Annotated in this window: 72 protein-coding genes and 2 tRNA genes (1 of these 74 only partly in view); 44 read left to right on the top strand and 30 right to left on the bottom strand. The window is 35.3% G+C overall.

Features of this window, described 5'->3' with window-relative positions; genetic code table 11:
- Positions 1-84: 84 nt before the first annotated feature.
- Both HX049_RS06390 and HX049_RS06385 read right to left on the bottom strand, forming a co-directional pair.
- A complete protein-coding gene (locus HX049_RS06390; protein ID WP_286414903.1) occupies positions 85-924 on the bottom strand; it encodes a universal stress protein in 840 nt (279 codons plus the stop codon).
- A 142-nt stretch (positions 925-1,066) separates the two neighbouring features.
- A complete protein-coding gene (locus HX049_RS06385; protein ID WP_286414902.1) occupies positions 1,067-1,858 on the bottom strand; it encodes an NAD(P)H-binding protein in 792 nt (263 codons plus the stop codon).
- A gap of 98 nt (positions 1,859-1,956) precedes the next feature.
- Here HX049_RS06385 and HX049_RS06380 point away from each other — a divergent pair, with 98 nt between their 5' ends.
- On the top strand, positions 1,957-3,225 hold the full coding sequence (locus HX049_RS06380; RefSeq protein ID WP_286414900.1) for an ectonucleotide pyrophosphatase/phosphodiesterase: 1,269 nt from the start codon (positions 1,957-1,959) through the stop codon (positions 3,223-3,225).
- Between the two features lie 84 nt (positions 3,226-3,309).
- On the opposite strand, the gene HX049_RS06375 is transcribed toward HX049_RS06380, so the two are convergent.
- From HX049_RS06375 to HX049_RS06355, 5 genes are all read right to left on the bottom strand, one after another.
- Complete coding sequence (locus HX049_RS06375; protein ID WP_286414898.1) at positions 3,310-4,104, bottom strand: porin family protein; 795 nt, start codon at positions 4,102-4,104, stop codon at positions 3,310-3,312.
- Positions 4,105-4,132: 28 nt separating this feature from the next.
- Positions 4,133-5,272 (bottom strand): PCMD domain-containing protein, encoded by a 1,140-nt coding sequence (locus HX049_RS06370; RefSeq protein WP_286414896.1) that lies wholly within the window; start codon positions 5,270-5,272, stop codon positions 4,133-4,135.
- A 317-nt stretch (positions 5,273-5,589) separates the two neighbouring features.
- Complete coding sequence (locus tag HX049_RS06365) at positions 5,590-6,378, bottom strand: porin family protein (RefSeq protein ID WP_286414905.1); 789 nt, start codon at positions 6,376-6,378, stop codon at positions 5,590-5,592.
- Between the two features lies 1 nt (position 6,379).
- Positions 6,380-7,474 carry a PCMD domain-containing protein gene (locus HX049_RS06360; RefSeq protein WP_286414895.1) on the bottom strand — a complete coding sequence of 365 codons (1,095 nt, stop codon included), beginning with the start codon at positions 7,472-7,474 and terminating at the stop codon, positions 6,380-6,382.
- Between the two features lie 253 nt (positions 7,475-7,727).
- A complete protein-coding gene (locus tag HX049_RS06355) occupies positions 7,728-9,254 on the bottom strand; it encodes a bifunctional GNAT family N-acetyltransferase/carbon-nitrogen hydrolase family protein (RefSeq protein WP_006257814.1) in 1,527 nt (508 codons plus the stop codon).
- Between the two features lie 162 nt (positions 9,255-9,416).
- On the opposite strand from HX049_RS06355, the gene HX049_RS06350 reads away from it, so the two are divergent.
- The 9 genes from HX049_RS06350 to HX049_RS06310 all read left to right on the top strand — a co-directional run bounded on the left by HX049_RS06350 (position 9,417) and on the right by HX049_RS06310 (position 21,095).
- Positions 9,417-9,752 (top strand): single-stranded DNA-binding protein, encoded by a 336-nt coding sequence (locus HX049_RS06350; RefSeq protein ID WP_006262518.1) that lies wholly within the window; start codon positions 9,417-9,419, stop codon positions 9,750-9,752.
- Positions 9,753-9,922: 170 nt separating this feature from the next.
- On the top strand, positions 9,923-10,642 hold the full coding sequence (locus HX049_RS06345) for a response regulator transcription factor (protein ID WP_131540437.1): 720 nt from the start codon (positions 9,923-9,925) through the stop codon (positions 10,640-10,642).
- On the top strand, positions 10,632-11,990 hold the full coding sequence (locus tag HX049_RS06340) for a HAMP domain-containing sensor histidine kinase (RefSeq protein ID WP_286414893.1): 1,359 nt from the start codon (positions 10,632-10,634) through the stop codon (positions 11,988-11,990). Before HX049_RS06345 ends, HX049_RS06340 begins: the two co-directional genes overlap by 11 nt.
- 503 nt (positions 11,991-12,493) lie before the next feature.
- The gene (locus HX049_RS06335; protein WP_286414891.1) at positions 12,494-13,189 is read left to right on the top strand and encodes an MgtC/SapB family protein; all 696 of its coding nucleotides are present in this window, start codon (positions 12,494-12,496) and stop codon (positions 13,187-13,189) included.
- 21 nt (positions 13,190-13,210) lie between these two features.
- Positions 13,211-14,608, top strand: a complete 1,398-nt coding sequence (mgtE, locus tag HX049_RS06330; protein WP_006262522.1) for a magnesium transporter — start codon at positions 13,211-13,213, stop codon at positions 14,606-14,608.
- Between the two features lie 214 nt (positions 14,609-14,822).
- Positions 14,823-15,941, top strand: coding sequence for an efflux RND transporter periplasmic adaptor subunit (locus HX049_RS06325; RefSeq protein ID WP_286414890.1), 1,119 nt, complete (start codon positions 14,823-14,825; stop codon positions 15,939-15,941).
- A gap of 17 nt (positions 15,942-15,958) precedes the next feature.
- Positions 15,959-19,069 carry an efflux RND transporter permease subunit gene (locus HX049_RS06320; RefSeq protein WP_286414887.1) on the top strand — a complete coding sequence of 1,037 codons (3,111 nt, stop codon included), beginning with the start codon at positions 15,959-15,961 and terminating at the stop codon, positions 19,067-19,069.
- Positions 19,070-19,077: 8 nt separating this feature from the next.
- Positions 19,078-20,373: a TolC family protein gene (locus HX049_RS06315; protein WP_286414885.1), complete on the top strand. Its 1,296-nt coding sequence runs from the start codon at positions 19,078-19,080 to the stop codon at positions 20,371-20,373.
- A gap of 11 nt (positions 20,374-20,384) precedes the next feature.
- Entirely contained in the window at positions 20,385-21,095 is a 711-nt protein-coding gene (locus HX049_RS06310) for an outer membrane beta-barrel protein (protein ID WP_006262525.1), read from the top strand.
- Positions 21,096-21,161: 66 nt separating this feature from the next.
- On the opposite strand, the gene HX049_RS06305 is transcribed toward HX049_RS06310, so the two are convergent.
- A complete protein-coding gene (locus tag HX049_RS06305; RefSeq protein WP_131540441.1) occupies positions 21,162-21,854 on the bottom strand; it encodes an HAD family hydrolase in 693 nt (230 codons plus the stop codon).
- 276 nt (positions 21,855-22,130) lie between these two features.
- On the opposite strand from HX049_RS06305, the gene pafA reads away from it, so the two are divergent.
- Both pafA and HX049_RS06295 read left to right on the top strand, forming a co-directional pair.
- Positions 22,131-23,780 carry an alkaline phosphatase PafA gene (pafA, locus tag HX049_RS06300; RefSeq protein WP_286414881.1) on the top strand — a complete coding sequence of 550 codons (1,650 nt, stop codon included), beginning with the start codon at positions 22,131-22,133 and terminating at the stop codon, positions 23,778-23,780.
- A gap of 142 nt (positions 23,781-23,922) precedes the next feature.
- Complete coding sequence (locus HX049_RS06295) at positions 23,923-26,847, top strand: M16 family metallopeptidase (protein ID WP_286414880.1); 2,925 nt, start codon at positions 23,923-23,925, stop codon at positions 26,845-26,847.
- A gap of 205 nt (positions 26,848-27,052) precedes the next feature.
- Here the strand turns inward: HX049_RS06295 and mfd are convergent, their stop codons facing one another.
- Together mfd and HX049_RS06285 are read right to left on the bottom strand one after the other, a co-directional pair.
- Positions 27,053-30,415 (bottom strand): transcription-repair coupling factor, encoded by a 3,363-nt coding sequence (mfd, locus tag HX049_RS06290; RefSeq protein ID WP_286414878.1) that lies wholly within the window; start codon positions 30,413-30,415, stop codon positions 27,053-27,055.
- A gap of 3 nt (positions 30,416-30,418) precedes the next feature.
- On the bottom strand, positions 30,419-31,018 hold the full coding sequence (locus tag HX049_RS06285; RefSeq protein WP_131540447.1) for a hypothetical protein: 600 nt from the start codon (positions 31,016-31,018) through the stop codon (positions 30,419-30,421).
- Between the two features lie 165 nt (positions 31,019-31,183).
- Here HX049_RS06285 and HX049_RS06280 point away from each other — a divergent pair, with 165 nt between their 5' ends.
- Both HX049_RS06280 and HX049_RS06275 read left to right on the top strand, forming a co-directional pair.
- Positions 31,184-32,137: an NAD-dependent epimerase/dehydratase family protein gene (locus HX049_RS06280; RefSeq protein ID WP_073143943.1), complete on the top strand. Its 954-nt coding sequence runs from the start codon at positions 31,184-31,186 to the stop codon at positions 32,135-32,137.
- A gap of 111 nt (positions 32,138-32,248) precedes the next feature.
- Positions 32,249-32,446: a PLD nuclease N-terminal domain-containing protein gene (locus tag HX049_RS06275; RefSeq protein ID WP_286414875.1), complete on the top strand. Its 198-nt coding sequence runs from the start codon at positions 32,249-32,251 to the stop codon at positions 32,444-32,446.
- 10 nt (positions 32,447-32,456) lie between these two features.
- Here the strand turns inward: HX049_RS06275 and HX049_RS06270 are convergent, their stop codons facing one another.
- Together HX049_RS06270 and HX049_RS06265 are read right to left on the bottom strand one after the other, a co-directional pair.
- Entirely contained in the window at positions 32,457-32,630 is a 174-nt protein-coding gene (locus tag HX049_RS06270; RefSeq protein ID WP_006257795.1) for a hypothetical protein, read from the bottom strand.
- A 27-nt stretch (positions 32,631-32,657) separates the two neighbouring features.
- Complete coding sequence (locus HX049_RS06265; protein ID WP_165868443.1) at positions 32,658-32,828, bottom strand: hypothetical protein; 171 nt, start codon at positions 32,826-32,828, stop codon at positions 32,658-32,660.
- A 124-nt stretch (positions 32,829-32,952) separates the two neighbouring features.
- Between HX049_RS06265 and HX049_RS06260 the strand changes: the two genes are divergently transcribed.
- The 4 genes from HX049_RS06260 (at position 32,953) to HX049_RS06245 (ending at position 35,521) form a co-directional block, all read left to right on the top strand.
- Complete coding sequence (locus tag HX049_RS06260; RefSeq protein WP_286414873.1) at positions 32,953-34,245, top strand: aldehyde dehydrogenase family protein; 1,293 nt, start codon at positions 32,953-32,955, stop codon at positions 34,243-34,245.
- Between the two features lie 29 nt (positions 34,246-34,274).
- Positions 34,275-34,916, top strand: a complete 642-nt coding sequence (locus tag HX049_RS06255) for a trimeric intracellular cation channel family protein (protein WP_286414871.1) — start codon at positions 34,275-34,277, stop codon at positions 34,914-34,916.
- An 85-nt stretch (positions 34,917-35,001) separates the two neighbouring features.
- Positions 35,002-35,075: transfer RNA gene (locus tag HX049_RS06250), tRNA-Asn, on the top strand.
- Between the two features lie 372 nt (positions 35,076-35,447).
- Positions 35,448-35,521: transfer RNA gene (locus HX049_RS06245), tRNA-Asn, on the top strand.
- A gap of 615 nt (positions 35,522-36,136) precedes the next feature.
- Here HX049_RS06245 and HX049_RS06240 read toward each other — a convergent pair.
- Positions 36,137-36,571, bottom strand: a complete 435-nt coding sequence (locus HX049_RS06240) for a VOC family protein (protein WP_286414868.1) — start codon at positions 36,569-36,571, stop codon at positions 36,137-36,139.
- Positions 36,572-36,860: 289 nt separating this feature from the next.
- Between HX049_RS06240 and HX049_RS06235 the strand changes: the two genes are divergently transcribed.
- Positions 36,861-37,277: a CBS domain-containing protein gene (locus HX049_RS06235; protein ID WP_006257790.1), complete on the top strand. Its 417-nt coding sequence runs from the start codon at positions 36,861-36,863 to the stop codon at positions 37,275-37,277.
- A gap of 164 nt (positions 37,278-37,441) precedes the next feature.
- Here the strand turns inward: HX049_RS06235 and HX049_RS06230 are convergent, their stop codons facing one another.
- Genes HX049_RS06230 through panC form a run of 3 tightly spaced genes read right to left on the bottom strand, consistent with a single transcriptional unit; the run spans position 37,442 to position 39,629 of the window.
- Positions 37,442-38,410 (bottom strand): lysylphosphatidylglycerol synthase transmembrane domain-containing protein, encoded by a 969-nt coding sequence (locus HX049_RS06230; protein ID WP_286414866.1) that lies wholly within the window; start codon positions 38,408-38,410, stop codon positions 37,442-37,444.
- Positions 38,411-38,417: 7 nt separating this feature from the next.
- Positions 38,418-38,768, bottom strand: a complete 351-nt coding sequence (panD, locus tag HX049_RS06225) for an aspartate 1-decarboxylase (protein ID WP_006257788.1) — start codon at positions 38,766-38,768, stop codon at positions 38,418-38,420.
- 12 nt (positions 38,769-38,780) lie between these two features.
- Positions 38,781-39,629, bottom strand: a complete 849-nt coding sequence (panC, locus tag HX049_RS06220) for a pantoate--beta-alanine ligase (RefSeq protein WP_131540452.1) — start codon at positions 39,627-39,629, stop codon at positions 38,781-38,783.
- A gap of 110 nt (positions 39,630-39,739) precedes the next feature.
- Between panC and HX049_RS06215 the strand changes: the two genes are divergently transcribed.
- The 5 genes from HX049_RS06215 to HX049_RS06195 all read left to right on the top strand — a co-directional run bounded on the left by HX049_RS06215 (position 39,740) and on the right by HX049_RS06195 (position 46,062).
- Positions 39,740-40,543, top strand: a complete 804-nt coding sequence (locus HX049_RS06215; RefSeq protein ID WP_131540453.1) for a glycogen/starch synthase — start codon at positions 39,740-39,742, stop codon at positions 40,541-40,543.
- A 51-nt stretch (positions 40,544-40,594) separates the two neighbouring features.
- The gene (locus HX049_RS06210; RefSeq protein ID WP_286414863.1) at positions 40,595-42,238 is read left to right on the top strand and encodes a DUF4270 domain-containing protein; all 1,644 of its coding nucleotides are present in this window, start codon (positions 40,595-40,597) and stop codon (positions 42,236-42,238) included.
- A gap of 6 nt (positions 42,239-42,244) precedes the next feature.
- Positions 42,245-44,089: a glutamine--fructose-6-phosphate transaminase (isomerizing) gene (gene glmS, locus HX049_RS06205; RefSeq protein ID WP_041888359.1), complete on the top strand. Its 1,845-nt coding sequence runs from the start codon at positions 42,245-42,247 to the stop codon at positions 44,087-44,089.
- Between the two features lie 153 nt (positions 44,090-44,242).
- Entirely contained in the window at positions 44,243-45,754 is a 1,512-nt protein-coding gene (atpD, locus tag HX049_RS06200; RefSeq protein WP_006257781.1) for a F0F1 ATP synthase subunit beta, read from the top strand.
- Positions 45,755-45,780: 26 nt separating this feature from the next.
- Positions 45,781-46,062: a F0F1 ATP synthase subunit epsilon gene (locus HX049_RS06195; RefSeq protein ID WP_006266097.1), complete on the top strand. Its 282-nt coding sequence runs from the start codon at positions 45,781-45,783 to the stop codon at positions 46,060-46,062.
- Between the two features lie 62 nt (positions 46,063-46,124).
- On the opposite strand, the gene HX049_RS06190 is transcribed toward HX049_RS06195, so the two are convergent.
- Positions 46,125-46,685, bottom strand: coding sequence for a hypothetical protein (locus HX049_RS06190; RefSeq protein WP_286414857.1), 561 nt, complete (start codon positions 46,683-46,685; stop codon positions 46,125-46,127).
- A 188-nt stretch (positions 46,686-46,873) separates the two neighbouring features.
- Between HX049_RS06190 and radA the strand changes: the two genes are divergently transcribed.
- Both radA and HX049_RS06180 read left to right on the top strand, forming a co-directional pair.
- Positions 46,874-48,244 carry a DNA repair protein RadA gene (radA, locus tag HX049_RS06185; RefSeq protein ID WP_286414854.1) on the top strand — a complete coding sequence of 457 codons (1,371 nt, stop codon included), beginning with the start codon at positions 46,874-46,876 and terminating at the stop codon, positions 48,242-48,244.
- Between the two features lie 16 nt (positions 48,245-48,260).
- On the top strand, positions 48,261-49,901 hold the full coding sequence (locus HX049_RS06180) for a DUF4139 domain-containing protein (protein WP_286414851.1): 1,641 nt from the start codon (positions 48,261-48,263) through the stop codon (positions 49,899-49,901).
- A 69-nt stretch (positions 49,902-49,970) separates the two neighbouring features.
- Here HX049_RS06180 and HX049_RS06175 read toward each other — a convergent pair whose 3' ends face one another.
- Positions 49,971-50,426 carry a hypothetical protein gene (locus tag HX049_RS06175; RefSeq protein WP_286414848.1) on the bottom strand — a complete coding sequence of 152 codons (456 nt, stop codon included), beginning with the start codon at positions 50,424-50,426 and terminating at the stop codon, positions 49,971-49,973.
- Positions 50,419-50,850: a hypothetical protein gene (locus HX049_RS06170; protein WP_286414845.1), complete on the bottom strand. Its 432-nt coding sequence runs from the start codon at positions 50,848-50,850 to the stop codon at positions 50,419-50,421. Before HX049_RS06170 ends, HX049_RS06175 begins: the two co-directional genes overlap by 8 nt.
- Positions 50,851-51,200: 350 nt before the next feature.
- On the opposite strand from HX049_RS06170, the gene HX049_RS06165 reads away from it, so the two are divergent.
- Positions 51,201-52,949, top strand: a complete 1,749-nt coding sequence (locus HX049_RS06165) for an alkaline phosphatase D family protein (RefSeq protein WP_286414842.1) — start codon at positions 51,201-51,203, stop codon at positions 52,947-52,949.
- 243 nt (positions 52,950-53,192) lie between these two features.
- Positions 53,193-53,990, top strand: a complete 798-nt coding sequence (locus HX049_RS06160) for a M48 family metallopeptidase (protein WP_286414839.1) — start codon at positions 53,193-53,195, stop codon at positions 53,988-53,990.
- A 1,002-nt stretch (positions 53,991-54,992) separates the two neighbouring features.
- Here HX049_RS06160 and HX049_RS06155 read toward each other — a convergent pair.
- The 3 genes from HX049_RS06155 to HX049_RS06145 form a co-directional block, all read right to left on the bottom strand.
- On the bottom strand, positions 54,993-55,676 hold the full coding sequence (locus HX049_RS06155) for a hypothetical protein (RefSeq protein ID WP_286414836.1): 684 nt from the start codon (positions 55,674-55,676) through the stop codon (positions 54,993-54,995).
- Between the two features lie 84 nt (positions 55,677-55,760).
- Positions 55,761-57,218: an oligosaccharide flippase family protein gene (locus HX049_RS06150; protein ID WP_286414834.1), complete on the bottom strand. Its 1,458-nt coding sequence runs from the start codon at positions 57,216-57,218 to the stop codon at positions 55,761-55,763.
- Positions 57,219-57,247: 29 nt separating this feature from the next.
- Complete coding sequence (locus HX049_RS06145) at positions 57,248-58,027, bottom strand: PdaC/SigV domain-containing protein (RefSeq protein WP_131540465.1); 780 nt, start codon at positions 58,025-58,027, stop codon at positions 57,248-57,250.
- A 238-nt stretch (positions 58,028-58,265) separates the two neighbouring features.
- On the opposite strand from HX049_RS06145, the gene recO reads away from it, so the two are divergent.
- The 4 genes from recO (at position 58,266) to HX049_RS06125 (ending at position 63,557) form a co-directional block, all read left to right on the top strand.
- Complete coding sequence (gene recO / locus HX049_RS06140; RefSeq protein ID WP_286414829.1) at positions 58,266-58,982, top strand: DNA repair protein RecO; 717 nt, start codon at positions 58,266-58,268, stop codon at positions 58,980-58,982.
- A 95-nt stretch (positions 58,983-59,077) separates the two neighbouring features.
- Entirely contained in the window at positions 59,078-62,479 is a 3,402-nt protein-coding gene (gene ileS / locus HX049_RS06135) for an isoleucine--tRNA ligase (protein ID WP_131540467.1), read from the top strand.
- An 8-nt stretch (positions 62,480-62,487) separates the two neighbouring features.
- Positions 62,488-62,874: a TraR/DksA family transcriptional regulator gene (locus HX049_RS06130; RefSeq protein ID WP_006257765.1), complete on the top strand. Its 387-nt coding sequence runs from the start codon at positions 62,488-62,490 to the stop codon at positions 62,872-62,874.
- A gap of 86 nt (positions 62,875-62,960) precedes the next feature.
- Positions 62,961-63,557: a lipoprotein signal peptidase gene (locus tag HX049_RS06125; RefSeq protein ID WP_006257764.1), complete on the top strand. Its 597-nt coding sequence runs from the start codon at positions 62,961-62,963 to the stop codon at positions 63,555-63,557.
- Positions 63,558-63,721: 164 nt separating this feature from the next.
- Here the strand turns inward: HX049_RS06125 and HX049_RS06120 are convergent, their stop codons facing one another.
- The 3 genes from HX049_RS06120 to HX049_RS06110 form a co-directional block, all read right to left on the bottom strand.
- Positions 63,722-66,865 carry a S41 family peptidase gene (locus HX049_RS06120; protein ID WP_286414826.1) on the bottom strand — a complete coding sequence of 1,048 codons (3,144 nt, stop codon included), beginning with the start codon at positions 66,863-66,865 and terminating at the stop codon, positions 63,722-63,724.
- 158 nt (positions 66,866-67,023) lie between these two features.
- On the bottom strand, positions 67,024-67,587 hold the full coding sequence (locus HX049_RS06115) for a 5-formyltetrahydrofolate cyclo-ligase (protein WP_286414824.1): 564 nt from the start codon (positions 67,585-67,587) through the stop codon (positions 67,024-67,026).
- On the bottom strand, positions 67,584-68,534 hold the full coding sequence (locus tag HX049_RS06110) for a succinylglutamate desuccinylase/aspartoacylase family protein (RefSeq protein ID WP_286414821.1): 951 nt from the start codon (positions 68,532-68,534) through the stop codon (positions 67,584-67,586). The genes HX049_RS06115 and HX049_RS06110 overlap by 4 nt, the downstream gene beginning before the upstream one ends.
- 556 nt (positions 68,535-69,090) lie before the next feature.
- On the opposite strand from HX049_RS06110, the gene HX049_RS06105 reads away from it, so the two are divergent.
- The 11 genes from HX049_RS06105 to HX049_RS06055 all read left to right on the top strand — a co-directional run bounded on the left by HX049_RS06105 (position 69,091) and on the right by HX049_RS06055 (position 85,625).
- A complete protein-coding gene (locus HX049_RS06105; protein ID WP_286414819.1) occupies positions 69,091-69,642 on the top strand; it encodes an REP-associated tyrosine transposase in 552 nt (183 codons plus the stop codon).
- A gap of 241 nt (positions 69,643-69,883) precedes the next feature.
- Positions 69,884-71,680 (top strand): excinuclease ABC subunit UvrC, encoded by a 1,797-nt coding sequence (gene uvrC, locus HX049_RS06100; protein WP_286414817.1) that lies wholly within the window; start codon positions 69,884-69,886, stop codon positions 71,678-71,680.
- A gap of 20 nt (positions 71,681-71,700) precedes the next feature.
- On the top strand, positions 71,701-73,938 hold the full coding sequence (locus tag HX049_RS06095) for a patatin-like phospholipase family protein (protein WP_131540472.1): 2,238 nt from the start codon (positions 71,701-71,703) through the stop codon (positions 73,936-73,938).
- 504 nt (positions 73,939-74,442) lie between these two features.
- Entirely contained in the window at positions 74,443-75,609 is a 1,167-nt protein-coding gene (locus tag HX049_RS06090) for a homogentisate 1,2-dioxygenase (RefSeq protein WP_286414816.1), read from the top strand.
- Positions 75,610-75,640: 31 nt separating this feature from the next.
- Positions 75,641-76,801: a 4-hydroxyphenylpyruvate dioxygenase gene (hppD, locus tag HX049_RS06085; RefSeq protein ID WP_286414815.1), complete on the top strand. Its 1,161-nt coding sequence runs from the start codon at positions 75,641-75,643 to the stop codon at positions 76,799-76,801.
- Between the two features lie 258 nt (positions 76,802-77,059).
- Entirely contained in the window at positions 77,060-77,839 is a 780-nt protein-coding gene (locus HX049_RS06080) for a DUF3108 domain-containing protein (protein WP_286414814.1), read from the top strand.
- 15 nt (positions 77,840-77,854) lie between these two features.
- A complete protein-coding gene (locus HX049_RS06075; RefSeq protein ID WP_286414811.1) occupies positions 77,855-78,775 on the top strand; it encodes a tryptophan 2,3-dioxygenase family protein in 921 nt (306 codons plus the stop codon).
- 39 nt (positions 78,776-78,814) lie between these two features.
- A complete protein-coding gene (locus HX049_RS06070) occupies positions 78,815-80,056 on the top strand; it encodes a M23 family metallopeptidase (RefSeq protein WP_286414808.1) in 1,242 nt (413 codons plus the stop codon).
- A gap of 19 nt (positions 80,057-80,075) precedes the next feature.
- Entirely contained in the window at positions 80,076-81,701 is a 1,626-nt protein-coding gene (gene pgi, locus HX049_RS06065) for a glucose-6-phosphate isomerase (RefSeq protein WP_286414806.1), read from the top strand.
- Positions 81,702-81,805: 104 nt separating this feature from the next.
- Positions 81,806-84,580 (top strand): TonB-dependent receptor, encoded by a 2,775-nt coding sequence (locus tag HX049_RS06060; RefSeq protein WP_286414803.1) that lies wholly within the window; start codon positions 81,806-81,808, stop codon positions 84,578-84,580.
- A 94-nt stretch (positions 84,581-84,674) separates the two neighbouring features.
- Complete coding sequence (locus tag HX049_RS06055) at positions 84,675-85,625, top strand: aldo/keto reductase (protein ID WP_286414800.1); 951 nt, start codon at positions 84,675-84,677, stop codon at positions 85,623-85,625.
- A 68-nt stretch (positions 85,626-85,693) separates the two neighbouring features.
- On the opposite strand, the gene metG is transcribed toward HX049_RS06055, so the two are convergent.
- From metG to HX049_RS06030, 5 genes are all read right to left on the bottom strand, one after another.
- Complete coding sequence (metG, locus tag HX049_RS06050) at positions 85,694-87,754, bottom strand: methionine--tRNA ligase (RefSeq protein WP_286414799.1); 2,061 nt, start codon at positions 87,752-87,754, stop codon at positions 85,694-85,696.
- Between the two features lie 194 nt (positions 87,755-87,948).
- Entirely contained in the window at positions 87,949-88,197 is a 249-nt protein-coding gene (locus tag HX049_RS06045; RefSeq protein WP_286414795.1) for a hypothetical protein, read from the bottom strand.
- Between the two features lie 31 nt (positions 88,198-88,228).
- Complete coding sequence (locus HX049_RS06040) at positions 88,229-88,699, bottom strand: cytochrome d ubiquinol oxidase subunit II (protein WP_286414793.1); 471 nt, start codon at positions 88,697-88,699, stop codon at positions 88,229-88,231.
- Between the two features lie 5 nt (positions 88,700-88,704).
- On the bottom strand, positions 88,705-89,268 hold the full coding sequence (locus HX049_RS06035) for a hypothetical protein (RefSeq protein ID WP_286414791.1): 564 nt from the start codon (positions 89,266-89,268) through the stop codon (positions 88,705-88,707).
- A 146-nt stretch (positions 89,269-89,414) separates the two neighbouring features.
- Entirely contained in the window at positions 89,415-90,845 is a 1,431-nt protein-coding gene (locus HX049_RS06030; RefSeq protein ID WP_286414788.1) for a DUF5074 domain-containing protein, read from the bottom strand.
- Positions 90,846-90,985: 140 nt separating this feature from the next.
- On the opposite strand from HX049_RS06030, the gene HX049_RS06025 reads away from it, so the two are divergent.
- Positions 90,986-91,433: the 5' portion of a DUF2891 domain-containing protein gene (locus HX049_RS06025; protein WP_286414786.1), read on the top strand. The gene runs 656 nt beyond the window's last position; the window shows 448 of its 1,104 coding nt (coding positions 1-448); it begins with the start codon at positions 90,986-90,988; the stop codon falls past the right edge of the window.

Genomic DNA, 91,433 nt, shown 5'->3' with positions numbered 1-91,433 from the left:
CCGCCTTGGTACGGATCCGTATGCCAGGTGGTGTGAGAGGTCGGCTGAAGAAATAATCTTCAGCCTCCTACTCGATTAAGCTATCTATTTCTTAGACTTATAAACAAAGAAAGGAACTTTTAAGCGTTTAGCTAAGTGCTGTGTAACGCTCTTAGATAAGATATTCTCTATAAAAGTTTTATTTCTTTTGATTGTTGCTACCATATCTACAGGTTCGTGTTCTATAAAGTCAAGTAGTGTCTTTTCTATATTTTCTGCATTGAAGATATGGAAACTTACAGGAGCATCTTTATACTTCTCTTTCCATTTATTATAAACTTCTTCACATGAGATACATCCTTTTGATTTAACATGTACTATTTTTAAATGCGCTTTATTAGTTTTGACACCTTGAATAATATCATCCAATGTAGCTTCTTCTTCCTCTTCAAAGCGTGAAGTAAAGATGATATTGTTTAGATCTCTAAAACGAGCTTCTTTAGGTACGCTTAGTACAGGGATATCTACTTTAGTAATCGTATTTATCGTATTAGAGCCTAATAACTTCTTGTGAAAACTAGCATTAGCACCATCAGTACCCATTACTAGAAAATCAATATGATTCTCTTCAATAGCATTCAGTATTTCAGGAATAAGCAATCCTTCTTTTACTTTAAAGAATACAGGCACGTTTTCTAATTTTAGTTCAGCTCTCATGTCTATAAGAGCAGGACTATTAGCATGTAATTGCTCTAGTTTCTCGAAGTCATTTTTCTTAATGACGTTTTCTACTAGATGTGGACTAATCCCTCCTGATATGATAGGCGGATCATAAACATGTAATACATAGAGCTCGGCTTCTCTATAGTTAGCTAACTGCAATGCGTACTTAAAAGCATTGTTTGCAGTCTCTGAATAATCTGTCGGGAATAATATCTTTTTCATAATAGAAGACTTTCTTGTAGCATACAAGGTACTAAAAAAAACGATGATAAATTATTTTTACATCAATAGAGTTTATGATACAATTCTATTGATTAACTTGAAATATCTAGGATATATCTTTGAATAATTATTCTTTTTTTACCTAAAATTTATATGATAAATCAGTGGTTATAGCTATCTTACTTCCACTAATTTTTTTGTAAAAATCGCTATTATTCTCTCCTAGTGGAGGTAAAGTCAGACTGTGTTTAGTCGCCTCTTGTGTGTAATAATCTAGTCTGTTTTTATATTTAGGAGATACGATATTGTAGATGTGCTTACCTGTGAATCCCTTTTCTATAATAGCAGTAGATAACGTGATGATATCATTAAGGTGAATCATATTGATAGGTAACTCAGGGTTCTCTAATATATTTCTCCTAATGATATAGTCTATAGGTTTTCTTTCTTCACTGAATAAGCCTCCTAGGCGTAGGATACAAGTGTTTATACCTTCTTCATTTAATAGAACATCTTCAGCTTCTCTAATTTGTACTGCTGTAGGTTCATTTGAGAATAGCTGATTGTCTTCTGTAATCTCTTCCCTTTGTGGTGCATATACAGACACAGAACTCATCATGATGACATGCTTGATATTGTGTTTACGAATATAAGGAAGTAGTTTTTTAAAGTTCTCAGCATACGTTGGTTGAGGCTCATCTCTAATAGGAGGGATAGTAATGATAAGAAGTTCAGCATTGCCAATGAATGAATCTAAAAATTGAACATTATCTTCATATAGATTGATATGATAAGGCTTGATCTGATGTTCCTCTAAGATATTCATTTTAGCTAGAGTTGTCGTCGAGCCCTTGACGTGATAGCCTTTTTCTATTAAATTTTCGGCTAATGGTGTACCTAACCATCCACTGCCGAGTATGCTTATATGTTTCATATTAAGTGGTGTAATTTTTAAAATAGTTATAAAAATAGGAATTTACTTTGTAAGGATAAATTTATCTACGGATATTTGGTCGAGAAAAACAAAACAACATGAAGAAAATACTATTCCCCCTATTAACTTTCGGGTTGTGTTTGACAATGTCTAGCACTGTTTCTGCTCAAGAAGTACAAAAACAAATCGTAGTAGAAAATCGAGTAAACGATAGTAAACAAGTTGATAAGCCTTATGTTATCTTAATCTCTATCGATGGTTTCCGTTACGATTATATCGAGAAGTTTGGAACTAAGTTTTTAGAGAAGTTTGGAAAAGAAGGTGTGAGAGCAGAGTCTATGCAACCATCTTATCCATCAGTTACTTTCCCTAATCATTATACAATAGCAACAGGACTTTATCCTTCACACCATGGTTTAGTTGGGAACAATATGTATGACCCAAAGATAGAAGAGAGATACTCACTTAGAAATGCTAAAGCAGTACACGATCCAGCTTGGTATGGAGGTACACCATTATGGGTATTAGCAGAACAACAAGGAATGTTGAGTGCTTGTTACTATTGGCCAGGTTCAGAAGCTCCTATTAAAGGGACTTTACCATCATATTACTATGCTTACTCTGAGAAGTTTGACATGGATGGACGTATTAATGAAGTAGTGAATTGGTTGACATTACCAGAAGAGAAAAGACCTCACTTCATTACCTTCTATTTACCAGAAGTAGATCATGCAGGTCATGGATTCGGACCAGATGCAGAAGAGACAAAAGAAGCAGCACATTATGCTGACCAATCTATAGAGAAACTTGTAACAGCAGTAGATAAGCTAAACTTACCTGTGAACTATGTGATTGTCTCTGATCACGGAATGCTAGCACTTGACCAAGAAACGTTATTGAGCTTTCCTTTAAAGTTAAAAGGAGATGAGATGAAACTAGTGAGTAATGGTACTTATATAAGCGCTTTTATCAATGATAAAACTCAGATAGACAAGTACTATAAGAAGATTAAAAAAGCGAGTAACCCTAAACACATGAAAGTGTATAAGGCTGAAGATCTACCTAAAGAGTTTCATTTTAGCAAAGAGCATGATCGTTTTGGTAGAATAGGAGATATCGTGGTGACAGCAGAAGCTCCATACTATTTTACTAACAGAAAATTAGCAGGTAGTCACGGTTTTGATCCTATTGTTGTGAAAGAAATGCACGCTATATTCTTAGCTAAAGGACCACAGTTCCAATCAAAGACGATAGGAACATTTGAGAACATTGATGTATATCCTGTTATCGCTAAAATACTTGGATTAGAGATTACAGAAGAAATAGATGGTACAGATAAAGTAGCTAAAGAAGTATTAGTAAAATAATCAGAATAATCTATTCTATTGAAATAAGAAAAGGCTTGTAGAAAACTCTACAAGCCTTTTTATTTGCGTTTTAAGACACTTCAATTAGAATTGGTATCCAAATCCTAAGTTTAAGTATATATTGTGCATAGAGAATGATATAGCGTCAAAATCACTATTTAATACTCCATTAAATCCATAAGATAGTTCTCCTAGTAAAAAGAAGTGTTTATTCATCTTCCACTCAGCACCTACTTGAGTACCCCATTGGAATTTACGTACTTCATCAGAGAAGTCATACGGAGCACTACTGTCATCTTCAAATGTAAGTTTAGGTCCATTAGGGGTATTTTGTCGCAAATAACCATTAGTTACATACCCATCAAATGTTTTGTCAATTAAAGCTGAGAAGTATAAACCTCCATAGATATTCCAGTTGTCATTGATAGAGTACACCACATTTACAGGAACTGTTAGATAAGTATTTCTTACCTTCGTTTTTACATCTCCTGTGAAGTAACCTCTTACTTTAGAGTTGTCTTGTATAATCTCAGTTAGATATTCTTTTACATTGGCTTTGGTTGTCATCCCTTTTCCTTCAAAGCGTAGACCTAAACGAACTCCCCATTGTTTGTCATCAGTTAACCATTTCGTAGCATTAGCTTCTAATCCTAACTGTAGACCTGGGTTATAACTATTGATTTTTCTTATTTCTTTTGGAAGACCTAGAGGAGAAGAACCACCTATACTAAAGTGTGCTCTTACTTGGTAATCCATATTTTCTGTAAAGAATTTTTCAAAAGAATTTTTGTCTGATACTTTTGATTCTTCTTGATTTTGAGCAGAACCAGCAGTCAGTACTCCTAATGATAATACTAACGTATATAATATTTTTTTCATTGTCTCTTAATTATGTATTGTGCTAATATTATTTGTCATAGTTAAGTTTAACTTCATCAATGTAAAGTGTACTTCCTACGGCTCCATTAAATCTATCTCCTTCAACGCTTGATGAAAATACGATTGTTATCATATAGTTGTTTTCTGGATCAAAAGTTTTACCTGGTAATACTGTAAATGGTATTTCAAAGCTAGTCCAATCGTTTGCTTCTAATCTTTGCTTATCACTTAATCTTGCCATAGCTACCATTCTTGGATCTTGGAAACTATGATTTCCTCCTAAATATTCTTTGCTAGAATCAGAACCTTTTTCAAAGATAATAGCATAAGCATCCCATCCGTCTTTTGTATAGTTTGATCCATCAGTACTATTAACTTTAAAATTCTCACCTGCTTTGTACTTATAATATCCTGTTAGAGATACTGGCATGTTAAGTTTCTGTCCATAAGGGATACCAAACTTAGTAGAGTTTATAGGAGGGAAAGTAAAATCAAATACCCCTAAATATAGGTTTCCTGCAGCAAGAGGAGTCTTCATCATATTACCAAGAGGTCCAGTACTTCTAGTTACCATTTTTACTCCTTTACCTTTGTATCCATCATTAATAGAGAAAGTTGGGTATACTTCTGGAGATAATTCTTGGTCATCTTCTAGTAGTGTTTCTGCTAACATATTGTAACCTAGGTTACCACTAGCCCAGTCGTATTTTTCTTCTCCTGTAGGTAATTTTTCATAGAACTCATGATAGATTCCTTCTGGCCCATCTGTGATTTCAGTCTTTACATTTTCAAAGCTATATTCACTGATAAAAGTATTGTTAATAAAACTAACATTATAAACTTTCTTAAAAAGGCCATCACTGGATGTAATAGTGTATTTTACAGCACCACTAGAGAAGTCTTGAGTAGTTCCATTTGCAGGTTCTATTGTTGCTCCTTCAGTTAGTTTAAAAGTTGGTGCAAATGTTTTTTTCTTAATATCTGAATGTAGAAGGAAGAACACTTTGTTGTTTGTGATAGTTGGATTCATAGATAGATATTCCTCTGCATCTTCTATAGTTGCTTTTAGAATATCTGTCTCTCTACCAATCGCCTCATCTTTTATACAAGACGAGAATGTGATCCCTATGGTTGTCAATAGGGCGAATAATAAGTAGTTTATTCTCATAAGTATTGTATTATTTTGTTATATAATTTTGCTGTTCGTTATTTAATGATTACTTAATATTTAAGTAACTATCAAGTAATAAACGAACGTACAAAGATAAGGATTATCATTCCAATAGCCGTTTCCTTTAAATACGTTAAAGATATGAGGACAACTTCTTGTTTTGATATTATTGTAAGTGATTCGCTTTTTTGTACTCTTAAAGTTTGCCTATTCATTGATAAAATGAAAAACACTATGAGAATGTTTCAAATGGTTTTTAAATAATAAAGGCCAATCTATACGATTGACCTTCATAGTTTAATGTTTTTTTAACGTTAGAACGTATACCCAAAACCGAGATTTAAGTAAATATTATACATTTTAAAGGATATAGCATCAAAGTCTTTTTTAAATACACCATTCAACCCCCAGTTTAGATCTGAGAATATGCGGAAATGGGTATTTAGTTTGTATTCACCTCCTACTTGTACTCCATATTGAAATCTGTTGAGGTTCTCCGAGAAGTCATAGTCTCCTTTAGCATCTCCTTCAAATTCTACAGGTGTACCGATAGGCGTACCTTCTCTTAATACTCCATCATACACATATCCTGTAAAGTCCTTGTCTATTAAGCCTGATAGATACAGTCCTCCATAGGCATTCCAGTTCTCAGATGCATTATAGGCTACTAATACGGGGAAGGTTATATAAGAGTTTTTCATAGTCGTCTTTACATTTCCAGTGAAGTACCCTTTGGTTTGTTTTCCATCACCACCATCTATCTGAGTATAGTAGTTCTTTACACGTGCATCTGTTTTCATACCTCTACCTTCCATGCGCAGTCCTGTACGGATTCCCCATTTATGGTCGTTACTCAGCCATTTAGTTACATTTAGTTCTAGTCCTAATTGCAATGTAGGGTTATAACTATTGATCTCTCGTATCTCAGCAGGCATACCGAGTGGAGTACTTCCTCCTATGCTGAATTGTCCTCTTAGTTGATATTCTATATTTTCTTTAAAGAAAGTTTTAAATCCTGTTGTGTCTTTTGTTTGAGCGAAAGACACTGTGTTTATTCCTATCAATAGGATTAAACAAATACTATATCTCTGTAGTAATCCCATCTTATTCCTTATTATCTTTTTCATAAACTAACTCTATCTCGTCTACTAGCAGTGTACTGCCTACTGCGCCCTTAAAGTCCGCTCCATCTATACTAGATGTCATCACTATAGCAAGTATATAATCTTTTTGTGGATCATAGGTTTTACCAGGTACTAGCACAAACGGAACATTAAACTCTGTCCACAAGTTCGTCTCTATTCTATCTTTAGCTTCTATTCTAGCGATAGCTACATTTCTAGGGTCTTTAAAAGCGTGGTCACCTGCTAGGAAGTTGTTTTTCTTTTGTGTCTCAAATAAGATTGCATAGATATCAAAAGTGTCTTTAGCACCTGGTATCTCATTATAGTTACTGTCTGTCACAATCTTACCAGCAGTGTATTTAAACGAACCTCTTAGACTAGTAGGTAGCTCACCTGTGTAGGGCAGCCCAAACTTGGTAGACTTAATAGGAAATAGAGGATTGAGCTTAAAGGTTCCAAGGAATAAGTTACCTGCAGCTATAGGGTTACCTGCTATTTGACCCGTTTTAGAAGTATAGACCGTTTGCATCTTTACAGACAGACCACCTCTTCTACCAGGTGCTATCGTAGTAGGGTATCCTTCTGGAGGAGTGTTTCCAGCCACAGTAGAGTATCCCTCATTACCACTATCCCAGTCGTGTATTTTATCTCCATTAGAGCCTATTTCGTAGAATCTATAATACCTGTTTTTATTTGTAAGCTCTGCATTGTTAAAGGTGTATAATGTACTTAGCTCGTCACTCGTGAAACTAACGATATACTTCTTTTTCCAACTTTGATCTTGTGCAGTTATGATGACTTCCTGACTATTTCTGAAATCCCTTGTTGTGCCATTAGGTGGATCCATAGTAGCATTAGGCGAGATGATAAAGAATGGCGTTTGTTTTTCTAAATCAACATTTGCTTTTACTCTAAACTCTACAGACGTATTCGTGATAATAGGATCTGTCTTTAGATACTCAGAAGGAATATATGCCTCTAGAATGTCTGCATTCGTATCTAGTTCCTCATCCTTGATACATGATGAGAAGATTAGTGGGGTTAGCAGTAAGAAGGCTTTAATGTACTGATTCATATAAGTCTTTTTTTATTGGGATTACAATATTCTTGCCACAGTTAGTTTTAGTATGATGTCTTCTTCATTTAGACACCCTATATTCTCTGTCATAATCGAGATAAAAATAAATATATTGTTCTGATTATTTATCTAAAAGATGATTTTTTAGTTAGTATTTATACTTTTTTAGTGGTTTGATTATTAGTTTTTTGTACAATAAAAAAGGGATGACCATTCAGATCATCCCTTAGTTAGTATATATTGGATTGTATTATTTCAGAGCTCTGGTTTGATATAGATCCGTACGTCTATCTTTTTTGATACGTACACTACCGTGTTCGTGTAGTTCTTTTAGTAAGTCTACATCCACATCTACGATAAGTGTCATTTCTGTATTAGGTGTTGCTTCTGCTTTTACTCCATTTGTAGGGAAGGCAAAGTCAGATGGAGTAAGTACAGCTGCCTGAGCGAACTGAATATCCATATTATTCACCTTCGGTAGGTTACCCACACATCCAGCTATCGCTACATAACACTCATTCTCGATCGCTCTAGCAGCAGCACAGTTTCTCACACGAGTATATCCATTCTGCGTATCTGTAAGGAATGGAACGAATAAGATATCCATCCCTTGATCTGCTAGTAATCTAGACAATTCTGGGAACTCCACATCATAACATATCATGATACCGATCTTACCACAGTCTGTATCGAAGGTCTGTATCTTAGATCCTCCTCTCATACCCCAGTAGTGTACTTCGTTAGGAGTGATATGAATCTTAGAATACATCTCATATGTACCATCTCGCTTACATAAGAATCCAACGTTATATAAGATACCATCTACTAGGTACGGCATACTTCCTGTGATGATATTGATATTATACGAGATAGCAAACTCCTGAAACTTTTTGCGTATAGAGTCAGTATATCTCGCTAATTCACGTATTGCATCTGCCTCAGATAAGTGGTTATAGTCAGCCATAAGTGGTGCTGTGAACAACTCTGGGAACATAGCGAAGTCACTCTCATAGTCAGATACTGCATTGATAAAGAATTCTGCCTGATCGAAGAACTCTTGTAGATCGTTTAGCGGTCTCATTTGCCACTGTATCAGACCTAGTCTGATCACACTTTTTTTAGCATTGATCAGCTGTACATCTTTCTCATAGTAGATATTATTCCACTCTAGAAGCACTGCATATTCCTTAGAGCTCGTGTCTCCCTCTAGGTAATTGCGCATTAGGCGTACCATGTGGAAGTCGTTAGCCATTTGGAATGACATCACTGGATCGTGTATTTCTTTTGTTTTTACTTTTTCTAGATATTGCTTAGGCGTTAGCTCATCTGCATATTTAGAGTATTTAGGGATACGCCCTGCGAATACGATAGATTTTAGGTTTAATTGTTCACACATTTCTTTACGTGCATCATATAACCTTCTTCCTAATCTAAGTCCTCTATACTTAGGATGGATGAATACGTCTATACCGTATAGTACATTTCCTTCCGGATTATGTGTGCTAAAAGTAGAATATCCTGTAATCTGCTCATAGGTATGTGCAGACATTGCCTGTTTTTCATCTATAATAAGTGACAAAGCTGACCCTACTACAACACCATCTACTAAAACGACAAGCTGTCCTTCTGGAAAGACTTCTAATAATTGTTCGATTTCATCTTTGTTCCAGTACGAATCTTCTAGCCCTTGGTATGATTCGAGCATTGATTTTTTAAGCTCTAAATAATCGTCAATTAATAAATTTCTTAATTCTACTTTATTGATAGTAGTTTCCATAATGAATTTTTTTGTTTGCAATTTACGAATAAAAGAAAACAAAGTAAATGAGAAGTTTGGTTAAATATTCAAATAAGTGTTAAAAAATGGGGCTATTTTTGATATTGTTTTTATTGAATAAAGCTATATGTAATAAAATATTAACTATTAAAAAAAACAGTTATGAGTTCAATAAAAAACAAAGTGCAATTAATTGGCAGGGTTGGACAAGATCCAGAAGTGAAAATGTATGAATCAAATAAAAAGCGTGCTACCTTCTCACTTGCGATAAATGATGTGTATTATAACGATGCAGGAGAACGAGTAGAATCTTGTAATTGGCATAATATTACTGTCTGGGGGAAGCTAGCTGACATTGTTGAAAAGTTTGTTAATAAAGGAAAAGAAATTGCTGTCGAAGGTAAGTTAGTTAATCGTAGCTTTGAAGATAAAGATGGTAATCAGCGCTATGTTACCGAAATTGCTGTTTCAGAATTAGTTTTTCTAGGCAGTAAGTAAAGTTTTATTATTTCTGTTGTCGCTCAATATTCACAAGAATTTTGAGCGACTTTTTTTGGTATTAATCCTTTGTAGATAGCTCTTAGAAAGGAATTGAATAACTATTTAGTACAGTGTTATTTAACTTTATAATTAAAGTCTTACATCTCATTTTTTAAAAAAGCCTTACCTTGCTACAGGATAATTTAAGTAGTAATACAGTGGATAAAATATTAGTTATCGAAGATGATATTCGCGTAGCAGAATTACTTCAGCGCAGTCTAGAGGAACAAAACTTTGAAGTAGATGTAGCTTATGACGGATACTTAGGGAAAAAACTTGCCTTTCAGAAACCGTATGCTCTAATCATAACAGACGTAATCTTACCTAAAATAAATGGTATAGATCTGTGTAAGGACATTAAGGCTACCTTACCTCATATCCCTATCATTATGCTGACAGCACTAGGTACTACAGATGATAAGGTAGAGGGATTCGATGCAGGGGCAGATGACTATTTAGTCAAACCATTTGAGCTAAGAGAACTTTATGTACGTATACGTGCATTGCTTAAGCGCTTCGAACATATACAGTCTACTGACGCTCATCTTTTAAAATATGCAGATTTAGAATTAGACCTAAACGAAAAGGTATTTAAGAGAAACGGACAAGAGATACATCTGACTCCTAAAGAGTTTAACCTACTGCAATATATGATGGAGAATCCTGAACGTGTACTATCTAGAACAGAGATTTCTGAGAAAGTATGGGATACACACTTCGATACAGGTACTAATTTTATCGATGTATACATCAACTATCTGCGCAAAAAGATAGAAATAGACCCTTCTAAGAAAGTGATTCATACCAAATCTGGTATGGGATTTATACTAAAGAGTAATGAGAATTAAGACTAGACTTACCTTATTGTTTACCTTACTAGTGGCATCTATATTATTAGTATTTGCTGTAGTAGTGTATTGGTCTTCGTCTAAGAATAGGGAAGTGGAGTTCTTTGAAGAGTTAGAGAAGGAAGCTATCACTAAGGCTAAGCTATATCTAGAGACAGAGGTAAAGTCATCTACACTACATAAGATATACAGATATAATAATGAAGTCATCAATGAGGTGCAGGTAGCTGTATATGATTTTGACTTTAATCTATTATATCACGATGCAGAAGAGATCGATAGTGTCAAGGAGACTAAAGAGATGATCGATCAGATCGCTTCACAAGGGCGTGTACACCTATTCCAAGATGACTGGCAGGTGATCGGTATAGTGTATAACAGTGGAGGTAAGGACTATGTAATCACTGCCATCGCTCTAGATCAGTACGGATATACGAAGTTGCACAATCTTTTTCTGACGATACTAGTGTTGAGTATTGTGTCCTTGATTGTTATTTTCTTTGTGGGAAGTTTCTTTGCAGAGCGTGTCCTACGTCCATTGAAGCTAATGAACGAAGAGATTAATAATATCACTGCTACTAATCTAGATTTGCGTGTGAGTACTAAGGCTAATCAGGACGAGCTGAGTCGATTAGGGAATACATTTAATACGATGCTAGACCGACTAGAACAGTCTTTTGATTCGCAGAAGCAGTTCGTGTCGAATATCTCACATGAGCTACGCACTCCACTAGCAGCAGTGATAGCAGAGTTAGAATTATCACTGTCTAAAGAACAAGACACCGCTAGCTATATCAGAACGATAGAGAACGCCTTATCAGATGCTAAGAAATTGGTGCGATTATCAAATAGTTTACTAGACTTTGCGAAGGCGAGTTATGATCCTACCGAGATTGTATTCAAGCCTACTAGAATAGATGAAGTAATACTAGATGCCTGCCAGAAGATACAGAGGGGAAATGCTGGATATACCTTCAGCTTTATGATAGATGAAGAGATAGACAGCGAAGAGTTAGTGACGGTACGAGCAAACCCTTACTTACTCGAAGTAGCTATTATTAACTTACTAGAGAATGCGTGTAAGTACTCTGATAATCATCACGGTAAGGTGGGTATTTCTAATCTGAATAATGCAGTAGTGATCAAGATAGCAGATGAAGGGTTAGGGATGAGTGCAGAGGATCTAGATGGGATCTTTAAGCCATTCTTTAGAGGTGAGAACGGAAAGCACTTAGACGGAAATGGTATCGGACTCTCCTTGACCAAGAAAGTTATTGACTTACATAAAGGTACTATTACAGTCACTTCAGAGATAAATAAGGGTACAGAGTTTACTATAACCTTATAGTATAACCAAATAATAGTAGAAAGCACTCCTTGTAGGGGTGCTTTTTTTTGTGGTGTTGTTTTCCATTTTTATTAGTAATTAGAAGGTATTCTATTCTTGATAAATATTTTTTCTGCTCTTTTTGGGTAGGGGCGATCGGCATGTGGTTGGCTAGTGATACCATAGTGATTGCATTAAAATAGGCTAAAATTATGCGACCACTATCCCATCACTATGCGACCACTATGCGATCAGTCAATTTAGGACTGGTCAAAGCGAGAGTATCAAAGGGAGTGATGATTTTATTGTTTTTGGGACACTATATGTGGGTATTCTAATAGGATTCTAATTTTTTTCTAAAAGCTTTCTAATAGCCTCTAGGAAGGGTAATACCTACTTTTGCCAAGTCAAAAAAAATAAGAGATGGAAACAGAATCCACATTAGTCAAACGGGAATGTTAAACCTTCTTTCTGAATATGCATGATAACAATGTAGCTCAGAAAGAGCAAAAAAAATAGTTATCATGTTAATTACAGTATTTATAGGAAGATTAGCTCTTGCTTTTATTTTAGGAGCTCTTATCGGGGCAGAGAGACAAGTGAGACAAAAAAGTGCAGGTCTAAGAACCAATACGTTAGTGAGTATCGGTGCAGCAGGCTTTGTGTTGATGGCATATACCATCGGTGATATGGCTGTGGGTAGAGTAGCCTCTTATGTAGTGAGTGGTATCGGATTCTTAGGAGCTGGAGTGATTATGAAAGACGGATTCAGTATCCGTGGACTAAATACTGCTGCAACGATCTGGTGTTCGGCTTCAGTAGGGTCTATGTGTGCAGTAGGCTTATGGATAGAAGCGATAGCGATGACAGTATTGATTTTATTAGCACATATTTCGCTTAGACCTATTGGTAATATGATTAATAAACTCTCTTTTGAGAGTGAGACAGACTCAGCTGAGGTTCATTACGAGATTATCGTAGGATGTAAAGAACAAGTAGAGAATCACATCAGAGTAATGGTCTTAGAGAATCTGCGCGCTCAGAAAGACCTTCAGTTGCGTTCGTTAAAAAGTACAGATAATGGCAATCCTGCTTTTTCGTATCTGAAGTTTGAGATACTATGCATCGGTAAGAAAGATGATATTCTAGAACAGATTACTAGTAAAGTTTCTTTAGAATATGGAGTATCAGAAGTGACATGGGAATTGACAGCGTATTAATCTATTAAAAACTGAGGTATTATGAGAATGCATAACAGAGATTTAAAAAATCTACAGAAGATAGCAACTGATATGAACAGTATGGAGAAGATAACGATGATGCTGCCTGTGATCAAGAAGATGCCTATTATCGACATCAGCGAGCTACTGAGCAGAGTGGCTAATGATGATTTGGTTCTTGTGTTTAATGAGTTTACAATAGCAGAGCAAGGGGAGATTTTTGCAGAATTTCCATTGGTGAAGCAGTTAGGATTCTTTCAGAGAGTGAGTAAGAAGCTATTCGCTAGGATATTCGAAGAGATGCCATCAGATGCTAGAGCAGATCTGTTTCAGCTGATGACACAGCAGGAGCAGGTAGACTTACTGCCTTATCTGACGAAGAATATACGTGAGAATGTGTTAGCACTTAGTTCGTATCCTGCGCATACAGCAGGTGGTATTATGATTACAGATTTCGCTACAGTGTCTAAAGATATGACGTGCTTCGAAGCGATACAACAAGTGCGCAAAGACTCTCCTTCTAAAAAGACGATATACTATGTATATGTAGTGAATGAGGATAAGACTTTAGTAGGTTTTATTACTTTAAAAGATTTAATCATAGCTGAGCCTGATGTATTAGTTAAGGACGAATTACATACAGAGTTTGTATTTGGTTTTTTAAGTGATAGTAGTGAGTCGGTAGCAAAGAAAATAGATAAGTATCAGCTAGTAGCCTTGCCGATACTAAACGATAAGAAACAGCTAGTAGGAATAGTGACACATGATGAGGCGCTAGATGTGATACAAGCAGAACATACAGAAGATATGGAACGCTTCATGGGAATCATCGGTACGAATGAGGAGTCTGATTATAATCAGACGAGTATATTCAACCATTTTAAGAAGAGAGTGTTTTGGCTTGTGACACTAGCAGTGATTGGGATAGGTGCTGGGATGATCATCTACAGTTATGAAGCGACATTAATGCAACTGATGATTCTAGCCTTATACATGCCGATGATTGCCTCTACAGGAGGTAATGCAGGAAGTCAATCTGCGACAGTAGTGATCAGATCACTGGCATTAGGGCAGATTACAGTAAAGTCATGGCTAAAGGTATTGTGGAAAGAGCTAAGGATAGCGTTGATGTTATCTTGTTTTCTTGGTTTAGTCGCTTTTGGTATCGTAGTGTTTCTAAACTGGGGGACAGAGATTCCGACAGGTTATACACTAGCGTCCATAGGAGGAGTGATCGCGTTAGCCCTGTCGCTACAGGTGATTACCTCTACGATAATAGGAGCTTTGTTACCGATGTTGGTTCGCAGGTTTAATGGAGACCCTGCAGTAGCAGCTAGCCCAGCTATCACTACGATTGTAGACATCTCAGGGCTATTGATTTACTTTAGTATAGCAGCTCATTTTTTTAACTTAAAGTAGCACGGTTATTGTAGATTATACTTAACATAAATTATATAAAAAATAATGCAAAAATTACGCTCTCGATGCGATCTGTCAGCAGAAGGATAATAAAAATTCATAAAATGCTTCGTTATTTAATATGGAATCTCCGTATTATGAAGTAACTTTAAAGTGTTTTTAAGATAAAAACTTAGTGAAATAATAAATAAGGTATTAATTAAAAATAAACATAATGGCTAAAACATTAAAACTAGCAGGTATTTTAGGAGTTAGCATATTATTGAGCTATTGTTCTGAAAAGAAAGAGCAGGCAGCAGATAGTGCTCAGTTTACAGTAGAAAATAAGATCATCACTCTAACTGAAACTTCAAATCTAAAAGACAGAATAAAAACAAGTAAGGTATCAGAAGAGGACTTTACTTTCGATCTAGTTACTGCTGGGGTAGTGAAAGCTATTCCCAACCATTATGCAGAAATAGCTTCTCCTTTCTCAGGGAGAATAGTTAAATCATTTATCAAACTTGGGCAAAAAGTGAGTGAGAATACTCCTTTATTTGAAGTGTCTTCACCTGACTACTTTGAGGCTCAAAAGGATTACTTCGATTCAAAACAAGAGTTTAAACAAGCAGCTCTAAACCTTAAAAGACAAGAAGATTTACTGAACAACGGTGTTGGGGTAAGACAGGAGTTCGAAGAGGCAGAGACAGAATACTCTATCGCTAAGGCGGCTTATGATAACGCTCGTGCAGCATTAAAGATATATAGTGTAGATGCTAGCTCACTAGTACTAGGACAGGCATTGATAGTGCGTTCTCCTATAGCAGGAGAGGTCTTAGAGAACAACCTAGTGATAGGACAGTTCATTAACGATGAGGCTGACCCAGTAGTGAAGATCGCTTCACTAGGTAAAATATGGATAGTAGGTAAAGTGAAAGAAAAAGATATCAATCACTTAGCTAAACTAAACAAAGTACAAGTGGAACTTGCAGCATATCCTGATGCTCCACTATCGGGTACTATCTATCATATCAACGAGATCGTGGATGAGGAGACTAGAAGTATAGATGTACTGATAGAAGTGGATAATGAGAAGAGAATTCTAAAACCTGGTATGTATGTGAGTGTTCGTTTTATCGATCAACCAGAACCAGTAATCTTAGTGCCTTCTAGAGCAGTATTACAAGGAGAGGATAACTCATTCGTATTCGTGAAGGTAGGAGAGAATAAGTATGCTAAGAAGAGCATCGTGATCGGAGGAGTGTCTGGAGATAAGACTGTTATTCTATCAGGATTAGATAAACAAGATGAGGTAGTAAGTGAAGGAGGAATCTACTTGCCACAAGCTATTTAATAATAAACAATAATACAATGAAGAAAGGTATAATAGATACAGCTATTCACAAAAGATGGCTTGTAGCAGCGTTGTTTGCTTTGCTGTGTATATTTGGATATTATTCTTGGAAACAATTATCAATAGAAGCTTATCCAGATATAGCAGATACTACTTCTCAGGTAGTAACACAAGTGCCAGGGCTGGCAGCAGAAGAGATAGAATTACAGATTACCATTCCGATAGAGCGTGCTCTTAATGGTATGCCTGGAATGCACGTGATGCGTAGTAACAGTACATTCGGACTGTCTATGATCACGATAGTATTCGCTGATGGAGTAGATGACTACTTCGCTCGTCAACGAATCCAAGAGCGATTAAACGATGTAGAGTTGCCTTATGATGCGACTCCTGAGTTAGATCCGCTAACATCGCCTATCGGTGAGGTATATAGATATATCATAGAGGGAGATGGGTATAGTCTTAGAGAATTAACGGATTTACAAAACTTCGTGATTATCCCTAAGCTTAATCAAGTGCCTGGTGTAGCTGAGGTAACTAACTTCGGTGGAATCACTACTCAGTTTCAAATCGAACTAGATCCACATAAATTAGAACAATATGGTCTATCGCTAAGCGATGTGACAGAGACGATAGAAGAGAATAACGTTAATGCAGGAGGAAGTGTTCTAACAAGAGGAGACCTTGGGTATGTAGTGAGAGGTATCGGGTTGATTAAAGATTTAGAGGATTTAGGTAAAATTGTTGTTAAGGCAGAAGATGGTATACCTGTATTCTTAAACGATTTAGGTCGCTTAAAATATGGAAATGTAGAACGCAAAGGTATTCTTGGTTTTACAGATAGAGAAAGGGATTATTCTGATAGTATTGAGGGTATTGTACTGTTGTTAAAGCACGAAAACCCATCTGTAGTATTAGATAAGATACACCAATATGTAGATGAACTGAACAATGGTTTATTGCCAGAAGGTGTTAGAATACACACTTTCTTAGATCGTACAGATTTAGTAGATACGACATTACATACTGTGTCTACTACGCTAATCGAAGGAATTAGCTTAGTAGTGATTGTGTTGATTGTATTCTTAGGAAGTTGGAGAGGAGCGCTATTAGTAGCGATTACGATCCCTGTATCTCTGTTGTTTGCATTTATCATGATGCACTTCACAGATATACCTGCTAACTTACTTTCGTTAGGAGCAATAGACTTCGGTATTATAGTGGATGGTGCCATCGTGATGATGGAGTCCATACTGAAGAAGAGGGAGGATAATCCTGATGAGGAACTAAAAGAGAAGTCTATAGCACAGCGTACCAAAGAGGTGGCTAAGCCTATCTTCTTCGCAACAATCATTATTATCACAGCATACTTACCACTATTCGCTTTTGAACGTGTAGAGAAGAAGTTGTTTACACCGATGGCGTTTACAGTAGGATATGCCTTGATAGGTGCGTTATTAGTAGCCTTGATTTTGATACCAGGTCTTGCGTATGCGGTGTATAGAAAACCAAGAAAGATCTACCACAATAAGTGGTTAGAGAAATTAACGAATGTATATCACAATAGAATTATCAAGATTGTCAATAAGCCAAAGCAAGTATTCGTACCGCTATTAGTGGTATTAGCAATCACGGTAGGGCTTACGATGAAGGTAGGTAAGGACTTCTTACCCCCACTAGATGAAGGTTCTATCTGGCTTCAAGTAACCTTACCTCCAGGTATTTCATTAGAGAAATCAAAAGAGATGAGTGATACACTACGTGCTAGAACTATGAAGTATGATGAGGTAACGTATATCATGGTACAGTCAGGTCGTAATGATGATGGAACAGATCCATTTACTCCTTCTCATTTCGAGTGTTCTATAGGTATCAAGCCTTATAAAGAATGGCCTCGTGGTAAGACTAAAGATGACTTAATCGAAGAATTAGCAGCAGAGTATGAGTCTTTACCTGGATTTACAGTTGGGTTCGCTCAGCCGATGATCGATGGGGTAATGGATAAGATATCTGGAGCACATAGTGAATTAGTAGTGAAGGTATATGGAGAAGATTTTCACGAGACTAGACGTATAGCGAATGAGGTATTAGGTACGCTGCGTACGGTAGATGGAGCGGTAGATTTAGCGATAGATCAAGAGCCACCATTACCACAGCTACAGATTCACGCGAATAGAGATAAGATAGCTCAATATGGATTAAACGTATCTGATGTTGCAGAACTTATCGAGGTAGCTATAGGTGGTAAGGCTATATCACAGATATTCATCGGAAATAAAGTATATGACATCAGTGCTAGATATACTGAAGAGAGTAGAAATACACCAGAGAAGATCGCTAACTTAATGTTGACGTCTAGTACAGGTGCTAAGATTCCGCTTTCTCAGGTAGCAGATGTTAAGACGAGTACAGGAGAGAGTACGATCACTCGTGAGATGAATAGACGTCACTTAACTGTAAAACTAAACGTGCGTAATAGAGACTTAGCGTCACTATTAAAAGAAGCGCAACAAAAGATAGAAAGCAATATCACGTATGATCATGAGAAGTTCCACATCGAATGGGGTGGACAGTTCGAGAATCAGAATAGAGCGTATAGCCGTCTGGCAGTAATTGTTCCTTTGACCTTGTGTTTAATGTTTGTATTGCTATACGGAGCTTTTGGACAGTTTAGACAAGCTGGATTATTAATGATCGTTGTGCCGTTAGCTTTATTTGGAGGGATGTTAGCCTTAAATATTAGAGGGATGTCATTGAATGTATCTTCAGCAGTAGGATTTATTGCGTTGTTTGGGGTTGCGATACAGAATGGGGTGATTATGATCTCCCATATCAATGATCTCCGCAGAAGAGGTATAGCATTAAAAGAAGCAGTACTAACAGGTGCAGAAGAGCGTTTCAGACCTGTATTAATGACGGCTACAGTGGCGGTATTGGGGTTATTCCCTGCTTCGTTAGCTACAGGTATCGGTTCGGATGTACAGAGACCTCTAGCAACTGTGATCGTTTATGGTCTATTATTCGCTACTGTTCTTACACTGTTTGTATTACCTGCCTTGTATTATATGGTGGAGAGCAAATGGGGTAGTGATAGCGACTTCGTAAAAAGTGAAACAGACGAAAATTAGGATTAGGTATGAATGTTATTAGAAAATATATACTAGTAGGATTATTAGCATTGTTCTGTAATGAAGTTGTGATAGCACAACTTCATACAGAGAATGTAAGTGATAAGACAGCATTGACATATAAGGAGTATCTTCATAAGATGTCAATGAACAACTTAGGATATGCTGCAGCAAAGTATAATATCGATATTGCAGAAGCTGAGGTACAAGCAGCTAAGATGTTCCCAGATCCTGAACTGAGCTTTGGTTGGTTTGATAATCAACAGAAGCGTATGCAGATGGGATATGGTTTTGAGGCTGAGTTGTCATGGGATTTAGAATTAGGTGGTAAGCGCAAGGCAAGAAAGAATTTAGCTGCAGATCAGAAGACATTAGCAGAATTAGAGTTGCAAGAGTTCTTCCAGACTTTACGTGCAGAGTCTACTATCTTATATTTAGAAGCATTGCAGAATAAGATGTTGTTCGATATACAACGCGATTCTTATGAGTCTATGAAGCAAGTGGCTAAATCTGATAGTATTCGTTATACATTAGGACAGATCAGTAAAGTAGATGCTATCCAAAGTAATTTAGAAGCTAAAGGGATGTATAATGAGTTACAAGATGCAGATGATGCTTGGGAGAATAGCTTGATAGAGATTAGAAACGTAATCAGTAAACAAAGAAACGATACAATCTATTTACCTCAGGGAGACTTCAATAAGTTTGATAGACTGTTCTCTTTAGATGACTTGATTGTGACTGCTCAGAACAATAGAGCAGACTTCCTTGTCGCTAGACAGAATAAGGTGGTAGCGAGTAAGCAAGTCTCTTTAGCTAAAGCAGAACGCGCAATAGATTTAGGTCTTAACTTCGGGGTAGAGAACAACTCTTTTGTAAAGAATGCAATTGCTCCTACACCTGGTAATACGGTGGTGAAAGCAGGTTTTTCTATTCCGTTGAAGTTCTCTAATAGAAAAGAATCAGGATTAAAAACTGCATTATACGAGGAACGTCAAGCTCATCTAGAATATGACTTTATAGAGCTAGAGTTAGAGAAAGAGATCACTCAAGCATATCGTAACTATCTAACGAAACAAAAGCAGATCAATAGGTTTGAAAATGGTATGTTAGAAGAGGCTAAACAGGTTTACGAAGGAATCAAGTATAGCTATCAAAGAGGGGCGAGTAGTCTATTAGAAGTGTTGGATGCACAACGTACTTATAACGAAACACAGCAGGCTTATGCAGAGACGCTATTTGGTTATGCATCTGCTTTAGTGGAGTTAGAGAACGCAGTGGGTATTTGGGATATTGATTTTTAAGAATGAGAGGTATGAAAAACTTATTACTAAGTGTATGCTCTGTGTTAGCAGTATCAGGTACAGCGATAGCACAAGATGTAAATCACGATTTAAAAGGGAATACTACTTTTAGTGTAAAAGGAGGTTGGATACAGTCTACGCTTAAAGGAGATGATCTAGAGTATTTAGCTATAGATGGTAAAGTGAGTAACCGCAATAACTTCTTCGTGGGAGTGAGTGTGGATAATAGCTTAGGAAAATATTTTGGGCTGAAACACGAGTTGTTTTATCAACAGTATGGTGGTCGCTTTGATAGAGAGACTGAGGATGGAGTAACACTAGATGCTAAATTGCAAATGCACAGTCTACGTCTTAATCCAATCAGTGCTGTATTTAAAGTAGGAGGGCTACAGGTATATGCTGGTCCTTATGTGAATATGTTATTATATTCTTCTATTACAGCAGTAGATGAAGAGGGAAATACATATAAGGATCACGGTATTTTCGGTAGTATAGAAGATGATCAAGAAGATGGACAATATCTACAGAAGATGGACTACGGTATCGTAGTGGGGGCTGAGTACCAGTTTAACTGTGGGTTCTTAGTAGGAGCTAACTACAGTAGAGGATTTGCTAGTATTTTCGACAACTCGAATACATTTGGGTTAGAAGAGAATCCTGGTGTGAAGGATCTGAAGATATATAATCAGAGTTTTAATGTATTTGTAGGATATAGATTCTAATCAAAGAATACATTGTTTATAAGTGTAAGTGAGAGGCTAGTTGGTCATCAACTAGCCTCTTTTTATTTATAGTAGAATCTCTTTAATCTCTGATAATTTTTTAATAGAAGTAAAGTTGGGATGTACTATTTCGTGATCGACATGCTCATGTAACCATGTAGTATGGAAAGGGACGTGTACTGCGTGACCACCTAGTTCTAATACAGGGAGTACATCAGATCTTAGAGAATTGCCAATCATAATAAACTCTTCAGGTTTGATATCTAAACGTCCTAGTAACTTCTGATAGTCTATTTCTTCTTTATCCGTCATGACTTCTATATGATGGAAGTATGCCCCTAAACTAGACTTGTGTAGTTTGCGGTGTTGGTCTTTTAAGTCCCCTTTGGTTGCGACTACTAGTTTATATTTTCCTTGAAGTTCTTTTAATACTTGCTCTACGTCATCTAATAGTTCCACAGGCTTGGTTAATAAATCCTTTCCTATAGCAATGACTCTACTGATTACTTTTGGACTTACAGTCCCCTTTGAGATGATATTAGCCGCTTCTACCATGGATAGGGTAAAGCCTTTTATTCCATATCCGTATAGAGGTAGGTTGTCTATTTGTGTTTTGAATAGTATCTGTGAGATGCTTTGATGTGTTAGGTAATCTTCCATTAAGATACAGAATGCTTTCTCAGCTTCATTAAAGAAAGGTTCATTCACCCATAGGGTATCATCCGCATCAAAAGCAACAACTTTAAATGGTTTTGTCATGTTGTTTATTTTAGTATGTTATGTAAAGGTACGGGATAATGCTTGGTTTTAATACTATTAATAGTATTTTGTAAAGATACCTGTATTGTGTGTTTGAATTATTAATTAAAATAATAACACTCTCTTAATCTTGGAATTAAGAAGTAAGTTTACTTTTGAGAGAAATAACTTTAAATGTTAATATTGAAGTTTTTTGTCTATTAAATGTTTGTGAAGTCTCATAGTTTAATAGTTTTGTAGACAGAGACCTTATTAAACAAAACTAATCTTAGATAAATGAAATTTAAAACAACCTTATTTGCAGCAGTAGGCTGTATGTTTTCACTTTCTGCCTTAGCAGGTGAAACATTACCAAAACCAAAGTTAGTAGTAGGAGTAGTGGTAGACCAGATGAGATGGGATTACCTTTATAAATACTACGATCGCTATTCAGATAATGGATTTAAACGCTTATTAAACGAAGGTTTTTCAAGTGAAAACACGCTTATAGATTATATCCCAACTTATACAGCTATAGGACACAGTACTATTTATACAGGAAGTGTACCTGCTGTACATGGAATAGCGGGTAATGATTTTATCATTCAGGCAACAGGGGAAAGTATGTACTGTACTCAAGATGATAGTGTAGAAGCGGTAGGAGGAGTAGGTAAAGTAGGAAAACAATCTCCTAAGAATTTATTAGTATCTACTGTGACAGATCAGTTAAAACTAGCTACTAATTTTCAATCTAAAGTAGTAGGTATCGCTATAAAAGATAGAGGAGGTATACTGCCTGCAGGTCATTTCGCTAATGCTGCTTATTGGTTAGATGGAGCATCAGGTGACTGGATAACAAGTACTTTTTATATGAATGATTTACCTAAATGGGTGAAGTCATTTAATAAAGAGAAGTTAGCTGACAAATACTTTAAGAAAGGATGGAATACTATGTATCCTATAGATACGTACGTATTAAGTACTGCTGATGACAATGAGTATGAAGAAACATATAAAGGTGAAGCAAAGCCTGTATTCCCTCGTGATTTAGTTAAATTAAAGAAAGACAATGGGTATGATTTAATTAAAGCAACACCATTTGGTAATTCATTAACTCTAGACTTTGCAAAAGTTGCGATTGATAGTGAATCATTAGGAGCTAATTCGGCTGGTGTTACAGATTTCTTAGCAGTAAGTTTATCTTCTACGGATTATGTAGGACACCAATTCGCTATTAATTCAATCGAAATAGAAGATACATATTTAAGACTTGATGCTGATTTAGCAGAGTTCTTAACTTATTTAGATAAGAAAGTTGGAAAAGGTAACTATACTTTCTTTTTAACTGCAGACCATGGAGCTGCTCATAATCCTAAGTATTTTGCTGATCAAAAAGGTAACTCAGGTTACTTTAATACTGCAGAAGCGAAGAAAGTATTGAACGAAAAGTTAGAGAAAAAGTTCGGTGAGAAAGAAATCATCAAGAGCTTAACGAACTACCAAGTTCACCTAAACAATACTTTGGTACAAGAAAAAGACTTAGAAGAAGATGATATCCGTGAGTTTATCGTTAAAGAGATGAAGAAGTTAGAAGGTATTGCTTTTGTAACTGATATGGATAAAGCAGCTACAGCAGCTATTCCCGCTAAGATACGTGAGCGTATAGTTAATGGATATAATATCAAGAGAAGTGGAGTGATTCAGTATATCTTAGAACCACAATGGTATAGTGGAAGAAAAGATGCTAAAGGAACAACTCATGGAACTTGGGGATCTTATGATGCTCATATACCAGCTGTATTTATGGGATGGGGAGTTAAGCCAGGTAAGACTATCCGCGAGACTCATATGACTGATATAGCACCAACTATTGCAGAGATCTTAAAAATAGAAGCACCTAATGGAAATATAGGTACACCTATTCACGAAGCAGTAGATGTAAAATAAACATATTTTTAAAATATATATAGAGGTCAGTTGTGATATTACAGCTGACCTTTTTTTGTGTTTATAATTTAGATTGAATTTTAATAAAGGAGTGTGAAATTTATTTTATAGCTTTGGGAAATAGACACAAAAACACCGACAAATGAAAAAAAGGTATTTACTGTTCGGTTTTATTTTCTCTGTAAGTGCTTCAATGCATGCGCAGTATAAAACTGTTACTACAAAAGATGCTAATGGATTCACTTACGAATATGTAGAGAATGATCCAGCTAAGGCAAGAGTGTATACTTTAGGAAATGGGTTAAAAGTATATTTAGCTCAGAACCATGATGAACCACGTATACAAACGTATATTCCTGTTCGTACAGGATCTAATAATGATCCAGAGGATAGTACAGGACTAGCTCATTATCTTGAGCATATGGTGTTTAAAGGAACTTCTAAATTGGGAACTGTTAATTGGGCTAAGGAAAAAGAGCTAATTAAACAAATCTCTGATCTATATGAGCAACATAAAGCTGAGAAAGACGTAGAGAAAAAGAAAGCTATTTATAAAAAAATAGACGAAATCTCTAAAGTTGCATCTCAGTACGCTGTTGCAAATGAGTATGATAAAGCTGTTGCTTCTATCGGAGCTACAGGAACTAATGCGCATACTTGGTTTGATGAGACAGTTTATAAGAACGTAATTCCTTCTAATGAGTTAGAGAAATTCTTATTGATAGAAAGCGAGCGTTTCTCAGAATTAGTATTGCGTCTATTCCATACCGAGTTAGAAGCAGTATATGAAGAGTTTAATAGAGGGCAGGATAATGACTATTGGGCTTCCCATGAAGCAATGATGAAGTTACTTTTCCCAACTACTCACTATGGAACTCAGACTACGATAGGTACTTCAGATCACTTGAAGAACCCTTCTATGGTAGCTATTAATAATTACTTCAATGAATACTATGTACCAAATAATATAGCAGTTGTATTAGTTGGTGATTTAGAGTTTGAACCTACTATTAAGTTAGTTAACGCTTACTTCGGTTCAATGAAGAAAGCGAATCAACCTAAAGAATATATTGCTCAAGAAGCACCTCTAACTAAGATACAAGTTAAGGACATTTATAGCCCGCAAGCAGAGCGTGTAGAAATAGGTTTCCGTTTAGGAGGAGTTAAGACAAAAGATGCTATTTATCTTAACTTGATCGATATGTTGTTAAGCAATGGCCAGGCAGGTATTATAGATCTAGATGTAAATCAACAACAAAAAGCGTTGTATGCAGCTAGTTCTCCTATGGTAATGAAAGACTATTCTGTACACCAATTGACTGGTATGCCTAATGAAGGACAAACTGTTGAGGAAGTTAAAGATCTATTACTAGCTCAAATAGAGAAGCTTAAAAAAGGCGAATTTGATGAGTGGTTATTAAACGCAGTTGTCAATGAATTCCGTAAAAACTCTATGGAAGCTTTAGAAAGTAATGATGCAATGGCTACAGAAATGTATGAAGCGTTTATTCATGGGCGTACTTGGGAACAGGCTGTTTCTGATTTAGAGCGCATGTCTAAAGTGACTAAGCAAGAGTTAATCGACTTCGTGAACGCAAATTATAAAGATAATTATGTTGTTATTTATAAACGTCAAGGAGAGAATAAAGACTTAGTACGTGTAGAGAATCCTGGTATTACACCTATCGACATCAATAGAGATAGCGAATCAGAATTCTATAAACGTTTAAAAGGAATAGAAGTTGAAGAAATTGCTCCTGTATTTGTTGATTTCAATAGCGCTATTCAAAAAGAAAAAATCGGTAAAGGAAATAGCCAATTATATTCTATTAACAATACGACTAATGATTTAGCAACTGTAACTTATATTACAGAGGTAGGTTCTGATAACGACAATAAATTATCTTTGGCTATCAGTTATTTAGATTATTTAGGAACTAGTAAATACTCTGCTGCTGATATTAAGAAAGAGTTCTATAAGTTAGGTATTTCTTATGGTATTAGTACAGGTACAGATAAGACTTATATCACTGTAAAAGGACTGAAAGAAAACATCCCTGCAGGTATCAAATTATTAGAACATTTAGTAACAGATGCTAAGGCAGATGATACTGCTTATGCTAATATGGTAGATCAGATATTAAAAGGACGTTTAGATGCTAAATCAAGCAAGGGAGGAATTCAAAGAGCATTAAATAGTTATATCGTTTCTAATGGAGAGTTAAGCCGTTTTAAAGACATCTTAAGTGAGAATGAATTAAAGACTATTAAACCAACAGAATTAGTTGGATTAATTCATAACTTTTTCGATTATAATAATGATGTTTTCTATTATGGTAATGATAAAGAAACAGCGAAGAAAGCAATCGTAGAGCACCATAACTTAGGGAAAGGTAAGAAAATACCTGCTGCTAAAGTATATCCAGAACCAGCTACTGACGGAACATTGTACTTTGCTCCTTATGATATGGTTCAAGCAGAGATTACGTATAGAGCAAGAGAAGGTAAGTTTAATAAAGACTTATTAGCGACTAGTTCTGTATTTAATAACTACTTTGGAGGAGGAATGGCTTCAGTGGTATTCCAAGAAATTCGCGAGTCTAAATCATTAGCATACTCAGCTTATGCATACTATATGAATGCTGCAAAAGCAGATAAACATAACTATGTAATGGCTTATGTAGGTACACAAGCGAATAAATTACCACAAGCTGTAGAAGCAATGATGGAATTAATGAATGCTATGCCTCAAGGAGAAAGCCAGTTCCAAAATGCTAAGAATACTGTTCTTAAGAATATCGCTACACAACGTTATACTAAAGCACAGATATTCTCTTACTGGTTAAGCTTAAAAGAGAAAGGTATTGACTATGATATTAATAAAGATATCTACTCTCAAGTACAAAATATGCAGATGACTGACTTAGTTAACTACTTCGATAAATACGTAAAAGGAAAAACTTTCAACGTAGGATTATTAGGTAAGAAAGAGAACTTAGATTGGGAAGCTGTTAAGAAAATGGGTAAAGTAAAAGAACTTAGCCTAGAAGACTTATTCGGTTATTAATAGTAAGTTTTAAATTATATACTAAAGGAGCTTTGCACTAATGTGCAAAGCTCCTTTTTCTTTTATTACAGAGAGAATTAGCTGTGTGCAGTAACTTATTGTATCAGAATAAGATTAATGACTGTAAATGCTTCTATTCGATTTTGATTATAGATTATATAGGAACGCCTGATATTAATACAATATCAGGCGTTATAAGTTTATGTTAAGCTTCAGCTGAATCTAAAAGTTCAATGTATTCTAAACCTTGTTTGATAGACTTTACATTTTTAAAAGTAAGTAAGAGCCTTAATCCATTCTTTGTCTGTTTCTCTTTCATTTCACAGATATTAGAACGGTGTTGAACAAAGATTAGTACCTTTCTAAACTTAGCAGATTGATAGAAGTCTGACTGTTGATCTCCTAAGAAGTAACAAATCATCTTTCCTTGTTTCATCACGATCTTTTCTATTCCCATATTAGCAGCATGCCATTTGATACGCAAGCTATTTAATAAAGCAATAGCCTGACGTGGCAGTGCGCCGAATCGATCTATTAATCGTTGTTCATACTGCTGCAAGACTTCTTCATTCGTTATTAAGCTCAGTTCGTTATACAAGTTTAGTCGCTCTGTGATATTATTGATATACTCATCAGGGAACAATATTTCGAAGTCAGTATCTATCTGAGTATCTTTTACGAATACCTTATTTTCTTCTTTATTCTCTTCTTCGTATAAGTCTTTAAATTCATTTGCCTTAAGCTCTTCGATAGCCTCTTGCATGATCTTTTGATACGTCTCGAATCCTATTTCATTGATGAAACCACTCTGTTCACCTCCTAAGATATCACCAGCCCCTCTGATCTCTAAGTCTTTCATAGCGATGTTTAGACCACTACCTAAGTCGCTAAACTGTTCTAGTGCCTGTATTCTCTTTCTCGCTTCTTCTGTCATAACAGAATAAGGAGGACAAATAAAGTAACAGAATGCTTTTTTATTACTTCGACCTACACGACCTCTCATCTGATGTAAGTCAGATAGCCCGAAGTTATTAGCGTTATTAATTAATATGGTATTGGCATTAGGTACATCTAATCCACTCTCGATAATGGTAGTAGCAATGAGTACATCGAACTCCCCATTCATAAACGCAAGCATAAGTTCTTCTAGCTTTTTACCATCCATCTGACCATGGCCGATACCCACTTTAGCATCAGGGACTAGACGTTGTATCATACCTGCTACTTCTCTAATATTCTCTATACGATTATTGATGAAGTAGACCTGACCACCTCGCTCTATCTCATAAGACACAGCATCTCTAATCACCTCTTCATTAAATCCTACCACATTCGTCTCGATAGGATATCTATTAGGAGGCGGAGTACTTATCACAGATAAGTCACGTGCTGCCATCAGAGAGAACTGTAGTGTACGTGGGATAGGTGTAGCAGTAAGTGTCAGCGTATCTACATTCTCTGATATCGTTTTCAACTTATCTTTTACAGCTACTCCGAATTTTTGTTCTTCATCTATAATTAATAACCCTAGGTCTTTAAACACAATGCCTTTATTCACTAACTGATGTGTACCGATAAGGATATCTATCTTTCCAGCTTCTAGGTCTTTAAGTATCTCTGCTTTTTGTTTAGCAGTTCTAAACCTGTTGATATAAGACACGCGTACAGGCATGTCTTTTAGACGTTCTGTGAAAGTCTGATAATGCTGGAAGGCTAGGATAGTCGTAGGGACTAGTACAGCTACTTGTTTGCCATTATCGACCATTTTAAAGGCTGCTCTAATAGCTACTTCAGTCTTCCCGAAGCCTACATCCCCACATACCAAGCGATCCATTGGTCTTTCTTGTTCCATATCCGCCTTTACCTCTTGTGTCGCTTTTAGCTGATCAGGAGTGTCTTCATAGATAAACGAACTTTCTAGCTCATGTTGTAAATAGCTATCAGGAGCACATTGGAACCCTTTCTGTAAACGGCGTTTTGCATATAGTTGAATAAGGTTAAAGGCAATGTGCTTTACACGAGCCTTCGTTTTATTCTTCAAGGTTTTCCATGCAGCCGAACCTAATTTATGGATCTTAGGTACAGCCCCATCTTTACCATTGTATTTTGATATTTTGTGTAGAGAGTGAATACTTACATAGACGATATCATTATCAGCATATACTAGCTTGATAGCCTCTTGTGTTTTTCCTTCTACTTGTATTTTTTGTAACCCTCCGAACTTACCGATACCATGATCTATGTGCGTTACGTAATCACCTACCGAAAGAGAGTTTAGCTCTTTTAGTGTGATCGTTTGCTTTTTAGTATACCCATTCTTGATACTAAACTTGTGATAGCGTTCGAAGATTTGATGGTCAGTATAACAGACGATTTGCTTCTCCTCATCGATAAACCCTTCGAAGATTGGCATTACGATCGTCTTGAACGATTGTACTACCTTGTGATTGTCATCTTCTTTAAGAGATTCAAATATATCTTTGAAACGCTTAGCCTGATTCTCATTAGAGCAGAATAGGTAGTTATAGAACCCATTGTCTGTATTGTCATTCAGGTTACGAGCTAGTAAGTCAAACTGTTTGTTAAACGAAGGCTGAGGTTTGATGTGAAACTCAACTGTCTTATTGACATCCATCAGTTTGGTATCATTTAGCTCCAGTAGCGTAAATAGCGCTAACTTATGTAAGAAAGATTGTCCGTCTAAGAACATATCTTTTGGTTCCTTGTGCTTTAAATCTTTATTTAGCTTAGAGAAGGTATCTACAGCCCTATCGAATTGACGGTCTAGCTGTTCTACTGTCATAGCAGTATGCTGCGTTAGTACAATAGTCTTCTCAGAGATATAGTCTAAGAAACTCTCTCTTACCTCTGCAGAGAACTTGTTCTCTACGTTGGGAATGATAGTGATTTTCTTTTGTTTATCTACAGATAACTGAGTTTCTACGTCGAAGGTACGGATACTATCTATTTCGTCTCCAAAGAACTCTATACGATACGGATTGTCATTAGAGAAAGAGAATACGTCTATAATCCCTCCTCTAACAGAGAACTCTCCCGGTTCAGCTACGAAATCAACTCGTTTAAAATTGTATTCAAACAAAACCTCATTGATGTAGTCTATAGATAGTTTATCTCCTTGTTGTACTTTAAGTGTATTCTTTTCTAATACCTTTTTAGTAACCACTTTTTCGAATATAGCCTCTGTATAAGATACAATGATAGCTGGCTTCTTACGAGAACTAATCCTATTCAATACTTCTGCGCGTAGTAGTACATTAGCATTATCCGTTTCTTCTATCTGATAAGGCCTTCTATAAGAACCTGGATAAAAGAGAACATCAGTTTTATTTACTAGTGTTTCTAAATCGTTTAGGTAATAAGCAGCTTCTTCTTTATCATTAAAGATTAATAAAAAAGGAGCATCAGCTTCTCGGAATAAGGCTTCTATCTGAAATGAGATAGCCGAGCCTATTAATCCTTTTAGATATATTTTATTACCTCTAGACTGTAGGTTTTGGAGGAGTTGTTTTGTTTTTGAAGACTCTTGAAAGCGTTGTTTAATATCCATGCTCTATTCGTTTTCTGGTGTTGGATTAGCCCTTCTTTCTTCGTTAATAGCCTCTAGCATTTCAGCCTCACCTTCTTCTTGTGGTAATTTTGCTTTGACAATGTTTTCATCCATCTGAGCTAGAAGTAATCTTAGCGCAGTGTTAGTATGTTTCAGATTTTGATCCAACTTTTCTATACTTATCGGCGTCACTTCTAAGAACATATTTAAGTTATTTAGAGAAGTTTGTAACAGTGCCATTCTAGATTTGATATCCGGCAAATCTAATTCTTTTGGATACTGTTGATAAGTAAGGCTTTGTAGCAATTCTGATAGTCTATTAGCTCTCTTCTGAAAAGCCCCTATAGTAGATACAGGTTTTAAACTTACCTCTTGCACAAACTCTTGCCAAGGCTTCCAGTCTTTTAGGATAACGCCTAACTCTGCAGAAGCTGCAGGAACACGTAGATTCCAGTTCTTCGTTAGATAGTCATACACACTATCATTGTGTTGCGCTATTTTTAATTCTTGTTCTTTCACAAATTTCTCTTCGTCTTTACATGAGAATGATATGATAGATACTAAGAATAAAAGAGGTAAAAGTATATATAAGTTGCTTTTCATTGTTCTTAAGTTTTAGAGGTCAAATTTACAAAGTTCTGTGCTATTTTATACCACTTAGATTGTCAGATTGTTATATAAGTTATAAAGTTATTGGAATGTTGATGATGAAAATTGATTTGTAAAGGGACTTAAACTATATTTGTGTACTTTTTAAATACACAAACAATGGGAACCAAAATTCTTATAATCGGAGCTTGCGGACAGATAGGTTCTGAGCTAACGCTTAAATTAAGAGATGTTTATGGAAGTGAGAATGTTATTGCTTCTGATATTAGAGAAGGAAATGAAGCTCTTATGAGTTCTGGACCTTTCGAGACATTAAATGCTATGGAGTTTGACGCTGTTGCGGCAGTTATAGAAAAACATCAAGTAGAGGAAGTTTATTTAATGGCTGCATTGTTATCAGCAACTGCAGAGAAAAACCCAGCTTTTGCTTGGGACTTAAATATGAACTCGTTGTTCCACGTATTAAACCTTGCTAAAGAAGGTAAAATTAAAAAGATATTCTGGCCATCATCAATAGCTGTTTTTGGCCCTACTACACCTAGACATAACACACCTCAGTATACTGTGATGGAGCCAAGTACAGTATATGGTATTTCTAAGCAGACTGGAGAGCGCTGGTGTGAGTACTACTATAACAAATTTGGAGTAGATGTACGCAGTATCCGTTACCCTGGGTTAATCTCTTGGACTACACCTCCAGGTGGTGGTACTACAGATTACGCAGTTGATATTTTCTATAAGGCGATCGAAGATAAACATTATAACTGTTTCTTATCTGAGGGATCAGCTCTTCCGATGATGTATATGGAAGACGCACTGAATGCAACTGTAGGTATTATGCAAGCGAAGAAAGAAGATGTGAAGATTCGTTCTTCTTATAATTTAGGAGGTATCTCATTCACGCCAGAAGAGATAGCAGCTGAGATTACGAAGCATATCCCTGACTTTACGATAGAGTATAATCCAGACTTTAGACAGGCTATCGCTGATAGCTGGCCAGCGAGTATAGATGATACTTCTGCACAGCAAGACTGGGGATGGAATCATAAGTATGACTTATCTTCTATGACAGAAGTAATGTTAGAAAACTTGACAAGAGAATTAAAGAAATAGAACTTTAAATATTCTGAGGAGCCAGCTTATAGCTGGCTTTTTTTGTACTTTAGCTTTTAGTATAGAAAGAAAAGTTCTTTGTGATATATAACTAAACTACATAATAATAAAATGATTCTTTATGTTTGGCAGTTTTTCTTACTTTCACTTATTGGGCTAATAATTTATAGCTTGTATAAAGTAGGAAGATCAACGTTAGAATTTAATTATAAGGTGATATGGTGCCTCATCATTATATTCGCTCCAGTATTAGGCGCTATAGCCTATCTGTTAGTAGGAAATAAAGATAAAAAAGTAAGCCAGCTATAAACTGGCTTTTTTATTTGCGTAGTTTTTTAAAGACTAGTTTATACAGTGGTACTACTACGATGACTAGCGATATTATAGCTAATGCTAAGATAACGCTACTACTGATAGCTGTCATAGAACGAAGTACTATAGTGATTATAAAAAGGAAAGCCCCTAAGAGCAATAACTTTACATTTTTATCCATCTTTGTTTTTTTGACAAAAGTAAAACTTTAGTTTAACTTATTAAATAGATAGATTACTAATGGGCTAATGATCATAACAAAAGATATCAGAAGCACAAAGTAAGCTAACTGAGCGCCTATTACATTTAAGTAAAACAAGGTAAATGACAGGGCAAATAATGCGATGCCGATTAGAAAAATTAGTTGATTTCTACTCATGGTCATTTCATTTTAGGATGATACTAATTTAGTTATTTTAACCGAGTTGTCAAATTTTATCTCGATGCTGAAGGAGGATTGTAAAACAATTATTAATTTTAGAGAAAATGTAAACATTCAAACTATGGACAAAGTAGTAACAGATATTTTAGACAATGCAAACAATGCATTTCTAAATTGGAAGAAACTTAAAGTGAGTGATAGAGTAGCTTATCTTCAGAAAGTTAAGCAGAACCTACTTACTAATGTAGAGGAGTATGGAAAATGTATGACATTGGATATGCATAAACCTATTAAGCAAGCTGTAGCTGAAGTAGAGAAGAGTGGGAGGTTAATAGATTATTATATAGAGCATGGAGAAGAGATTCTAAAAGGGAGAACTATACAGACAGACTGGACAGAGACTTATACGGTGAATGATCCTTTAGGTGTCATTTTAGGAGTGATGCCTTGGAATTTCCCTTTCTGGCAAGTGTTTAGATTTGCTATTCCGACTTTATTAGCGGGTAATACTGTAGTCGTGAAGCATGCAAGTAATGTACCTCTTAGTGCCAAGGCATTAGAAGACTGCTTTAGAGTAGAGGGGTATGAGCAAGTGTACTTTAATATAACTGTACCAGGTAGAGAAGTAGATGCGATCATAGAATCACCTATTATTAAAGGGGTATCTCTTACAGGGAGTGAATCAGCAGGTAGTTCTGTAGGGAAGAAAGCAGGAGAATTAATTAAACCTACTGTATTAGAACTAGGAGGAAGTAATGCCTTTATCGTAAGAGAAGATGTGGATATAGACGCTCTTATTCCCACGGCTATCAATGCTAGATTTCAGAATACTGGGCAGAGCTGTATAGCAGGAAAGCGATTTTTGATCCACAATGCTATTATTAAAGAATTTACAGATAAGTTTGTAGCAGCAGTTAGAGAGATTAAATTCGGTGATTTAATGGATCATAATACAGGTATCGGATTGATGGCTAGAGAAGATTTAGCGATAGAACTAGAGACTATTATGAATGATTCTGTACAGATGGGAGCGAAGATAGTAGTAGGCGGTAAGCGCGATGGAGCGAAGTTTGAGCCAACTGTGATTACAGATGTCACACCAGATATGCCTGCATTTAAGCTAGAGACTTTTGGACCACTAGCGGTTATCGTAGGATATGATACATTCGATGAAGCAATAGAGATGAGTAACGATTCTCGCTTCGGACTAGGTGTAGCGATGTTTAGTAAAGATGTAGAATTCTTAAAATCTAAAATTCACGAGTTTGATGAAGGTGCTGTTTTTATTAATGAAATGGTCATTTCTGATCCTAGAGTACCATTCGGAGGCAATAAATTCTCTGGTATAGGGAGAGAAATGGCAGAAGAAGGATTATTATCATTCGTAAATAAGAAGTCAGTGGTAATTAAATAGGGCGGTTTTTATACATATATTGTCGTGTTATGCTAGATAAATTTATTGATTTTTGGACTACAATGCACTTTGTAGATATTATTGAATTCTTTGGAACTTGTGCATTTGCTATTTCAGGTATTCGTATGGCATCAGCGAAGAGCCTAGATTGGTTTGGTGCCTTAGTAGTAGGATTTGTCACTGCTACAGGTGGTGGTACTCTGCGTGATTTACTACTGGGAGTTACGCCATTCTGGATGTTGAATAGTGTGTATGTATGGTGTACTGTACTAGCATTATTCTTTGTGGTAGTCTTTAGAAAACAATTAGTGCATCTAAACAATACCTTCTTATGGTTTGACAGTATAGGTCTAGGCTTATTTGTTGTTGTAGGTACAGAGAAGACCATGTCTCTGGGCTATCCGTTTTGGGTAGTAGTGATTATGGCTACTATTACAGGAGTAGTAGGAGGTATCGTTAGAGATATCATGATTAATGAGATTCCAGCTATTTTTAAACAAGAGTGGTATGCACTGACCTGTATATTCGGGGTGATGATATACTATTTGCTAGATTATTTCAGTGTGGGTATCATTTTTTCACAAATATTCTGTGCTGCATCTGTATTTGTAATACGCTTAATAGCAAACCGTTATAAACTGGGGCTTCCCACCTTAAAAAGTGAAGAATAAAAAAGTTTTATTTTTTTAAATTAATTATTTGCAGATACTAAAAATCGTTATATATTTGCACCGCAATAAAGGTAAAATATAACCTTCCTCCTTAGCTCAGTTGGTTAGAGCATCTGACTGTTAATCAGAGGGTCCTTGGTTCGAGCCCAAGAGGGGGAGCAAAACAAAAGCCAGTCTTATGACTGGCTTTTGTATTTTGAATCTATTTATATTTTTACTGTCTACTATTAGCATGTTTTTTAATTAGATTTGGTACCTGAATTTTTTAGCGATATCAGAATAGTCTAATCAATTTGTTCTGAGATTACGTTAGAGGCTTTTTATAAGCTATAAAAAGAGTGATAAGTAGTATTTAGAATCAGTAGCGTTATTTTTTTTAAAAAAAAGTAATACTACTTCTATCTCATAATCAGATAGTTTTAATTATAGGCTAATTTTTTTTGACATAAAATGCTCAAAAAGCCTATAAACATTGAGATATTTGATTAAAAATGTATATATTTGCAGTGCAATAAAGGTAAAATATAACCTTCCTCCTTAGCTCAGTTGGTTAGAGCATCTGACTGTTAATCAGAGGGTCCTTGGTTCGAGCCCAAGAGGGGGAGCAAAACAAAAGCCAGTCTTATGACTGGCTTTTTTATTTGATATCTCTCTCATTTGTGTCTTGAGGGGTGTTACATACATGTGTTCTTTTATTTGTTCACATTCTAGGACATGATCTTCTCTTTGTTTTGTATTTTATTGATATAAAGCTTATTATCTATTGAATTCCAAATTTTTCAAACAATTAATACTTGCTTACTATAAGCTAGAGCTAGTATATTTTGTTCTTTTTACAGAAGTGATCGCATAGTGGTCGCATAGTGATTGGATAGTGATCGCATAAAAAAAGGCAAAAAGTATGCGACCACTATGCTACTACTTTTCTATCACAAGCTGACCATCTAAAAAATGAATTAAAAATCAGCAATAAAAAGGGCGATATGCTTGGTCTTAGTTGACTAGAGGAGGATATAAGGTGTCTAAGGTGGATAAAAAGAAAATCCCCTTATAAATCTGCTTATTAGGGGATTGATAGTTGTATAGTGTCTACAACAGCAATGCTGGATAACAATAGTTAGTTATATTGTAGGTTAGTCTTCTATGAGCTGGGGTAATTAAAAAAAAAATCCCAATAGAAGGTTAGTATTGATAAGGTGTAGTCCTATTTAAAGATTGCATTAGTACTGTCCGTCTCTACTGTAGTTGATCATCCATTGGATGCCAAATTGGTCTAATACCATTCCAAAATAGTCTCCCCAAAACATGTCTTCGATCGGCATGATCACAGTACCACCTACCGCTATCTTAGCGAATAGATCATCTGCCTCTGCTTGGCTATCTGTGGATATAGATATAGAGAAATTGTTTCCTTGTATTACAGGTGTTGGGTTGCCACATGAGGTATCACTACCCATTAAGATAGATTTACCGATAGGAAGTGAGACGTGCATGATTTTGTTTTTGTCCTCTTCGGATACTACAAATTCTGGACTATCGGGGATACTATCGAATCTAACGAGGTAAGTGTATTCTCCCCCAAATACAGATTTATAAAAATTAAATGCCTCTTCACAATTGCCATTGAAGGTTAGATAAGTGTTCGTTGTTGCCATAGATATTATTTTTTAAGTAGTTAATTATGAAGCAATTTAGGTAAAAAACAGGTTTTTGGATAAACTGATTTGAGATAAATTATCACAATTTTCATTTTTTGAGGATTGGCAAGGGATTGAAGAATTTTCGGGATATGATATATTCACTAATGGTGAATAATGTGTTCTAAAAATACGATTATGCTATATAAATTACGACATTATTATTTAGTAAAACCTGCTTTTTATCATGTATTATGAGATATGTAAGTGCAATCTTTGTATTAGAACAATAAAACACTATAGCACTATGAAACAAAGAGTACCAGTATCTCAGATTATGTCTAAAGCACTTATAGCTGTGCCAACGAATAAAAAGTTAAGTGAAGTAAATCAGTTATTAGTAGAATATAATATTAGACATATCCCTGTTATAGAAGCAGAGAATGTTGTGGGAATCATCAGTAGCAACGATATCCTAAAAATAGGATATGGTGCAAATGATTTAGACCAAAGTGCATTAGACGCTATTTATGACGCTTATAAGTTAGAAGATGTAATGACGAAGAACCCAATCGTGGTGATGGATGATACTAATATCAAAGATGTGGCAGAGATCTTCTCTAAACAACAGTTTCACTCTCTTCCGGTAGTAGATAAGGATAATGTACTACAAGGAATAGTGACAACTACAGATATGATCAATTACTTGATAGCACAATATTAAAACAACAAAACAGATCCCCACAAAGTAACCTATAAAGAGATAATGATTTATAACTGATAGCGCTGTTTATACCGTCATTATACCAATTTACTGGTTTGTACTATTAAAGAGTGCCTGTCTAATTTTTTAGATAGGTACTTTTTTTATGATGAGGTAGTGTGAGATTAGTTCTTCTTTTGGTTATAGTACAGGGGTAATACTAAAAATGATAGTGCTCCAAATATGACCACAATCGCTGTCTGAGTAGTCCATAATATCCATCCAAAGGCTGTTCCTGCAACAGTGGAGATGCTATAGATAGACAATAGTTCTGCAATAATCAAGGGAAATGCTCCAAACCCGCCATTGGTAAAAGATACAGCAAAACTACCTGCTACAAAGGCTGACATAACGATAGGTATGCTGAGCGAACTAGTGGCTTCTATGGCATGTGTACCGAAGTAGAATGTGGCGATATAACCAAACCAAATAAGAAAAGTGTGAAATAAGAAGCCAACTTTATAAGGCATCTTAAAAATGCTACTGACTCCCTCTGTAAGTCCTTTGATTTTATTTTTAATAAATAGAATCACTTTCCATTTACTGTAATAGAACAGGGCGATCGTAGCTATTAGCCCAATCACAGCGATGATGGCTAATATACTAAGTTTCTCTACTGGAACCTTGGCTAATAAAAAGTCTTTTAGTACTTCATACTGTAAAATTAAAGCTAAAAATACGCAAAGCAATAAACAGACAAGATCAATGATGCGTTCTGAAACGATAGATCCAAAGCCTTTGTCAAAAGGGACTTTCTCATATTTTTGTAATACGATTGCTCTAGATACTTCTCCTGATCTAGGAACCGTTAGGTTTAGAAGATAACCGATAGAGATAGCCATAAAGTTAGTGAAAGTGGATACAGGATATCCCATATAAAGCAAGGCATACTTCCATCTATAAGCACGTGCCCATAGACTTAAAATAGAAAAGAAAGAGGAGATGATAATGTAATTATAATTAGCATCTCTAAACTGAGATTTCATCTCCTCTATCTGATCTTCAGTAAATTGATTATAGGCGTAATAAACCAAAAAAACTCCCAACGCAAGTGGGAGTAATATATTCAATAATTTACTGATATTTTTTTTCAATAAGAGGCTATGTTAAGGTGTTGGTCTCTTCATTAGGGAACACGATAGAAGGCTTGAATGTCTTCGCTTCTTCGAAATCCATAATTCCATAAGTAATAATGATAATGATATCCCCTTTGTGTACTTTACGTGCAGCAGGACCATTTAAGCAGATTTCTCCACTGTTACGAGGGCCAGGGATAGCATAAGTTTCAAAACGTTCTCCATTGTTAATATTAACAATCGAAACTTTTTCTCCTTCTATGATGTTAGAAGCTTCCATTAAAACTTCGTCAATCGTAATACTTCCGATGTAGTGTAGGTCTGCTCCAGTTACAGTTACACGGTGAATTTTTGATTTTACTACTTCAACTTGCATTTCGCGTGAGTTTTAGTTAAAAGATATATTGTCAATTAGTCGAATGCCTTCAATATGAGCTACTAAGAAACCTCTGTATCTACGACCTTCATCTTTAGATGTGGCTGTTTTTAGAGTTTCCTCTTCGGCTATAGTGAAGTATTCGAGTTCAAAGTTAGGATTATTTTTAAATTCATTCTCAACAAAAGCGTTAACTTTAGAAATACTTTCACTTTTGAATAAATCCTTGGCTTTCAACAGTACTTGATATAAGAAAGTTGATTTTTTTAATCCTTCTGTAGATACTCGTTCATTACGAGAGCTCATGGCTAATCCGTCCGTAGCTCTGAAGATAGGCACTCCGATAACCTGTACAGGTATATGAAGTTTGTCTACCATCTTGCGGATGATCTGCAATTGTTGGAAATCTTTTTCTCCAAAATAAGCTTTGTTAGGCGTAACAAGCTCAAAAAGTTTACTCACGATAGTTCCTACTCCATCAAAATGGCCAGGGCGCGAAGCACCTTCCATTTCGTTTTCTAGTCCATCAAAATCAAATGATTGGGCTACAGTATTTCCACCGTAAATCTCATCAACAGACGGTGCAAATATTACAATTTGTTCAGAAAGAGACTTTATAATCTCCTGATCTCTTTCTAAAGTACGAGGGTATTTTTCTAAATCCTCCGCATTGTTAAATTGCGTAGGATTAACGAAAATACTGACTACAGTACATTCATTTTCATTTAATGATTGTTCCATTAATGAAAGGTGCCCATTGTGTATGGCCCCCATTGTTGGTACAAGACCAATTGCCTTATTAGCGTCGCGAAATGGTTTTAAATACGCTTGTAATTCGGCTTTTGTACTAAAAAGAAACATTAGCTTCGTGTTTAAAATAATGGCAAAATTAGTTATTTAGAAAATAACTGCATAAATTTTTGTAAATTTGCAATGTTTATTTGTTTCAAACACAGAAATTATAATTGAAGATGAAAGAAAAGAGGATATTATATGTATCATCTGAAGTGGTACCTTATTTAGCAGAAAATGAAGTTTCATTAATGTCTTATGATGCTCCAAAAATGATTAACGATCAAGGAGGACAGATAAGAATTTTTATGCCTAGATACGGTAGCATAAATGAAAGAAGACATCAATTACACGAAGTTATTAGATTGTCAGGTATGAATCTAGTCGTAAATGATATGGATATGCCATTAATCATTAAGGTAGCTTCTATCCCGAAAGAGCGTATCCAAGTTTACTTTATAGATAATGACGAGTATTTTAAAAGAAAATCTACTTTCTCAGATGAGGATGGAACACTATATCCTGATAATGATGAAAGAGCTATCTTCTTTACAAAGGGTGTAATCGAAACCGTTAAGAAACTTAACTGGGTTCCTGATGTTATACATGTACAAGGTTGGATGGCATCATTGTTACCAACTTATTTAAAACATTATTATAAAGACGAAGCTATTTTCTCAGATACAAAAGTAGTTACTTCTATTTTTGGTGAAGGCTTTAGTGGTGTTTTAGATGCTACTATGAAAGAAAAGATTGCATTCGATGGCTTGCCAGAAGACGTAGTGAATGACTTCGAGAATCCTACTTATGAGAATATAATGATTAATGCTATCAAAAATTCGGATGGTGTTATCGTTGCTTCAGAAGAGGTAAGTTCAAATTTAACAAAATTTATAGAGTCTTCTGAAAAACCTTTTTTACCTTTCGTAGCTAAAGATGAGTTTGCTAAAGCTTATACTGAATTTTATCAGAAGTTTTTTTAATAACTATATCAGAATAGAATAGTAATAACCCAAATAGATTGGATTGACTAGATGAACCAAAAGAATATATTAAAAGGAATATCTCTTGTATTAGGCTTTATGGCCTTACAAGCTTGTGAAAGTGATTTTACAGAAACGGGAAGCGATATAATAGGAGGAGGAAACTTCGATATCGAATCGTATAACGTAAAGGATATAAAAGCTTATAACCAAGCTTATGGTGCAGTAGATGGAAGTAGATTAGGAGAAGTCCCTTTTGGGTATTTAGACAATGGATTATTTGGTGCTACTAGTAGTGATTTAGTTGTTCAGTTAGCTAATGCTACATCAACTGTAGGAGATATTGGCGAAAATGTAAAGGTAGACTCTGTATATGTGTATATACCATATTTTTCTCAATTTGATAAAGTTGACGATAAAGTTAATTACTATAAACTTAAAAACGTATACGGTGAGGGATCTCTAGACTTAAAAGTATATCAGAATAACTATCACCTAATGGATGTGGACTTAACAGATGGTTCTGCATCAAAATATTATACTGACCAGACTGCTGCTTTAATCGATAAGAACAAGATTAATACACAGTTAAACACTTCAGGACTATCTTCTCAGAATACTAATTTTGTCTTTGCAAATAGAGAAATTGTTATCTATAAAACAGATGAAAATGGTAATCCACTTAAAGATCCAAATACAGGAGATAATGAAATAAAAGAACGCCTTATCCCTGGGATGTGGTTAGACCTAGATAAACAATACTTTGAAAAATTCATTAATGATAATAAAACTAAGTTATCAGAGACTAATGGATTCAGTGAGTTGTTTAAAGGACTGTATTTCAAAACTGAAGGAAACGGGAGTAAAGGTGCTGCTGGATTATTAGATATTGCTAAAGGTAAAATAGTAGTTATATTCAAAGTTGATAAGAAGACAACAGGTGAAGATGGGAAAGAAGAGACTACACGCGAAAGAAAAGAAATCACTCTTGCCTTAAGTGGTAATACTGTAGGGACTAAGAAATTCAGTGTGAATATGTTTAGTACACTTATGGATGGAACGTATCAATCAGAAATAGCTAACGCGAATAAAGTGCAAGGTGATCAAAGTCTTTATCTAAAAGGAGGACAAGGTAGCTTGGCAGTTATTGATTTTCTAAAATCTAATAATCTTGAAGAGTTAAAAGCTCTTAAGGAGAAAGATGCATTATTGAATGAAGCATATTTAACTATCTATGTGGATAAGGAACGTATGCAAGGGCAACCTATTCCTGAGCGTCTATTCTTATATGATTATGATAATAGTATTGCACTGTCAGACTTTGCAAATGATGCTGTAAGTACATCTCAGTATATTAAACAAGGGTATAATGGTATCTTCGTAAAAGAGGACAAAGAGAATAATAAAGAAGGGTATTACTATAAGTTCAAAATCACTGACCACATTAGAGGTCTTCTGAAAAGTAAAAATGATGTGAGCCCTAAATTAGCGTTGACTGTTGCAAATAATTTTGCTGTAGGAGGATACACTAATCAAAAATTGAAAAACGAAATAAACAACGAACCTACTAACGTGAATGTTGTGCCTGCTTACGCTGTTAGCTGTCCATTAGGAGTTGTACTTCATGGAGCTAATACTACACAGGACAATAAGAAGATGAAGTTAGAGATTTTTTATACTAAAGCTAAAAAGTAAACAAGTATGTGTGGAATAGTTGGATACATAGGTCATCGCGATGCGTTTCCTGTTATTATTAAAGGTTTAACGAGATTAGAATATAGAGGCTATGACTCTGCTGGTCTTGCTATATTTGATGGAGAGACAATCAATCTTTGTAAAACGAAAGGTAAAGTTGTTGATTTAGAAGAAAAAAGTACAGATACAATAAAAAAAGGAACAGTAGGTATAGGACATACTAGATGGGCTACACACGGTGTTCCAAATGATGTGAATTCACACCCTCACTTTTCTAACTCTGGTGAATTAGTTTTAATTCACAATGGTATTATAGAGAACTACGATTCTCTTAAGCAAGAGTTAATTAAAAGAGGATATACATTTAAGTCAGAAACAGATACTGAGGTATTAATTAACTTAATAGAGGATGTACAGAAGACTCAAGGTGTTAAGTTAGGGAAAGCTGTTCAGATTGCTTTAAATCAAGTAGTGGGAGCATATGCTATCGCTGTAATGGATATCAAAAAACCAGACGAAATAATAGCTGCTAGACTTGGTAGCCCATTAGCTATCGGAATCGGTGAGAATGAATACTTCATTACATCTGATGCTTCACCTTTTATCGAATACACGAATAATGCTATTTATCTTGAAGATGAAGAGATGGCTATTATTAGACTGCACAAGCCATTGCGCATTCGCAAGATTAAGGATGATTCATTAGTTACACACTACGTTCAAGAGTTACAATTAAACTTAGAGCAGATCGAGAAAAATGGTTATGACCATTTTATGCTAAAAGAGATTTACGAGCAACCAGAAGTAATTAAAGATACTTTTAGAGGTCGTTTATTAGCTGATCAAGGTCTGATCAGAATGGCAGGTATCGAAGATAATATCGATAAATTCTTGAATGCGAAGAGAATTATTATAGCTGCTTGTGGTACATCTTGGCATGCTGCTTTAGTCGCTGAATATGTAATCGAAGAGTTTGCAAGAATACCAGTAGAAGTAGAGTACGCTTCTGAATTTAGATATAGAAACCCAATTATTGACTCTAGTGACGTTCTGATTGCTATTTCTCAATCAGGAGAGACTGCAGATACTCTTGCAGCTATTAAATTAGCAAAAGAAAAAGGAGCATTCGTATTCGGAGTTTGTAATGTGGTAGGATCTTCTATTTCTAGAGAGACACATGCAGGAGCTTATACACATGCAGGACCTGAGATCGGTGTTGCTTCTACAAAAGCATTTACAACTCAGATTACAGTATTGACTTTAATCGCTCTTCGTTTAGCAAAAGCAAAAGGAACATTAGCTAATTCTGAATATTTAAAATATTTGCACGAATTAGAGCTAGTACCTGAGCGCGTAGAAGAAGCGTTAACTCAAAATGAAGAAATATTAAAAATCTCTCAGGTTTATAAAGACTCGACAAACTGTTTATATTTAGGTAGAGGATATAACTACCCAGTGGCACTAGAAGGAGCTCTAAAACTGAAAGAAATTTCTTATATACATGCAGAAGGGTATCCTGCTGCAGAGATGAAGCACGGCCCAATTGCTTTAATTGACGAACACATGCCAGTTATTGTAATTGCACCTAATCAAGATCACTACGATAAAGTAGTGAGTAATATCCAAGAGATTAAAGCAAGAAATGGAAAAATCATAGCTGTGGTAACGAAGGGAGATAAGCAAGTAAGAGAGCTAGCTGATCACGTTATCGAAGTGCCAGGTATTTCTGAGGCTCTAACTCCAATATTAACGACAATTCCATTACAACTATTGTCTTATCACATCGCTGTTTTAAGAGAGTGTAATGTTGACCAACCGAGAAACTTGGCTAAGTCAGTGACGGTTGAATAATAGTAGAAAAGTGAGTCTTTTTAAGACTCGCTTTTTTTTTATTTAAAATAAAATTTCAAAGTTTTAATATTCAGAGAAAAAAACTATCTTTGCACTCTGAAAAAGTAGAATTTTTCGATAAACGTAAATAGCTGTTAAATAAATACATAAGCAATGTCTAAAGTTACAGGAAAAGTTGCGCAAGTTATCGGGCCAGTAGTTGACGTAGTATTCAACACTGCAAATGCCGAGCTTCCAAAGATTTATGATTCATTAGAAATCACAAAACCAGATGGTACTAAATTAATCCTAGAGGTACAATCTCATATTGGAGAAGATACAGTAAGAACAATTTCAATGGACTCTACAGACGGTTTAAGTAGAGGATATGAAGTAGCATCTACAGGATCTCCAATCCAAGTACCAATTGGTAAAGATGTATTTGGTAGATTGTTTAATGTTGTAGGAGACGCTATTGATGGTCTTGGAAACTTACCAAAAGAAGGTTCAAATGGTTTGCCAATTCACCGTTCTGCTCCAAAATTTGAGGATTTATCTACTTCAACTGAAGTATTATTCACAGGTATCAAAGTAATTGACTTAATTGAGCCTTACGCAAAAGGAGGTAAAATTGGTTTATTCGGAGGTGCTGGAGTAGGAAAAACAGTATTGATTCAGGAATTAATTAATAATATCGCTAAAGGACACGGTGGACTTTCAGTATTCGCTGGAGTTGGAGAGCGTACTCGTGAGGGTAATGACTTACTACGTGAGATGTTAGAGTCAGGTATTATTAAATATGGAGATGACTTCATGCACTCTATGGAAAATGGAGGATGGGATTTATCTAAAGTAGATAAACCAGGTATGAAAGAATCTAAAGCTACATTCGTATTCGGTCAGATGAATGAGCCACCAGGAGCACGTGCACGTGTTGCATTATCAGGATTAACTATTGCTGAGTTCTTCCGTGATGGAGCTGGTGATGACCAAGGAAAAGATGTATTATTCTTCGTAGATAATATCTTCCGTTTTACTCAAGCTGGTTCTGAGGTATCTGCATTATTAGGTCGTATGCCTTCTGCAGTAGGATACCAACCAACATTAGCTACTGAGATGGGAGCTATGCAAGAGCGTATTACTTCGACTAAAAAAGGATCTATTACTTCTGTACAGGCGGTTTACGTTCCTGCGGATGACTTAACTGACCCTGCACCAGCAACAACGTTTGCTCACTTAGATGCTACTACAGTATTATCTCGTAAGATTGCAGAGTTAGGTATTTATCCAGCAGTTGATCCACTAGAGTCTTCTTCTCGTATTTTGACTCCAGAGATCTTAGGAAAAGACCACTATGCTTGTGCTCAAAGAGTAAAAGAGATCTTACAGAAATATAAACAATTACAAGATATCATTGCGATCTTAGGTATGGAAGAGTTATCTGAAGAGGATAAACAAGCTGTATACAGAGCTCGTCGTGTTCAACGTTTCTTATCTCAACCATTCCACGTAGCTGAGCAGTTTACTGGTATCCCAGGTGTATTAGTTGATATTAAAGATACTATCAAAGGATTTAATATGATTATCGATGGTGAGTTAGACCACTTACCTGAGGCAGCTTTCAACTTAAAAGGTTCAATCGAAGAAGCGATTGCAGCTGGAGAGAAAATGCTTGCAGAAATATAATCTAATTAATATTTAAAGAGATCAACATGAGATTAGAAATTGTATCACCTGAGGCTACTTTATTTTCTGGAGAAGTTACTTCAGTTTCAGTTCCAGGAGCAAATGGAGAGTTTCAGATGTTAAATAATCACGCTCCTATTGTTTCTATCCTAACAAAAGGAAGTGTAAAGTTCACAGGGCAAAACATTTCTATTGCACCAGAGTTTAGTTCTAAATTCGAGAAAGTAAGTAATGATACTTATCATTTACCTATCAATCTTGGAACTATCGAATTAAGCGATAATAAGATTATTATATTAGCTAACTAATTAGCTGATTAGAAATATAAAAAGACCTACTCACTGAGTAGGTCTTTTTTTGTTATAAGTGGTTAAAAGTTGTAACCAATACTTAATCTTAACGCTAGGCCTGTTTCTTTTTCAGTTGGTCTATAGTCATAATGTATTCTATAGAAATCAAGACCTATACCAGCTTCATAAGTAAAATTAGATTGACCTATATTCCGTCTTAGATTCCACATAGGAGATAGATGAGAAGATTTTGCTACTTTAATGTTGTCTTTCGAATCTGTACTTGTAAGTGCATCTGGCATATAATCAAAGCCTAAAGAAAGAAAGTTAGCTGAGTTATTTTTTGTGTTTTTACCTTTTCTAACTCTTTTATTATAGTTGTAGTAGTATCTAGATTCTACTCCTAAGGACAAAGAAGCAATGTAATCTACATAGTCAGAGTTGCCAAAGAAACCTACATTGTATTGTACTTTTTCTAGTATAGTTAACTGATCCACTATTGGGTATTCATAATTAACTCCAACTCCAAGTAGGTGTATTCCTGCTTCAAAACGTTTCTCTAGTTTTTGTTCTTGTGCATGCACAGCGTTAAAGCTTAATGTTAGTGTAGCTATTAAAGCTGTGTAAATTAATTTTTTCATGTGTTAATAGTGTGTTTTATTAAAGTAAATGTAATTGTTATTTAACAATATATTTTCTACTTCGGTTTAAATTGTTTGATTATTGTTGCTTTTTTTTATTCTTATTTGTTTTTATAATAGTTCTTTTGATATTATTATTGTCTAATGATAACATCGTATCTTCGTAAGAAGATTTTAAAGAGAAAGTAATGGCAAAGGTAAAGACGGCTTTTTTCTGTCAGAGTTGCGGTACACAATACGCTAAATGGCAAGGACAATGTAATGCTTGTAAAGAATGGAATACACTTGTAGAGGAGGTGATCCAAAAAGAAGAAAAGACAGCGTGGAAAGCAGTAAGTAGTTCTCCTAATACCATGAAGAAGGTAGCGAAGCCTCTAAAGGTACGAGAGATTGACAGTACAGAGGAGATTCGTATGAATACTATGGATGGTGAACTTAATCGCGTTTTAGGTGGTGGATTAGTTCCTGGCTCTATGGTGCTTTTGGGTGGTGAGCCTGGGATAGGAAAAAGTACATTATTATTACAGATATCTTTGTGCTTACCTTTTAAAACTCTTTATGTATCAGGAGAGGAGAGTCAGAAACAGATAAAGATGAGAGCAGAGCGTATTAATCCTGCTAATGACAACTGTTATATTCTCACAGAAACCAATACACAGAATATCTTTCGTCAAATAGAGGAGATACAACCTGATGTGTTAATCATTGACTCTATTCAAACTTTGCATACCGAGTATATTGAATCTTCTGCTGGGACAGTGTCTCAGATAAAAGAGTGTACTGCAGAACTTACTAAATTTGCTAAAGAAACTGGAACTCCGGTGTTGATTATTGGACATATTACAAAGGATGGAAGTATAGCAGGGCCAAAAATACTAGAGCACATGGTGGATACTGTACTACAGTTTGAAGGAGATAGAAATCATGTGTATAGAATACTAAGAGCGAATAAGAATCGTTTTGGTTCTACGGCTGAGCTTGGTATTTATGAGATGCAAGGAAGTGGTCTTAGAGAGGTGTCTAATCCTTCTGAAATACTAATATCGCATAAGGAAGAAGAGTTATCAGGTACAGCCATCGCAGCTACTTTAGAAGGAATGCGTCCACTGATGGTAGAGGTGCAGGCTTTAGTGAGTACTGCTGTATATGGTACTCCACAGCGTAGTGCTACGGGATATAATTTAAAGCGTCTGAATATGATTCTTGCCGTATTAGAAAAAAGAGCTGGATTTAGATTAGGGCAGAAAGACGTATTCTTAAATATCACAGGAGGTATTACTGTAGATGATCCAGCTATTGACTTAGGGGTGGTGGCAGCTATTCTATCTTCTGATCAAGATATGTCTATTGGAAAGGACTTCACATTTGCTGGAGAGGTAGGACTGTCTGGTGAGATAAGACCTGTAAATAGAGTAGATCAACGCATACAAGAAGCAGAGAAGCTTGGTTTCTCTACTATTTTTGTTTCAAAATATAATAAGATTAGTCATACAGGAAGAGGAATTAAGGTTGTTCTAGTGACTAAGATTGAAGATGTAGTCGAATACCTCTTCGGATAACTTAAAATTGAATACTATGAAAAAGAACTTAACGATTGTTGCATTAGCTTTGACTACGGTTATGACATGGGCACAGAAGCCTGTATTTACTCCTGCTAAGCTAGAGAGTGCTCGAGTGTACTTTAACAGTGCAGAATTAACGCATAAGGCTAAAGTGAAGCTGCCTAAGGGAACTTCAGAAGTGGTGATCACTAATGTAGCTGATTATCTAAACGAGTCTACTATACAGATCGGATCTATATCTGAGGTTACAGTAATGGCTATACAGTATAGTAATCGCTATGTAGAAGAATATGATAGTGCAGTAGACTCTCCATTGTTGAAGCCTGTAAGGGATAGTATTAAATTAGTTCAAACTGAATTAAAGAAAGTGAATAATGCTATTGATGTAGAGAGTAGAACAATTGATTTATTAGACTCTAATCAGAAAGTAGGTGGAGAACAAGGAACGACTACTGCAGAAGTGATGAAGATGGTAGACTACTATAGAACGAAGAGACTACAGCTGAGTACAGAGTTAGATAAGCTAAACGAGAAGAAGGAAGACCTTAATACTCGACTAACCAATTTACAAGATAAGCTTGCTTTTAATGAAGGGAAAAGTGAGAAGTCTAGTAAGGGTAAATTGATTGTACAAGTAATGAATGACAGAGAGGGTGAAGTGCCTTTTCAGATTAAGTATTTAACTAATGCCGCGTCATGGAAGCCTTTTTATGACCTAAGAGTAGAGAAGATTAACTCTCCTGTAAAAGTAGTGTATAAAGCAGATGTAAAACAGAGTTCTGGTATTGACTGGAGAGGTGTGAATCTTAGCTTGACAAGTGGTGTAGCTAATCAGAGTAATGTTATTCCTACTTGGAGAACGTGGTTCCTTGATTATAATACTTATATAACGACTTCAGGATATAATAGAAATGCAAATAAAAAATTAAATGTAATGGCAGATATGTCTGCTAAAATGAGTTATGAAGCTGAGTCATCTTCTATGCTAAAGGATGCTGTAGTTTATGAAGAGAGTACAATGAGTACTTTTACCCAAGTCAATGAATCACAGTTAAACGTATCATTTGATATAAATATTCCATACACGGTGATGTCTAATAATAAGTCACATAGTGTTACACTTAACGACTTTTCTATTCCTGCGGAGTATAAATATTATGTAGCTCCTAAGCTTGACCTAAATGCTTATTTAGTAGCAACGATTAAGGATTATGGTAATTATAATTTATTAGCAGGGGAGGCAAACGTAATCTTTGATGGTGTATATGTTGGTAAGACAACCTTGAACCCTGCAAACACAGAAGAGGAAATGAAACTAAACATGGGTAAAGACCCTAAAGTAGCAGTTACTCGTATCTTATTAAAAGATAAATCAGGTACTAAGATGTTATCTTCTAAAAAGTCTCAAAACTTCGTATACGATATTACTGTCCGCAACAACAAAGCTGAGCAGATAGATATACAAGTAGAAGATCAGTATCCTATTAGCTCTAATAAAGACATAGAAGTAGAATTAACAGAGACTTCATCAGGAAAACTTAATGAAGAGAAAGGGCTTGTGAAGTGGGACCTTAGACTGAAAGGAAATGATAGTAAATCACTTCGTTTTGGATACCAAGTGAGATATGATAAGAATCAAAATTTAAACTTATAAGATTATAGCAAGTGAATAAAAAGTAGGAGTGATAGATTCTATCACTCCTACTTTTTTTATAAGGCTATTCTAATGCCTATATCTAAGTGAGCGGTCTTTAGCTGTCCATATATCTTCTAAGTAATCTATCGTTAGCACAGTGTCTTTCTTGATAATTTCTAGTCTTGTAGAATTTTGTTTAGTGATTAGCGTATCTCCTATCTCTATTACCTTATAGAGGTACTCTCTTTCATAGAACCGCATATCATTGTCTAGTATGTAATAAGACCCTGCTCTAGATCCTTTATTAGCTTCTTGACTGATGACAACAGCCTTAAACTCTTTAAGTGTATTTTCTTTTAGTTGTCTATCATTCTCTGTGTAGGCATTTTCTCCTCCGCATTTATAAGCGATTAAGACGATAAGACATAATACAGCTAGCATAGGTATAAATGGGTTTATACTTATGTTTTCGAAGTCAAGTCCATCTTTAAACCAATTGTTTTTCATAGAAGTGTAGAGTAGTGATGGTAAGCTGTTATTCATGAAAGTTAGACTTTCTAGGTAATCTTGCCCAAATATCTGTCTTATAGTCTATATAGATTATAGTATCTTGTTTTCTGATTTCTAATGTAGAAGAATCTTTCTTAGTGATCAGGTTATCTCCTACATCTATTAAGTTAAAGATAGGGTGATATTTATAGAACTTCATATTGTTATCTAGCTGATAGTACTCCGTATTTCTATTATTTTTTTCAATGCCTTTATAGATTACAGAAGCATTAAACTCTCTCTTTAGGTTTTCTTCTAATTCTTTATCATTGAGAGTATACACATTTTCGTTGCTTTGTAAGTACATACCTACACCAAATATAGTCATTACTAGTAATGCCAATAACATAGGATATTTAGGAGTTTCTCCTTCGTTGAATAAATAATCAAACATTAGTTTAGTTGCTTTTGATAACATCTAAGATAAGTGTTATTGTTGAATAGAACTAATGAGATTGTCTTTGAGGTTGTCCTACTATTTTATGATATAGAAGGATGAGATAGTCTAGAAGTTGTGTTTTTTGTATTTAGCTTTTGTTTAAAAGCAAGTAAAATTAGCGACATTAGAAATCACAGGAAGTATCAGTATCATCGCTAAAGCTAACACGGGGGGCAGTATAGAGAACCTTTTCATAAGTACAACGGAAAACACCAAACAGTCTAAGCACCATAAATTAACATATCGCGCTTAATGGTTACGGATTGTTAACCTGGTTTTAATTCTCTGATAATGCGAGAAGAGTTGTTTTGTGATAAAGTTTTTAAAGTATGGATAATTCACAATTCAATAGAAGGAAGTTCTTGCGCACTTCTTTATTAGCATCAGGAAGTCTTTTTTTAGCACCTATAATTATTAGTTGTTCTAATGATGATTCTAGTATTCCAGACACAGATGGTGTGGATGGACAATTTCAGATCAAAAACTTTGACTATGGTGTAGCTAGTTTTGACCCAACTGCTACTAGTGTGATCATTTGGACTCGTTATGCTAATGCAAATACAGAAATAGTATGGGAAATAGCAAAAGACCTTCATTTTAAAGATATTGTTCGTCAAGGCAAGGTTACTGTTGCCTCTCTTTCAGATAATACGATCGCTATAGAGATACAAGACTTACCTTCTAATAGTAAGTTCTATTATAGATTTTATAATGCTTTAGCTAAAGATACCTCTGTGATAGGGGAGACTATCACACTACCTGCTACATCAGATCAGGTAAGTAATGTGAAGCTAGCCATAGCGTCGTGTTCTAATTATCCAGCGGGTCTATTTCACGTCTATGGTGAGATGGCTAAGTCAGACGCGGATGTCATTATCCACTTAGGAGATTATATCTATGAGTACGCTCCTGGGCAGTACGGTACTAATGCGAGTACTATTGCCTTTAATAGAGCTCATAAACCGAATAAAGAGATCGTTACTTTAGAGGATTATAGAGAACGATATAAACAGTACAGAAGTGATGCTAACCTTCAGTTAGCACATCAGAAGAAGCCTTTTATCTGCGTGTGGGATGATCACGAGATAGCTAATGATACCTATAAAGATGGTGCAGAAAATCATCAGCCAGATACAGAAGGTAGTTTTGAAACAAGAAAAAGAGCGGCATTACAGGCGTATAGTGAGTTTATACCACTAAAGACTGGTAAAGACGCTCGTATCTATAGAAGTTTTGACTTCGGTAATATTCTTTCCTTACACATGTTAGATACTCGTGTTATTGCTAGAGATAAACAGTTGAGTTACGGTAATTATATGACTGCTGAGGGCTTTGATCAAGCTAAGTTTATGCAAGATTATATGAATCCTAACCGTCAATTATTAGGGAAAGAACAGTTAGGGTGGTTAGCAGGTCAGATGAACTCTAGTGGGGCTACATGGCAGGTGTTAGGACAACAGATCTTAATGGCGAAGATGCTTGTTCCTGCTGAGTTTTTAATGATTGTTAATCAGATTATGGCTGAGATAGAGGCTGGAGGAAGCGCTTCTGCTAATTCGATGCTTGCGTTACAAAAGGCTGTAGGAGAATTAGTAGTGATTAAAACTCGTTTATTACAAGGCGATCCTACGCTTACAGCACAAGAGAAGGCTAGAGTGACTACCGTGTTGCCATATAATTTAGATGCATGGGATGGGTATGCGGTGGAGCGAGAGATGCTGTATAGCTTGTGCAAAGGAAAAAAGGTGATGACTCTAGCAGGAGATACACATAATGCATGGTATAGTCAGATGAAGACACAGACTGGAGAGATAGTAGGATATGAGTTAGCGACTAGTTCTGTTAGTTCGCCTGGTATGGAGACATATTTAGGGATATCGAATGATCCGAGTCAGGCTAGACAATTAGAACAAGTAATGCCATTGCTAGTAGATGAGCTAGACTATGTAAATCTAACAGATAGAGGATATTTATATATTGACTATACTACATCTGGCGCGAAGGCAGAGTGGAGATTTGTAGATACCGTATTGAATGCTAATTATACAGTACAAACTAAAAAAACAGTTGTGATATAATAAGTTGTTGTGTGTCATAATATTTAAGAGCTCTTAGGAGCTCTTTTTTATTTGGTAAAAGCGTTTTCATAGTGAGATACAGAAAACTTTATTTTTAGCCTTTTAGTGGAATAATAAGAGATTTTTTAGCTCTTTCTGAGAATATAATATGCCTGTTAAGCGTTGAATATGAGTTTTTAATGTTCGATTAGCGAATTTAAAATAAAATAGTACATTTGTTCTTGTAAAAAAAATATTAACATTATGAAAAAAGTTTTATTATCTGCATGTTTAGTGTGTTTCGCAATAGGAACGGCTAATGCACAGTTTGGGAAATTAAACCCAAAGAAGATCGAAGCTGGTCTAAAAGCAGCTAAGGCATTTACAGTAAGTGATGAAGAAGTAGCTCAGTCTGCTGCCGCTGCTGTTAAGTGGATGGATGAGAATAACCCTGTGTGTACAGTGAAGGATAAAGATCCTAAAATGAAGGCATACGCAGAGCGTTTAGAGCGTATCTTCGGACCATATAAGAACTATGATGGTCTAGATCTAAACTATAAAGTATACTACGTTACAGACGTGAATGCTTTTGCTTGTCCTGATGGAAGTGTACGTGTATTCTCTTCATTGATGGATATTATGACAGATGATGAGCTATTAGGTATCATCGGTCACGAGATCGGACACGTAAAATTAAAGCACTCTTTAAACGGATATAGAAAAGTACTTCTTGCAGAAGCTGCTGTACAATTTGCTGGTACTACACAAGGTACAGTAGGTGACTTAATGAAAGGTGACCTAGGGGCTTTAACAGAGAAACTTATTGGAGCTCAGTTCTCTCAAGGACAAGAGACTGACTCGGATGATTACTCTTATAAATTCTTAGTAGCGAATGGTAAGAACCCACAAGCATTAGCAGATGGATTCCAAAAGTTTGCTGATATGGAGAAAGAGTATGGAGCTGATAAATCTACTAAAGCTAAAATATTCTCTACTCACCCTGATAGTGAGAAACGTGTAAAGCGCATCGAAGGTAAAATCAAAAAAGACGCTAAGAAATAGTCGTCTAAATGTCAATATGAAGAGCCACTTCTGTATAGAAGTGGCTTTTTTTTGTTTCTATGTATAAGTATGTAATCCTATTTTGAAGGAATACTTATACTAGCTTTTCCGTATGTATTAAAAAACACACTTCACTTTTTTAAAAAAATGCTGTTTTAGGCGTATTGATCAGGTGTATTTTAGAGTTATTCTCTCACTTTTTTTAGAAAAACATTGGTTTTGGGTATTAATGAAGTTTTATTCTAAAAAAAAGGATATGTTTTTTTGAATAGGTAATTATTGTAAGCTATTGTTATTTAGTTGTTTATGTTGTTATTGTGTTTTTCCTCTTCTCGGTGTATCTGTCTCTATCCTAGAGTATATCTATCTTCATTTTGAGTTGCTCGACAATCGGTGGAGAATAGGTCGTAAATAGTGGACTAGAGAATTATTAGTCGAAGAATGCTTCTACTATTGATCATGTATTGTCCAAGAAGAAAGAATGGGGAAAGAAAGGGCAGAGGTTCTATGCTATTTTAAGAAATAGATGGATGGGGTAGCATTTGATTATAGCAATACAGCTTGTAGTGCTTGATGTGAAGTGTTTAAGCAAATGGTGTTGGAGATCTGTTGCTTAGAGTTAAGTGCTAATCAGCAGAAAAATTTATGTTGTCTGGAGATTGAGAGTAGCTAAGTGAGTGCATTGATATACGGTTATCTTTATCTTTTCTTTTTTTTCCTCTTTTTCTTTTGATTGGGGTTTTTTACGATAAGAAGATGCTTTATGTAAGCACCTAGTAAGATAAATATAAGTGCATCTACGAATATAAGGATGCTATACGCATTCCTAAGACTAATGTGATAGATAAATAAGCCTACTAGCGCTATTTGGCATAGTGCTAGTATTCTCATTTGTGTGGTTATCTTATTATGAGGCTTTGTACTCATGGTGTATTTATAGCTTGGATAATACTATGTTCTCTTAGTGACAAGAGAGATGTGTTGTCGTTATCTAAGAAGGAATTATTTTATTAGAGTATATATTATGGTCACAACTATCAGGATGATAAAGAAGTAGACTATGTAAGAATTACTCTTTTGGTTCGAATTAGGATTTTGGACACGTTTATTTCTTTGTCTTCTATCATCCGCTTGTTTATAGCTGTCTAATTCTTTAAAATCAAGGTTATCTATCGAAGCAAAACCTGTGCCTCCATTGATTAAGCCTATTGGGGTTAAGTACTTTATACCCAAGAGATCTTGTTCTTGTATAGCAGTTATTTCTTTGTTTATACTGTTGATGAATTCTTGTGGAGTATCATATAGACAGATATATTCTAATAGTTCTATATTAATAACACCCCCTAGAGAAAGATGATTAGCTATACAAGCTATAAAATCATCATATAATGGCAATGCAGGATCGAGATGTTTCTCTATAAAAGTTCTTGCTAATGAGGCATTGGTATTAAAACTTTCGTTGGAGATAGTGATAATACATAAGGAATCATCTATGTCATTTTTGATATCTTCCTCCTCGTCCTTAAAGTCTATATTGATAAAAGAGGACTCCCAATAAGATTGTTTACTACTGATCATTTCATGATCTAGTAGACAAATCCAAAAGAAAGGGAGAGTGTTCTTTCCTTCAAATAAAAATGTATTTTCCTCATCTTTCTTAATGCTTAAGTAGGTGTAGTTAGCCATAACGTATTTTTTAAAGTATTAAATATAAGACAATTAAATACATGTTAAAAAAAATCCATTACTAACTAGTAATGGATTCTTTATTTATCGTTTGATCATTTTTTTGATAACGGTATTTTCAAATTTGTATATAACACCTAAGAATACGAGTATAAAGGCTATTCCAACGAAATAATTTTCTCTAAAACAGTAGAAGTAGACAAAGCTGAGGAGTATAGATATGCCTAGATATCCTCCTATAGCCTTTTTGTCATAAGGGATAGGATATTGCTTTTGTCCCATCACATAAGAGACTAGCATCATAGATGCATAGGCTATCAGTGTAGCTATCGCAGATCCCATATAGCCCCATATAGGGATAAGTATAAAGTTAAAGATCAGTGTGAATACAGCTCCCATAATAGAGATATAGGCTCCTATGGCAGTCTTGTCCCTTAGTTTATACCATACAGATAGGTTGGTATAGATTCCCATACATAAGTTGGCTAAGATGATTAGTGGAACGACAATCATCGCATCCCAATAAGATTCATTTCTAATAAACAGAACTTTCAATACATCTGCAAATACGATAACGCCTAACATAATCATACTCCCAAAAATAGTGAAGTACTTAGTAATGGTTGCGTATTTAGTAGGTGCGTCATCATTCTTGGCATAGTTAAAGAAGAACGGTTCTATACCTAGTGTATAAGCTTGTCTAAACAGAACCATAAACAATCCTAACTTATAACACGCTGCATACTTTCCTACCTCTGATAATGCGATATCAGCTGGTAATAGTCGTTCAAGAAGTATCTTGTCAAAACCTTCATTGATAGCAAATGCTAGCCCACCTACCATAATAGGAAAACTATATTTAAGCATCTGTTTATTCAGTTCTTTATTAAACTTAAATTTAATACTGAAGTAGTCTTTATAGAAGACTAAGAAAGTGAATAAACTAGCGACAAGGTTAGCAATGAATATGTAGACTACTTGATTTCCCTCTTTATAAATAGTGTTGAATATACTATCAGGATAGGCGGTGCTCAGCTTAGGTAGATAATATAAGAAGAATATATTAAGTGCTGTATAAATACAGACATTGGCTATTCTGATAACACTGTAGTATAGAGGTCTCTGATCTGCTCTAAGTTTAGCAAAAGGGACGATGACTAAGGCGTCTAGTACTAAGATAGAGAGTACATAATATAGTAGCTCTGCTGAGACATCTAATAAGGATGCCCAATAGTGTATCGTAAGTAGACTGAATACAGCAAAGAGCAGAGAAGTAAAGCCTAAGAATAATAAGCTGTTATTAATAACCTCTTTCTTATCCTCTTGTTTATTATAAAATCTAAAAAAAGCTGTTTCCATCCCAAATGATAGAATAACATTTAGAAACATCATGATAGAGAAAATAACGCTATACTGTCCGTAAGCATTATTTTGCATTAAATCTGTATGGAAAGGAACCAGAAAAAATCCGATTACTTTTGGAAACACTGCTGCTAATCCGTAGATCGCTGTTTGTTTAAATATTTTTTTATAAATGCTCACTACTTCGAGATTCTATATTAATTGGATACTTACTTATTTGATTTGTTAGGGATCAGTAGGAAGTTTAAAAAAGGTTCTATTTCTTCCTTTGAAAAGGTAATGCGTACTGGTTCGTCAGAGAATGCTGTAATATCATAGCTGTTGTAATAGGCTATGACAGATTCTTCATAGAAGAATATATTTTCGGGCATTTTAAATACATCTTCATCGAATAATAAACCATGCGAATTAATATTGTCTTCTTTGTCTATTCCTCTTTGTTCTCTCAGTTTAGATTCTAACAATTTAGAAAAACCTTCCCAATCTTTAAACAATTCTTGATTGTTGTACTGTTCTCCTGTTAGTGGATTATAGTGTACTGCTTTCTCTCCCTTGTATCCATGAGCCCCTCCTGTGAATGTATAGTATTCTATGGCAAAACTTAACAGGTGATTATTATAAAAGGTAACAGTATTCTGTGTAGTGCCTTTCCATGGGAATGAGTCTTTAGGGAACTTTTTAGCCATTTCTGTAAATGAGTTGATAAAAGAACTCACTATTTCGTCATAAGAACTCACATCATGAGGATTTTCGTCAAATGAAAGGATGTCATTAATAATGACTAAGTTGTTTTGATTTATCTTAGTAGTGATGTCATTTACAGGGTCTATTATCTCTGCTGTATTTATCTTCACTTCTGTACAGTCATCTTCTATACAACTTTCCAGTAGAATCTTTTGGTAAACTTTTTCTTCAAAAGAGAATTCCTTATCCTTTTTACAACTTATAAAAGTGATGAAAAGGCATAAGAATAAAAGGCTTTTTTTCATAGTGGTTTTTTTCATAGGTCTTTGCAAAGCTATGAAAATTGTTATGATTATGATTAGTTTATGTTAGATTTAGTGTTTTAAGTTTACTACCTTTTTTGAGGTATAAGAGGTTGTAAAACAGATTTTAAATAAGCTTGGAAGTTCTTTTTTTAATCTGTAAAACATATTATTTTGATACTTTTGCCCTATGTCTAAACAGTAGTGTTTTAGAAAAGAGATTTTTAAAAAGAAGAGGATTATGCAGATCAAGAGTAAAGCTATTGTACTTAGTGCTTTAAAATATCAAGAGAAAAGCTTGATCGTAAAGTGTTTTACAGAGGAACAGGGTGTCGTTAGTTTCTTTGTTCGCAATGCTTTTGCTAAAGGTAAGTCTGCTCAGAAAATGGCTTATTTTCAACCATTGACAATATTAGAGATTGATTTTATTTATAAGAATAAAGGAGGTCTAGAGTACTTTAAGGAGGTTAAAACAGCTCATGTATATCAAGATATCTATTATAATTATAGTAAGAATTGTATTGCTATTTTTATAGGTGAAGTACTACATTCAGTATTTAGAGAGCCTGTTGTGGATAAAGACTTCTTTACTTTTTTAGAAGCAGCTTTACTATGGTTTGACACACATGATGAGGTCGCTAATTTTCACTTGATTCTAATGATAGAATTGACGAAGTACTTTGGATTTTATCCTGCATTAGAGGGTAGAAGTAAGCTTTATTTTAACTGGGAAGAGGGAGTGTTTACAGATCATTTTTCTCCCTGTTGTTTTGATGAAGAACCGACATTTTTGTTTAGAAAATTGATAGAATTAGGCTTCTCTAGTGACCAAAAAGTCTTTAATAATAAGGATCGAAAGAGGCTGTTAACCATGTTGATTAGCTATTATGAGCAGCATTTAAGTGAGTTCAGAAAGCCGAATTCTCTAGAGGTTTTAAAAGAAGTATTCTCTAACTAAATATTTTAATGTTTTTCCTACCAATTAATTAGGGAGATATTGGAGTAATTTGTTTAAATTCGCAAAATTGATTAAAAAATATTATAATAATAACGATGAGCACTAAATTTACAGAATATAAGAATCTTGACATGTCAGGGGTAGCATCGGAGATGCTAGAGTTTTGGAAAGAACAATCAATATTCGAAAAAAGTATTAGTACTAGAGAGGATAATAAACCTTTCGTGTTTTTCGAAGGCCCACCTTCAGCTAATGGTAAACCAGGAATTCACCACGTGATGGCTCGTGCTATTAAGGATATTTTTTGTCGTTATAAAACTCAGAAGGGGTTCCAAGTAAAGCGTAAAGCTGGATGGGATACGCATGGACTACCTGTAGAGTTAGGTACAGAGAAAGAACTTGGAATCACGAAAGAGGATATCGGAACTAAAATTACAATAGAAGAATATAATCAAGCTTGTAAACGTACTGTAATGCGTTATACAGATCTATGGAATGACCTTACTGAAAAGATGGGTTATTGGGTAGATATGAACGATCCTTATGTGACTTACAAGTCTAAATATATGGAATCAGTATGGTGGTTGTTAAAACAGATCTATGATAAAGATTTGTTATACAAAGGATATACTATCCAACCTTATTCTCCTAAAGCAGGTACTGGTCTATCATCACATGAGATTAACCAGCCAGGAGCATATAAAGATATCACTGATACAACTATCGTAGCACAGTTTAAAGCTATTGATGAGACATTACCAGAGTTTTTAAAAGGATTTGGTACTATTCATTTCTTAGCTTGGACGACTACTCCATGGACGTTGCCATCAAATACGGCATTGACTGTAGGGCCTAAGATTGACTATGTATTAGTGAAGTCGTTTAACCAATATACTGGTGAGGCGATTAATGTGGTATTAGGTAAACCACTAGTTGGTAAGCAGTTTGCAGGGAAGTTTGCAGCTGTAGAAACTGAAGAAGAATTAAACGCATATAAAGAAGGTGATAAAAAGATTCCTTACTTAGTAGTTAAGGAATTTAAAGGTGCTGACTTAGTAGGTACTAAATATGAGCAGCTATTGCCATACGTATTGCCATATCAAAATCCTGAGAACGCATTCAGAGTGATCTCTGGAGACTTCGTAACTACAGAAGATGGTACTGGTATCGTACATACAGCTCCTACTTTTGGAGCAGATGATGCTAAGGTAGCTAAAGAAGCTACACCAGAAGTACCACCTATGCTTATCCTTGATGCTGATGAGAACCCAGTTCCATTAGTAGACTTACAAGGTCGTTTCGTTAAAGAGATGGGAGACTTAGGAGGTAAATATGTGAAGAACGAATATTACGATGAAGGGCAAGCACCTGAGCGCTCTGTAGACGTAGAAATAGCTATTCGTTTAAAAGAAGAAAACAAAGCGTTCAAAGTAGAGAAGTATGTTCACAGCTACCCACATTGTTGGAGAACGAACAAGCCTGTATTGTACTACCCATTAGACTCTTGGTTTATCAAGATCACTGAGGTAAAAGAGCGTATGTTCGAATTAAACGAAGAAGTGAACTGGAAGCCTAAAGCGACTGGAGAGGGACGTTTTGGTAACTGGATTAAGAATGCAAATGACTGGAACTTATCTCGTTCTCGTTTCTGGGGTATTCCATTGCCGATCTGGAGATCTGAGGATAAGACAGAAGAGTTGGTAGTAGGATCTGTAGAAGAGTTAATGAATGAGATTAATAAATCTATGGCTGCTGGTATCCAAACAGCTAATCCTTTTGAAGGATTCGTAGTAGGAGATATGAGTGAAGAGAACTATGATAAAGTAGATTTACATAAGAATGTAGTTGATAATATCGTATTAGTATCTCCTTCTGGTAAGCCTATGCGTCGTGAGTCAGACTTAATTGATGTTTGGTTTGATTCAGGATCGATGCCTTATGCACAATGGCACTACCCATTTGAGAATAAAGATTTAATAGACAATAATAAATCATATCCTGCAGACTTTATCGCTGAGGGAGTTGACCAGACACGTGGATGGTTCTATACATTACACGCTATTGCTACATTAGTATTCGATACTAAAGCATATAAGAATGTAGTGTCTAACGGATTAGTGTTAGATAAGAATGGATTAAAGATGTCTAAGAGTTTAGGTAATACTGTAGATCCATTTGAAACATTAGCTGAGCACGGACCAGATGCTACTCGTTGGTATATGATTTCGAATGCTAATCCATGGGATAACTTGAAGTTTGACCTTGATGGTATTACAGAAGTAAGAAGAAAGTTCTTTGGGACATTATATAATACTTATAACTTCTTTGCGTTATATGCTAATATTGATGGATTTAAATACGAAGAGAAAGACATTCCATTAGCAGAAAGACCTGAGATAGACAGATGGATCTTATCAGAGTTAAATACTTTAGTACAACGTGTAGACGAATTCTATGCAGAGTATGAGCCAACGAAAGCAGCTCGTGCGATTACAGATTTCGTTACAGAGAACTTGAGTAACTGGTATGTGCGTCTATGTAGAAGAAGATTCTGGAAAGGTGAATATGCACAAGATAAGATAGCAGCTTACCAAACATTGTATACCTGTTTATTAACAGTAGCTAAACTAGGATCTCCTATTGCTCCGTTCTTTATGGATAAACTTTACAGAGACTTAACTTTAGCTACACATGGAGAAAGTTTCGAATCTGTACATTTGGCTAATTTCCCAGAATTCAAGGAAGAGTTCGTTGATAAAGCATTAGAAAGCAGAATGCAAAAAGCTCAAATCATTTCTTCATTAGTGTTATCACTTCGTAAGAAAGAGATGATTAAGGTACGTCAACCATTACAGAGAGTTATGATTCCTGTACTTGATGAGAACCAAAGAAATGAGATATTAGCTATTGCTGATCTAATCAAAGCTGAGGTTAATGTGAAAGAAATCGAGTTGCTAGATGATGCTTCAGGTATCTTAGTAAAACAGATCAAGCCTAACTTTAAAACATTAGGGCCACGATTTGGTAAGGATATGGGGCTGATTGCGAATAAGATACAAGGTTTTGGACAAGAAGAAATCGCATTAATTGAAAGAAATGGTGAGATTACGTTAGAACTATCAGAAAAAAGTGTTACTTTAACAGTAGCAGATGTTGAGATTACTTCTCAAGATATTGAAGGATGGCTAGTTGCTAATGAAGCTGGACTAACAGTAGCATTAGACATCACTATCAGTCCTGAATTGAGAAAAGAAGGTATCTCAAGAGAGTTAGTAAATAGAATTCAGAACATCAGAAAAGACTCTGGATTTGAAGTTACAGACAAGATTGTAGTAAAAATACTAGAAGAAAAAGAAATAAAAGAGGCTGTTTTAGCGAATGAAGACTATATTAAGTCTGAAACACTAACACACACATTAGAATTCGTGACTGAGTTGAGCGAGGGTGTAGATGTAGAGTTTGATGAGCTAAAAACGCGAGTGTTAATTTTAAAATAATTAAAATTATGAAAGAAGTAGGTGAAATTGTACGTTATTCTGATGCAGATTTAGCTGAATTTAAGGTGTTAATATCGGCTAAGATTGAGAAAGCTCAAGCAGATTTAGAATTAATTAAAAGCGCCTATATGAATGATTTGAATAATGGTACAGATGATACATCACCTACATTCAAAGCGTTTGAAGAAGGAAGCGAAACAATGTCTAAAGAAGCGAATGCTCAGTTAGCAATACGTCAAGAGAAGTTTATTCGCGATTTAAAAAATGCATTAATCCGTATTGAAAACAAGACTTACGGTATATGTAAAGTAACAGGGAAACTAATTGATAAAGAAAGATTGAAATTAGTTCCACATGCTACTATGAGTATCGAGGCAAAGAATCTGCAACGTTAATCTTTAATAAATTTAAAAACGCTCCATTAGGAGCGTTTTTTTTATGTGATAAAATAACTACATTTGTTCCTTGTAAATAAAGAAAAATGTCGTTAAAGAGAGCTTACCTACTTGTTTTGATAGTATTGATACTAGATCAGCTATTGAAGATATATATTAAAACTAATTTTTTATTAAATGATGAGATAGTCGTTTTTGATTGGTTTCGCATTCATTTTATAGAGAATGAGGGTATGGCCTGGGGGGTAGAGTTACCTGGTGATTACGGTAAACTTGCTTTGACATTATTTAGAATAGTAGCTGTATGCGGTATCGCATGGTGGTTAAATGATTCTTTCAAGAAGAAAGCTTCTAATTATCTTATCGTAGCTATTGCTTTAATTATGGCAGGAGCTTTAGGTAATATTATTGATTCTATATTCTATGGAGTTATTTTTAATGAGAGTACACCAGGGCAGATAGCAACGATGTTTTCAGATCAACCTTATGGTAGTTGGTTTCACGGTAAGGTAGTAGATATGTTCTATTTCCCTATCTGGAAAGGATATCTACCTGAGTGGTTACCTATCTGGGGAGGAAACTACTTTACTTTCTTCAATGCTATTTTTAATATTGCGGATGTAGCTATATCAGTAGGCGTTGGTATCTTAATCGTATTTAGTAAAAAAGTTTTTAAAAACTAACAATATGGCTCTCTTTAAGGGAGCCTTTTTTTATATATAGAGATTGGGCTAGATATAGATGATTCGTTGCTTAAATCACCTCGTATGAAGGTGATGGAGTAGGAGGTGAACTATAGCCTAAGATATAAAAGTATAAAGGCTTCCTTCAGGAAGCCTTTACTGTATTATTTAATGTCATTCAAGATTTCTTGAACAGCTCTCTCTAGTTGAGGATCATTGTCATTTAATCTATCTACGAATGTGTTTTTAACATAGATATCAGGTGCAACACCTGTTTTCTCTAGGTTCTGCCCATCCAGTGTATAAGTACCCCATGATGGTAATCTATATGATGAGCCGTCTACTAAGCTCTTACCAGATGTGAAGATAATCCATCTATAGGTCTCTTGACCGATGATTTTACCTAGTTTTAAAGCTTTAAATCCTGCAGCAGTCATCTCGGCATCACTCAGAGATGACTCATTGATAAGTAGGACTATTGGCTTACCACTAGGGGTGAAGTTACTCTGTACTGTTAGTTTACCTTCTCTATACTTCCATTGTAGATAGGGTCTTTGAGATAAGAAGTTCAGTACCTTATCATGTACATTCCCTCCTGTATTATAACGCAAGTCTAAGATCACACCTTCTTTATTAGCCTCTTGTTCTACCATATCGAGTAAGAATCTGTCTAACTCAGGTGAAGTCATATTCTTCATATATGTATATGCGATACGATTATCACTAAGCTTGTTTACGCGTTGTTTATTTGTATAAATCCATTCGTCATAGAGTAGTGACTTCATGTCTCCAAAAGAGATAGGATGTAGCTTCGTATTAATCTCTTTTCCTCCTCTATTGAATGTTAAGCTTATTTCTTCTTGACGATTAGGGAAAGCGAAATAAGTATCTCTATTCGCTTTCTCATCTATTTTATGCCCATTCACTTTGGTTAATACATCGCCTGGTTTAATGTCTATGTCTGTTGCATAAGCAGGGGATTTACGTACGATGCGCTCTACTTGATAAGGCTTATCCGTATTGAATACGATACCAGTCTCATAAGATCTGTAGCTTAGTTTTGTCTTTTCTTCACTTCCAGAAGAATTAAACCCTAAATGAGAAGAACCTAATTCTCCTAACATATCGTTCAGTAAGATACGCAGGTCATTTCTGCTATTAACATCAGGTAGGTATTGAGCGAATTGCTCTTTCATATTATCCCAATCTATACCGTGGAAAGTTTCGTCATAAAAATTCTCCTCTACACCAGCCCATGTCTCATAATACATTTGGTTGAACTCATCTGCCAAGTTTTTAGTAAAGCTGTGTTTGATTTTAATCTGCTCAGGCTTACCTTTGCTTAACTCAAAGCTATAGATATTACCACTGATTAGTGCATATACTTTTTTGTCACGTTGAAGTAACTGATTCGCGCGTTTATCGAATACTTTCTCGCTTTTATTATCTTCGAAGTCTTCGTAAACTGTTTTGTATAAATTGCCCTTTCCGTTTTCTTGATTCGTGTTATAGAACACTACCTCTTTTTTATCATCAGCGAATACGATAGGATTATATTGGTTACCAAAACGGTCACTTACCTGTTCTATACGGTCAAGTAGTCCCTCTGTGTTTATCTTAATAGATTTCACTTTTGGGGTGTCGTCTTGTTTTTTCTTTTTGTCCTTTTTCTTAGTGTCTTTTGTATCCTCCTCTTTCTTCTCTACGAATAGTTTGTCAAACTGATCAGACTTAAATGCATCTGTCTGCCAGTCTACAGAGAATCGGTAGATACTAGGATTTTGCATCCCTAGAGGATAAGAAGGATTAAGTCTATCACTCATAAAGTAGATATACTTACCACTAGGAGACCAGTAAGGACTAGACTCTGCTACACCTGTATTCGTTAAGTTAATTGTTTCATTCTTTGCGATATGATGAACAAAGATGTCCTCTTCAAAATTGCGCTTAGCGGTGAATAGTACATATTCGCCATTAGGAGAGAAAGAAGGTGTAGAGTTTTGGAATGCCCATATCTCGTCTTTCACTATTACTTTAGAAGTATAAGTCGTCAAGTCTAATAATCTCACTTCATCTCTACCACTTAGGTATACAGCTTTAGTCATTTCTTTATTTAAAGTAATGTCTCTGTTGTTGCGATTATCAGAAGTTAATTGAGTAACTGTTCCCTTGCCATCAGCAGATCTTTTAAACCAATTTTGGTATCCTTTATAAGTCTGACTGTATAGTAGCGTCTTGTTGTCCTTTAACCATTTTACTTCCATTACACGTTCTTTACCATCCGATACTGCTTGTACGAATTTTCCTTCGATATCCGATACGAATAATATCCCACGACTAACGAATGCAATCTTCTTGGCATCGGGAGACACATCGAAGTATTCCATATTCTCTTCTACAGCATAAGACTGCTCTTTCTCGATTGCTTTATTCGTGTTTACAGAAGTAGCTAGAGGTGTTATAGACTTAGTAGCTGTGTCAAGTACATAAATCATATAATCTTTCTCAAAAACGACTTTGCTACCATCTGCTGACACATAAGGTTTCTTGATAGAGGTATCGAAGTTAGTCAAGGCTACTTTCTTTCCATTGTCGAAGGTGTATAAGTTATAGTTACCATTGTTCTCGTCTGAGATGAAGTATATCTTTCCATTCTTATCTACTGTAGGGTTAAAATCCTTTCCTTCATAATCTGTATAAGATTTGAATGCCTTAGTCGTAGGATTATAACCTAGTATATCTGGGTTGTTCTCTCCTTTATAACGCTTACGAGTAGTCTGACTAGCACTCTCCATAGAGCTAGTGAATAAGTACTCACCAGCAGGAGTAACTACTAATCCATTTGTATTATTAAAGTAGTTTGTGAACAGTGGTTTAGGAGTACCACCATTGATATCTATAGCATAAGAACCAAAGTTATTATTCGCGTTAGAAGTGAAGTAAATCGTCTTACTATCCCAACTCCAGCTCTCTACATCTTCAGAAGCTTGGTGATAAGTAAGTTGTGTGATTTGTCCTCCTGTTAGAGGCATTAAGAATACATCTCTGTTGCCGTATTGGTCAGAAGAGAATGCAAGCCATTTTCCATCAGGAGATACACGAGGGTTAGTCTCGTTGCCTTCTAAGGCAGTTACTCTTAGAGCTTCTCCACCAGCTGTTGGAGCTTGCCATATATCGCCATTATAGCTAAAGTAAGTAGTCTTTCCATCAGGGCTTAGTGATGGGGTAGAAGCAAATTTAGGTGATTGCTGTCCCCATGCTAAACTTACAAGAGAAAGTGTAAGTAAGGTGATAGTGTTTTTGATCATTGGTTAATATTTTTAATAAACATAAAAATATTTTCCCTAACTCACTAATCCTAATTTAGTTTTAACTGTTGATAGAAACCTAACAGTAAAGTGTCTGTATTCAAATAGATCTTTAAAAGAATGAGACAATACCTCAATATTGTCTCGTTCTATATGTATTAAAATCGATATACTTCTGTGGGAGTGATGCAATAGTCAAGAGGGATATCTCCCTCTCTTACATCACTGATATGGTCTTCTGGTGGGAAGAAACTCAGTCCTACTTTGATCACATCGGGCTTGCATTCTGCTAAGAATCTATCGTAAAACCCCTTGCCATAGCCTATTCTATTTCCTTGTTTGTCATAAGCTAATAAGGGAATGAAGACTACATCAAGCTGTTTTTCGCTTACTTGAATGCCGTCTATAGGTTCAGGAATACCATAACTATTGACTTTAATCGTAGTATTATCCGTCAAGAGGTAATGTGACAATGTCCCCTCCTTGAAGTCAGATTTAGATAAGATAGTATTCTTATCCTTACCCGCTAATATCTGAAGTAGGTATTCTGTATCTATTTCTTTTTTATTTCGAATACTTAGAAACAGGTGATAGTTCACCTTATCCCAGATCGGTAACTGTAGTGCTTGATTTGCGATTTCTAAACTGAGGTCATCTATTTTATCTAAGTCTAAGTTATCGCGAAGAGCTTTATATTTTAATCTTAATTCTTCTTTATTCATTTTTTTAATGTTTTTGAGATGTGAAATACTGCATCTCCTTGATAGACTATAGGAGCATCATTTACATTGATTACATAGCCTGCATTCGGTGCTTTGATTGTTGTGTTTTCTTTTCCATATGGGTCAGATATCTCTGCTAATACAGCTCCTTTCTCTACGTATGAACCTATTTTTACCTGATCGTGTAGTAACCCAGAGCGCTTAGCACGTACCCAAATAGAGTTGGTGATGATGGTCATATCTTCTTTAGGAGGGCAGATGCTAAACTCATCTTTCAACATATCAAAAGAGTGTAAGAATCGCTTCGTGCCTTCTACTCCCATTTCAGATACATCAGAGTTAATATCTAAGGACTTTCCTCCTTCGAATAATAGCATTTTGATACCTTTCTTAGCACACGCATTTCTAAAAGAACCAGCTATCTGTGCTGAGTACAATAAGAAAGGCGGATGAAAGATTGTCGCTAACTCTTCTAACTCTAGGTTTTCTGGAGCGATTCTGATTTGAGGAGCATTAAATCTACTTGCACCTCCTGCGTGAAAGTCGATTGCATAATCTACATGAGGCAAGATGTAGTTCACGAGATAATGGGCAAAACGCCCTGCTAGTGAGCCAGTCTTACTACCAGGGAATACCCTGTTCATATCCCTACCATCTGGGAACTCTCTAGATTGGTTAATAAAACCAAATATATTAATTACAGGGATACAAATAATCGTACCTCGCTTAGGAACATTCATCCCACGATGTACTATCTGACGTACGATATCCACCCCATTCAACTCATCACCATGTAGCCCAGCGGAGAGTAATACGGTAGGACCGTCTAGTCTAGCTCTAGATACGATAACAGGTATTTTAAGTTTGGTAGCTGTGTGTAATCTTGCGATTTCAAGGTTTAAAGTCTTGGTTTCACCAGGATGTATTGTTTCATCTAGTATAGTCATCTTTCTAACAATTTTGGAACTGTGAAGATATTAAAAGTTTCGCATTAGTGTTTTACTCGAAAGAGATAAATCGTTACTAGTGGTGTTTTTAGTGCGGAGTATGTAAGTATAGTGTTTAAGTAATGTAATGTCACGGATTGCAAATCCGCGACAACAGGTACTATGTGAGGTAGTTCGTTTAGTTTAGCAGTTCGCGCGGATTTGCAATCCGTGCGGAATATGTAAGTATAGTGTTTGTTTAATGTCACGGATTGCAAATCCGCGACAACAAGTATTGCGTGAGGTAGTTCACTTAGTTTTGCTGTTCTTACGGATTTGCCATCCGTGCGGAGTATGTAAGTATAGTGTTTGTTTAATGTCACGGATTGCAAATCCGCGACAACGCACCAAGACAACAAGTATTGCGTGAGGTAGTTCGTTTAGTTTAGCAGTTCGCACGGATTTGCAATCCGCGCGGAATATATAATCCTTTTAAATTGCTTTGATTAGTGTTATTCTTTTCTATTTCTAGTGTTTAACTTTAGGTGTTATTTCTAATTTTAAAAATAGTGCCATAATGTCTACGAAGTACAAAGCTCTTGAATTAGATAAAGCTTATTTTATAACTATTACCACTGTGGGATGGGTAGATGTGTTCACTCGTTTAAATCAGAAGTATGTTGTTATTGATGCTTTGAGATACTGTCAAAAGAATAAAGGATTAGAGATTTATGCTTATGTTTTAATGCATAGTCATCTACATATGTTTTGTAGAAGTAATGGTAAACTTACAATTGCTGAAATAATGCGTGATTTTAAAAAATTCACAAGTAAGAAAATTATTGAAACGATAAATGAAGAGCCAGAGAGTAGACGCGAATGGTTATTAGGATATTTTGAAAAGAGTTGTGTTTATCTCAAAAGAAATCAACAGTATAAAGTATGGCAAGATGGGTATCATGCTGAAGAGATATATTCAAATAAGTTTATAAGACAAAAGATTAATTATATACATCAGAATCCAGTGGAGGAAAAGATTGTGGTTAAAGCTGAAGATTATTATTTTAGTTCTGCTCGTAACTATAATAGATTAGAGAACGAATTGGATATTGTAGAGGTGTTTATATAATTTATAATGTCACGGATTGCAAATCCGCGACAACGAATCCACAACAACAAGTATTGCGTGAGGTAGTTCGTTTAGTTTAGTAGTTCGCGCGGATTTGTAATCCGTGTGGAGTATAAATAGTGTTAGTGTAATGTCACGGATTGCAAATCCGCGACAACTAAGCGTAGCGTCTTGTATAAACTGAACAGTTTTTTTAGCAAAGGAAATAGTTTTAGTATTTTTGTGAGTATAATATTTACTTATGCAGGTTTCACCTTCTTTAGCGGTACAGATACAGACATTACCAGATCAGCCAGGAGTATATCAATACTATGATAAGGATGATAAGATACTGTATGTAGGTAAGGCTAAAAACTTAAAGAAAAGGGTTAGTTCGTACTTTAATAAAATACATGATAACGCCAAGACAAATGTGTTGGTGAAGAAGATTGTGACGATAAAGCATATCGTTGTGCCTACAGAGACAGATGCATTACTGTTAGAGAATAACTTGATTAAGCAGTTACAGCCACGTTATAATGTTTTGCTGAAGGACGATAAGAGTTATCCTTGGATATGTATTAAGAAAGAACCTTTTCCGAGAGTGTTTACTACACGTCGAATGGTGAAGGATGGATCAGAGTACTTCGGACCCTATACAAGTATCAAGACTGTGCATACATTGATTGATTTAATTAAAGAATTATATCCGTTGCGCACGTGTAATCTAGATTTGACGACTAGTAATGTACGTAGTGGGAAGTATAAGGTATGTCTAGAGTATCATATCGGCAACTGTGGTGGGCCATGCGAAGAGCGTGAGAGTGATAAGCAATACGACAATAAGATCAGAGCTATCCGAGACATCTTGAAAGGAAACTTTAAAGAGAGTCTAAAGGAGTTTAAGGATTATATGATGGAGTTGGCTTCTAATATGGAATTTGAAGAGGCACAAAAGGTAAAAGATAAAATAGATCTGTTAGAGAATTACCAGTCTAAGTCTACTATTGTTAGTTCTAAGATTAGTAATGTGGATGTGTTCTCTATCATCTCGGATGAAGGAGCTGCTTATGTTAACTTTCTACAAGTGTCTTATGGTGCGATCATTCGTTCTCATACGATGGAGTTGAAGAAGAAGTTAGACGAGACAGATGAGGAGTTATTAGAGCTTGCGATAACAGAATTAAGAGAGCGCTTTCACTTGAATTCTAAAGAGATTATTGTTCCTTTTGATGTTGAGGTGCAAGAAGGGATACATGTGACTGTTCCTAAGCTTGGTGACAAGAAGAAATTACTAGACTTATCAGAGCGCAATGCTAAGTATTATAGAATAGATCAGCTTAAACAGATTAAGATAGTGGATCCAGAGCGTCATGTGAACCGTATCATGGCACAGATGAAGAAGGACTTGCGTATGTATGTAGAGCCACGCCATATAGAGTGTTTTGATAACTCGAATATACAGGGGACTAATCCAGTTTCTGCTTGTGTTGTCTTTAAAGATGGGAAACCTAGTAAGAAAGATTACCGCCACTTCAATGTGAAGACTGTAGAAGGACCTAATGACTATGATACGATGGAAGAGATCGTGTATAGACGTTATAAGCGTGTGATAGAAGAAGGACAACCATTACCTGATCTTATTGTGATAGATGGAGGTAAGGGACAGTTAGGTGTAGCAGTTAATTGCCTTGAGCGATTAGGGATCAGAGGGAAGGTGTCTATTATCAGTTTGGCAGAGCGATTAGAAGAAATCTTCTATCCAGGAGATAGTGTTCCCTTGTATTTAGATAAGCGATCTGAGACGATGAAGGTGATCATACACCTTAGAGATGAAGCACACCGATTTGGGTTGACATTTCATAGAAACCAACGCAGTAAGAACGCGATAACAAGTGAGCTTGATGGGATCAGTGGTGTTGGAGAGAAAACAAAAACGACACTGATGAATCATTTTAAATCGACAAAGAGAATCAAAGAAGCTAGCTTAGAAGACTTAGAAAAAGTAATAGGAAAGTCAAAAGGGAAGCTTGTATTTGATTTTTTTCAAGTAAATTAGAGAAAAAATTAAAAATAGCGATGTATAGAATAATATTACTAATGTTTTGCTCTATCCTTTTAGCATCAAATAGTTATGCTTCAGAGGGAGAGAAAGGTAGACCAAAAGTGGGTTTAGTACTGAGTGGAGGTGGTGCTAAGGGATTAGCTCATATCGGAGTGCTAAAAGTATTAGAAGAAGAGGGGGTAAAAGTAGATTATATCGCTGGTACTAGTATGGGAGCTATCGTAGGAGGACTGTATGCTTCTGGATATACTGCCACAGAGTTAGACTCTATTTTTAATAGTATTGATGTTTCGGCTTTGATTAAGGATTATATCCCTCGTATATCTAAATCGTTTTATGAGAAGAAGAATGATGAGATCTATGCATTGACATTGCCTTTCGATAAGTTTAGAATTGGTTTTCCTAAAGCTTTATCAAGAGGAATGTACAACTATAACTTGATGAATAAGCTATTAGCACACGTTCGTCATGTTAGAGATTTTAGTGAGTTACAGATTCCGTTTTTATGTATAGCGACTGATTTAGAGACAGGAGAAGGGGTTGTTTTAAAAGAAGGGTATTTACCGCAGGTTATTTTAGCTAGTGGGGCGTTCCCTTCATTATTTGCTCCAGTGAAGATAGATGGCAAGTATTTAATAGATGGAGGGGTGGTTAATAACTATCCAATCGATCAGTTAAGAGCTATGGGAGCTGATATTGTTATTGGGGTGGATGTACAAGACGACCTTAAGACAATAGAACAGATAGAAGGGGCACCTGATTTGCTATTGCAGATATCGAATTACTCTACGATTAATCAGATGAAGAGTAAACTTCCTAAGACAGATGTATATATCAAACCAGATATTGTTGGTTATACTGTGGTGTCGTTTGACGAAGGGAAGCCGATTATAGAAAGAGGGGTAGATGCTGCGAATAAAGTGATTGTTGATTTAAAATTATTAGGAGGGAATAAGGATGTTGTTAAAGATCACTTCTTGCCTAAACAATCGGATTCTATCGCGATAACAGATATTGAAATTAAAGGATTGAACAAATATACTAGAAGGTACGTACACGGTAAGTTAGGTTTCAAGCCGAATACTAAGATTTCTTTTGACCAGTTAGCAGACGGTATCACACAGTTAAACGGTACTGAAAACTTTAGTAGTATGACTTATAAGTTCGAAGCTGATGGGGATGAGGATAAGATGAAGATGGAACTAGTGGAGAATCCTGTTAATCGTTATCTGAAGTTAGGAGTGCATTATGATGGATTGTATAAAGCAGCAGCTTTAGTCAACGTTACTCAGAAGCACCTTTTTACGAAGAGTGATGTTGCCTCATTAGACTTGGCATTAGGGGATAATGTACGTTATAACTTTAACTACTTTGTAGATAATGGATTTTATTGGAGTGTAGGAGTTTCTTCTAGGTATAATCAGTTTAGTCGAGATCTACCTTATGCGATGTTAGTTGGAAGTAGTGGAGGAGAGATAAATATAGAGAATGCACCTGCTAAGTTTGGTGTGGACTATGCGGATCTAGAAAATAAGTTGTATTTCCAAACTTTTTACCAACAGAAGTATTTGTTGAATATCGGTTTTGAGCATCGATTCTTAGATATTAGAAGTAAGACCTTAAACCTGCCTAATTCTAGATTTGATAGAAATCATTACTTAGGAGGATTTGCTAATGTGACGATGGATACTTATGACAATAAGTATTTTCCTCGAAAAGGATTCTTGTTTAAAGGAGAATATAAAAACTATTTTTATTCAACAGAAAATGAGAATTATGTCCCACATGACTTTGATAATTTTTCAACGCTTACAGGACAAATAGGATATGCTACGCGTATCACTGATAAGTTAGCAATAGATATAAAATCAAGATTAGGAACCGTGATAGGGACTACTCCTAGTCTAGGATTTGGTTATGCTTTAGGGGGATATGGTTTTGCAGATCGTGATAATGTTATCCCGTTTTTTGGATATGAGTTATTAGGGATAGGAGGAGACTCTTTCATTATGGGAGGTATTACTTTTGATTATGAAATATTCAAGAAGCACCATATTAATTTTACTGCTAATTATGCGAATGCAGGAGAGAAGATCTTCTCAAGTTCAGATTGGTTCACTAAGGCGAAGTATTCTGGATATGCAGTAGGATATGGAATGCAAACCATGATAGGACCTATAGAAGCTAAGTTTACTTATTCGCCAGAGACAGGAAGTACTTATTCTATATTCTCTGTGGGATTCTGGTTCTAAGAATATTAGAAGAGATCAAAACGGGTATATTAAAATTCATAGTTTTAATATACCCGTTTTTTATTCTTTACTATGCAGTAGTACTGCTATTTGCTGATATGTGTGTTTAATTTGTGTTTTGTTAGGGATATGTAAAATATATTTGGACAAAAAATTGTATAATTCATTTTTATTTCGATATTTGTGTTATTATGAAAACACAATGGGACGGTTTATTGGCTTATTTAAAGTTTCTCATCAAGCGCAAGCCTGAATGAATACTTTTATTTTTATATTATTCCTAATTAAACATTAGCCAAATGTTATAATGTACCCTAGTGTATGTAAAGTAGTAGCTTATTATGACTTTTATAGCTACACCTTTCTATACATTTTGACCTGGCAGCTCTGTTGAGGTTGACTTCACAAGATATCTTTAGATGCATTGCCTTGTATGCTTGACGTTGTCTATTCTTTTATGTTTAATCAGGAATCTGAATCACCAACCAAAAATATTAAGTAATTATGCCTTTATATCATCACTTAGGGAGTATTCCCCCTAAACGTCACACCGTATTCCGAAAGGAAAATGGGGACTTATATTATGAGCAATTGTTTGGTACAATTGGCTTCGATGGTATGTATACCAATATGTATCACGAGCACCGACCTACTCAGGTAAAGAAGATTCTAGGACAGTATAGTGTTGCGCCTAAAATAGCAAAGTCTAATCATATTCAATCTTATCGTTTACGTGGTTTTCAGGTAGCTCCTGAGAATGATTATTTAGAAAGCCGAAAAGCAGTTTTGACCAATAGTGACTGTACCATTGTATTAGCGGCACCTAAACAATCATTAAGAGACTACTTTTATAAAAACACGGATTCTGATGAATTAATTTTTATTCATAAGGGGACAGGTACATTGCGTACGATGTTAGGTAACCTTACTTTTAAGTATGGAGATTATCTATTGATTCCTCGTGGTATTATTTATCAGATCGATTTTGATACAGAAGATAACAGACTATTTATCGTAGAGTCTAAACGTCCTATCTATACACCTAAGCGTTATCGCAACTGGTTTGGACAGTTATTAGAACATTCTCCATTTTGTGAGCGTGATATCAGACGTCCTGATGTATTAGAAACTTTTAATGAGACAGGAGATTTTCTTATTAAAGTAAGAAAGCAAGATGAGATATTTGAGATGGTCTATGCTACACATCCTTTTGATGTTGTAGGATATGATGGCTATAATTATCCTTATGCGTTCTCTATTCATGACTTCGAACCAATAACAGGTAGGATTCATCAACCACCACCAGTGCATCAAACATTTGAGACAGATGCATTCGTAGTGTGTTCTTTTGTACCTCGCTTATATGACTATCATCCAGATTCTATTCCAGCGCCTTATAACCACAGCAATATTGATAGTGATGAGGTGTTGTATTATGTAGATGGCGACTTTATGAGTCGTAATGATATCGCTCCAGGGCATATCTCTCTGCATCCTGCCGGCATACCTCATGGACCACATCCTGGTGCTGCAGAGCGTTCGATAGGTAAGACTGAAACACAAGAATTGGCAGTGATGGTAGATACTTTTAAACCTCTTATGGTAACTGAAGAGGCGATGAAGATAGCAGATGAACAATATTACCAATCATGGTTAGAACCTGAGAAATAATAATCAAACAACAACCTAAAAACTATATATTATGAGTAAAGAAGTAAAGTCAGTTGAATTTGGCTTAGAAAAAATATTTGAAGGAGCGCAAGATTTTTTGCCTCTATTAGGAACAGATTACGTAGAATTTATTGTTGGGAATGCTAAGCAAGCAGCTCACTTTTATAAAACAGCTTTTGGTTTTCAATCTTTAGCTTATGCAGGATTAGAGACAGGAGTAAGAGATAGAGCTTCTTATGTATTAGTACAGGATAAAATCAGAATAGTATTGACTACACCTTTAACGGCAGAGTCAGAATTAAATAACCATATCGTACAGCATGGTGATGGTGTAAAAGTGGTAGCGTTATGGGTAGAAGATGCTCGCAAAGCGTATGAAGAGACTACTAGTCGCGGTGCTAAGTCATTTATGGCACCTACTGTAGAGAAAGATGAGTACGGTGAAGTAGTACGTGCAGGTATCTATACGTATGGAGAGACAGTACATATGTTCGTAGAGCGCAAAAATTATACAGGTACATTCTTACCAGGGTTTAAAACATGGGAGAGCGATTATAACCCTACTCCTGTTGGATTAAAATACGTAGATCACATGGTAGGTAATGTGGGATGGAATGAGATGAATACTTGGGTAAAGTGGTATGAGGATGTGATGGGATTCGTAAACTTCTTATCTTTCGATGATAAACAAATCAATACGGAGTATTCTGCCTTAATGAGTAAGGTTATGTCTAACGGGAATGGTCGTATTAAATTCCCTATTAATGAGCCTGCGGAAGGAGCGAAAAGATCACAAGTAGAAGAATATTTAGATTTCTATAATGGTCCTGGAGTACAACATATCGCGGTAGCTACTGATGATATCATCAAGACTGTAGCTGCTATGAAAGAAAGAGGTGTTGAGTTTTTATCTGCTCCACCACAAGCATATTATGATATGATTCCTGCTCGACTAGGGGTACATATGGATATGATGAAAGAAGATATCAAAGAACTTCAGAAGCTCGGTATCATGATTGATGCAGATGAAGAAGGATATTTATTACAGATATTTACGAAGCCTGTAGAGGATAGGCCGACTTTATTCTTCGAAATTATTCAAAGAATGGGAGCTAGAGGATTTGGTGCAGGTAACTTTAAAGCCTTATTTGAGTCAATAGAACGTGAACAAGAGAAAAGAGGAACGCTTTAAGATTCAGTTAATTAAATATTAAAACAGGTCTTTTGGAGACTTGTTTGGTTAAATAAAAGTTAAAAACCAATCAAGGTAGTAATAGTCCGTAAAAAGCTATACATTTGCACTCGCAAAAATAAGGTCGTCATAAGCTTTATTTGAGTGTAATAAATTTTTCATAATTTATAGTTTTTTGGTTGGTTAATAGCATAAAAACTCAGTCATTTCTTTGGCTGGGTTTTTTTGTTTGCTATTTTTGAATAAAAAACAACCAATATGAAAAAGAATCTTCTAATATTACTTGTGTTTATATTTTCCACAAGTTTTCTGTACTCACAATCTTCTGTGAGGGCTTTTGATAAAGGTGAATTCCTAAAATTTAGAATTAGTTATGGGTTGTTAAATGCTGGTATTGCTACTTTGCGTTTGACAGATACTGTGCATAATGGTATTCCTGTCTATCATGCTAAAGGGATAGGCTATACTACAGGTGTGCCTAAAATGTTTTTTAAAGTATATGATAACTACGAGAGTTATTTTGAAAAGAAAGAAGTAATTCCTCATCGTTTTATTCGAAAAATAGATGAAGGGGGGTATACGAAGGACCAAGAAGGGTGGTTTAACTACAAGAATATGAAAGTCACTGTAAAGGATTATGAAAAGAAGACAGAGAAGCAATATACAGTTACTAAAAGCGTGCAAGATATCGTATCTTCTTTCTATTATTTACGTAAATATCCTGGGTTAAATGATCTGAAAGTAGGCGAATCTGTAGAGATAGATATGTTCTTCGATGGAGAAATATTTAAATTTAAATTAAAATATCTAGGAGAGGAAGTTTTAAAGACAAATTTTGGTAAATTGAAAACTTTAAAATTTCGTCCTTATGTGATGGCAGGTCGTGTGTTTAAAGAAAAAGAAAGTTTGACAGTTTGGGTAAGTGCTGATGCTAATAAAGTGCCAGTACGTATCAAAGCTAGCCTAGCAGTAGGTTCTCTTAAAGCTGATTTAGAGGATTATAAGAATTTAGTGACGAAGCTAGAATTCGTAAAATAATTAGTTAATAAAAGTATGATCGATAAAAAATTCTCTGAGGTAGTGGATCGCTTTAATGATTTAGGAATTAAAGCAGAAACTCAAATAGAAGGCATGTTATATGCTAAACCTATTACGTATTGGGATTATATCCAAACAGATGCATTGCTAAATCTCCAGATTCAGAGAACCGTCTTGCCCGATGAGATGGTGTTTATTATGTATCATCAAGTAAATGAGCTATTATTTAAAATGATATTGTGGGAGCTGAATCAAGTAAGTGAGTGTAATGATGAGAGCTTAACGGTAGAGTTTTTTAAAGAACGGTTAGCTAGAATAAGTCGTTACTTTGATATGCTTACGTCTTCGTTTACGATTATGAAAGATGGTATGGAGGTAGAGCAGTATTTGAAATTTAGAAATACTTTAGCTCCTGCAAGTGGATTTCAGAGTAGTCAGTATCGATTAATTGAGTTTGGTTGTACAGATTGGATTAATTTAATCGATAAGAGATTTGTAAATGATTTACCACAAAATATTTCTGAAAAAGAGGCGTTAGAATATATGTATTGGCAGGCAGCAGGTAAAGACTATAAGACAGGAGAGAAGTCATATCTATTGAAGGAGTTCGAAAACAGATATTGTGAAATTTTTGTTAAAGCCATGAAAGATTATGAAAAAACAAATTTATGGCAGAAATTTGTGAAATTACCCCTAGAAGGCAAATCAGATAAGGGGTTGGTAGAAGCAATGCGTCATTTTGATAAAACAGTTAATGTTGTGTGGGTAATGGGGCATTATGAAACTGCACTTAAGTATCTTGAAAGTAATCCAGGAGAAACAAAAGAAGCTACTGGAGGAAGCGATTGGAAAAAGTATATGTTGCCACAATATCAGAAGCGTATATTCTTTCCAGAGTTATGGAGTGAGGAAGAAAAAGCGAATTGGGGAAAATAGTAAAGGAGAAGAAGTTGAAAATAAAGATATTTTAGAGTTTTGAAGCAATTTATTTATAGTGTACTAATCGCTACAGCACTTATCTCATGTAAAAAAACGGAAGAGGTTACTATAGAAGCCCAACCAGAAAAAGAGCATGTAGAAGAGATTGTAGGAGAATTATATGGTTTTGATTTAAAAGATTACATTTTAGTAGAAGATACTATTCGAAGTGGAGATAATATTGGAAAGATCTTTGGAGATAATAATATTGGTTCTACTGAAGTTCACAATATAGTTACGCAAGTAAAAGATACATTCAATGTACGTAATATTCGTGTTGGTCAGCCTTATGCTTTAGTTAAGTACAGAAAGGAACAAGAGAAATTAGCGGCATTTATATACCATCCTAATATCTCAGGGTATCAAGTGATAGATTTGCGTGATTCTGTGAGTGCATATACAATAACATATCCAGTAACTATAAAACGCAGAACAGTTGCGTCAGAGATAGAGGGATCCCTTTCGTTAAGCTTAAGTAAAGAAGGAGTAGATCAGTCATTAGCAACTAAAATGTCACAGATCTTTGCATGGTCTATTGACTTCTTTAAATTGCAACCAGAAGATAGATTTGCTTTTACAATAGAGGAGAAGTATATTAACGATACTATTTATTTAGGAGTGTCTAAGATAGACGCGGCTTATTTTAGATATCGAGGTAAGGATTTATATTCTTTTCCTTATAAAAGACAAGATTCTAAATCTACTGAATATTTTGATGAAGAAGGGCGACCAATGAAAGCTATGTTTTTGAAGGCGCCACTTAAATTTTTTAGAATCACATCTAAGTATTCTAAAAATCGTTTTCACCCTGTGCAAAAGAGATGGAAATCACATAACGGGACTGATTATGCTGCTCCTACAGGAACACCAATTATGACTACAGCATCTGGTGTCGTAGAAAGAGCTGGATATACGGCAGGAAATGGTAACTTTGTAAAAGTAAAACACAATGGGACATATTCTACTCAATATCTACATATGTCAAAGATACTTGTGAAAGTAGGACAAAGAGTAGATCAGGGACAGACAATTGGACTGGTAGGAAGTACAGGTCTAGCTACTGGGCCACACGTATGTTATCGCTTTTGGAAAAATGGGGTACAGGTTGATCCTTTGAGTCAATCTTTGCCTAACTCTGTGCCAATGGAAAAGAAAGATTTACCAGCATTTAAAGAATATATTACACCGCTTAAAGCTGAATTAGATAAAGCATTAAACGAAAAATTTAAAGGAGAATAAAAGTTAGTTAGTTGTAGAGATGTTAGAGAGTATAAATCCTTCTGGAACTTTAGCTTGGAAGAAGCTTAGGGAGCATTACGGTCAAATGGAGTTTGTTCAGATGCAAGAGTTGTTTGCCAAAGACCCTGAAAGAGCTAATAAAATGAATATTCAGTGGGAAGATTTTCTATTAGACTATTCAAAGAATAAGATTACAGAGGAAACAATAGAAATGTTGTTGGGACTTGCTAATGAATTGAATCTAAAAGATGCAATTCAGGCAATGTATAAGGGAGATATTATTAACGCAACTGAGAAAAGAGCTGTATTACATACAGCGCTTAGAGATTTGTCTGATAAATCCGCTGTTATAGTAAATGGTGAAAATGTTATAACAGAGATACAAGAGACACGTGAGCGTATTAAAGAGTTTACGGCTAAAGTATTGAACGGCAGTTATACATCTTATTCTGGTAAGAAATTTACGGATGTAATTAATGTAGGTATTGGGGGGTCTGACTTAGGACCTAAGATGGTCGTGCATGCATTGGCAAATTATCGTACAGAATTAGGAATGCATTATATTTCTAATGTTGATGATGATTATCTACAATCTGTATTGAATAAACTTAATCCAGAAACTACTTTAGTTCTTATTGTTTCTAAGACATTTACTACTCAGGAAACTATAGAAAATGCAAAGAAAATTAAGTATTGGTTAGAGAGTAGTCTAAGCGATGTAGATTTAAGTTCACATTATGTTGGTGTATCTGTTGCTATTGAAGAAGCAATGAGTTTCGGTGTGAAGCGTGAGAATATTTATCCTATGTGGGACTTTGTAGGTGGAAGGTTTTCTCTGTGGAGTGCTGTCGGGATTTCGATTGCTTTAGCTGTCGGTTATAATCATTTTGAACAACTTCTACAAGGGGCTCATACAATGGATAAGCATTTTAAAGAAGCTGATTTTAAAGAGAACCTACCTGTGTTAATGGCTCTTCTAAGTATATGGTATAATAATTTTTATGGATATGAGACTGAAGCAGTCGTTCCTTATAGCCAATTGCTAGGCAAATTACCAGCTCACTTACAGCAGATGATTATGGAAAGTAACGGAAAGAATAAAGACAGGAGTGGTAATCCTGTTAATTATCAAACTGGGACTTTAATTTGGGGAGAGGTAGGAGTTTCTGCTCAACATGCCTTTTTTCAATTGTTTCATCAAGGAACTAAAGTGATTCCTATTGATTTTATTGGTTTTGTAAATCCGCATTTTAAAGAGAGTACTAATCACGATATATTGATGTCTAACTTCTTTGGTCAAAGTGAGGCTTTATTGAATGGAAAGATAGGAGAAGAGTATGAAAGTGATGGAGGACCTTTTTTAAGTAACTTTAGAGAGTTTTGTGGTAATAAACCATCAAATACAATTTTAATAGACAAATTAACTCCTAAAAGTTTAGGTGAGTTAATTGCATTATATGAACATAAGACGTTCGTTCAAGGAGTAATTTGGAATATTTATAGCTTTGATCAATTTGGTGTTGAGTATGGAAAGATTTTGGCAAAGAATATACAAAATGAAATTAAATCTAAAAATATATGTGAACATGATAGTTCGACAGCTTTTTTATTGCGTTATTTTGTAAAAAATAGAGTTGTAGAATAAGTCTAAATAGTGATAAAACGTTAATTTTAATGTTTTGGTAACATTGAGTATGGATGTTTTTGTACATTTGTTGCGAAAATAATTTTATCACTTACACTTACAAAATGAAAAACTTGAAGAACTGGATGCTGATGATGGTAATGGTATTTACCTCAGTATCTGCACTTTCACAAAACAAAATCACTGGTATAGTTGTGGATGGTGAATTCCAATCGGGATTACCTGGAGCAACAGTGATAGTAAAAGGGACTCAAAACGGTACGTCATCTGATATGGATGGTAAATTCGAATTGACGGTTTCTGGAGATAAAGGAGAGGTGGTTATCTCTTTTATTGGTTATCAATCTAAAACTGTAGCTTTCAAAGTTGGCGCTGATAAGAAAGCTGATCTTGGATCTGTAGTACTTGCTGCAGACGAAAACTTGTTAGATGACATCGTTATTATGGGTGTTGCTGACGTAGCAAAAGATCGTAAAACTCCAGTAGCAGTTTCTACAATTAAAGCTGCTGAAATTCAAGAAAAACTTGGTTCTCAAGAGTTTCCTGAAATTTTAAACACAACTCCATCTGTTTATGCTTCTCAAGGAGGAGGAGGATTTGGAGATTCTAAAATGAATATTCGTGGATTTGATCAAAAGAACATCGCTGTATTAGTTAACGGTATGCCTGTTAATGATATGGAAGGTGGTTCTGTGTATTGGTCAAACTGGGCTGGTGCACAAGACGTTGCTTCTGCTGTTCAAGTTCAAAGAGGTTTAGGATCTTCTAAAATCGCTATTTCTTCTGTAGGAGGAACTATGAACATCTTAACGAAAACTTCTGACATGAGAGAAGGTGGTTCGTTATCTGCTGGTGTTGGAAATAATGATTATTTTAAAGGATCGGCTTCTTATAATACTGGTATTTTAGATAGCGGTTTATCTGCATCTTTATTAATGTCTTATACTAGAGGTAATGGGTATGTAGAAGGGACAGACTTCGAAAGTGTAGCTTATTTCTTAGGTTTAGGTTACCGTTCAAAAGATAGTCGTCACAACGTACAGTTTACTTTTACAGGGGCTAATCAATGGCATAACCAAAGAAGTACTAATCCAACTATTGCTGACTACATGAAGTATAGCGAAGATGGTAAACCAAATAGAAAATACAATCCTGATTATGGAATGTATCAGGGTGAAGGTTACTCATGGGCTAGAAACTTCTATAATAAACCAATCGCTTCATTAAACTGGGATTATAAAATCAATGATATCTTTACATTAAACACAGTTGCTTACGGTTCTTGGGGACGTGGTGGTGGTAACGGTGCTCTTGGAAAGATTAATGGAAAAGACCAAAGACACGAAATGTTTAAAGACCAAAATGGTCACATTCGTTTTGATGATATAGCTGCTTGGAACTCAGGAAAACATGTTGCTGATTTTGGAGCAGATAAGAAAATGATAAATGGTGAGTACTATTCAGACAAGAATAGTGGATTTGTTCGTCGTGCAAGTATTAACTCACACGATTGGTATGGTACAGTAATGAACTTAAATGCTAAAGTTAATGAGAATTGGAACTTCGATATTGGAGTTGATGCTCGTACTTATGTAGGATACCATTTCCAAGTATTAGATGATTTATTAGGTGCTCCTGGATTTGTAGATGCTTCAAATAAAACTGCAGGTTCAAGAGTTATTACTCAAACTTATACTAGTAAAGCTCCTGCTAATCCATGGGCTGATTGGGGAGATCGTCAGAAAGTAGCTTACGATAATGATGGTAACGTAAAATGGTTAGGTGGATTCGGACAAGTTGAGTATTCTAAAAATGATTTAACTGTTTTCGTTCAAGGATCTATCTCTAATCAATGGTTCAGAAGAATCGATTATATGACTTATAATCGTAATACTGAAAGTGGAGCTGAAGAATATAAAACTTCTTGGAAGAGTTTATCAGGAGGAAGTATTAAAGGAGGTTTTAATTATAATATTAATGAGAACCACAATGTTTTTGTTAACTCTGGATATTTCTCTCGTCAACCATTCATGAATAATGGTGTATATATCAATAATAGAAATGATATTAACCCTAATCTTAAAAATGAAAAAATATTCGGATTAGAGTTAGGATATGGTTTACGCCTTGACAACTTTAGAGCAAACGTGAACTTATACCGTACTTCTTGGAAAGATAGAATTCAACGTATTTTCGAAAGAGATGTTTTTGGTGTAGGATCTAATGGAACACAAACTCCTGGTTATGCTAACTTATATGGAATTGAACAAATCCATATGGGGTTAGAGATGGACTTTGTTTATAATCCTATTGATCGTTTAGACATTACAGGATCTTTATCATGGGGAGATTGGAATTATAAAGGAAATGTTACTGCTGATTTCTTAGATGAAGCAACTAATGCTCCAATTAATGACCCAAATACTAATAAGCCAATGCAAAAAACTTTATATTTAGATGGAGTTAAGGTTGGTGATGCGCCTCAGTTTATTGTTAACTTAGGAGCTGCTTATGAAGTATTGCCTGGATTAAAAGTTGATGGTAACTTCCGTTACAATGATAAGTTCTATGCTGCAATTAATCCAAATGATTTTGGAAAAGCAGATCATAATGGATCTATTTCATTACCTTCTTTCAACTTATTTGATGCTGGATTATCATACAAAATGCATGTTGGAAAAGAAAAGAAAAATAGTGTAACAATGCGTGCTAACGTTAATAACGTATTTGATACAACTTACATTTCTTATTCTAGAACTAATATCCACAACGGAGATAGTAAAGCTAATAATGTAAATTGGAAAGGTGTTGATACTGCAAACGAAGTTTACTTCGGAAACGGTAGAACTTGGAACTTTACATTGCGTTATAACTTCTAATAAGTTATTATAAAATATATCATAAAAAAGGAGATCATTACTGGTCTCCTTTTTTTATTGCTTAACTTTAGAGTTATAATAGAAATGTAAAATTATGGCTAAATATAAATTTGGAAAGTCGGAATTATATGTTCCTGCTTTGTCTTTTGGAGGGAATGTCTTTGGATGGACTTTAGATGAGAAGGAATCATTTAAGATGTTAGATGAATTGTATGACAATGGACTAACTTTTATAGATACAGCGAACAACTATTCTCATTGGGCACCAGGTAATGTAGGTGGTGAATCAGAAGCAATAATAGGGAAGTGGTTTAAAGAGAGTAAAAAGCGTCACGATATCGTTCTCTCTACTAAAGTTGGTGGTCGTATGGGAGATGGAACAAAAGGACTTAAGAGAGAATATATTGAAGGATGTGTGGACGCTTCATTGAAGAGGTTGAATACAGATTATATTGATTTATACTTCTCTCACTATGATGACTTAGAGACTTCACAAGAAGAAACCATGGAGACTTTCAATAATTTAGTGAAGGCTGGTAAAGTAAGATATTTAGGAGCATCTAATTTAGAGGTTGAACGTATTGAATCAAGTAATGCTATCGCACGAGAAAAGGGATGGGCGGAGTATATAGCTATACAGCCTCTTTATAACCTATATGATAGAGAGAAGTATGAGCATGAGTACTTGTCTTTAGTAGAAGAAGAGAAGTTAGCTGTAATGAGCTATTTTGCTTTAGCAAGTGGCTTTTTAAGTGGTAAGTATAGAAACTTAGAAGATATAGAAGGTAGTTCTAGAAAGGATATGGTGAAAGGGTATATTAATGAAAGAGGAATGCGTATTATAGATCAACTAGAAATATTAGCGAAACAGCACAACGTTACTATTGCAGAGATTGCTATAGCATGGCAAGTGCATAAACCGTCTATTAGTACTCCTATCGTTAGTGCTACATCGAGCTCTCAGTTAAAAAGTTTAATACGTTTTACTGACATTAAGTTATCAGTAGAAGAGATGGCTCTATTAGATAAAGTGAGCGAATATTAGAGGATAGTAAACTAAAAGCAAAAGGCAGACTTTTAAAGTCTGCCTTTTTGTTATTGTAAAAGCTTTGATTAATTAATCGTAGCTCCGTTTTTTACATTTTGTTCGTCTGGATTCACGAATACTAACTTACCATCTTGGTCTTCAGTCATTAGTATCATACCTTGACTCTCCACACCTCTTAGAGCACGAGGAGCAAGGTTAGCTAATACCGTCACTCTCTTACCAATGATATCTTCAGGTTTGAAGTGTTCTGCAATACCTGATACGATAGTACGTACATCCATACCAGTATCTACTTTTAATACTAAAAGCTTATTTGCTTTTGGCATTTTCTCAGCCTCTACGATAGTACCTACACGTAAGTCTAACTTAGCGAAGTCTTCATAAGTAGCTGTCTCTTTTTGAGGCTCTACTACTTTTGCGGCAGCAGCATTAGCTTTTTTAGAAGCTTCTAGACGGTCTAATTGTTTCTGTACTTCTTCGTCTTCTATCTTAGCAAATAGTAGTTCAGCTTGTCCGATAGTGTGTCCTGCAGGTAATAATACTTTATCTTCAGCTATAGTACTCCAGTTAATAGGATTTTCTAACTTAAGCATAGATTTAAGTTTATTCGCACTAAATGGCAAGAAAGGTTCAGCAAGAGTACTTAGTGCAGCAGCTATTTGTAGTGCTACATACATTTGTGTTTTCACTCTTTCTGGGTTCTCTTTGATTAGTTTCCAAGGTTCTTCATCAGCCAAGTACTTATTACCAAGACGAGCTACATTCATCATTTCTGACAATGCCTCTCTGAATCTATAGCGCTCTACAGAACTTTCAATAACACTAGGGTAAGCTCTTAACTCAGTTAATGTAGCGATATCAACATCAGAGAATTCATTAGGGTGAGGCACTACACCTTCATAATATTTATTAGTTAATACTACTACACGGTTAATGAAGTTACCGAATATAGCTACTAACTCATTGTTATTTCTAGCTTGGAAGTCTTTCCAAGTAAAGTCGTTGTCTTTTGTCTCAGGAGCATTAGAAGTCAAGGCATAACGCAATACATCTTGTTTACCAGGGAAGTCTTCTAAGTACTCGTGTAGCCATACTGCCCAGTTTTTAGACGTAGATAGTTTGTTCCCTTCTAAGTTTAAGAACTCATTAGCAGGTACGTTATCTGGTAAGATATAGCTTCCTTCTGCTTTCAACATCGCAGGGAATATCACACAGTGGAATACAATATTATCCTTACCGATGAAGTGTACTAACTTCGTATCATCAGACTTCCAATACGGTTCCCAGTCTTTACCTTCTCTTGCAGCCCATTCTTTAGTAGAAGAGATGTATCCGATAGGAGCATCAAACCACACATAAAGAACTTTTCCTTCAGCACCTTCTACAGGTACAGGGATACCCCAGTCTAAGTCACGCGTTACAGCACGAGGCTTTAATCCATCTTCTAACCAAGATTTAACTTGTCCGTATACATTAGGTTTCCAGTCATTTTTATGACCTTCTAAGATCCACTCACGTAAGAATGTATCATATTGGTCTAATGGTAAGAACCAATGTTTTGTTGACTTTAAGATTGGTTTAGTCCCAGTGATAGTAGATTTAGGATTGATTAAATCTGTTGCATTTAATGAAGTACCACATTTTTCACATTGGTCTCCATAAGCCTCTTCATTAGCACATTTAGGACAAGTACCTGTCACGAAACGGTCAGCTAAGAACTGATCAGCTTTCTCATCGTATAATTGTTCTGTAACTTCTTCTATAAATTTACCCTCGTTGTATAGCTTCTTGAAGAATTCAGAAGCTGTCTGATGGTGAATAGAAGATGAAGTACGAGAGTAATTGTCTAAAGAGATACCGAAGTCCATAAAAGATTGCTTGATAATACCATTGTATTTATCAATTACTTGTTGAGGAGTAATTCCCTCTTTTTTAGCTTTCATAGAAATAGCTACTCCGTGCTCATCACTTCCACATATAAACGCTACGTCCTTTCCTTGCAAACGCAAGAATCTTGCATAAATATCAGCAGGTACATATACACCAGCTAAGTGCCCGATATGGATAGGTCCATTCGTATAAGGCAATGCTGCTGTAATAGTATATCTTTTAGGTTCTTGTATCATATATCAATTACTGTTAATATCAAACGAATTTAATAAGAATGCAAAAATAAACAATAGTAACGGATTACGACTATTTATTTTTGAGCTTAATTCGCGATAGGTTATCTATTGTTCTATTTAAATTAAATAAAAAGACCTTAGAACTAGTCAAATAATTCTAAGGCCATACTAATTTATCAAATGAAGAAAGCTTTTTACTCCTGAGCTTTCTGTTCTTGAATATTTTTTTTCATACTCTCATCCATTTTGAAACTTCCATTAGTAGCAGAAGAACTATTCTCTCCAGTACCGTGCATAGGTATAGCCATTGTACCATTGTCATCATTTGTTTTCGTAGTAGAAGACTTTATAGATGTAGATTCGGTAGGAGTATTTGCTTTGTTTTCTTTGCAGCCTACGGTCATTATAGCCATAACAGCCATTAGTATAATGTGTTTATTCATGGTGTGAGTAGTATTGTTGTTTTTATATAATCTAATCTATCTTAGGTTGAATGTCAGGTTGATCTAATTCAGTTGTTGATAAAGGTAAGGCTTTTCTTTTACCTTTTAAACAAAAGAAGAATAGACAACTGAAGATCCAGTTAAACCAAAACATATAACCTCCTAGATGGAAGTAAAACTTCATGTGCTTATGCGAAGTTCTCGTAAAGTCGATATACGTATAGTAAGCGCCTATAGCTCCTATGATAAGTAAAACTACTGTAACCATATTAGCAATCGGTCTTGAAGAGAAATACTTAAATAGAGCTAAGATGATAATTAGCGCTACCTGAATACCAAATATAATTAATGCAGTCTTCCAAGGTGTTTTAAATACAGTGTACTGTTTATACATTAGCGAAATACCTACTCTTCCTAAGAAAGACATCTTAGAGATAAGTACAGCAGATATTATCGCTAGACTAAGCTGTATAAATACTAAAATAGTAATATTTTTTCCCATTATTTCTAGTTAATAGACCATCCGTTTTCTTCACTATAGCGAAGCTTGTACTTCTTAGTAATAAATTTTGTGTTTGGGTTTTTATCTTTAGAGAACACAATAAAAGGAGTATACTGTTTAGATAGCATGACAGAGGCAGTAGCAGATTTTTTACTTCTGTTATTCAGTTGTAAATTATTGCTTTTATCTAATGCATACACTATTGTTTTGACAGTTACTTTATCGCTCTTTTGATTGATGACATAAGGGTGTGCTTTCTCTGTTAGTTTTATAGTTACGTTCCAGATAGAGTCTTTAGACAACCATTTTTTCTTAGCAGATTCATTGTCAAATTCTATATAACCTTCTTTTTCCAATACTTTGTATTGATTGATCTGTAGGCTGTCTTTTTTCTTTCTAAATTTCTTAGTTCCTAGTTGAATTGTTGTACTCTCAAACTCAGGTTTATCTTCTAAGTGAGCTTCTATAGTATCAAGAGCTTTAGAAGAAGTAATATCCTTATTGTTACAACTACTCAATAATACCACTAAAAATAGTGATAATGTAGTAAGCATTGTTCTTGTTTTCATAGCTTAAATTTTAACCAAAAGTACAAAAAAAGAGATTATATGGATAACTATTTTGAAAATGTTTGTTGTTTGAATATTAGGTGTTTATGTGTAATGAAAGAGGTCGCTGTATAGCGACCTCTAGTTTATTTATACTTAAGTAATGTTTAGTTTCTTACCCAGATTTCAACATCTTTTTGAAGTTTCTTTCCATTAGAACTAACCTTCATATTCATTGATGTTTTTCCTGTTTTTTCATTTGTTTTGATGACTAATTCATCTCCTTCTATAGTAGCATAACCAAACTCATTTTCTAAGTTCTTTACAGACTTTTCGATTAAGTTATATGGGCTATCTTGATCTACTACGATATCTTTAAGCGCTACTCTGAACTCTTTGTTTGGTTTTAATACTATTTGATTCACTAAGATTTCAGGAGCATTATTATCTTGGAAGAAAGGTACAGAAGGGAACCAAAAATAACCATTAACGTCATTATAAGAAGAAGTTTCCTGATTTCCACCTTCCATGAAGGTTTCTCCTTTAAACGCACCTGTATTAGATACTATTCTAGTCCAATTGTAACTTCCATTACTCCCCCATCCATCTCTTTTAATTAATAGAACTAAATCATCTGTTACAGGGTCTACTCTCAAACCTGCTCCATAGAATGATAGTTTAAATTGTTCTTCATCTTGTCTAATTTCATTTCCTAGTTCATAGAACTCAGTGTTAAGCTCTCCTGTGTTAGTATTAAACTTTACAACCTTATTCCCTTTTGTCCAATAAATAACATCCTCTTTCATACTTGGTGACATAGAACCGGGATTCCATGCAAACCATGTGCCTTTTATAGGAGCTGTAGTAATATCATAAGTTTTACCATTTTGAGTATTTTTTGGGTTGATACGTTCTATCTCATTGCCTTTACCTGCCCATACGATACCGTTTTTGTCTAAGGTTACTTGTGTATAGTCTCCAGCTTTATTTTCGATAATGGTGTCTGTCTCTGCATTAATGATAAATAATCCTTTTCTTTCTACAATAGCATATACCTTACCATCTACATAGACCATATTTCCTGTTTCACCACTAAGGCCATCTATGTCTTTTCCTACTGTATGGGTATCGATGTGGTAAATCGTAATTCCAGAACTAGTAGAGATGTACCCTTTAGTATCTGAGATACCTACGAAAGCTCTACCATCTTCTAACTCTCTTCCAAAAGATTTTATTTCCTTTAAGTTTTTATCAGTAACCACAAACCTGTTTCCTTGTTTAGAAACGAAAAAATAGTGCTCGCCATAAGTGACCCCTACTGTGGTTGTTACGCCTAATTTTTTACCATTATTTGCACCTGAGTAAACTCTATATTGTTTATTTAGACCATAGTCTAGAAAATTAACACTTCCATCTTCATGTCCAAACCAGTCTTCATTAGCGATATAGAAACCACTAGGTTGTATCAGAGGAGTAGGAGCAGAAGGTGGGATGATTCTAAAACCATCTTCATTTTGATTATTATCGTCAGAGCTACAAGCAAAGGTTAATGCCAGAAGCGAAAGCGTTAAAGAACGTGTAATAAATTTAGTATTCATAAATGTTTTTTGTGTTTTTTATGTTGCTTACAAAAATAGGACTTCGCAAATTGAATCAAAGCTATTTTAGATTTCTTTTTTAAAGTACACTTATAGATTGGAGTATTTTACTATTTTAGAGGAATAAAGAATAAAGTAAAATGAGAAAAATAGGAAGTTTGTTATTTGTGAGTGTATTGTTGTTTTCGTGTACAGAGAAACAACAGCCTTCAAATAATCCCATCAATACAGAAGACCAACCAGCATTAACACTTACAGTGGCTGAGGCGAAGAAGATTATAGAGTTGCCCTTGCACTGTATAGAATTAGAATATCCTAACCGATTAGGACAAACACTAGGCAGCAATGACGACCTAAAGAATCCTAAGGTATTGCGTCCTATATTTTATGGATGTTTTGACTGGCATTCTTCAGTACATGGCTTTTGGTCTATTGTTACTTTATTACAGAAGTTCCCTGAGTTAGATGCAGATGGGCAGATACGCACTAGACTAAATAATCTGATTACAGATGAGAATGTAGCAGTGGAGTTAGCTTTTTTCCATGACCCTAATAATAGAAACTTTGAACGTACGTATGGTTGGGCAT

Origin of the sequence: Myroides odoratimimus, assembly GCF_030326305.1 — a bacterium.
Classification (GTDB): Bacteria; Bacteroidota; Bacteroidia; order Flavobacteriales; family Flavobacteriaceae; genus Flavobacterium; species Flavobacterium odoratimimum_A.
This window is presented reverse-complemented; position numbering and strand designations above follow the sequence as displayed.

What these genes read in the sequence shown, in the direction of transcription:
- HX049_RS06375 (WP_286414898.1), bottom strand. Translation starts at nt 4,104, where the DNA reads ATGAAAAAAATATTATATACGTTAGTATTATCATTAGGAGTACTGACT.
- uvrC (WP_286414817.1), top strand. Translation starts at nt 69,884, where the DNA reads ATGCAGGTTTCACCTTCTTTAGCGGTACAGATACAGACATTACCAGAT.
- HX049_RS06210 (WP_286414863.1), top strand. Translation starts at nt 40,595, where the DNA reads ATGAACCAAAAGAATATATTAAAAGGAATATCTCTTGTATTAGGCTTT.
- HX049_RS06240 (WP_286414868.1), bottom strand. Translation starts at nt 36,571, where the DNA reads ATGGCAACAACGAACACTTATCTAACCTTCAATGGCAATTGTGAAGAG.
- HX049_RS06280 (WP_073143943.1), top strand. Translation starts at nt 31,184, where the DNA reads ATGGGAACCAAAATTCTTATAATCGGAGCTTGCGGACAGATAGGTTCT.
- HX049_RS06110 (WP_286414821.1), bottom strand. Translation starts at nt 68,534, where the DNA reads ATGACTATACTAGATGAAACAATACATCCTGGTGAAACCAAGACTTTA.
- panD (WP_006257788.1), bottom strand. Translation starts at nt 38,768, where the DNA reads ATGCAAGTTGAAGTAGTAAAATCAAAAATTCACCGTGTAACTGTAACT.
- HX049_RS06255 (WP_286414871.1), top strand. Translation starts at nt 34,275, where the DNA reads ATGCTAGATAAATTTATTGATTTTTGGACTACAATGCACTTTGTAGAT.
- HX049_RS06195 (WP_006266097.1), top strand. Translation starts at nt 45,781, where the DNA reads ATGAGATTAGAAATTGTATCACCTGAGGCTACTTTATTTTCTGGAGAA.
- mgtE (WP_006262522.1), top strand. Translation starts at nt 13,211, where the DNA reads ATGAGAATGCATAACAGAGATTTAAAAAATCTACAGAAGATAGCAACT.
- HX049_RS06310 (WP_006262525.1), top strand. Translation starts at nt 20,385, where the DNA reads ATGAAAAACTTATTACTAAGTGTATGCTCTGTGTTAGCAGTATCAGGT.
- HX049_RS06030 (WP_286414788.1), bottom strand. Translation starts at nt 90,845, where the DNA reads ATGAATACTAAATTTATTACACGTTCTTTAACGCTTTCGCTTCTGGCA.
- HX049_RS06320 (WP_286414887.1), top strand. Translation starts at nt 15,959, where the DNA reads ATGAAGAAAGGTATAATAGATACAGCTATTCACAAAAGATGGCTTGTA.
- mfd (WP_286414878.1), bottom strand. Translation starts at nt 30,415, where the DNA reads ATGGATATTAAACAACGCTTTCAAGAGTCTTCAAAAACAAAACAACTC.
- pafA (WP_286414881.1), top strand. Translation starts at nt 22,131, where the DNA reads ATGAAATTTAAAACAACCTTATTTGCAGCAGTAGGCTGTATGTTTTCA.
- HX049_RS06125 (WP_006257764.1), top strand. Translation starts at nt 62,961, where the DNA reads ATGTCGTTAAAGAGAGCTTACCTACTTGTTTTGATAGTATTGATACTA.
- HX049_RS06090 (WP_286414816.1), top strand. Translation starts at nt 74,443, where the DNA reads ATGCCTTTATATCATCACTTAGGGAGTATTCCCCCTAAACGTCACACC.
- atpD (WP_006257781.1), top strand. Translation starts at nt 44,243, where the DNA reads ATGTCTAAAGTTACAGGAAAAGTTGCGCAAGTTATCGGGCCAGTAGTT.
- HX049_RS06170 (WP_286414845.1), bottom strand. Translation starts at nt 50,850, where the DNA reads ATGTTATCAAAAGCAACTAAACTAATGTTTGATTATTTATTCAACGAA.
- glmS (WP_041888359.1), top strand. Translation starts at nt 42,245, where the DNA reads ATGTGTGGAATAGTTGGATACATAGGTCATCGCGATGCGTTTCCTGTT.
- HX049_RS06055 (WP_286414800.1), top strand. Translation starts at nt 84,675, where the DNA reads ATGGCTAAATATAAATTTGGAAAGTCGGAATTATATGTTCCTGCTTTG.
- HX049_RS06305 (WP_131540441.1), bottom strand. Translation starts at nt 21,854, where the DNA reads ATGACAAAACCATTTAAAGTTGTTGCTTTTGATGCGGATGATACCCTA.
- HX049_RS06350 (WP_006262518.1), top strand. Translation starts at nt 9,417, where the DNA reads ATGAGTTCAATAAAAAACAAAGTGCAATTAATTGGCAGGGTTGGACAA.
- HX049_RS06130 (WP_006257765.1), top strand. Translation starts at nt 62,488, where the DNA reads ATGAAAGAAGTAGGTGAAATTGTACGTTATTCTGATGCAGATTTAGCT.
- HX049_RS06235 (WP_006257790.1), top strand. Translation starts at nt 36,861, where the DNA reads ATGAAACAAAGAGTACCAGTATCTCAGATTATGTCTAAAGCACTTATA.
- HX049_RS06075 (WP_286414811.1), top strand. Translation starts at nt 77,855, where the DNA reads ATGATCGATAAAAAATTCTCTGAGGTAGTGGATCGCTTTAATGATTTA.
- HX049_RS06285 (WP_131540447.1), bottom strand. Translation starts at nt 31,018, where the DNA reads ATGAAAAGCAACTTATATATACTTTTACCTCTTTTATTCTTAGTATCT.
- HX049_RS06040 (WP_286414793.1), bottom strand. Translation starts at nt 88,699, where the DNA reads ATGGGAAAAAATATTACTATTTTAGTATTTATACAGCTTAGTCTAGCG.
- HX049_RS06390 (WP_286414903.1), bottom strand. Translation starts at nt 924, where the DNA reads ATGAAAAAGATATTATTCCCGACAGATTATTCAGAGACTGCAAACAAT.
- HX049_RS06045 (WP_286414795.1), bottom strand. Translation starts at nt 88,197, where the DNA reads ATGAATAAACACATTATACTAATGGCTGTTATGGCTATAATGACCGTA.
- metG (WP_286414799.1), bottom strand. Translation starts at nt 87,754, where the DNA reads ATGATACAAGAACCTAAAAGATATACTATTACAGCAGCATTGCCTTAT.
- HX049_RS06120 (WP_286414826.1), bottom strand. Translation starts at nt 66,865, where the DNA reads ATGATCAAAAACACTATCACCTTACTTACACTTTCTCTTGTAAGTTTA.
- HX049_RS06265 (WP_165868443.1), bottom strand. Translation starts at nt 32,828, where the DNA reads ATGAGTAGAAATCAACTAATTTTTCTAATCGGCATCGCATTATTTGCC.
- HX049_RS06380 (WP_286414900.1), top strand. Translation starts at nt 1,957, where the DNA reads ATGAAGAAAATACTATTCCCCCTATTAACTTTCGGGTTGTGTTTGACA.
- HX049_RS06360 (WP_286414895.1), bottom strand. Translation starts at nt 7,474, where the DNA reads ATGAATCAGTACATTAAAGCCTTCTTACTGCTAACCCCACTAATCTTC.
- HX049_RS06370 (WP_286414896.1), bottom strand. Translation starts at nt 5,272, where the DNA reads ATGAGAATAAACTACTTATTATTCGCCCTATTGACAACCATAGGGATC.
- HX049_RS06215 (WP_131540453.1), top strand. Translation starts at nt 39,740, where the DNA reads ATGAAAGAAAAGAGGATATTATATGTATCATCTGAAGTGGTACCTTAT.
- HX049_RS06165 (WP_286414842.1), top strand. Translation starts at nt 51,201, where the DNA reads ATGGATAATTCACAATTCAATAGAAGGAAGTTCTTGCGCACTTCTTTA.
- HX049_RS06315 (WP_286414885.1), top strand. Translation starts at nt 19,078, where the DNA reads ATGAATGTTATTAGAAAATATATACTAGTAGGATTATTAGCATTGTTC.
- HX049_RS06335 (WP_286414891.1), top strand. Translation starts at nt 12,494, where the DNA reads ATGTTAATTACAGTATTTATAGGAAGATTAGCTCTTGCTTTTATTTTA.
- HX049_RS06160 (WP_286414839.1), top strand. Translation starts at nt 53,193, where the DNA reads ATGAAAAAAGTTTTATTATCTGCATGTTTAGTGTGTTTCGCAATAGGA.
- HX049_RS06105 (WP_286414819.1), top strand. Translation starts at nt 69,091, where the DNA reads ATGTCTACGAAGTACAAAGCTCTTGAATTAGATAAAGCTTATTTTATA.
- HX049_RS06275 (WP_286414875.1), top strand. Translation starts at nt 32,249, where the DNA reads ATGATTCTTTATGTTTGGCAGTTTTTCTTACTTTCACTTATTGGGCTA.
- HX049_RS06295 (WP_286414880.1), top strand. Translation starts at nt 23,923, where the DNA reads ATGAAAAAAAGGTATTTACTGTTCGGTTTTATTTTCTCTGTAAGTGCT.
- HX049_RS06095 (WP_131540472.1), top strand. Translation starts at nt 71,701, where the DNA reads ATGTATAGAATAATATTACTAATGTTTTGCTCTATCCTTTTAGCATCA.
- HX049_RS06325 (WP_286414890.1), top strand. Translation starts at nt 14,823, where the DNA reads ATGGCTAAAACATTAAAACTAGCAGGTATTTTAGGAGTTAGCATATTA.
- HX049_RS06340 (WP_286414893.1), top strand. Translation starts at nt 10,632, where the DNA reads ATGAGAATTAAGACTAGACTTACCTTATTGTTTACCTTACTAGTGGCA.
- HX049_RS06260 (WP_286414873.1), top strand. Translation starts at nt 32,953, where the DNA reads ATGGACAAAGTAGTAACAGATATTTTAGACAATGCAAACAATGCATTT.
- HX049_RS06190 (WP_286414857.1), bottom strand. Translation starts at nt 46,685, where the DNA reads ATGAAAAAATTAATTTACACAGCTTTAATAGCTACACTAACATTAAGC.
- HX049_RS06060 (WP_286414803.1), top strand. Translation starts at nt 81,806, where the DNA reads ATGAAAAACTTGAAGAACTGGATGCTGATGATGGTAATGGTATTTACC.
- recO (WP_286414829.1), top strand. Translation starts at nt 58,266, where the DNA reads ATGCAGATCAAGAGTAAAGCTATTGTACTTAGTGCTTTAAAATATCAA.
- HX049_RS06270 (WP_006257795.1), bottom strand. Translation starts at nt 32,630, where the DNA reads ATGGATAAAAATGTAAAGTTATTGCTCTTAGGGGCTTTCCTTTTTATA.
- HX049_RS06365 (WP_286414905.1), bottom strand. Translation starts at nt 6,378, where the DNA reads ATGGGATTACTACAGAGATATAGTATTTGTTTAATCCTATTGATAGGA.
- HX049_RS06385 (WP_286414902.1), bottom strand. Translation starts at nt 1,858, where the DNA reads ATGAAACATATAAGCATACTCGGCAGTGGATGGTTAGGTACACCATTA.
- HX049_RS06355 (WP_006257814.1), bottom strand. Translation starts at nt 9,254, where the DNA reads ATGGAAACTACTATCAATAAAGTAGAATTAAGAAATTTATTAATTGAC.
- hppD (WP_286414815.1), top strand. Translation starts at nt 75,641, where the DNA reads ATGAGTAAAGAAGTAAAGTCAGTTGAATTTGGCTTAGAAAAAATATTT.
- HX049_RS06035 (WP_286414791.1), bottom strand. Translation starts at nt 89,268, where the DNA reads ATGAAAACAAGAACAATGCTTACTACATTATCACTATTTTTAGTGGTA.
- HX049_RS06080 (WP_286414814.1), top strand. Translation starts at nt 77,060, where the DNA reads ATGAAAAAGAATCTTCTAATATTACTTGTGTTTATATTTTCCACAAGT.
- HX049_RS06155 (WP_286414836.1), bottom strand. Translation starts at nt 55,676, where the DNA reads ATGGCTAACTACACCTACTTAAGCATTAAGAAAGATGAGGAAAATACA.
- HX049_RS06180 (WP_286414851.1), top strand. Translation starts at nt 48,261, where the DNA reads ATGAAAAAGAACTTAACGATTGTTGCATTAGCTTTGACTACGGTTATG.
- panC (WP_131540452.1), bottom strand. Translation starts at nt 39,629, where the DNA reads ATGTTTCTTTTTAGTACAAAAGCCGAATTACAAGCGTATTTAAAACCA.
- HX049_RS06115 (WP_286414824.1), bottom strand. Translation starts at nt 67,587, where the DNA reads ATGAATAAAGAAGAATTAAGATTAAAATATAAAGCTCTTCGCGATAAC.
- radA (WP_286414854.1), top strand. Translation starts at nt 46,874, where the DNA reads ATGGCAAAGGTAAAGACGGCTTTTTTCTGTCAGAGTTGCGGTACACAA.
- HX049_RS06145 (WP_131540465.1), bottom strand. Translation starts at nt 58,027, where the DNA reads ATGAAAAAAAGCCTTTTATTCTTATGCCTTTTCATCACTTTTATAAGT.
- ileS (WP_131540467.1), top strand. Translation starts at nt 59,078, where the DNA reads ATGAGCACTAAATTTACAGAATATAAGAATCTTGACATGTCAGGGGTA.
- HX049_RS06175 (WP_286414848.1), bottom strand. Translation starts at nt 50,426, where the DNA reads ATGAATAACAGCTTACCATCACTACTCTACACTTCTATGAAAAACAAT.
- pgi (WP_286414806.1), top strand. Translation starts at nt 80,076, where the DNA reads ATGTTAGAGAGTATAAATCCTTCTGGAACTTTAGCTTGGAAGAAGCTT.